Origin of the sequence: Dechloromonas sp. HYN0024 (genome assembly GCF_003441615.1) — a bacterium.
Taxonomy (GTDB): Bacteria; Pseudomonadota; Gammaproteobacteria; order Burkholderiales; family Rhodocyclaceae; genus Azonexus.
In genome coordinates this window covers 762,501-877,366 of sequence record NZ_CP031842.1, presented here as the reverse complement: position 1 = coordinate 877,366, position 114,866 = coordinate 762,501, and the positions used below count along the sequence as shown (strand labels likewise).

Genomic DNA, 114,866 nt, shown 5'->3' with positions numbered 1-114,866 from the left:
TCCGGAACGTTATCCGCCACTGACGCATCGGGAATGACCGGCGGTGCCGGCCGCGCGACGGCCAAAGGTGATGGTTTGACCGGCTTCGGGCGCGGCTTGACCGCCGCTGGCTTGTCGGCAGGCTTGGCGACGACAGGCGTTGGCGGCTGCAATTCGGCCAGCAAGGGTACCGGTTCATCAACCCCGCCAAAAAGTTCGACATCGGTGCCGAACAGCGCAGCGGCATGAATGCCGAGCGATGCGGCGAGCGCGATGACGAAGGCAATCGGCATGGCCGCCTCAGCGTATCCCGGGTGAGATCAGCGTCGCGCTGTCGGCCTGCTCGGCAGCGAGGCGGACGCAGCCATTGTCCAGCCGCAGTTTACCTTCGGCAAACCAGCGCACTGCCTGCGGATAAATCAGATGTTCCTGACGCAGGACGCGGGCCGACAGGCTGGCTTCGTCGTCGCCATCAAGTACGGGCACAGCGGCCTGGATGATGACTGGCCCATGATCGAGCTCCGGCGTCACGAAATGCACCGTACAACCGTGGATACGTACGCCTTCCTCGAGTGCCCGCTGGTGGGTGTGCAGGCCAGGAAAGGACGGCAACAACGAGGGATGAATATTGATCAGCCGGCCTTCATAGTGGCGGACAAAACCCTCCGACAGGATGCGCATGAAGCCGGCCAGCACGACCAGATCAGGGGCGAATTCGTCGATACATTCGGCCAACCGGGAATCGAACGCCTCGCGCCCGGGAAAGGCCTTGTGGTTGATGAAATGCGTCGGAATGCTCGCCTTGGCAGCCGTTTCCAGCCCGGCGGCCTCGGGACGATTGCTGATCACGGCAGCGATTTCAACAGGCAACGTGCCGGCATCGCGGGCGTCAATAAGCGCCTCCATGTTGCTGCCACGACCGGAAATCAGGATGACGATCTTCTTCATTTCAAAAAACTCACAGGTAGAAAGACGGCGCTGACCACAGACTGGCTCAGCCGGGAAAAGGTGCGGCCGTTGCGGTCGGCAACGACCTTGGCCATGAAGTCGAGGAGGCCCATGACGCGGCCGAATTCGCGTTCGAAGGAGAGGTTGCGGTTGGCCGGATCGAGCTCGTTCGAGAGCAGGAACAGTTCGCCCGCCGCCGTACGGTCATGGCCGAGCTTCCAGACCGCAACATCCATGTTGCGGGCGGTGTTGTAGAGCTTGATTTCATTAAGGCTATCGAGAATGTAGAACTCTTCCCGGTGCTCAAAGGCCGCATCGACCATGCTCAACAACCCGAAAACCAGCGCCGCAACACGATCACCGGCATAGGCCTCGGAAAAGGCCAGCGAGGCGGCGCTCCCCTCGCGCAGACCGTTGAGCTCCGGCCAGTTGCGCTGGGTACGCATTTTGAGTCGGTCGAGGGCGGCTTCGCGGCTGACCGCCCCGCCTTTCTTCCATTCCTTCGGGTTCCGCTTGTAAAGCTTGTCGGCAATCGTCAGCAAGCTACTGACCACCTCGGCGCGATTGGTATCGGCAAAGCGGTCAACTTCCGACTTGAGCAAATACTTGGCGTTCACCGTCGATTCCGTCCGGCCATCCGGACCCAGCTTGGTCACACAGGCCGCCAGCACGAAAACGAGGATGACGGCGAGCCAGCGCATCAGGCTTCTTTGCTCTTGACGTAACCCCAGCCGATCGGGATCAGGGATGAGATAACGATGCCGACGATGATCACCGACAGATTGGCCTTGACCCAAGGAATATTACCCAGCCAGTAGCCAGCGAGGCAGAGCGAAACCACCCAGGCGACAGCGCCGATCACATTGAACAGGGTGAAGCGGGCCAGACTCATGGCGCCGATGCCGGCCACAAACGGTGCAAAAGTGCGGAACAGTGGCAGGAAACGGGACAGGATCAGGGTTTTTCCCCCGTGTTTTTCATAGAAGGCGTGCGTCTTGACCAGTGCGTCACGATTGAAAAAGCGTGAATTTTCCCAGTGAAAGACCTTCGGGCCGAGAAAACGGCCAATCTGGTAATTGACCGTGTTGCCAAGCACAGCAGCGGCAGCCAGCACCCCCATCAGCGTCAAAATATCCATGCCACCCTCGCCGATGGCGGCCAGCGCGCCGGCCACGAAGAGCAGCGAATCGCCGGGCAGGAAGGGAGTCACGACAAAACCGGTTTCGGCAAAGACGATGAAGAACAGGATGCCGTAGATCCACAGCCCGTAGTCAACCACCATGACCGCCAGATGCTTGTCGAGATGGAGGACGATATCAATGAATTGGGCGAGGAGATCCATGCGGCGTGCCGAGGGTTGAACGAGGCCGCATTATAATCCGGCCATGCCCACCATCGCCCGCCTACCCGACCTGCTGATCAGCCAGATTGCTGCCGGCGAAGTGGTCGAACGCCCCGCCTCCGTCCTCAAGGAACTCCTCGAAAACAGTCTCGATGCCGGCAGCAAGGCCATCCAGGTCCATCTCGAAGAAGGCGGGGTCAAGCTCATCCGCATCACCGACGATGGCTGCGGCATTGCCAAGGATGAACTGGCGCTGGCCCTGACCCGCCACGCCACCTCCAAGATTTCCAGCCTTGACGACCTCGAACGCGTCGGCACGCTGGGATTTCGCGGCGAGGCGCTGGCTTCAGTGGCCTCGGTGGCCCGACTGAGCATCACCAGTCGGGAGCGCGGCGCCAGCCACGCCTGGAAACTTCGCGGCGAACCGGGTGCAGAACCCGAGCCAGCGGCCCTGATGGCCGGTACGGTGGTCGAAATGCGCGACCTGTATTTCAACACCCCGGCCCGCCGAAAATTTCTCAAATCGGAAAGCACCGAGTTCGCCCACTGCGCCGACGCCGTCAAGCGCCTGGCCCTGACCCGACCCGATGTCGCGATCAGCCTGACCCACAACGGCCGCAACCTGTTCCAGCTCGCCCCCGCCGATGCTCAACGCCGTATTGCCGACATTCTCGGCGACGATTTCCTCGCTGCCGCCCGCCCCGTCGACGCTGGCGCCGGCACGCTGGTGATCGGTGGCTTCGCCATTGATCCAACCCGCGCCACCGATGCCAAGGATGGTCAGTACGTCTTCGTCAACGGCCGCTTCGTACGCGACAAGATCATCAGCCACGCCCTGCGCGAAGCCTATCGTGACGTCCTACACGGCAGCCGACAGCCTGCCGTCTGCCTCTTCGTCAACATCGATCCGGCCCTGGTCGACGTCAATGTGCATCCGGCCAAAACCGAAGTCCGCTTTCGTGATTCACGCGCCATGCACCAGTTCGTCTTCCATGCCATCCAGCGCACACTGGCCGCTCCGGTGCAGGCCGAAACCGCCCCGGCGCTGATCGAACGAGAACAAAGCCGGGGACAGAGCACTGTTTCGGCCGGCGAAAAGCCGTGGACTGCCCCCGGTATTTCCTATGCTCCGCCTCTGCGCCATCAGGGCAGCCTTGGCGTTGCCGAACCGGCCGCCGCTGCCTACCTCGCTTTCGCCCGCGCCGCGCAGGGCACCGGCCAATTACCCGTCACGCGCAGCGAAGTCACCCCGCAATTTCAGCCCACTGAAAGCAGTGATCGCGACGGCCCGCCCCTCGGCTATGCGCTGGCCCAGTTGCACGGCATCTACATCCTTGCCCAGAATGCCCGTGGCCTGATCCTCATCGACATGCACGCGGCGCACGAACGCATCCTCTACGAAAGGCTCAAGACTGCCTTCGACAATCGCCAGATCGCCACCCAGTCGCTGCTCATCCCGGCCGTTTTCTCGGCTGATCCGCTCGACATTGCAGCGGTCGAAGAACATACCGAGGCACTGGCCGACCTCGGCTTCGCCATCGCCCCCTCGGGCCACAGCAACTTGGCGTCCGCGCCGTACCTGCCCTGCTCCAGTCGGGCGATCCCGCCGCCCTGGCCAGGTCCCTGATCGCCGAACTGCGCGAACACGGCATCACCCAACTCGCCACCGCCCGCCGCAACGAACTCCTTGCCACCATGGCCTGCCACGGCGCCGTCCGCGCCCGCCGCCAGCTCACCCTCCCGGAAATGAACGCCCTGCTCCGCCAGATGGAAGAAACCGAACGTGCCGGCCAGTGCAACCACGGTCGGCCAACGTGGACGGAGCTGAACATGGAGCAGCTCGACAAGCTGTTCCTGCGTGGTCAGTAATCGACAGCCGCTCGTCAGCTTCGCCGCTTAAAATAGCGCCGATGTTCCTGCCCGATTTCTCGCCGGCGCGGCGTCTTCCCCTATTTGCCTTTGTCGCCTCGTTGCTGATTCACGCCCTGATCCTGCTGATTCCCCGGCATGATCCGAGCAACGCTTCAAGCCCGCCCCGGGTCGAGGCCCGCCTGCGCCAGCCGCCGGTACCCGAGACAGCGACACTACCCGAGACAAGCGCCAGACCATCGACGACGAAACCCGTGCGCCCCCGACTGCTGACCACCAACAAGCCCGGCAAGCCCTCAGTCGCCATTGCACCAACCTGGAGTGCCGCCGAGAAGGCGGACATGAACCACTTTCTCGACGAACTCGAGCACCAGGCCAAAGCCAGGCCAAAGCCGACACTGGCCCAGCGTTCGCTGGCACAGGCCCGCGAGGAGGCATGGCAGCAGGCGCGCGAGGAAGCGTCGGGCAGTGCGACGCTCGACCTGCGACCCAATGCGGCACCGCCCGACCCGTTCAGCCTCGACATGTATCTTGAAGGCCTGCTCAAGCGCCTCAACCGCAGCGCCCGCTTCGTCAAGAACGATCCGCGCGCCAAGGGCATGCAGCCAGCCTCCATCGAATTCAAGCTAAACCCCGACGGCACCATGAAATCCTTCCGGGTAGTCAATGCTGGCGACCAGGCCGAGGAGATTGCCTTCGTCAAAGCTGTTGTTGAACGCTCGGCACCGTTCTCCCCCTTCCCGGCCGATATCGACAAGGCGGCCCGCAGCCTGACCATGCGTATCTGCATCCTGCCTGCCCAGGCCGGCGAAGGCGGCTTCGGATTCTCGCGGGCCGGCGGACGGTCCTGCTGATCTGCTTGCCGCATTGGCCGGTTGGCTTGAAACTATCGACCCCCAAACCGAAACCTGCACACCATGGAACAGATTCTCCCGGCAGACCACCCGGACATGATCCGCATCATTCAGGCTGCCCATCGCGACGTTCCACCGCCGCCCCCGAAAGGTCAGGCCAACTCGCTGGCCAATGCACTGGCTTCAGCCCTTGGCAATGCACCGGGCAGCGGCGAGGATGGCGAAAACATCGATTTCCTGATCTATGTCCTGTCGGTCAATCGCGCCTCGGGCGATATCGACGACGAAAGCTTCGAGCGCCTGCTGCAGCGGATCGAGACCCGGGCTGGCCGGGCCGCACTGGCCGCCCAATTCACCCAGGAGCTGGAAGCGGAACACGGCTACGAGGACGAGGACTGACGCCTCGGAAACAGCCGGCGTCAAACAGCGTTACACGTTGCTACACAACCGTCGTCAGCGCAAACGTCGACAGGATCGTTAAGCAGGCATAGCACCACAAACCCTGCGGAGAAATCATGATCCACAACCCGAATACCGAATCCACCCTGTTCATCGAATCGCTCAAAAGTGCTGGCGTCGCCATCAGCAAGGAGCGCGAAGTGATTGAGCGTCTCGAGGAAGCTCGCGAATGGCACTATGCCTTCACGACGCTGGTCAAGCAGGGGCAGCGTATCGGCATCAGCTTCATCGCCAACCCTGGCCTGCGTTCAGCCGAACTGCAACGGGTCTTTGCCCAGTACCACTTTCCCGACCAGGCCGAATCGACTTTTGAAGCGAATCTGCTGCACTAGGCGATTACTCGGAGAGATGCACCGACTCTTCGGCCCAGCCCAGGGCTTCGAGCGAGGCCGCTTTAACGGTGTCGAGCGAATACCCAAGCTGTTCGGCCAGACGGGAGACATTCTCGACATGTCCCTTTTCGACGGCGACCGACAGCATCAGGTAACGCGCCAGCGGGCCGCCGCTGTTGAGCAAGGCATCGAGCAGAGCCGGTGACAGACTGATCTTGTCGACCACCGTGCGCATCGGCACTCCGAGCAGGATGTCGAGCAGGGAAAGAAGCCCGAGCAGGAAGAGTTCGTCGCATTCGGCCTTGTTGTATTTTTCCTGCCCCAATGCTTCAAGAAATCGGGCCCGCGCCAGGGCCAGTTCGAGCAGGACCTCGTCGCGCGGCGAGGCCGCACCGGCCCGGAACATCCCGATGGAGAGCCAGCGGTAGAGGCGTTCCCGACCGAGCACCATGATCGCCTGATCAATGCTCGCCACTTTCTGGGTCAGGCCCATTATCGGCGAATTGGCCATCGACATCAGTTTGACCAGAACTCCCGGATCGCGCTTGGCGACCTGGGCAATATCGGCCAGTTCGGCCTCCTTGCGCAACTGATTGAGCATTTCGATGAGGATCAGGCGGCTCTCGCCGATTTCCGTCACTTGCTGCTCTTCATCTTGCTCGGTGGTAAATGAGCCGAGGCAATAGGCCATGCCACGCGACACACAGTAGCGATACTCCGGCCACTTGCTGACCTTTTCGGCCATGAACTCAAGCGCCGGCTTTTCCTGACGCAGGGAGTTGATCAATTTCTCGAGGGTAGCGAGGGAGAAGGCCGAAAAATCGAGCAGCAGGCAATCGGCGTGTGCGAGGATCGCAGCGCGGTGAGTCAGGATATCGCCACCGGCCAATGCAATTTTCGCCCCCGCCTGATGGATCGCCGCGGCCACTTCGCCCCAGCCATCGGCCAGCGCCTCGTTATCGGGAAGGGCAAAAAGAAACGTGGTGTGGGGTCCGATCAGCGGGGTGTAATCCTGCCGCTGCCAATCGGCAACGCTCAGGGGAATCAGGGCCATACGCCGTTCGGCAAAGCCGGCCACGTTATTGGCTGCCAATACATCGAGGGTCGAGGCAGGATCGGGCTTTTCGGCCGCATCGGGACGACGGGCGGAAAAACGGTAGCCGGCAATACGCGTCTTGGCGTCGATGATTTCGTCGCGCTGCAAAACCACCGGTGGCGCGGAGCGGCCGGGAAAGGGTGGCGCCTTGGCCGGCACTGCGGCCGGCTGAACCAGCGCGGAAGGACGCTCTGCCGTTGCGGTGGAGGACTTGCCACCGCCAAGCCCCAGCATGCGTTTGATAAAACCGAACATGAAGCCAGCCCCTGATAGTTAGGTATCGGCCGATGGGCAGCCATGCCCGGCGTTGCCGATTCAACAGGAACATTATATTCGTCAAATTGACCAACGCGTCCGGGTCTTGCTGCTGCGTGATAGCATTCGCCGCCATGAATGCCCCTCGCCTGCCACCCGCCATCCTGATCATGGGCCCGACCGCCTCGGGCAAGACAGCGGTTGCCATGGCGCTGGCCGACCGCCTTCCGGTCGAGTTGATCAGCGTTGACTCAGCCCAGGTCTTTCGCGACATGGATGTCGGCACCGCCAAGCCGGACCGGGAAACCCTGGCCCGCTATCCGCACCGCCTGATCGACCTGATTTCGCCAGAAGAAAGCTATTCGGCCGCCCGCTTCCGCAGCGACGCGCTGGCCGCAATGGCCACCATCACGGCGGCCGGCAAAGTGCCTGTGCTGGTCGGCGGAACCATGCTTTATTTCCGGGCCTTGCTGCACGGCCTGGCCGATCTGCCGCAAGCCGATGCTGCCCTGCGTGCCGAGATCGATGCCGAAGCGGCCAGCCACGGCTGGCCGGCGATGCATGCCAAGCTAGCCCTGCTCGACCCGGCTACCGCCGCCCGCTTGCACACCACCGACAGCCAGCGCCTGCAACGGGCGCTGGAAATTTGCCGGTTGACCGGCCGACCGATGTCCGAGCTGCTGGCCGAGAGCGAAAAGCAGAAGCCACCCTACGATTTACTATCCGTTGGTCTGCTGCCGTCCGACCGCGCTGTCCTGCATGAGCGTATTGCGCGTCGTTTCGACGAAATGCTGCTGGCCGGGCTCGATGACGAGGTGCGCATGCTGCGCCAGAAATACACTCTCAGCCTCGATCTGCCCTCGATGCGTTGCGTTGGCTATCGCCAAACCTGGGAAGCGCAGGATGGCACCCTGCCCCGCAAGGAACTGCGCGACCGTGGCATCTTCGCCACGCGTCAACTGGCCAAGCGCCAGATCACCTGGCTGACCAACTCGTTTGAAGCCGAGAATTTCGACTGCCTCGACCCCCTGATGGGCGAAAAAATCGCCCGTCGGGTCGAGGCATTCATCGCCCCTTAGGCGGTCTCCGCAACCACCGCCTCCTTGCGGGCGGCAAGCAGCGAATAAACGGTGGGCACGACAAACAGGGTAAAGAAGGTACCGAGCAGCAGGCCGCCAACGATTACCCAGCCAATCTGCTGCCGTGACTCTGCCCCGGCCCCGCTCGCCAAAGCCAGCGGCACGGCACCGAGGACCATGGCCCCTGTGGTCATCAGGATGGGCCGCAGACGCAGGGTAGCCGACTCGATCACCGACTCTTTCAGGGCCACACCTTTTTCCTGCAACTGGTTGGCGAATTCGACAATCAGGATGCCGTGCTTGGTAATCAGGCCGACCAGGGTGACCAGGCCGATCTGGCTATAGACGTTCAGCGTACCGCCGCTCAACCACAGGGCGAGCAGGGCACCGGCCATCGACAGGGGCACGGTCAACATGATGATGAAAGGGTCGCGAAAACTCTCGAACTGGGCCGCCAGCACAAGATAGATGAAGGCCAGGGCGAGGCCGAAGGTGAAGGCCAGCGATGACGACGATTGGCGGAACTCACGCGACTGGCCGTTGTAATCGACGGCGTAGCCGGGCTTGAGAATCTGGTTGGCGACCCCGTCCATGTAGGTCAGCGCCTCACCCAGCGTGTAGCCCGGTGCGAGGTTGGCGGTAATGGTCACGGCACGGCGCTGGCCGAAGTGGTTGAGTTCGCGCGGGCTGATCGTTTCGCGGACCGAAACCAGATTCTCCAGCGAAATCATGCCGCCATCGCGGCCGCGCACGTAAATGTCGCGGATGTCGTTGGGGTTCCGCCGTTCGACATCGGCAACCTGGACGATCACATCGTATTGTTCGCCATCACGCTTGAAGCGGGTGACCTGGCGGCCGCCGAGGAAGGTTTCCAGAGTCCGGCCGATGGTCTCGATCGGCACGCCCATGTCGGCAGCCTTGTCACGATTGACGTCAACCGACAGCTCTGGCTTGTTGAGCTTGAGATCGGTGTCGATATTGGTCAGCGATGGATTCTTGGCCAGTTCGCCCAGGAACTGGTTGGTCACCTTCTGCAATTCCTGGTAGGGGGCAGCAGTGACGATGACAAAATTGACCGGCCGTTCACGCGGGCTCTGGCCAAGCGATGGCGGCGTCACCGGGAAGGCCATGACACCGGGGATACCGGCAAACTTGGGAAACAGTTCCTTGGCGATATCGGGCGAACGACGACTGCGCTCCTTCCAGTCGGTCAAACCAAGAATGGATACACCCTGGCTAACCGTCGGATTCCCGGCCACAACAAAGTAACGCTCGGCATCCTTGGTCTGGCTGTAGATCGATTCGATCTGGCGGGCGTATTTTTCGGTGTAATCGAGGGTTGCCCCCTCAGGTGCGATGAACATCCCGAAAATGATGCCGCGATCCTCGATGGGGGCCAGTTCCGACTTCAACGCCTTGAGCAGGATGCCGCAGGAGGCCGCGACAACAAGGAAACCGACGAGAACGATCCAGCGACGGTTGAGTGAGGCGGTCAGCACCTTCTTATAGCCATCGTTAAGCCAGTTGAGGAACCCTTCGACCAGCATGAAGGCCTTGCCATGTTTCTCTTCGTGCTTGAGCAGCACCGAGCACATCATCGGCGACAGGGTCAAGGCAACGAATCCGGAGACGAGTACAGCCCCGGCCAGGGTCAAGGCGAATTCGATGAACAGTTTGCCGATGCGGCCCGTCATGAAGGCGACCGGTGCGTACACGGCAGCCAGGGTTAGGGTCATGGCGACGACGGCAAAACCGATTTCCTTCGACCCCTGCAAGGCGGCCTGCATACGCGGCATGCCTTCCTCGATGTGGCGGTAGATATTTTCGAGAACGACAATGGCGTCATCGACGACGAGGCCAATAGCCAGCACCAGGGCAAGCAGGGTCAGGGTGTTGATGGTGAAGCCAAGCGCGAACATGATGCCGAAGGCACCGACCAGCGACACCGGGATGGTGACGAGCGGAATCAGCGTCGCCCGGAAATTGCGCAGGAAGAAGAAAATGATCGCCAGCACGAGCAGGATCGCCTCGCCGATGGTCTTGAACACCGATTCGATCGAACGGTCGATAAAGACCGAGGAATCGTAAGACAGGTCGGCACTCATGCCTTCCGGCAGTTCACTCTTGATCTTGGGCAAGTCTGCGCGCAAGGCCTTGGATAATTCAAGCGGATTGGCCGTCGCCTGCTTGATGACACCAAGCGCCACCGCCGATTTGCCCTTGAAACGTACCGAACTGCGTTCATCGGCGGCACCTATGGCAACCCGACCGAGATCACGGATGTGGACCGGATAGCCGTTGATGGTCTTGACCACGACAGCACCGAACTCCTCAGGCGTCTTCAAGTCGGTATTGGCGACGACCGAGAATTCCCGGTCACGGCTTTCGATACGACCGGCCGGCACTTCGATATTCTGTTTGCGCAGCGCATCCTCGACATCGGCCGGGGTCAGCTGATAAGCCGCCAGACGTTGTTTGTCGAGCCAGATGCGCATGGCGAACTTGCGATCGCCAAAGACCCGAACATCGGCCGCCCCGGGCAGGGTCTGCAGGCGCGGCTTGACGATGCGCGTGGCGAAATCGGTCACCTCCAGCGCTGAATGTTTGTCGGAGGAAAAGGCAATCCAGATCACCGGGTTGGCGTCGGCCTCAACCTTGGCGATGACCGGCTCGTCGACCGCATCCGGCAATTTGTTGCGGACTCGGGAAACCCGGTCACGAACATCCGAGGCGGCCGAATCCGGGGCGCGCTCCAGCTTGAAACGCACCGAAATCTGGCTGTTCTCGGCCCGCGAAATGGAAGTAATCACTTCCACACCTTCGATACCAGCCAGCGAATCCTCGAGCGGCTTGGTCACCTGCGACTCGATGATCTCGGCCGAAGCACCACGATACGTCGTGCCAACGGTAACCACCGGCTCGTCGATCTTCGGGTATTCGCGTACCGGCAAGCGGGTATAGGAGACGATGCCGAGCAGCATGATGACAAGCGACAGCACGGTCGCGAAGACCGGCCGCTTGATGCACAGGTCGGAAATCTTCATTTGCCGGCCGCCGTGCTGCTTGCCCCCGCCGGGGTTGCGTTGGTGGCCGGCGCTGCTGCGGTGGCCGGGGCCGCAGCCGGCGCACCCTCTCCAACCGGACGCACGGCGGCGCCTTCGCGCAGCTTCAACTGTCCAGCCGTAACCACAATGTCACCCTCGACCAACCCCTCAAGCACCTCGACCTGAGCGGCCCGACGGACCCCCAGCTTGACCTTGACCAGGTTTGCCTTACCCTCGGCCACCTTGAATACAGCTGGCTGCCCCCCCGTGACGATCGCCTGCTCGGGCACCATCAGCACCGCCTTACGCTCGCCAAACAGAACGCGAACCCGGACAAACATGCCGGGCCGCAATTTACCCTTGGCGTTATCGAGTCGGGCACGGGTGGAAATCGAACGGCCATTCTGGTCGACCATCGGATCAATGGCGTCGAGCACGGCCTTGAAACGTTCGCTGGGCAAGGCATCGGTCACCACCTCGACAGCCTGGCCCTTGCTGACGCGACCGAGATAATTTTCCGGCAGCTTGAAATCGACACGCAGGGTGGCGACATCCTCGATATTGATCAGATCCTGACCATCCTTCAGGTAATCGCCAACGCTCACATTGCGCAGACCGACCATGCCGGCAAACGGTGCCTTGATCCGCATCTTGGCAGCCTTCGCCTCGGCCAGCTGGACCGCCGCTTCCTGCACTTTCAAGGTGGCAGCGGAGCTGTCGAGCGCCTGCTGACTGAGGAACTTCTTGCCGACCAGTTCGACATTACGGTCATAACTGCTTTTGGCCTGCGCCAGTTCCGCCTCCTGGATCGCCGCATCAAGCACCACCAGAACGGTACCTTTGGCCACGATGGCGCCATCCTTGAAACCGATCACGGCCACACGGCCGGAAACTTCCGGCCGGAGAACGACCGACTCATTCGACTTCAGGGTACCAACGGCTGCCACGTCATCGACAAAATCGCTGGCCGTCACCCGAGCCACTTCCACCGACGTCGGGAAGCTGGCTGGCGCCCCGCTGGCAGCAGGGGCCGGTCCGGCAGCAGCCGGTGCCCGATTGGCCGTGTAGGCGTAGTAGCCTAGGCCGGCCATGCCGGCGATTGCGATGGCGATGATTCCGAAGCGGGTGTTTTTATTCATGGGTATCGGCAAATAGTCAGACTGACCACACAGTCAGTAAAGTCCCGAATTGTAACGAAGCGGCTGAAATTTCAGGAAAAAATCAGCCCCCGCTGGCTGGCCAGATCTCCCGAAGCACAGGCAGCTGACCACAGGACAGACATTCCGGCTCTGGTTCGAAAGCCGACTGGCAAGCCGCGGTATCGCGTTCCCGCTGACCGTCCTTTAAGGGGGCAACGCTAACGAAAACAACACCGGCACGAATCATCCCGAGGTATTCGGCGACGCTGCGCGACACATCGATGACGCGCTTGCGGTGCTTGGGATGCATCCGGTCGTTGACCTTGACGATGGCACAACGGTCATTGTCCATGCGCCTGACGGCGAGCATGGTACCCAGCGGGAATCGGTTGCTGGCGGCAGTGAACTGCCGGGCATCGAAACGCTCACCGGTAGACGTCTTGCGTCCCTGAAATTTTTTACCGTAGAAACTGGCATCGCCACGCAGACCGGGGACACCATCTTCAAGCAGGTCAGCCGGCCCGAACTCCGGCACTGGCGGCAGCTCGCGCGCGGCAGTCCGCGCCTGCTTTTTGCCATGTTTGGCATGCGCCGCCTTATGCGGCGGCTTCTTGCCGGCCGCCCAGACGGGCGACCAGACATTCAACAGGAACAGGCCGCAGACAATTGCCGCGACCCGCCACTGCCATTTAGACAACCAGCGTCTGCGCTTCGTCACCCGAACGCGCCCGGATCTTGCCGATGCGATAGACCGCTTCGCCCTGCGCCTTGAGTTCGGCCATGGCGGCATCGGCATCAGCGGCGGCAACGACGACAACCAAACCGATACCGCAGTTGAAGACACGGTGCATTTCGTTTTCCGCAACATTGCCTTCGGCCTGCATCCAGTCGAACAGCTTGGGACGCGGCCAGGCAGCCTTTTCCAGTTCGGCCACGGTATTTTCCGGCAACACGCGCGGCACGTTTTCAAGCAGGCCGCCGCCGGTGATATGGGCCATGCCCTTGATGTTCACCTTTTCCATGGTCGCCAGCACTTGCTTGACGTAGATGCGGGTCGGCGCCATGACGACATCGGCCAGGGTGCGCTCACCGTCAAACTTGGCGTTCATGTCAGGGTTGGAACGCTCGATGATCTTGCGGACCAGCGAGTAACCGTTGGAATGCGCGCCGGAAGAGGCCAGGCCAAGGACGACGTCACCCGGGGCAATCGACTTTCCGTCGATGGCTTTCGACTTCTCGACGACACCGACGGCAAAGCCGGCCAGATCGTATTCACCCGCCGGGTACATGCCCGGCATTTCAGCCGTCTCGCCACCGATCAGCGCACAGCCGGCCAGTTCGCAACCCTTGGCAATGCCGCCGACCACCGAAGCCGCGGTATCGACATCGAGCTTGCCGCAGGCAAAATAATCGAGGAAGAACAGCGATTCGGCACCGAGCACCAGAATGTCGTTGACGCTCATGGCGACCAGATCCTGGCCGACCGTGTCGTGACGGTTCAGATCAAAGGCCAGACGGAGCTTGGTGCCAACGCCATCGGTACCGGACACCAGCACCGGCTCCTTGTAACGCTTCGGCACTTCGAACAGCGCACCAAAACCGCCGATACCGCCGAGCACGCCTTCGCGCAGGGTCTTGCGGGCAAGCGGCTTGATACGTTCGACAAGGGCATCGCCCGCATCGATATCGACGCCGGCATCACGGTAGGAGAGGGAAGTGTTCTGGGTCATGGTCTTTAGCGCGCCAAGGAGCGGCGAATAGCCGCTGGAAAAAAACGGGATTTTACCCGAAACCGGCACGCTCCCCTAACCGGCCGGCCGGTCAGCGTATTCCCTAGGCCCACAGCCCCTTGACCCGGGACTCGGCAAAATCGCATGCAGGCTGCGGAGACAATCCCCCGCTCTGCTAAAATCGCGGGTTCGAATTCATGGTGTCGGCCAACGACTTAGCCGGCACCCGCCCCGTGGAGAAATTGCAATGTACCAGTCCCCCCTCATCCAGGATTTGCAGGATCGCGGCCTGATCGCCCAGATCACCGACGCCCAGGCGCTCGACAAGCTGCTGACCGAGGAGTCGGTGACCCTGTATTGCGGTTTCGACCCGACAGCAGACAGCCTGCACCTCGGCCACCTGGTGCCGGTGCTCATCCTCAAGCGCTTCCAGGAAGCCGGCCACAAGCCGATTGCGCTGGTCGGCGGCGCCACCGGCATGATCGGCGACCCGAGCTTCAAGGCGACCGAGCGCAAGCTCAATACGCCGGACGTGATCGCCACCTGGGTGGACAAGATTCGCGGCCAGGTTGCCCCTTTCCTGAACTTTGACGGCGCCAACGCGGCCATCATGGCCAACAATTACGACTGGTTCGGCGGCATGAACTGCCTGGAATTCCTGCGCGACATCGGCAAGCACTTTTCGGTCAATGCCATGATCAAGAAGGAATCCGTCCAGCAGCGCCTGACCCGTGAAGACCAGGGCATCTCCTACACCGAGTTTTCTTACAGCCTCCTTCAGGGCTATGACTTCGCAGAGCTTTACAAGCGTCACGGCTGCATCCTGCAGATTGGCGGTTCCGACCAGTGGGGCAACATTGTCGCCGGCACCGACCTGACGCGCCGCCTGCACCAGAAGCAGGTCTATGGCCTGACCCTGCCCCTGATCACCAAGGCGGATGGCACCAAGTTCGGCAAGACCGAGTCGGGTGCCATCTGGCTCGACCCTAAAAAGACCTCGCCCTACGCCTTCTACCAGTTCTGGCTCAACACCAGCGACGCCGATGTCTACAAGTTCCTGCGCTACTTCACCTTCCTCCCGGTCAGCCGTATCGCCGAGATCGAGGTAGCCGACCAAGCCAGCGGCGGCAAGCCGGAAGCCCAGCGCATCCTGGCCGAAGAGGCAACCCGCCTGGTGCACGGCGAAGTCGCCCTGATGGCCGCCCGACGCATCACCGAAGCCCTGTTCTCCGGTCAACTCGAGAACCTGACCGAAAACGACCTTGAACAACTGGCCCAGGACGGCATGCCCGGCGTCAGCCTGGAATCCGCCAACGGCAGCCTGATCGATGCCCTGGTCGCCGCCAGCCTGGCCAAGTCGAAATCGGAAGCCCGGACCTTCATCCAGAGTGGCAGCATCGCCATCAACGGCGCCAAGGCCGAGGCGCTCGATCATCAGATCGCCGATGGAGAGCGCCTCTATGGTCGCTTCACCATCCTGCGCCGGGGCAAGAAAAACTACGGGCTGATCAGCTGGCAGTAGGCCGCCTTTGTACGCGCTGTGTACATAAGTGTTACAGCGCGTTAAATCGCTCAACCTCAAGCATTTCCGGCCGTTAACTCACTTACGGAAGCAGAATTCCGCAGCGAGTCACCCAAGGAGATGCACCATGTCCTACTTAAGCCAAACCCAGATCAGTTCCCTTGCCACGACGGCTGCGACTGCGGCGGCCTACCTGGACACCTGCGACAGCGGCGCCCGCTTCGCCCGACTCGATCCCGCTTATTACCAGGCATGCGCCCGGCTCCTGACCACCATCTTTTCAGTCCTTGATGCAAAAGAAGCCTTTCCCGACCTGCTGAGCCAGTCCCCGGCCGCCCAAAACACCCTGGAATGCCTGCAGATGGAACGCCAGATCCGCAGCAGCTGCGCTGGCTATTACCCACAACTGGCCGTCATTCTCAAGCGCGCCGCCGTATAGGGCGCTGACGCGCTGGCCAGAAAAACTGGTCGGCGCCAGCCACCGACCGCGATACCGAGCGGCAGCGGAGCCTTAATGCCGCGTTGCCCCCGGGACAAATGCTAAAATCGCGGCCCCTGTTTCATTCCCGTCTCCCGATGCGCCAGCTGATTCTCGACCTGCTGCCCGAAAGCCCGCCTACGCTGGATAACTTCGTCACCGGCGGCAACGCGGAGACGCTGGCCCTGTTCACCGAATGGCTGGCCGGGACGCGCGCCGATACATCGTTCTGCCTTTGGGGCGAAGCCGGCTCCGGGTGCTCCCACCTGCTTCAGGCAAGCGGCTTTACCTATGTCGATGCCGGCCTCGATCCAGCGCTCAAAAGCGCCCCTCCAGCCGACCAACTGGCCATCGATCACGCTGAAAGACTCGACGACACCGGCCAGATCGCGCTGTTCAACCACTTCAACCGGCTGAAAATGGCGGGTGGCATGTTATTGACTGCAACCAGCCAGCCGCCGGCTCATCTGGCCCTGCGCGAAGACCTGCGCACTCGCCTCGGCTCCGGTCTGATCTGCCGCCTGCAACCGCTCTCCGATGACGAAAAGGCCGCCGCCCTCGCCGCCCACGCCAAAGAGCGCGCCCTCAAGCTGACGCCGGAACTGATCGACTACCTGATGCGCCACGCCCCACGCGACATGCGCACGCTGTCGTCGATCATCGTCGCTCTCGACCAATACACGCTGGAGCAGAAGCGCGCCGTCACCCTGCCGCTGCTGCGCGAACTGCTCAACCAGGAAGCCAACGCATGAATCTCGCCCTTTTTGACCTCGACAACACGCTACTCACCGGCGACTCCGACTTTGAATGGGCGCAATTCCTGATCAGCAAGGGCGTCGTCGACCGCGAAGTGCAGGAAGCGAAGAACATCCAGTTCTACGAGCAGTACAAGGCCGGCACCCTCGACATCCATGAATTTCTCGCCTTTCAGTTGGCCCCGCTGACCCGCCACCGGCGTGCCGAACTCGATGCCTGGCACCGCGAATACATGGCACATCACATTCTGCCGATCATCGGCCAAGCCGCACAGGCACTGGTCAAGCAGCACCTTGACACCGGCGATCTGTGCGCCATTGTCACCGCCACCAACAGCTTCGTCACCGGCCCAATCGCCCGCAACTTCGGCATTCCGCACCTGATCGGCACGGTCCCGGCGGTGGACGTCAAAACCGGCACCTTTTCTGGCGGCCCGCAGGGAACCCCGGCCTTCCGCGACGGCAAGATCGAGCGCGTCGAAGCCTGGCTCGAATCGCTCGGCCTGTGGTGGGGCAGCTTCGCCGACAGCTTTTTCTACAGCGACTCGCACAACGATCTGCCGCTGATGGGCAAGGTCAGGACACCCGTAGCAGTCGATCCGGACGATAAGCTGCGTGCCCACGCTAGTGAAATGGGCTGGAAAATCATTACTTTGCGGTAGAATCCACTCTTTACCGCACGAAGAAAACAGGGGACAGACCCCAATTTCCTGTAGTGCGGAAATTGGGGTCTGTCCCCTATTTTTCCTTTTCTATCGGTAATACGTGATCCGCAAATTCATTTCCCGCGTTTTCAGCGGCAAGAAGCCCCAGGCCAGCAAGCACGAACCGGCCGTCATTCCCGTCTCCAGCCACGGCATTACCCGCGACCGCATTAGCAGCGGCAGCCGGCGCGTCTGCGAAACCCTGCAGGGCCACGGCTTCAAGGCCTATGTCGTCGGCGGTGCCGTGCGCGACCTGCTGATCGGCGCCGAGCCCAAGGATTTCGATATCGCCACCGACGCCACGCCAGAAGAGGTTCGTCGTGCTTTCCGCCGCTCGCGCATCATCGGTCGCCGCTTCCAGATCGTGCATGTCATGATGGGCCAGGAAACGCTGGAGGTCACCACCTTCCGCGGCATGCTCGACGAGAAGACGAAGACCGACGAACACGGCCGCGTCCTCCACGACAATGTTTTTGGCAGCCATGCCGACGATGCGGCGCGCCGCGATTTCACGGCCAATGCCCTGTATTACGACCCGGCCACCGAAGCGGTCATCGACTATCACCACGGCGTCGGCGATCTCAAACAGAAAACCCTGCGCATGATCGGCGAACCGCGCACCCGCTATCGCGAAGATCCGGTGCGCATGCTGCGCGCCGTCCGCCTTGCCGCCAAGCTCGGCCTGATGATCGACCCGGAAGCGAAGAAACCGATCCGGGAAATGGCCGGCCTCCTCGAAAACGTGCCGGCCGCCCGCCTTTTCGACGAAATGCTCAAGCTGCTGACCTCCGGGCATTCCGTCAAGTGCATCACCCAGTTGCGCGACGAAGGCCTGCACCACGGCCTCCTGCCGCTGCTTGACGTCATCCTCGAGCAGCCGATGGGCGAGAAGTTCGTCATGCTCTCGCTCAAGAACACCGACGACCGCATCCGCCAGGAAAAAGGCGTCTCACCCGGCTTCCTCTTTGCCACCCTGCTCTGGCACGAAGTGCTGGCCCATTGGGAAAAACTCAAGGCCAAGGGCGAGGCAAAGATTCCGGCGCTCTATCAGGCGATGGATACGGTCATTGACGTACAGGGCGAAAAGCTCGCCATTACGCGCCGCATTGCCGGCGACATCAAGGACATCTGGGCCCTGCAGCCGCGCTTCGATGCACGCGCTGGCAAACGCCCCTACGCCCTGCTCGAACAGCCGCGCTTCCGCGCCGGTTACGATTTTCTCGTGCTCCGCGCCGAATCCGGCGAAATCGACATGGAACTGGCCGACTGGTGGACCCGCTTCCAGCGCGTCGATGGCGAGGAACGTGCCGAAATGCTGATGCCCGAGCAGGCAGGCGACAAAAAGCGCCGCCGCCGCAAGAAAAAGCCGGCCAATGCCGGCAACCAGGACAGCAGCCCGGAATGAACACCGCCTTTGTCGCGCTGGGTGCCAATCTGGGTGACCCGGCAGCCACCGTGCGCGCCGCCTTTGCGGCCCTGTCCAACCTGTCGGAAAGCCGCATCGTTCACAGCTCATCGCTGTACCGCACGGCTCCGGTCGGGATTACCGAACAGCCGGCCTTCATCAATGCCGTCGCCCAACTGGAAACGACGCTGGCGCCTGAAGCCTTGCTCGATGCCCTGTTTGACATCGAACTGCGCTTTGGCCGCATCCGCGCCGACAAGAACGGGCCGCGCACGCTCGATCTCGACCTGCTGCTCTACGACGACCAATTTCTCGAGCTGCCGCGCCTGACCCTGCCGCATCCCCGCCTGCATCTGCGCGCCTTCGTGCTCTGCCCGCTGGCTGAAATCGCCCCGCACCTGTCCATCCCGGGGCGCGGCACCGTCGCCGCCTGGCTGCCGGCCGTCGCCAATCAGGATTTTGTGAAGCTGTGACCGTCTTCGGCCTGCACATCTCCGTGATCTGGCAGACGGTGACGCTGCTCGCCCTGTCGAACGTTTTCATGACTTTCGCCTGGTATGCCCATCTCAAGAACCTCAGCGACAAGCCCTGGTGGATTGCCGCCCTTGTTTCATGGGGCATCGCCCTCTTCGAATATCTGCTGCAGGTTCCCGCCAACCGGATCGGCAATAGCGAGCTTGACCTCGGCCAGCTAAAGATCCTGCAGGAAGTCATCACGCTCGCCGTGTTTGTCCCTTTCGTTGTCTTTTACATGAACCAGCCGATGAAGCTTGACTACTTGTGGGCGGCTCTGTGTATCCTAGGCGCCGTCTATTTCGTCTTCAGGGCGTAAACCCACCATGTCAGCTCAAACCATTACCCGCCGCCTGACCCAGGCTGATCTCGCCAAGCTCTATGCCAGCAGCGAGAAGGTCGTCATGTTCACCTGCTACGACGCCAGCTTTGCCCGTCTGCTGGATGGCGCCGGCGTTGACTCGATCCTGATTGGCGACTCGCTGGGCAATGTCATCCAGGGCCACGACACGACCCTGCCGGTTACCGTTGCCGACATCGCTTATCACACCGCCTGCGTCAAGCGCGGCTGCGACCACCCCTTCATCATTGCCGACATGCCTTTCGGCAGCTATCAGGAATCGCCGGAACAAGCCTTCCGCAATGCCGTCACGCTGATGGCGGCGGGCGCCCAGATGGTCAAGCTCGAAGGCGGCAAGGAAATGGCCGCGACAGTGAGTTTCCTGGTCAGCCGTGGCATCCCGGTGTGCGGTCACGTCGGCCTGACGCCGCAGTCGGTGCACGCCCTCGGCGGTTACAAGGTGCAGGGCAAGGGCGACGCCGCCGCCCAGCGCCTCAAGGATGATGCCCTGGCCCTGCAGAATGCCGGGGCCACGATGATCGTCCTCGAAGCCATTCCCGCTGCCCTCGCTGCCGAAGTGACGGCTAGCCTGCACATCATCACCATCGGCATCGGCGCCGGCAAGGATTGCTCCGGCCAGGTCATGGTCCTGCACGATGCCTTCGACATCCCGCCAGGCAAGAAGGCCAAGTTCGTCAAGAATTTCATGGCCGGTGCCAGCAGCATTCACGATGCCGCCTGCCAGGCAGTTGCCGCCGTCAAGGATGGCAGCTATCCCGGCCCCGAACACACTTACTCCGCTTAAATCATCATGCAAATCCATTCTGCCATCGCCGATCTGCGCACGGCGCTGAAGAACCGTGGTCGCGTCGTTTTTGTGCCGACCATGGGTAACCTCCACGCCGGCCACATCAGCCTCATGGAACAGGCCCGCGCCCATGGGGATACGGTCGTTGCGTCAATTTTTGTCAATCGCCTGCAATTCGGCCCGAACGAGGACTTCGACAAATATCCGCGGACTTTCCAGGCCGACTGCGACAAGCTTGCCACGGCCGGCGTTGACGTGCTGTTCGCCCCGACCGAGGCCGATCTTTACCCGGAACCTCAGGAATACACAGTCGAGCCGCCAGCCATCCAGAACATTCTTGATGGCGAGTTCCGTCCCGGCCACTTCCGCGGGGTCGCCACGGTTGTCCTCAAGCTCTTCAACATCGTCCAGCCGCAAGCCGCCGTATTTGGCAAGAAGGACTATCAGCAGCTCATGGTCATCCGCAACATGACGCGCCAGCTGGCCTTGCCGATCACTATCGTCGGCGGCGAAACGGTGCGCGCCGAGGATGGCCTCGCCCTCTCCTCGCGCAACGGCTACCTGAGCACGGCAGACCGTGCCGAGGCGCCGCGCCTCTATCGCCTGCTTCAGGAAATCCGCACCCGCATCCAGGCTGGCGAAACGAAACATACCGATCTGGAAAAAATGGCCACCGCCGAGTTAAACCGTGCCGGCTGGCAGACCGATTATGTTGCGGTGCGACAACAGTCAGACCTGTCCCCTCCCTCCGGCGCAAATGCCCCGCTGGTGGTGCTTGCGGCCAGTCGCCTTGGTTCAACGCGGCTCATTGATAACATTGAGATTTGACGCAAGCGGGTCATCCATAATTACGGCGGTTGACAGCCGATAGATTGCGGCTACAATTCGCTTCCCCCAACCTTCTGGATGAGTGAAACCATGCAGAGAACAATGCTGAAATCCAAGTTGCACCGCGTCACGGCAACCCATGCCGACCTGCACTACGAGGGTTCCTGCGCCATCGATGAAGACCTGCTTGAAGCGGCAAACATCAAGGAATACGAACAGATCGACATCTGGAACGTTAACAATGGCGAGCGTTTCACCACTTACGCCATCCGCGCCGAACGCGGATCGGGCGTCATTTCCGTAAATGGCTCGGCTGCTCGCCGTGCGGCGCCGGGTGACATCCTGATCATCGCCACCTTCGCCGTCTATAACGAGGTCGAACTGGCCCGTCACGAACCCGATCTGATCTACGTCGATTCGCAGAACAGCATCGTCCGTCGCGGCCACAAGATTCCGGTCCAGGCTGCCGCCTGATAAGCCTTTTATCGGCCCCCATGAAAACCCGCCGCTCGGCGGGTTTTTCTTTGTGTAGAATGCCTGACAAATATTTGCACAATAATGGAGACAAACCATGGGCGCTGTTTTCGCCAAGACCCCCAAGGGCCACGACGAAATCACCACGAAGTCAGGCGGTCTGTCACCCCGCGTGCGGCGGGTGCTGATTTTCGTCGACGGGAAAAGAACCGTCGATGAATTGCGCGGCATGCTGCAATCGGACGATTTGCAACACACGCTGGGCATGCTGGAAGAAGAAGGCTATATCGAGCTGACCAGCATCATCAATGCGGCTGGCAAACCGGTTGCTGCCACGGTGCCGCTGGCGCCGGTTGCCGCCTTCGGCGAATTGCCAGCCGAGCACGACCCGATCCGCCTGCAAAAGGCACGCAACTTCATGACCAATACGCTCAATGCCTTTTGCGGTGCCCTTGGCAACAGTTCACTGCTCGACCGGCTCGAACAGGCGAAAAGTCACGCTGACCTGCGCGCCATGTACGACGAGTGGTATCACGCCATTGTCATGTCGCGTGAAGGCAAGCGCGAGGCTGAAGGCCTGCGCGAGAAACTGCTGGCGGTCATCTGAGGCAAACGGGGCCGGTTCCGGCCCCGTCATCATTTAGTCTTCCGACGCCTCGGACACCACTTTGGCCTTGCGCGGACGCGATGGGCGCTTGGGCTTGGCGGGCTTGGATTCAACCGCCACTTCTACCGGCTGTACCTCGACCACCAGCGGAGCAGCATCCTTTGCCGCTGCTGCCTGACGCGGACGACGAGCACCACGGCGCGGCTGGCCTTCGGACTTTTCAGCCGGCGTCACATTGCTCGCAACGGGTTCGACCGGGCTTTCGCTGACGACCAGCACCGGTTCGCTGGCAGCTACCGGCAACTGCTCAGGCGACTCGGTGGCCGAACGTTCCTTGCCGCTCCGCGAGCGACGCCCACCACGACGACGCGAGCCGCCAGACGCTTCCGTTTCACCGGGACGCGACTCGACTTTCGCCTCCTGATCAGCCTCGGGTCGGGCATCAGCCGTTGGCTCACTGGTCGTTTCCGCCAGGACAGTCGGCAACTCGGCAACCGACTCGATCTCGCCAGAAGTCGGTCGAACCTGCCCGCGGAAGACATAGGCTCCCTTGTCGTCCCGACCAAAGCCGAGCAGGCCACGGCTGGCCGCCTCTTCGAGCAGATTGCCGAAGGTCCGGAAGCCGTAATAGCTTTCATTGAAACCGGGGTTACGGCGCTTGACCACTTCCTTGAGGACCGAAGCCCAGATCCGCTCGCTCTCGCCACGATCGGCCATGAGGTCGACAAAGGTCGCCGCGACGATATCCACCGCCTTGCTCTTGCGCTCTTCCTGCTTCTGGCTGCGCTTGGCCTCTTCTTCCGGCGAACGCTTCGGCGCTTCGCGGTCACGCCGCGAGTTGCTGCGGGTTTCGCGGTCGCGGACAAGGTCGTCGTAATAGATGAATTCGTCGCAATTGGTCACCAGCAGGTCCGAACACGACTGCTTGACGCCAACGCCGATCACCTTCTTGGCGTTTTCACGCAGCTTGGAGACGAGCGGCGAAAAATCGGAGTCGCCGCTGATGATCACGAAGGTATCGACATGGGCCTTGGTGTAGCAGAGGTCGAGTGCATCGACGACCATGCGGATGTCGGCCGAGTTCTTGCCGGACTGGCGGACATGGGGGATTTCGATGAGTTCGAAATTGGCTTCGTGCATGGCCGCCTTGAAGGCCTTGTAACGATCCCAATCGCAATAGGCCTTCTTGACGACGATGCTGCCCTTGGCGAGCAGGCGCTCAAGCACCGGGCGGATGTCGAACTTGTCATACTGGGCATCACGGACGCCGAGGGCGACGTTTTCGAAGTCGCAGAAGAGCGCCATGCTGGCGTTGTCGCTGGATGAGGCCATGAAATGCTTTCAACTTGAGGAAGCCAGAGTATACCGCCGACGCCACCCTCGCCGTTGTTTCAGCTAATTCCCCTTTTTTAGCGGGCATCAAAGATTGCCCATGGAGGCGGGAACTACCATCCGTCGGCCAAACAATTTCCGAAAGGGGGAAAAACAATGAGTGGCGCTTTCACCAAATCGATGGCGCGGAACATATTTTACGGGGGGACGGTTTTCTTCTTCCTGTTGTTCCTTGCGCTGTCATTCGACACACTCTCGCAACTACCCAAACGCGACATGCGGGCCAATATGACGCCGCAGATCGCCGAGGGCAAGAAGCTCTGGGAAACCAACAACTGCATCGGCTGCCACACCCTGCTGGGTGAAGGTGCCTATTTTGCACCGGAACTGGGTAACGTCATCGTTCGCTACGGCGAAGAAGGCACCAAGGCGTTCATCCAGAGCCGTCCGAAAGAAGGCATCCCGGGTCGCCGCAGCATGCCGCAGTTCAACTTCAATGACGAGCAACTGAATGCCATCGTGGCCTTCCTTAAGCACGTCAATTCGATCAACACCAACAACTGGCCGCCTAACAGCCAGGGCTGATCGAGAGGAGAACTGAACATGCAATACAAATCCCAAGCGGTTGCAAAACCCTACTTCATCGCGGCTATCGGCCTGTTTGTCGGTCAGATCCTGTTCGGCCTGATTCTTGGCCTGCAGTATGTGCTCGGCGACTTCCTGTTCCCCGCCATACCCTTCAACGTGGCCCGCATGGTCCACACCAACCTGCTCATCGTGTGGCTGCTCTTCGGCTTCATGGGTGGCGCCTACTTCCTGATCCCGGAAGAATCCGAAACCGAACTGTTCAGCCCGAAACTGGCCCTGCTCATGTTCTGGATCTTCCTGGTTGCTGGCGCTGCCACGATCGTCGGCTATCTGGCGGTACCTTACGCCACGCTGGCTGAACTGACCGGTAACAACATCCTCGAAACAATGGGCCGCGAGTTCCTTGAACAGCCGCTGCCGACCAAGGTCGGTATCGTCATCGTGGCGCTCGTCTTTCTGTTCAACATCACCATGACGGTGCTGAAGGGCAAGAAGACCGCCATTTCGCTGGTGCTGCTGATTGGTCTGTGGGGCTTGGCCGTCTTCTTCCTGTTCTCTTTCTACAACCCGGCGAACGTCGTTCTCGACAAGTTCTTCTGGTGGTGGACGGTGCACCTCTGGGTGGAAGGCGTGTGGGAACTGATCCTCGGTTCCTTCCTGGCTTTCGTGCTGATCAAGACGACCGGTGTTGACCGTGAAGTCATCGAAAAGTGGCTGTACGTCATCGTCACCCTGACGCTGATCACCGGCATCATTGGTACGGGTCACCACTACTTCTGGATCGGCACGCCGGAATACTGGCAGTGGTGGGGTTCCATCTTCTCCGCACTGGAGCCGATTCCGTTCTTCGCCATGACCGTGTTTGCCTTCAATATGGTGAACCGTCGCCGCCGCGAGCATCCGAACAAGGCTGCCGTGCTGTGGGCGCTGGGCACCGGCGTGATGGCCTTCCTCGGCGCAGGCGTGTGGGGCTTCCTGCATACCCTGGCGCCGGTCAACTACTACACGCACGGTACGCAGATCACCGCCGCTCACGGCCACATGGCTTTCTATGGTGCCTACGCCATGGTCAACCTGATGATGATCTCCTACGCCATGCCCATCCTGCGCGGCCGTGCTGCCAACAGCAACAAGTCGCAAGTGCTGGAAATGTGGTCGTTCTGGCTGATGACCGTGGCCATCGTCTTCATCACCCTGTTCCTGACCGCTGCAGGCATCCTGCAAGTCTGGCTGCAACGCGTATCCGACACTCCGCTGCCCTTCATGGTGGCGCAGGAGAAGATCGCGCTGTTCTACTGGATGCGTGAATGGGCCGGCCTTGCCTTCCTGATCGGTCTCGTTGTCTACATCGTCAGTTTCTTTGTCGGTGGCGATGAAGAGAAAGCTGCCTGATCGGTAAGTCGCTTCATGAGCACACCAAGGCGCGGTTCGCACGAACCGCGCCTTTTTTACGTCAGCCTAGCGCGTCTCGTCGACAACCTGGATAAGCTTTTCCTCCAGCTCGTGGGCCAGACGTTCCACCCCGACCGCCGACGACAGCGCGGCCAGAACCGGCCCCGGCCGCGCCAACGCAATCTTCGTAATACCGTCCTCGGTATACACCGAAATCCGCCACGGCAGCGCCAGGCTCAAGCGCCGGTCGATGGCCAGCACTTTCTCGACCAACCGCGGATTCCCCACCTCGAAGACCTGACATTCGTCGTCGAATTCGATGTCCCTGCTATCGAGCATGCCGCCCAGATCATGAATGTGCAGCACATTGAGACCCAGGCGCTGAATGACCGGGACGAGATCCGTGGTGGCTTCGTAGAAAGATTTGTCGCTATCGACGATGTAGAACATGAGGCACCCTGTTTCTGGAGATAGAGCATTGATCGCCGGCCAGATAGCACCTCAAATATTTCTTTGAGAACCGCAGCCATGGGCCAGCTTCTTAGGGCAGATCAAGTTAGTCATGCCCGACGCTCGCTATTATCCAGCGCATGAACACGCTTGTCGTCCCGCCCGCCATCAAACGCCTGCCTGGCGACCTGGCCATCTGGTTCTTCATCCTCGCCGAGTTGCTCGCCTTTGCCGTGTTCTTTGCCGCCTATGCCTTTTCCCGGGCCAGAAACGTCGAGTTATTCAACCTCTATCAGCAGACGCTCGACCGCAATGCAGGGGCGCTCAATACAGTATTGCTGATCACCGGTTCGTGGTTCGTCGTCCGCGCGGTGCAAGCTGCGCATCGCGATGACATCAAGGCGGTGCCGCGCAACATCCTGTTTGGCTTTGTGTGCGGCGGCGGCTTCCTGATCGTCAAGGTATTCGAATATGCCGAAAAATTCGGTGCCGGCATTTCGATGTCGACCAACACCTTTTACATGTTCTATATCTCGCTGACCTTCTTCCACTTCATGCATGTCATCCTCGGCATGGTGATCCTCGCCATTCTCTGGTTCCAGGCCCGCAATGGCGCCTATGGCGCGCACAACGCACACGGACTGGAAAGCGGCGCCGCCTACTGGCACATGGTTGATCTGCTGTGGATCGTCCTCTTCCCCCTCGTGTATGTGATGCGCTGATGCTGGCTGCCCTGAAAAATGCCGCCCACCGCGCCTGGCTCGTTCTTCTCGTCGCCACCGGCATCACCTGGTATCTCGGCGAAGTCGGCGCGGCCGGCACCTGGGCCATCGTCGCCATGCTGACCATCGCCTTCGTCAAGGGCCGCCTGGTTATCCTCGACTTCATGGAATTGCGCACCGCGCCGCTGATCTGGCGGGTGCTGCTCGAAGGCTGGCTTATTCTCGTTTCGTCCCTGATTCTGCTTGCTTACTGGATGTCTCTCAAATGACCGAACTGCCTTTCTACGAACCCTCCGGCAACGAAATTGCACTCTTCGAACACGCTTTCCAGCAACGCCTGCCCTTGCTCATCAAAGGGCCAACCGGCTGCGGCAAGACGCGCTTCGTCTCGCACATGGCGGCACGCCTCAAGCTGCCGCTCTATACCGTCGCCTGCCACGACGACCTGACCGCCGCCGATCTGGTCGGCCGCCACCTGATTTCCGACAAGGGCACCTACTGGTCGGATGGACCGCTGACCCGCGCCGTGCGCGAAGGCGGCATATGCTACCTCGACGAAGTGGTCGAGGCCCGCAAGGACACCACGGTGGTCCTCCACCCGCTGGCCGACGACCGGCGCATCCTGCCCATCGACCGTACCGGCGAAATCCTCGAAGCACCACCGGGTTTCATGCTCGTCGTATCCTACAACCCCGGCTACCAGAACCTGCTCAAGGGTCTCAAGCCGTCAACCCGCCAGCGCTTCGTATCGATGCGCTTCGACTTTCCCGGGGCCGAACGCGAAATCTCCATCCTGCTTGGTGAAACCGGCTGCGACCTTGATCTCGCCAAGCGACTGGTCAGCATCGCCAAAGCATTCCGCGCCCTCAAGGACCGCGACCTGGAAGAAGTCGCCAGCACCCGCCTGCTGGTTTACGCCGCCACCCTGATCAAGTCCGGCTTCGATGTCTCTGCCGCCTGCCGCGCCGCCCTGGTCGAAAGTCTGACCGACGACGAAGAGACGGTCGAAGCCCTGATGGAAATCGTCAATGCCACTTTCGGACGATAATTTTGGCTTTGCGGAAGAAAAGGCCGGGCAAAATCTGGCCGTCCTCGCCGAAGCCATTTATCTGATCAACCTGCTGGTTTTGCCGGGGATCGGCTTTCTGCTCCTCGTCGGCCTGTGGTTCAAACACAAGGACAGCGCCCCACCACTCGCCCGTCAGCACCTCAGGCAAACCACCCTGGTCAGCCTGATCGGCGGCCTCCTCATTGTCACGCTGTCCGGCCTTATCATCGACCTCGGTGGTCTGGCCTGGGAATGGACCTGGGTAGCGCTGATCCTCTACTTCACCTGCATCCACTCGACGCTGGTGCTGCTGGGCATGTACGCGCTGATCAAGGCAATGAACGGGCAGATGTGGCGTTTCCCGCTAATCGGCCCGGCGCTCGACGCCCCACAAGCATGAACAAGCCCATCTTGCAGCGTTATCGCCTGTTCGCCCAGATGGGGTTTTTCACGCTGTTTGCCGTGACGCCCATCTTCGATCTCTTCCGTTACGACCTGACCGAACGCCACGCCTACTTCCTGACCTATCCGTGGCACCTCGGCATTGACGAACTGATGGCCGGAACCGGCGATGCCAGCACGGCCATCGCCAACCTCATTCTCTACCTCTTCCTGCCCGTCCTCGGAACCGGGGCACTGATCATCGGCATCGCCTGGAAATGGGGCCGCCTCTACTGCGGCTGGCTGTGTCCGCATTTTTCCGTGGTCGAGACGATCAACCGCCTGATGCTGATCGCCAGCGGCAAGCATTCGCTCTGGGACCAGAAGCAGACCCCGCCGTGGGAGCCGGACGGCACACCGGCCAAGCGCGACGGACGTTACTGGTTGCTCGTCGTTCCGGCTGCCATCGGTTTCGCCTTCGCCTGGGCGCTGGTCGGCCTGACCTACCTGATGCCACCGTTTCAGGTCTACCACGGCCTTGTCACCTTAACCATCTACCCCAAGGAAGTGATTTTCCTGGCCGCCGCAACAACGGTGCTCAGCCTCGAATTTCTCCTCGCCCGCCACCTCTTCTGCCGCTACGGCTGCGCCATCGGCATTTTCCAGAGCTTCGCCTGGATGGAGAACAAGAAGGCCATGGTTGTCGGCTTCGACCGCCAGCGCCTGACCGATTGCGCCAGGTGCCAGCAGGGTGCCAGCAGCGCCGGCCATACGGTGCTCGCCCGGCAGGCCCGGCGCGACAGCGGCAACGAATTTGCCTCACCGACCGGCAGTGCATGCGACGCCGTCTGTCCGATGCGCCTCAAACCGCGCAACGTCAAACGCTGGATGTTCGCCTGTACCCAGTGCGGCCAGTGCATTTCGGCCTGCGCCACGGTCAACCGCGCCAACCCGGACGGCCAGTTGCTGCGCTGGGTCAGTAACGACGACGCGCGGCGCAACGAATCAGGCTTCTCGGCACTCTCCAACATTGATGAAGATGCCGGAGCCCGGCAAGGTTAAGACACATGGAAGAATTCATCGGCAAACTCTGGCACAACTGGGTCACCAAAGCCGCCGCCGGCCATTATCCCGAGGCCGCAGTCAAACTGGCTGACGTCGAAAAAACGGCCGGCATTCTGTTTCGCGCCTTCGGTGGTGACCCCGGCCTCAAGGTCGCCGCAGCCACCTCGGCCGAACATGGTGCCCGCCGCCATTGGCTGCAGCGACTGGCCGGCAGCAACGAGCGCATCGCCCAGGGCCGGCGCGATGCCGAAACCCTGCGCCTGCCCGCGGAAATCGCCGTCTTTCCGGAAAAATCGCTGAACCGCGATCTCTACCTGTGGCTGGCGGCGCTGGCCGCCAGCGATATCGCCCCGGAACAGCCATGGTTCACGCGCAATCAGATCGCCAGTCGCACGGTGCTTGAACACTACCCCGGCCTCAATGACCGCTACCGCCGCCTGGTCGCAGCGCATCTAGCCGGCCGCATCGACCCCGGCCAAATGCAGGCCGACGAGGCCGCTCAGGAAAGCGCCATTCGCCAGGCGCTGGCCCAACCGGGTTCAGTTGATGGCCTGCCACCGCTCACTTCGCTCAAATCCAGGCCGCCACAACCCGTACTGCTCTGGCTGATTGGCGCCGACAAAATCGACATCACCGACCAAGTCGCCGACCCGAACGGCGATCTGACGCCCGAAGGCAGCGGCGGCAAGGCGGAAGCCACCAGGGAGGCGCACAAGGCCGAGCAAGTCGAGACGCCCGACAACAAGACGCCGATGATGGTCATGTTCCGCGCCGAAAGCCTGCCGACCTGGGCCGAGTACGTCCGCGTCAATCGCGCCTTCGACGATGACGAAGACCCGAATGCCAGCGATGCCGCCCGCGACCTCAACAAACTGTCGCTGACCCGCGATGGCGAATCGGCCAAGTCGCGCGTCAAGTTCGACCTCGACCTGCCCTCGGCGGCCGAAGACGACACGCCGATCGGCCCCGGCCTTGCCCTGCCCGAGTGGGACTATCGGAAAAGCCAGATGCTGCCGGCACACTGCCTGCTGCAACCGATGGTCGCTCACGACGCCGGCGAGGCTGCCCTGCCGCAGGAACTCGCCGCCACCGCCCGCAAATTGCGCGGCCAGTTCGCCGCCCTCGCCCCGCAGCGACGCTGGCTCAAGGGTCAACCCGACGGTCCCGAACTCGATGTCGATTCCTGCGTGCGCAATCATGCCGACCGCGCCTCCGGCCATACGCCGGAAGCCGGCGGCCACCTTGCGCAGGCGCGCTGCGAACGCGACCTGGCCTGCCTGCTGCTGGCCGACCTGTCGATGTCTACCGATGCGCCGATTTCTAATTCGCACCGCATCATCGACGTCATCCGCGATTCGCTCCTCCTCTTCTCGGAGGCACTGACCGCCACCGGCGACCGTTTCGGCATTTACGGTTTTTCCTCGCTGCGCCGCCAGAACATCCGCTTCCATCTGCTCAAGGACTTTGCCGGGCGCTACGACGCCGCCGCCCGTGGCCGCATCCTGACCATCAAGCCCGGTTACTACACGCGGATGGGGGCTGCCATCCGTCAGGCCGCGGCCATTCTCGCCGAGCAGCCGGCCAGTCGCCGCCTGCTGCTGATCATCACCGATGGCAAACCGAACGACCTCGACATCTACGACTCGCGCTACGGTATCGAGGACACCCGGATGGCCGTGCACGAAGCCCGTCGCCTCGGCCTGACGCCGTTTTGCGTGACCATCGACCACGAGGCCGGGGCCTACCTGCCCTACCTTTTCGGCCCGGCCGGCTTTTGCGTCATCCGCAAACCGGAGGAACTGCCGAGCCGCCTGCCCCTCCTCTATGTCCAGCTCACACGGCAGTGAGTAGTCACAAAGGCGTATTGCGACGGCTTCGTCCGGATGCCAAGATTACCTGTTACCGTTTTGGCACCTGAATCATGCAAGGCAATCACCCCATCAATATCGAAGCTCTCCTCACCCACGTCCCACTCTTCCAGGGGCTGGCCCCGGATGAACTTGGGCGGATTGCCCGTGGCACAAGGGAAGTACACGCCAGCAAGGGGGAAATCCTGTTCCACAAGGGTGACCCCTGCAATGGCTTTCACCTGCTGGTCTACGGCCAGATCAAGTTGGCCTTCACCTCGTCGCAAGGCAGCGAAAAGGTCGTCGAGATCATCAGCCAGGGCCAGAGTTTCGGCGAAGCCATCATGTTCATGGAGAAGCCGTACATCGTCTTCGCGCAGGCGCTGACCGACTGTCTGTTGCTGCATGTCACCAAGGGTGTCGTCTTCGAGGAATTGCAGCGCGACCACAACCTCTGCCGCAAGATGCTGGCCGGCATGGCCATGCGCCTGCATCAGCTGATGAACGACGTCGAATCGTATTCGCTGCACTCCGGCAAGCAGCGCATCATTGGCTACCTGCTACGCGAAATTCCAGAAACGGATAACGAAGGCCTCAACATCGCCGTCACCCTGCCGACCAATAAGGGCGTCATCGCCTCCCGTCTCAACCTTACGCAGGAACATTTCTCGCGCATCCTGCACGAACTGACCGACCTCGGCCTGATTGTCGTCGAAGGGCGCAAGATTCATATCCCCAGCGTCGCCAAGCTGCGTCAGCACGAGTAAACGGATCAAGACCAGATCGTCACGGACAAGCGAAAAAATCAGGGATTAAGCGGACGCAGCGAGACTACACGCTGACTTTTAAACGGGCGGTAGTTGAGCAGGTAGAAAAAGGCGAACTTAGCTGCAGACAGGCGCAAGATCGCTATGGCATTCAAGGGAAATCGACGGTCTTGGCCTGGTTGCGAAAACACGGTCGCCAGAACTGGGATGCGATGGCACACTACGGTCGCATGAGTGACCCAACCCAATCAGTGACGAGCCTGACTCCGGAACAGCGGATCAAGGAACTGGAAGTCCAGCTCAAGGAAGCGCGGGAGAAATCCCAATTCTTCGAGGCGGTTATCGACGTTTTGAAGAAAGACTACGGAGTCCGCGTCGTAAAAAAGCCTGTGGGCAAGTCCTCACGCAAAAGTCCGTTGAAGGGCTGAGTGTATCGACGGCTTGCCGCTATATGGGAATCAGTCGGCAGGCGCATTACCAGTGGCAGCACCGTCGGGCGCAAGATGAGGTCAAGTACGAACGAGTTCTGGAACTGGTGAAGACCAAGCGCTTGCGTCAGCCCCGTTTGGGAACGCGCAAGCTGCATCACTTACTTGGCCCGACGCTGGCGGCGGAAGGCCGTGGCCTTGGGCGTGATGCCTTGTTCGATCTGTTGCGTTGGAATCGCCTGTTGGTGCCAACCAAGCGGGCATATCACAAGACGACCGACAGCCACCATCGTTTCCGGCGACATCCCAACTTGCTCAAAGCCGGTCCGGAGCAAATTTGTCCCGAAGCGAGTGAGCAGGTTTGGGTCGCCGACATTACCTATCTGCCCACCCGAGAACGCTGCGCCTATTTGAGCCTGATCACCGATGCCTATTCCCGCAAGATCGTCGGTTACCACGTCCATGACAGCCTGCACACAGCCGAGGTAAGCCAGGCCTTGAAGATGGCACTGAAAGGACGCAGGGGAAATCAGGCGCTGATCCATCATTCGGACAGGGGTATTCAATACTGCTCGAATGAGTATCAGGCCATTCATCGCAAAAACGGCCTGATTTGCTCAATGACGGACGGCTACGACTGTTATCAGAATGCTCTCGCGGAAAGGGTCAATGGCATTTTGAAGCACGAGTTCCTACTTCAGCAGCCCAGCGACCTAAATCAAGCACGGCACATGGTCAGTCAATCCATCGCCATCTACAACCAGGAGAGGCCGCATTTGTCGCTACAATTAAAAACGCCCGATGAGGTTCATCGGGCATCTTTGCAGGCCAGTAATTAGGCTGGCCTATCCGTCGAAACAGGTGTCACCCTGGATCAGGACGGGTCTGGATGAAGTCACTTAGTCGGTAATCAGCTTCCCCTTGGACAGTAGATCCTGAATGATCGTAGCGTCATTGAAACCGGTCGCACCGAGATCGACGTTGGCCAGCACGATCTTCTGCGTCACGTTTACACCATCAGTCTTGACGTCGATGACCGTATCCAATCCTGACTTGCTGAAATTCAGATAGCTATCTAGCGTTGTCGTATTGGTCGCACCATTGGGCAGGAGATCACGCAGATCGAGCACATCGCCGCCTGATGCTTTGGACGCAACATCGAAGCCGAACACAGTATCAACCGCAGGTGTTCCGACCGTACCCTTATCGGAAAGACTCCAGGCAAAGGTGTCGGACCCCAGTCCGCCAGTCAGCGAATCGTCGCCAGCCCCGCCAATCAGAACGTCTGAGCCACTACCGCCAAGCAAGGTATCGCTACCTGCGCCGCCAGCCAGGACGTGTGCATTAGCATTTACCGACGCATCTAGCATATCGTTGCTGGAAGTTCCCGCATACATATCCGAGGCATTTGCCACTGATAGCAGTTGTGTAGTCGTGTTACCTACTGTATCTGCCCCGGAGATCGTAATGTGAAATGATCCTGATCCGTAATTGCTAAGGACTACTTCTGAAGCTCCCCAAGCCGAGATATCCAGTACCCCCCCAGCGCCAACCGTGCCGCTATGTCCACCTGCTCCATCGGTCACTACAGTACCTGAGACTAATCCGGACAGTATGACCGATGCGGCATCTGCCAGACCCAATGAGAACCGAAGTTCATGACCGTCGTTGGCAATGACGGAATGTTGATTTCCCCACAGTTCAGTCTCGTAAATAGCTTGAGCCTGAGAATTTGTTAAAACTCCATCATAAATTCGCGCATCTTCCAGAGCACCATTGAGGAAACGGTTTGAAGTAGCACCATCATCGGAGGTTACCCCAAAGCCAAGGAATTTGTTTGGCGCGACGGAGCCAGCGGCAAGTACCGTACCGTTAATCGTCTGAGCAACGCCATCGACCCACATGTAGGTTCTGCCCGTCACGAAATCATGAGACATCACAACGCTATGCCACTGATTGTCGTTGATCGCGTTATTACTCATCAGACCAGCGTTATCGCCAATCCCAAAGCCGATCTTGCCCTGGTTATTGATGAAGCCCCACTGGACGTCAACCGTACCCCCGTTGTTTTCCATACCGATGACAGATGGTGAATCCCAGCCGATATTCGAGCCGACCTGGGACGTCTTGATCCAGAAACTGAGGGATGCAGCCTTGGCCGCTGTTTGCCCGGCCAAGGCATCCGTAACAGAAGAAGCGAGAGCCACCCAGCCGCCATCTCTAGCCGCCGAAGACCCGCCGACACCGTTGAACTGGATAGCCGTGGAACCATTGCGCCCCGTTGTCCATGTCGGACTCAGGTTGGCAACAGGGTCAGCCGGTTGAACAGCACGTGGGGTGTTATTGGTAATCGTGCCAATCTGATCTATGGTCGGATTGAAATTTGTGGTGGTCGTGCCGCTACCCTGATTGAACTGCCAATAATCAATCCATTGAGCCATGACCGTCGGCGCCGTGGTGTCGATGCCTACCGTGTCGTTGTTACCCGTTCCAGCATTGAGGGCTGCATCAGTGTAGCTACCGTTGGTGACGGTCACGCTGCCGTTGCCAGTAAATCCGTCGTTCGCCGTGAAGGTCGCTGTATAAACGAGCGGGTCTGCCGTCGCGGCCAGGCCACTTACGGTGCCACCCACTGCCGTGATGTCAGCCAGCGTGAAGCCAACCGGGGCTTCGCTGAAGGTAAAGGTGACCGACGAAACTTTGTCCGCATTGTTGAGGCTGGCATCAACAATGTTCACCACAACGCTCGGCGCCGTGGTGTCGATGCCTACCGTGTCGTTGTTACCCGTTCCAGCATTGAGAGCTGCATCAGTGTAGCTACCGTTGGTGACGGTCACGCTGCCGTTGCCAGTAAATCCGTCGTTCGCCGTGAAGGTCGCTGTATAAACGAGCGGGTCTGCCGTCGCGGCCAGGCCACTTACGGTGCCACCCACTGCCGTGATGTCAGCCAGCGTGAAGCCAACCGGGGCTTCGCTGAAGGTAAAGGTGACCGACGAAACTTTGTCCGCATTGTTGAGGCTGGCATCAACAATGTTCACCACAACGCTCGGCGCCGTGGTGTCGATGCCTACCGTGTCGTTGTTACCCGTTCCAGCATTGAGAGCTGCATCAGTGTAGCTACCGTTGGTGACGGTCACGCTGCCGTTGCCAGTAAATCCGTCGTTCGCCGTGAAGGTCGCTGTATAAACGAGCGGGTCTGCCGTCGCGGCCAGGCCACTTACGGTGCCACCCACTGCCGTGATGTCAGCCAGCGTGAAGCCAACCGGGGCTTCGCTGAAGGTAAAGGTGACCGACGAAACTTTGTCCGCATTGTTGAGGCTGGCATCAACAATGTTCACCACAACGCTCGGCGCCGTGGTGTCGATGCCTACCGTGTCGTTGTTACCCGTTCCAGCATTGAGAGCTGCATCAGTGTAGCTACCGTTGGTGACGGTCACGCTGCCGTTGCCAGTAAATCCGTCGTTCGCCGTGAAGGTCGCTGTATAAACGAGCGGGTCTGCCGTCGCGGCCAGGCCACTTACGGTGCCACCCACTGCCGTGATGTCAGCCAGCGTGAAGCCAACCGGGGCTTCGCTGAAGGTAAAGGTGACCGACGAAACTTTGTCCGCATTGTTGAGGCTGGCATCAACAATGTTCACCACAACGCTCGGCGCCGTGGTGTCGATGCCTACCGTGTCGTTGTTACCCGTTCCAGCATTGAGAGCTGCATCAGTGTAGCTACCGTTGGTGACGGTCACGCTGCCGTTGCCAGTAAATCCGTCGTTCGCCGTGAAGGTCGCTGTATAAACGAGCGGGTCTGCCGTCGCGGCTAGGCCACTTACGGTGCCACCCACTGCCGTGATGTCAGCCAGCGTGAAGCCAACCGGGGCTTCGCTGAAGGTAAAGGTGACCGACGAAACTTTGTCCGCATTGTTGAGGCTGGCATCAACAATGTTCACCACAACGCTCGGCGCCGTGGTGTCGATGCCTACCGTGTCGTTGTTACCCGTTCCAGCATTGAGAGCTGCATCAGTGTAGCTACCGTTGGTGACGGTCACGCTGCCGTTGCCAGTAAATCCGTCGTTCGCCGTGAAGGTCGCTGTATAAACGAGCGGGTCTGCCGTCGCGGCCAGGCCACTTACGGTGCCACCCACTGCCGTGATGTCAGCCAGCGTGAAGCCAACCGGGGCTTCGCTGAAGGTAAAGGTGACCGACGAAACTTTGTCCGCATTGTTGAGGCTGGCATCAACAATGTTCACCACAACGCTCGGCGCCGTGGTGTCGATGCCTACCGTGTCGTTGTTACCCGTTCCAGCATTGAGGGCTGCATCAGTGTAGCTACCGTTGGTGACGGTCACGCTGCCGTTGCCAGTAAATCCGTCGTTCGCCGTGAAGGTCGCTGTATAAACGAGCGGGTCTGCCGTCGCGGCCAGGCCACTTACGGTGCCACCCACTGCCGTGATGTCAGCCAGCGTGAAGCCAACCGGGGCTTCGCTGAAGGTAAAGGTGACCGACGAAACTTTGTCCGCATTGTTGAGGCTGGCATCAACAATGTTCACCACAACGCTCGGCGCCGTGGTGTCGATGCCTACCGTGTCGTTGTTACCCGTTCCAGCATTGAGAGCTGCATCAGTGTAGCTACCGTTGGTGACGGTCACGCTGCCGTTGCCAGTAAATCCGTCGTTCGCCGTGAAGGTCGCTGTATAAACGAGCGGGTCTGCCGTCGCGGCCAGGCCACTTACGGTGCCACCCACTGCCGTGATGTCAGCCAGCGTGAAGCCAACCGGGGCTTCGCTGAAGGTAAAGGTGACCGACGAAACTTTGTCCGCATTGTTGAGGCTGGCATCAACAATGTTCACCACAACGCTCGGCGCCGTGGTGTCGATGCCTACCGTGTCGTTGTTACCCGTTCCAGCATTGAGAGCTGCATCAGTGTAGCTACCGTTGGTGACGGTCACGCTGCCGTTGCCAGTAAATCCGTCGTTCGCCGTGAAGGTCGCTGTATAAACGAGCGGGTCTGCCGTCGCGGCCAGGCCACTTACGGTGCCACCCACTGCCGTGATGTCAGCCAGCGTGAAGCCAACCGGGGCTTCGCTGAAGGTAAAGGTGACCGACGAAACTTTGTCCGCATTGTTGAGGCTGGCATCAACAATGTTCACCACAACGCTCGGCGCCGTGGTGTCGATGCCTACCGTGTCGTTGTTACCCGTTCCAGCATTGAGAGCTGCATCAGTGTAGCTACCGTTGGTGACGGTCACGCTGCCGTTGCCAGTAAATCCGTCGTTCGCCGTGAAGGTCGCTGTATAAACGAGCGGGTCTGCCGTCGCGGCCAGGCCACTTACGGTGCCACCCACTGCCGTGATGTCAGCCAGCGTGAAGCCAACCGGGGCTTCGCTGAAGGTAAAGGTGACCGACGAAACTTTGTCCGCATTGTTGAGGCTGGCATCAACAATGTTCACCACAACGCTCGGCGCCGTGGTGTCGATGCCTACCGTGTCGTTGTTACCCGTTCCAGCATTGAGAGCTGCATCAGTGTAGCTACCGTTGGTGACGGTCACGCTGCCGTTGCCAGTAAATCCGTCGTTCGCCGTGAAGGTCGCTGTATAAACGAGCGGGTCTGCCGTCGCGGCCAGGCCACTTACGGTGCCACCCACTGCCGTGATGTCAGCCAGCGTGAAGCCAACCGGGGCTTCGCTGAAGGTAAAGGTGACCGACGAAACTTTGTCCGCATTGTTGAGGCTGGCATCAACAATGTTCACCACAACGCTCGGCGCCGTGGTGTCGATGCCTACCGTGTCGTTGTTACCCGTTCCAGCATTGAGGGCTGCATCAGTGTAGCTACCGTTGGTGACGGTCACGCTGCCGTTGCCAGTAAATCCGTCGTTCGCCGTGAAGGTCGCTGTATAAACGAGCGGGTCTGCCGTCGCGGCCAGGCCACTTACGGTGCCACCCACTGCCGTGATGTCAGCCAGCGTGAAGCCAACCGGGGCTTCGCTGAAGGTAAAGGTGACCGACGAAACTTTGTCCGCATTGTTGAGGCTGGCATCAACAATGTTCACCACAACGCTCGGCGCCGTGGTGTCGATGCCTACCGTGTCGTTGTTACCCGTTCCAGCATTGAGAGCTGCATCAGTGTAGCTACCGTTGGTGACGGTCACGCTGCCGTTGCCAGTAAATCCGTCGTTCGCCGTGAAGGTCGCTGTATAAACGAGCGGGTCTGCCGTCGCGGCCAGGCCACTTACGGTGCCACCCACTGCCGTGATGTCAGCCAGCGTGAAGCCAACCGGGGCTTCGCTGAAGGTAAAGGTGACCGACGAAACTTTGTCCGCATTGTTGAGGCTGGCATCAACAATGTTCACCACAACGCTCGGCGCCGTGGTGTCGATGCCTACCGTGTCGTTGTTACCCGTTCCAGCATTGAGAGCTGCATCAGTGTAGCTACCGTTGGTGACGGTCACGCTGCCGTTGCCAGTAAATCCGTCGTTCGCCGTGAAGGTCGCTGTATAAACGAGCGGGTCTGCCGTCGCGGCCAGGCCACTTACGGTGCCACCCACTGCCGTGATGTCAGCCAGCGTGAAGCCAACCGGGGCTTCGCTGAAGGTAAAGGTGACCGACGAAACTTTGTCCGCATTGTTGAGGCTGGCATCAACAATGTTCACCACAACGCTCGGCGCCGTGGTGTCGATGCCTACCGTGTCGTTGTTACCCGTTCCAGCATTGAGAGCTGCATCAGTGTAGCTACCGTTGGTGACGGTCACGCTGCCGTTGCCAGTAAATCCGTCGTTCGCCGTGAAGGTCGCTGTATAAACGAGCGGGTCTGCCGTCGCGGCCAGGCCACTTACGGTGCCACCCACTGCCGTGATGTCAGCCAGCGTGAAGCCAACCGGGGCTTCGCTGAAGGTAAAGGTGACCGACGAAACTTTGTCCGCATTGTTGAGGCTGGCATCAACAATGTTCACCACAACGCTCGGCGCCGTGGTGTCGATGCCTACCGTGTCGTTGTTACCCGTTCCAGCATTGAGAGCTGCATCAGTGTAGCTACCGTTGGTGACGGTCACGCTGCCGTTGCCAGTAAATCCGTCGTTCGCCGTGAAGGTCGCTGTATAAACGAGCGGGTCTGCCGTCGCGGCCAGGCCACTTACGGTGCCACCCACTGCCGTGATGTCAGCCAGCGTGAAGCCAACCGGGGCTTCGCTGAAGGTAAAGGTGACCGACGAAACTTTGTCCGCATTGTTGAGGCTGGCATCAACAATGTTCACCACAACGCTCGGCGCCGTGGTGTCGATGCCTACCGTGTCGTTGTTACCCGTTCCAGCATTGAGAGCTGCATCAGTGTAGCTACCGTTGGTGACGGTCACGCTGCCGTTGCCAGTAAATCCGTCGTTCGCCGTGAAGGTCGCTGTATAAACGAGCGGGTCTGCCGTCGCGGCCAGGCCACTTACGGTGCCACCCACTGCCGTGATGTCAGCCAGCGTGAAGCCAACCGGGGCTTCGCTGAAGGTAAAGGTGACCGACGAAACTTTGTCCGCATTGTTGAGGCTGGCATCAACAATGTTCACCACAACGCTCGGCGCCGTGGTGTCGATGCCTACCGTGTCGTTGTTACCCGTTCCAGCATTGAGGGCTGCATCAGTGTAGCTACCGTTGGTGACGGTCACGCTGCCGTTGCCAGTAAATCCGTCGTTCGCCGTGAAGGTCGCTGTATAAACGAGCGGGTCTGCCGTCGCGGCCAGGCCACTTACGGTGCCACCCACTGCCGTGATGTCAGCCAGCGTGAAGCCAACCGGGGCTTCGCTGAAGGTAAAGGTGACCGACGAAACTTTGTCCGCATTGTTGAGGCTGGCATCAACAATGTTCACCACAACGCTCGGCGCCGTGGTGTCGATGCCTACCGTGTCGTTGTTACCCGTTCCAGCATTGAGAGCTGCATCAGTGTAGCTACCGTTGGTGACGGTCACGCTGCCGTTGCCAGTAAATCCGTCGTTCGCCGTGAAGGTCGCTGTATAAACGAGCGGGTCTGCCGTCGCGGCCAGGCCACTTACGGTGCCACCCACTGCCGTGATGTCAGCCAGCGTGAAGCCAACCGGGGCTTCGCTGAAGGTAAAGGTGACCGACGAAACTTTGTCCGCATTGTTGAGGCTGGCATCAACAATGTTCACCACAACGCTCGGCGCCGTGGTGTCGATGCCTACCGTGTCGTTGTTACCCGTTCCAGTATTGAGGGCTGCATTAGTGTAGCTACCGTTGGTGACGGTCACGCTGCCGTTGCCAGTAAATCCGTCGTTCGCCGTGAAGGTCGCTGTATAAACGAGCGGGTCTGCCGTCGCGGCCAGGCCACTTACGGTGCCACCCACTGCCGTGATGTCAGCCAGCGTGAAGCCAACCGGGGCTTCGCTGAAGGTAAAGGTGACCGACGAAACTTTGTCCGCATTGTTGAGGCTGGCATCAACAATGTTCACCACAACGCTCGGCGCCGTGGTGTCGATGCCTACCGTGTCGTTGTTACCCGTTCCAGCATTGAGAGCTGCATCAGTGTAGCTACCGTTGGTGACGGTCACGCTGCCGTTGCCAGTAAATCCGTCGTTCGCCGTGAAGGTCGCTGTATAAACGAGCGGGTCTGCCGTCGCGGCCAGGCCACTTACGGTGCCACCCACTGCCGTGATGTCAGCCAGCGTGAAGCCAACCGGGGCTTCGCTGAAGGTAAAGGTGACCGACGAAACTTTGTCCGCATTGTTGAGGCTGGCATCAACAATGTTCACCACAACGCTCGGCGCCGTGGTGTCGATGCCTACCGTGTCGTTGTTACCCGTTCCAGCATTGAGAGCTGCATCAGTGTAGCTACCGTTGGTGACGGTCACGCTGCCGTTGCCAGTAAATCCGTCGTTCGCCGTGAAGGTCGCTGTATAAACGAGCGGGTCTGCCGTCGCGGCCAGGCCACTTACGGTGCCACCCACTGCCGTGATGTCAGCCAGCGTGAAGCCAACCGGGGCTTCGCTGAAGGTAAAGGTGACCGACGAAACTTTGTCCGCATTGTTGAGGCTGGCATCAACAATGTTCACCACAACGCTCGGCGCCGTGGTGTCGATGCCTACCGTGTCGTTGTTACCCGTTCCAGCATTGAGGGCTGCATCAGTGTAGCTACCGTTGGTGACGGTCACGCTGCCGTTGCCAGTAAATCCGTCGTTCGCCGTGAAGGTCGCTGTATAAACGAGCGGGTCTGCCGTCGCGGCCAGGCCACTTACGGTGCCACCCACTGCCGTGATGTCAGCCAGCGTGAAGCCAACCGGGGCTTCGCTGAAGGTAAAGGTGACCGACGAAACTTTGTCCGCATTGTTGAGGCTGGCATCAACAATGTTCACCACAACGCTCGGCGCCGTGGTGTCGATGCCTACCGTGTCGTTGTTACCCGTTCCAGCATTGAGAGCTGCATCAGTGTAGCTACCGTTGGTGACGGTCACGCTGCCGTTGCCAGTAAATCCGTCGTTCGCCGTGAAGGTCGCTGTATAAACGAGCGGGTCTGCCGTCGCGGCCAGGCCACTTACGGTGCCACCCACTGCCGTGATGTCAGCCAGCGTGAAGCCAACCGGGGCTTCGCTGAAGGTAAAGGTGACCGACGAAACTTTGTCCGCATTGTTGAGGCTGGCATCAACAATGTTCACCACAACGCTCGGCGCCGTGGTGTCGATGCCTACCGTGTCGTTGTTACCCGTTCCAGCATTGAGAGCTGCATCAGTGTAGCTACCGTTGGTGACGGTCACGCTGCCGTTGCCAGTAAATCCGTCGTTCGCCGTGAAGGTCGCTGTATAAACGAGCGGGTCTGCCGTCGCGGCCAGGCCACTTACGGTGCCACCCACTGCCGTGATGTCAGCCAGCGTGAAGCCAACCGGGGCTTCGCTGAAGGTAAAGGTGACCGACGAAACTTTGTCCGCATTGTTGAGGCTGGCATCAACAATGTTCACCACAACGCTCGGCGCCGTGGTGTCGATAGTGTAGCTTTCAGTGTCAGTCGCACTGCCAATATTCCCGGCCGCGTCGCTAGTAGTAACCTTGGCATCAATGGTCTTGTCGCTGTCGGCGACCAGGTCGCTGCTCGGAACCGAAATACTGAAGGTCTTATCAGCCAGAACCAGACCAGTAAAATCCTGGCCATTGATGGACAGGGTGACAGTGTCACCCACCTTCGCATCGCCTCCGACGATACCGGTAATGGCGATGCTGATGCCGGATTCACTGGCATTGATCACGTCGTCCGGCGTGATGTTAGCGTCGAGGGTGATGGTCGGCACCGGGGTCACTGTGTTACTTCCCAGCGGAGCACCTTCAATTGTTTCCAGCGGACGCCCCCGCTCAGTCCCAAACTGATACGCCAACGGATCGACGCTTTCAACAATACGCAACAGTTCGACAAATGTGTGTCCTTCATTCCCGCCCTGGCCAATCAGGCCTGCGGCCGGCGCTTCTTCTTCGAGTAGGGAGTCCAGATCACCACCGGACTTCAGGACCTGGGCAATTTTTTCAAACCCCTTGGGGGTATTTGCCACAGCACTATCGGTCGCATCGGGAAGACTGCTCGCCACCACTTCGGCATCAATACGGGCCGTTTGGCCCGCCGGAACAGTCATTTCCCGGCCATCGACAAGCGTCAGGACAACGTTTGCACCATTGGCGGCAACGACGCTCTCGCCTTCGTGTATCGCATCGCCAAGCTTGAGGCGCCGCATGTTTCCGGCGCCGTCGCGAGCAAATGCCTGGCCAGAAAGAACGGAAACCTGAGCGACAACTTGAACTTGAGCCATGGTGATACTCCAGACACGATTAACAATGTTAAAAGTGTAGATGTATCAATACCGACAAACCATTGCACCAAAGTACAGTCTTGAGGGAAAACGTGAAATATTTCCGCTTTCGGCGGATGCATGGCCATTGAAAGTAGCCGAGGGGGGGCGCAGGGCATCGCGTTGTCTGGCATGTGTTCTACTGGCTGACGGCAACAGAGAGTTGCGGAAAGCCGGAACGCTGACCGAATTTATAGGGCTTGCGGTAGTTACCTGATGCCAGATGAAGCTAAGGCACAGCGGTATGAGCAACTTACGGCGTTACATATTTAAGCCGTTGATGCGTAGCGAGAGTTGAAGCCGGTCGCGCAAACCAAGCTTTTCAAAAATGGCTGAAAGGTGGGCCTTGACGGTTCGCTCGGTGATCGACAATTGATTGGCGATTTCACGGTTGCTCGCACCGCCTGCCACGTGGCGGGCGACCTGGGCTTCGCGGTCTGAAAGGAGGGACAGCCATTCACCCTCCTTGTGACTGTCAGCACGCGACGCAAGAACCCGTGAAGCGCTACCCACCAGACGCCGCAATAGTGTTTGGCCAACCCACAGGCCGCCGTTTTCGACAACCAGCGCAACCTGACGAAGCACTTCCGGCGCTGCATGCGTATTGCAGCATCCAGAAGCCCCGAGTGCGAGCGATTCGGCAACCACGGTTTCGTCAGGCTCATCCGCCAACACAACGGCAAACTCGCCCGGATTCAACTCGACCTGGCGCAACACGCTGTCAGCAGTTTCCCCTGCGCGGCAACGACACCACAGAACCGCCAAATCGCCCGGGGGGCGCTTGGCGAGTTCATCCGGCTGAAGAACGCAGGCCTGAGGAAAAGCCTCACACCACGAAGGCAGAAGCACGCCATCCCGATCGATGATCCAGTGTTTCATCAGCGCTCCGTCATGGCGACGCTCTTGGCACGCAGGACCGGCTTGATCAAATAGGCCAGGACACTCTTCTTGCCGGTCAGAATATCGACCTCGGCGACCATGCCAGGGATGATCGGCAAATTGGCATCACCGAAGCCGGGCTTGTTGGTCCGCACGCGAACCGTATAGAAGGCGTTGCCTTTCTCGTCCATGACCGTGTCGGCACCAATATGTTCAAGCGTGCCTTCGAGGCCCCCGTAGATGGAAAAGTCATAGGCGGTGAACTTGACGATGGCGGGCTGCCCCGGATGGAGAAAAGCGATATCTCTCGGTTGCACTCGCGCTTCGAGCAGGAGGGCGTCTTCGAGTGGAACAATTTCGATCATGTCCTTGCCGGGCTGGATGACACCGCCCACCGTATTGACCAGCAGTCGCTTGACCGTGCCTTTGACCGGCGAACGAATCGACGACTGTTTGACCCGATCAGACAGGGCGACGCTACCTTCGGCCAGGCTATTGAGCTTGGCCATGGTTTCGGAAAGCTCCTTGCTGGCATCGTTACGGAAAGTCAGTTCGACCTCCTCGATCTTGCGCTGCGCCTCGTTGATGGCGGCCTGAACCCGCGAAATCTGGGCCGATGCCATATCGCGCTCACCCCGGTAGCGCGAAACATCGCGCTCCAGACGAAGCAGTTCGACTTCGGACACCGCGCCGGAATTGATCAGCGGACGGGTCACCGACAGTTCCCTCGAGGTCAGATCGTAACCTTGTGATGCCTGTGCACGCTTAGCTTGCGCCTCGTTCAGTTCCTGCTGTCGCTGGGCCAGTTGCTGACGGGCAATCGAGACAGCAGCGGTCAGCTCACTGTTTCTGGCCTCGTAGAACTGGCGCTCCTGATCAACGATCGCCGCATCGGCCTTGACCACCTCGGCCGGCGGGACAAACAGCTTTCCTTCGGAAATCGCCCGCAGCCGGGCCGCCTTGGCGACCAGACCGAGATACTGGGCCTGATTCTCCTTTACCGACGAGACAAACCGGGTTTCATCAATTTTGACCAACAACTGGTTGGGCTGAACGATGTCACCCTCTTTGACCAGAATTTCGGAGACCAGCCCGCCATCGATGCTCTGCAGCACCTGGACTTGCTTTGAAGGAATGACCCGCCCCTCGCCGCGAGTCACCTCGTCGAGCTTGGCGACGGCGGCCCAAAGGATGAACACGGCAAAAACAATACCGATGGAACGCAGCAGAACACGAGCCCGCAGCGGCTCCTGGCGCAGCATTGCGAGATCGGCATCGGTGGCAAAATCGACGACGTCGATTTCCTCACGACTGGGCAGGCGGCCGAGTAGCCTTTCGACATTAGGCGCAGCGCGTTGGGCGATGCCTTCCAGCCAGGCGTGCAGGGCGTTGAAAACCGCTATCAGGCGCTTCATGATGCTCTCCCGACCCGACCGCTCTGCAGGGCCTGAATCACCTGGTCACGCGGTCCATCCGCGACAATCCGACCATCATCGACCACCAGCACCCGGGTCGCCAGGTCAAGCAGACTGTTGCGATGGGTCACGATAATAATGGTCTTGTGGCCGGCGATCTGCCGCAACCGGTCCTTGAACTGCTGCTCGGAGGAGAAATCCATCGCACTGGTCGGCTCATCGAGCAACAGGATAGGCGGGTCCATGAGGAAGGCGCGGGCAATGGCCACGCCCTGACGCTGTCCACCAGACAGCGAGTCGCCGCGCTCACCGATCATCATGTCGAAACCATCCGGATGGCGATTGACAAACTCCGTCAATCCGCCCGCCTCGGCCGCCGCAACGATCGCCGCATCCTCGGCATAAGGCGCGCCGATGGCGATGTTCTCGCGCAAGGTGCCATAGAACAGTGTGACATCCTGGGCCACGTAGCCAATGTTTCGTCGCAGATCGGCCGGATCAAGCTGGCGAAGATCGACCCCGTCGATGCTGACCGCGCCTTCGGTCGGCTGATACAGGCCGAGCAACAGTTTTTGCAGGGTCGTCTTGCCGGAGCCGATACGGCCGATTACGACGACCTTTTCACCGGCGTTAATTTTGCAGGTCAGCCCTTTCAGGGCGGCGACCTGGGACTTCGGGTAGCTGAACTGAACATCACGGAATTCGATATTTCCTTTGAGCTCGGGCCGATGAACGAAACTGGCATCAGCAGGTCGTTCGATCGGATTGGTCATGATCTGCTCGAGCGAGGAAAGGGACACTTTGGCATTGTGATATTGCATCAGCAGGCCAACCATCTGCCCGAGCGGCGCCACCGCCCGCGAAGTCAGCATGGTGCAGGCAATCAGGCCGCCCATACTGAGCTTGCCATCACCAATCATGTACACGCCGGCAATCACGACGACAACATTGACCAGTTGCTGGATTTCCATCGCCCCGTTGGTCGCTGCCGCCGACAGGAAGCGCATCTGGTTGTTGACCCGTGACACGAAGGCCACGCTCTTTTCCCACTTCGACTGCATGACGCCTTCAGCCCCCTGGGTCTTGATCGTTTCCAGCGCCGTCAGACTTTCGATCAATGTCGCGTTGCGCAGGGCGCTAGCGCGATAGGTCGTTTCCGACAAGGCATGCATCTTGTGCTGCAGGATGTAGGCGTAGATGACCACGAAGACAATGGCCAGCAGGACCGGGATGATCAACTGCCAGGCAATGATGGCGATAACCATCACGAAGAGCAGGGCAAAGGGCAGGTCAATGAATGCGGTGACCGAAGCCGAGGTGATGAAATCACGCACCGACTCGAATGATCGAAGGTTCGATGAAAAGGCACCGACCGCAGAAGGCCGTGCTTCCATACGCACACCAAGCACACGCTCCATGATCTTTGCGGACAGTTGCATATCAATACGCGCACTGGCCAGATCGAGGAAATAGCCGCGCAAGAGTCGCAGCATCATGTCGACACCAATGACCAGAATGACCCCAAGACCGAGCATCCACAGGGTCTCGATGGCCCGATTCGGCACCACCCGGTCATAAACGTTCATCGTGAATAGCGGCATGGCCAGGGCGATCACATTGATCAGCAAGGCAGCACCCAGTACGTCACGATAGACCTGCCACTGATCGGCCAACGCCCCCCAGAACCAATGGCGCAGCTTGACCTCGCCTACCTCCGGGGTGCGGCTGTCAAAGCGGAAATGTGGCCGGGCGAAGATGGCAATGCCGGAATAGCGCTCAGTCAGTTCGTCACGCGACAGCAGAACCGAACCCTGACCTGTTTCGGGAAAGAGCAGGCGGGCGCTTTGCCCGCCTTCGTCCCAGCCGAGCAGGACACAGGCCTCTTCATTGTTCAGCAGCAGAACCGCAGGCAACAGCAAGTCATCGATACGCGCCAGAGGGCGCCTGACCACCTTGGCCGACAGGCCGGCACGCCCGGCCGCACGCCCGAACAAGGAAGGTGACAAGGAGCCCTTTTCGAGGGGCAGACCGGCCACCAGCGCAGCTCGCGTACTGGGGCGACCATGGATGCGCGTCAGTTCAACCAGGCAATCCAGTAAGGGATCGTGGTGCAGGATATCCTCCCGCACCCCGGAAATGCCGACTCCGGCGGACTTACTTGCAGCGTCGCTCATGCCACTCCTCTGTTTTTTGCAATTCTAGCTTGGCTTGACAATGGCATTTATAAGAAATGTAAAAAGGCGGCCTAGACCGCCTTTTTATTACTCAACACTCATTCAGGCGATCAGCGGAACAATGAGCAGTGCGACAAGATTAATGATCTTGATAAGCGGATTAACGGCCGGACCCGCCGTATCTTTATACGGATCACCGACCGTATCACCGGTCACAGCAGCCTTGTGGGCATCAGAGCCCTTGCCACCAAAATGGCCGTCTTCGATGTATTTCTTGGCGTTATCCCAGGCGCCGCCGCCCGTCGTCATCGAAATAGCAACGAACAGACCCGTCACGATGGTCCCCACCAGCAGGCCACCCAGCGCGACCGGACCCAATATCAGGCCAACGACGATCGGCACGGCGACCGGCAGGATCGAGGGAATCATCATTTCCTTGATGGCTGCAACGGTCAGCATGTCGACCGCACGCGAATAGTCCGGCTTGGCCGTCCCTTCCATGATGCCCGGGATTTCCTTGAACTGGCGACGCACTTCAACAACGACCGCGCTGGCCGAACGACCGACTGCTTCCATGGCCATGGCGCCAAACAGGAAGGGAATCAGGCCACCGATGAAGAGACCAATAATGACTAGGTGATTCGACAGGTCAAAGGTAAAGACCTTGCCGGATACTGCTTCCAGACCATGCGTATAGTCGGCAAACAGGACCAGTGCAGCAAGGCCGGCCGAACCGATGGCATAACCCTTGGTCACCGCCTTGGTGGTGTTACCAACGGCATCGAGCGGATCGGTGACATTGCGCACTTCCTTCGGCAGTTCGGCCATTTCGGCGATGCCGCCAGCGTTGTCGGTGATCGGGCCGTAAGCGTCAAGCGCCACCACGATACCGGCCATCGACAGCATGGAGGTCGCCGCAATGGCGATACCAAACAGCCCGCCCATCGCGAAGGCCGCATAGATCGCGGCGCAGACGGAAAGCACCGGCAAGGCAGTCGCCTTCATCGAGACACCGATACCGGCAATGATGTTGGTCGCATGACCTGTCTGGCATGCAGCAGCAACGTGTTTGACCGGCGCGTAGTCGGTGCCGGTGTAGTACTCGGTAATCCACACCAGTGCCGCTGTCAGCACCAGGCCAACAACCGAGCAACCAAACATGGTGGCGGTATTGATCACCGTACCGTCAGGCAACGTTGCCCCGGCACCGATCAGCCATGAGGTCACCGGATAGTAGAAGGCCAGGGCCAATACACCGGCAACGATTAGGCCGCGATAGAGAGCCGCCATGATCTTGCCACCTTCAGTCGCCTTGACGAAATAGCAACCGACAATCGAAGCAATGATCGAGACACCGCCAAGCGCCAGCGGGTAGAGCACCAGGTTTTCACCGAGGCCAACCGTCGTCTTGATGATCAGCGCCGCCAGAACCATCGTCGCAACAACGGTCACGGCATAGGTTTCGAACAGGTCGGCGGCCATGCCGGCACAGTCGCCGACGTTGTCACCGACGTTGTCGGCGATCACCGCCGGATTACGCGGGTCATCTTCGGGAATGCCTGCTTCAACCTTGCCCACCAGGTCAGCACCGACGTCGGCGCCCTTGGTAAAAATACCGCCGCCAAGACGGGCGAAGATGGAAATCAGCGAGGAACCGAAAGCCAGGCCGACCAGCGGCTCGATGACGTGATGGAGATCAGCCGAGCCGCCGATTGACTTGAGGAAAGCGTAATAACCGGCCACGCCGATGAGGCCGAGGCCAACCACCAGCATGCCGGTGATGGCGCCGCCCTTGAAGGCGACGTCGAGAGCGGGTGCGATGCCATTACGGGCAGCTTCAGCCGTGCGGACATTGGCCCGCACCGAAACGTTCATGCCGATAAAACCGGCTGCCCCGGAGAGCACGGCACCGATCAGGAAACCAAAGGCGGTCAGCCAGCCCAGCTTGGGAATAACGCCAATGACCACAAAGAGAACCACGCCGACCATGGCAATGGTCTTGTACTGTCGGCTCAGATACGCTTCCGCACCTTCCTGGATAGCCTTGGCGATTTCCTGCATGCGGGCATTACCGGCGGGCAACGCAAGGATCTGCTGACTGGAAATCCAGCCATACAGGACTGCCAATACGGCGCAACCAAGCGCCAGTAACAACGCTGAACTCATTTGCTCTCCCCCTTGTGGACTAACAAAAAATCAGACTGCAAATAACGGCAGTTTCCTTGGCACTGAAATATTACTTAAGCATACATAATCCGGCAGGCCATTGCGATAAGGCGGCGGTTCCTCGCCTTCGATCAAGGGCTGCAGATAGGTCCGGCAGGCATCGGTGATATGAAAACCATCCGGCGTGATGAACTCGGCCGGCATCTTGCGCTCGACATTGGCGATATCGGCCAGTGGTGCATCGCCGATAGCCCAGCGATAGGGTTTGTCGGCCAGGCGTTCAATGGTCGCCATAACCGCATTCTTGCCCTGCAAGGCGAGGTCTACCGCGGCCACACCGAGCGCATGCGCCTGCTCGAGATCGGTGCGCGAGGCGAGGTGGCGGGCCGAACGCTGCAGGTAGTCGGCCAGTGCCCAGTGGTATTTGTAGCCCAATTTATCCTTGATCAGCTGGGCCACCATCTGGCCAACGCCCCCCAGTTGCGAATGACCAAAGGCATCCTTGGTGCCCGACTCGGCAATCAGCTTGCCATCGGCATCGGACAACCCCTCGGAAACTGCCACCGTGCAATAGCCGTATTCCTTGACGCAGGCATCGACACGCGCCAGGAAACGCTCGGGATCAAACGGGACTTCGGGAAAAAGCAGGATGTGCGGCGGTGCGCCAACAGTCTCAGAAGCCAGTCCACAGGCGGCGGTAATCCAGCCGGCGTGGCGACCCATGACTTCGAGGACAAAAATCTTGGTTGAAGTACGCGCCATCGACGCAACGTCGTAGCCAGCTTCGCGGATTGAGGTCGCCACGTATTTGGCGACCGAACCAAAACCAGGGCAGCAGTCGGTCAGCGGCAGATCGTTGTCCACCGTTTTCGGGACACCGACACAAACCACCGGATAACCCATTTTTTCGGCGATCTGCGACACCTTCCAGGCGGTATCCATGGAATCGTTACCGCCGTTGTAGAAGAAATAACCGATGTCGTGCGCCTTGAAAACTTCAATCAGGCGTTCGTATTGGGCCTTGTGCTGCTCCAGGCTTTTCAGCTTGTAGCGACACGAACCGAAAGCGCCGCCCGGCGTATGGCGCAGGCGGGCAATCGTTTCATCGGATTCGAGACTGGTATCAATGAGGTCTTCGGTCAGGGCACCGATGATGCCGTCGCGCCCAGCCAGAACCTTGCCGATTTTATCGGGATGCCGCCGTGCGGCCTGGATCAGGCCGCAGGCGGTAGCATTGATGACGGCGGTAACGCCCCCTGACTGTGCGTAGAAGGCATTTTTCACCGCCATCTTGTTCCCTTACTTCAGTGCGTCAAAAACGCTCTTGGTAATGCCGTCGACACTGCCGACGCCGGCCACCTTGCGTACCTTAGGGGCCTTGGCATCGCCTTCGGCCGCCCACTTGCCGTAGAAATCGACCAGCGGCTTGGTTTGCGAATGGTAGATTTCCAGACGCTTCTTGACCGTTTCTTCCTTGTCATCGTCACGCTGGACGAGCGGCTCGCCGGTTACGTCGTCCTTGCCTTCAACCTTGGGAGGGTTGAACACGACGTGGTAGGTACGGCCAGAAGCCAGGTGGGCACGACGGCCTGCCATACGGGTGACGATGTCGCTGTCCGGCACGTCGATTTCGAGAACGAACTCGATCGGCACGCCAGCGTCCTTCATGGCCTGAGCCTGGGGAATGGTGCGCGGGAAGCCGTCAAACAGGTAACCGTTCTTGCAGTCATCCTGGGTCAGACGATCCTTGACCATACCGATAATGACGGCGTCCGGCACCAGGCCGCCTGCGTCCATATGCTTCTTGGCTTCCAGGCCGAGGGCGGTACCCGCCTTGACCTGCGCACGCAGCATGTCGCCGGTGGAAATCTGGGGAATGCCGAACTGCTTGGAGATAAAAGTTGCCTGCGTTCCCTTGCCAGCGCCAGGTGCGCCCAACAGAATCAATTTCATGAAAAATCCCTCGGGTTTGTCTAAAAAATTCTTGTTATCGGCTTCAGTTGTGGCCGTTCTCTAGAAGCGGAAAATTACTCGCTATTTCCGGGCCGGTCAAACAGTTTGCGCATCCGCTCTGCGTCTTCGGGCGTATCGACACCCGGGGCCGGGGCGGCATCGATCAAAGTAACGCTGATCCGGTAGCCATGCCAGAGGGCGCGCAACTGCTCGAGCGACTCGAAGTGCTCGGTCGGCGCCACGCTCAAACCGGAAAATGCCTTCAAAAAACTGGCCCGGTAGGCGTACAGCCCGACATGGCGATAGGCCGGAAAGTCAGCCGGCAAGGTCTCGCCCCCGGCCTCTCTGGCAAAATGATCACGGGCATAGGGAATCGGTGCGCGAGAAAAATACGCTGCATCACCGTCGGCCCGGCACACCACCTTGACGACATTCGGATTGAAGAAATCGGCCGGATCGTTGATCGGGTGCGCCACCGTCGCAATATCGGCACCACTGACGGCCAGTTGGCGGGCCGTCTGGAGGATCACCTCAGGCTCGATCAGCGGCTCGTCACCCTGCACATTGACAATGATGGTGTCGCGCCCCCAGCCTCGCTGCTCGACCACCTCAGCCAGGCGATCAGTGCCGGTCGGGTGATCGCCGCGCGTCATCAGCGCAGCCACCTCATGCGCCTCGGCAGCCGCCCGGACGTCAGGATGGTCGGTCGCCACCCAGATCTCCTCCGCCCCCGACAGCCGCGCCCGCTCGGCCACCCGGACAACCATCGGCTTGCCGCCGAGATCGAGCAGGGGCTTGCCCGGCAAGCGCGTAGACGCGTAGCGCGCCGGAATGACGACCTTGAAGGCAAGGCCGGACATTACTGCCCGTCCGCCGACAACTGGCGTGCTTCATCCTCCAGCATGACGGGGATATCGTCGCGGATCGGGAAAGCAATCTTGCAAGGTTTGCAGACCAGTTCCTTGTCGGCTTTGCGGTGTTCGAGATTGCCCTTGCAAATCGGGCAGACGAGAATATCAAGCAGCCTGGCGTCCACGCAGTTTCTCCAAAATCAGGTCTATAAGGGCCGGCGAAAGCTCGGCCTCGACGGGCAGAACCCAAGTTTCACCCACCGTCAGTCCGGCACATTTTACTGCATCCTTCTCGGTCATCAGCAGGATGCCATCACCGGCAAAAGTCAGATCGCCCAAGGAATAGGCATGATGATCGGGAAAAGGATGATTTTCACAGCTCAAACCAAGCGAACCCAGGGTCTGAAAAAATCGCTCTGGATTGCCGATGCCGGCCAGCGCATACAAGCGGCCACGGCCGCGCAGGCTATCCACCGAACAAGTCTGCATCGGATCATCGAGGCGATAAAAATGGCCCGGCTTGAGCAGCATCGGAAACCTCGGCACCGTGACCGGGAGCGCCCCCGTGAAATCGTTGCCGACCACGGCATCGACTGTCGCCAGTCGCCTGAGCGGCTCGCGCAGCGGCCCGACCGGCAAACGCCAGCCATTGCCGGCACCGCGCGCATCAAAAACGACCAGTTCGATATCGCGGGCCAGCCCGTAATGCTGCAAACCATCATCACAGAGCAGAACATTGACCTCGGGATGTGCATCGAGCAAGGCCGCTCCCGCCTCGGCGCGCCGTCGCCCGACCCAGACCGGAATGCCACTCCGCCGGGCAAGCAGCAAGGGCTCGTCGCCAACCTCATTCGGCAAGGCATCTGGCCTCACCCCCATGACGCCATCGCCCCTGCGCCCGTAACCACGGCTGATGATGCCCGGCCGCCAGCCCCGCATGGTCAGTTGCTCGGCCAGCCACAGGGTCAGGGGCGTCTTGCCGGCACCGCCGACAATCAGGTTGCCGACAACGATGACCGGGACCGGCAGCCGGCGAGGCAACGCCAGTCGACGATTCACCCAACTCAACATGCCATAGAGCCCGGCCAGCGGCAGCAAAAGCCACAACGCCGGCGTCAGCCGGCGTTGCTCGAACCACTGTCGCTGTAGCCAGCGCGCCAGCATCAGCGATTCTGCGTGGCGAAGGAAATGTGCGGATAACCCGCCGTCTGCGCCGCCTGCATGATATCGACGACGCTTTGATGCGTCGCCTTTGCATCGGCGTTGATGACGATCAACGGATCTTCGCGACCACCCGCTGCCCGGCGCAAACCATCGGCGATCGACTTGACGTCGCTGGTGGTCAACGGCGACTTGTTGATCAGGACCTGTCCGCTCGCCGTCACCGCCACCGCCACTTCATTCGGCTGTTCTGCCTGCTTGCTGGCATCGGCCGTCGGCAGGTTGATCTCCAGCCCCGAAAACTTGGCGTAGGTGGTGGTCAGCATCAGGAAAATGATGATCACGAGCAACACGTCGATCATCGGAATCAGGTTGATTTCCGGCTCTTCCCGGCTACGACCGCGCTGAAAATTCATCGCTTACTTCCGGTCGCCGTGCATGTACTCGACGAGGCGGACGGCCTGCTGCTCCATCTCGACAACGAAGCCATCGGCCAGCGCCCGGAAATGCCGCCAGGCAATCAGGCTGGGAATGGCGATGACCAAGCCGAACCCGGTGTTGTACAGGGCGACGGAAATACCGTGCGCCAGTTGCATCGGGTTGGCGCCGCTCGGCGATTGCGAGCCGAAAATTTCGATCATCCCGACCACCGTGCCGAACAGACCCATCAGCGGGCTGATCGAGGCGATGGTGCCGAGCGTCGTCAGGTAGCGGTTCAGTTCGTGGGAGACGGCGGACCCGGCTTCCTCGATCGACTCCTTCATGATTTCGCGCGACGCATTGACGTTGCGCAAGCCGGCCGACAGCACGCGACCGAGCGGCGAATGGCGGTCGAGTTCCTCAAGGAGCTTGTCGTTATTGGCGCCACGCTTGAACTCGCCAACCGCGCGTTGCAACAGCCCGGCTGGTACCACCTTGGCACGGCGCAGGGCAACGACGCGCTCGATAATCAGTGCGACGGAAATAACCGAAGCCAGGAGCAATGGCCAGATCGGCCAGCCGGCCGCTTGAACGATAGCAAACACGTAATTTATCCTTGGTGGAATATTAGCCTGCAATTTTGCCCTGCCCCCCGCCGCAGGGCAAGCGACGAAATGTCGGGCTTGCCGCAGCTTATCCCCAAAACCTGTGGATAAGTCTGTGAATGTGTTGTCATCAAGTGCGCTAACCCCTACCAACCAAAGGATTTTTTACACTGTGCCAAAAAACGAGGCATGTTATTTACACCCTTTTAAATCAATGATTTAACAAAACAAAGCCCTGTCAACGACAACTTAAAAATAACTAGCACAGGTTACAATCAGCCCATGCCAATGCCCACCCCTCCTGTCGGTAACTCCGTCCTCAGCGTATCCAGCCTCAACCGGCAGGTAAGGGATTGCCTGGAAACTGCGTTTCCCCTGACCTGGGTGGGTGGCGAAATCTCCAACCTGACCTACGCCGCCTCCGGTCACGTCTATTTTTCACTCAAGGACGCCAGCGCCCAGGTGCGTTGCGTCATGTGGCGCAGCCGGGCACAAGTCCTGGGCTGGCGGCTGGAAAACGGCCAGAAGATTGAAGCCCGCATCCTCGTTTCATTCTATGAGCCACGTGGCGAATTCCAGCTCAATGTCGAAGCCATCCGGCGGGCCGGTCAGGGCGACCTCTTCGAACGCTTCCTGCAACTCAAGGCGAAACTTGAGGGTGAGGGACTTTTTTCCCCCGCCAGCAAGCGACCACTACCGTCCTTTCCCCGCCGTCTGGCTATCGTCACCAGCCTGCAGGCCGCCGCCCTGCGCGATGTTCTGACGACACTGCAGCGGCGTGCCCCGCACATTGGCATCAGGATTTTCCCGACCCCGGTCCAGGGCGACGGTGCCGGCGTCAAAATTACCGAGGCTGTCACTCAGGCCGGTCACAGCGATTGTGATGCGATCATACTGTGTCGCGGCGGCGGCAGTATCGAAGACCTCTGGGCTTTCAACGACGAAAGCCTTGCCCGCGCCATCCACACCTCGCCCATTCCGGTCATCTCGGGAGTCGGCCATGAAACCGATTTCACCATTGCCGATTTCGCCGCCGACCTGCGCGCCCCGACACCAACGGCGGCAGCCGAACTGGCCAGCCCGGATCGCGAGGCTCTGGTCGACCGCCTGCTCCTGTTGGAAAACCAGCTCGGGCGCCGCCTCGACCGTACGCTATCCGACCACCTGCAACGCCTCGACTGGCTGGCCGCCCGTCTGGTTCACCCAGCCGAACGCCTGCGCCAGCGCCAGCGCGAAACGGCCGCCTTTGGCAGCCGGCTCCAGCATGCCCTGCGCCGGCAAAGCGAACACTGTGCCGTACGCCTGCAAGCGCTCTCCCTGCGCCATAGCAGCGCCCGCCCCCGCCCGGAAAAGCTGGCAGAAGGCCTGACTCATTTCAAATACCGCCTGACCCGACAAAGTCAGTGGGCGATTTCTCAACAATCCGGGAAACTAAATGCACTGGCCAGCAGTCTTAGCCAGCTTGACCCGCACGCCGTCCTGTCACGAGGCTATACACTCGCCATCGGAACCGACGGGCGGGCGGTACGTAACACCAGCCAACTCAACGCCGGCGACCTGCTCAAATTGAGATTTTCCGTCGGTGCGGCCGAAGCCACCGTCAATCAGGTTGTCGCAGACCCGGAAGCTGACTAGAATTTTCGCTTTACCCCCATCAAACCCAACGGAGAACATAAATGGAACATCAACTGCCCGCCCTGCCGTTTGCCAAAGATGCCCTCGCCCCGCACATGTCGGCCGAGACCTTTGACTACCACTACAGCAAGCACCATCAGGCCTATGTCACCAACCTGAACAACCTGATCAAGGGTACCGAGTACGAAAACCTCGACCTCGAAGCCATCGTCAAGAAGGCGCCGGCTGGCGGCGTGTACAACAATGCGGCCCAGGTCTGGAACCACACCTTCTTCTGGAACTGCCTGACCCCGAACGGCGGCGGCGCTCCGAAGGGCGCGCTGGCTGATGCCATCAACGCCAAGTGGGGTTCGCTCGACGCCTTCAAGACCGCCTTCCAGACCTCTGCCGTCGGCAACTTCGGTTCCGGCTGGACCTGGCTGGTCAAGAAAGCTGACGGCTCCGTCGACATCGTCAACATGGGCGCCGCCGGCACCCCGCTGACCACCGGTGACAAGGCCCTGCTCTGCGTTGACGTCTGGGAACACGCCTACTACATCGACTACCGCAACATGCGTCCGAAGTTCGTCGAAACCTACCTGGCCTCGTTGGTTAACTGGTGCTTCGCCGAGGCCAACTTCGCTGGCTGATTCCGGTGTATTTGAGGATCAAAAGCTCGTAACACGAGTTTGAAAAAGGGGGAGCATTAGCTCCCCCTTTTCATTGCAATTGCTATTTCAGGATAAAAAACTCGTAAATCGAATAAAAAATTCGTAAATTTTGGCAGCACCACGAATAAAAAATCCGTAAAACGCGTTTGTGAAAAGAGGGAGCAATTAGCTCCCTCTTTTTATTGCACACTATCGCTTAAAAGCTTCTGGCCTTCGGCCAAAGCAGTCGGTCCAATCCTGTTAGAGAATAGGCCGGTTCTGAGTACAGACCGGCCATTTGTACTTTGTGTGGAATCGACGCCCAACTGACTTTAAAGCCCACTGTTACCCAAAACGGGGGGGGTGTCGAGTGCATAACAATGTACTAAAAAAAACCCAGAGACATGCTCTGGGCAAAGTACTCTGACGACATTGGAGGAGACTTCCCGTATCGTCAGCGCAGAGGGATTAATCTCAAGCCTACATCCGCTTACAGCGGTCTAAACTCTTGATCAAAGTGTTCTAAGCTTGGCATGCGTACAGGCGTTAATGAATTCAAGTCACCCAACCATTGACGATAGTCATTTAAAATCTTATTTCGCGCATAATCGCTTATATAGGGCACGTGATAGGCTGCAAAGGGCGGCAATACTCCAAAGCCACAGTAGCCAAAAGTCCCTTGCAGCAGAGGTCGAAGCATGGCCTCCAACTCCCCGTGAATAGCTTCAGGACCGAACATATGCTCACGACCACCGAGCGTGACTGTCACCATCGCCCGCTTACCACGCATCCCACCAGCGCTGTAAATCCGACGACCTCCGTAAAACAATCCAGAAACCATTACTCGGTCGATCCAACCTTTTAAAATAGCCGGTTCTGAAAACCAGTAAATAGGAAAGTTGAAAACCAATAGGTCGCACCACTTAACTTTTTCAATCTCCGCAGCGACGTCGTCCGCCAAACTTCCGTTCTCGTAGTTGTGCCGCTGCTCCATGGCATAAACGAGATAGTCCTTATTTGTTCGCCGACAAAAGTCTCCCGAACTGGCCACTGGATTCCACTTCATCGCATATAAGTCGGAAATAAGGACGCTATGTCCTTGACTGGTGAACTCTTCAAATGCAGTACGCATTAATGCACCGCTGAACGATTTTGGTTCTGGGTGCGCGTGGACTATTAGTACATTCATTCGACGTCAGATCAAACTGGACCGGTTGGTTAGCTTTACAAACAATTCCTGGAAGCGAAGGTCATCCTCGCTTCCACGCCTGAGATCGCCATTTACGGAAAACGCCATTTCGATCTCCTGCCATTCAGACTCAGCGAGGTGCTGCTTAGCTGACGGAAGGATTAGCTTTTCTTCGGTATTCAGGTGATGCCATTGCGAATCAACAAAGCGCTCAATGCTTTGCGCTACAGCCTGACGGCTCAAAACTGGATCGGTATCAAGCTTCCTCAGGAGATCTGAAACCTCTTGCAACAGGGAAGCACCATCACGATGCTCCGCCTCAAGCAAATTGATTACTTCATCTAATTCAGCAGTCTTTTTTCTTAAGTGGGCGAATAGATATTGCTCTTCCTTGGGATGATGTAGTCGCTCAGGAAATAAGGTCATGTATGAAACCATGTCCTGGAGAAGCGCCATATCTATAGCCGTTGCACCGTCCCGCAGTTGCTCGGCACTATTACGCAATCCACTCAATATAACGGCAATCGTGCGATGTTCATCTTGAATGCGCCCAACAGCCGAACGAGCAAAATCGGCCCCCGCATTGGACTCAACAGTTGCAACAAGTACAGGAATTTTTGTGTGCGCCAAAACCTTTTGAGTCTGCGAACCGAGAAAAAGTCCCCGAAGACCACGACGGCCATGTGAGGCCATATAAATCAAATCACATCCTTTTTCCTCTGCTACTGAGAGGATTAATTGATATGGCTTGCCTCCAGTACGAACTACGCCTTCCGCCTGAAGTTTGTAGGCGCCCGCCGCCGCGAGCGCCTTGGAAACTATCGCATTAGCATCCCCTGCGGCCAATTCCTGGTAGGTTTCAGGCGACAGCGATCTGCTAAGGGCTCCCGACTCTGTCGCACCAAAATCCTCGCGCATTGTGAAGAATGTAATCTGCGCACCAAGAGTCCGAGCGAACTCAACTGCTTCAGAGATTAGACTGGTTGCCAATTCAGAGCCATCGAGTGGAACCAACATGTGGCGATACATGGCGTTACTCCTTGTTGATCTTAGAGACGAGCGATTTTTTAGGCCGGAGCAGGAAATGACCCAACGCAGGCAATAGGATCAAAGCGCCCAGCATGTTCCAGACAAACATGAATGCAAGAAGAATCCCCATATCCGCTTGGAATTTGATTGGAGACCATGCCCAAGTAGCAACCGCAATTCCAAGAGTAATGCCGGTCAGCACAACAACCTTGCCCGTAAAGATCAATGCGTTGTAATAAGCCTCTGAGAGCGTCATTCCTTCTTTAAGTCGAGCCAGGGTAACGGTCATAATGTAAAGGGCGTAATCGACCCCGATGCCAACCCCTAAGGCAATTACTGGCAAAGTGGCTACCTTGACTCCGATATTCAGCCAGACCATGAGTGCCTCGCAGAGAACCGAGGTCAGCATCAATGGCAAGACAGCACACACAACTGCCCTCCATGAGCGGAATGTAATAAATGCGAGGACGATAACAGCCGCATATACAAGCAGCAGCATTTCGACGTTGGCCTTCTTAACCACGATATTCGTGGCTGCTTCGATACCCGCATTCCCAGCTGCGTTTAGGAACTGAATTTCTTCGGTGCCGTACTTCTGAGCGAAGGCTTCGACAGTTTCAACAACACGGGTCAGCGTATCTGCCTTGTGGTCTTTCAGATACACATAAAGAGTCGTCATATCGCACTGTTGGTTAAACAGTTCGCGCGGTGCACGCGTCACAATTGCGTTGAGCATGTCCTGAGAGCGAGGAACCTCAAACCACTTTGCACTCCCCTCGTTTAGCCCAGCACTGGCCGCTTTCGATAAGCCAGCCAAGGAGGAGGTCAATTCAACACCTGGAAGTTGTTGCAGTTGACGTTCCAGCGCATCCACAGCCATTACCGTGTCATATAGCGCACAAGCATACTGCGGCGTCTTAATCATGACGATGTAGATATCACTGCTGGCAGCATAATTAGCCACCATGAATGCATTGTCCTTGTTATAGCGCGAGTCAGCCCTAAGCTCCGGAGCCCCTGGGTCGGTATCCCCAATCTTCAACTGGAAACTGACAACAAGTCCGAAGGTACCCATTGCTATGCCAATGGATACCGCAATCGCCGCCCATTTTTTCTGTGTGAACAAATCAAGGAATGCCCAAAACGGGTGCTTTGCCTGATGCTGATCTTGGGTTTCCGAGATTTCGGCACTCAGGCTACGTTTGGCAGCGATGGGGCTAACCCCCGTGAAAGAGAGCAAAATTGGTAGCAGCACGAGGTTGGTGAAAATCAGCACCCCTACGCCGATACTGGCCGTAATGGCGAGATCCTGGATGACCTGGATCTTGATGACCATAAGCACGGCAAAGCCCACTGCATCGGCCAGCAGGGCGGTGACACCAGCCAGGATCAGGCGGCGGAAGGTGAAGCGGGCGGCGACCAGCTTGTCGGTTCCACGCCCGATGTCCTGCATGATGCCGTTCATCTTCTGGGCTCCGTGACTCATGCCGATGGCGAAGACGAGGAAAGGCACCAATATTGAGTATGGGTCAAGTTCGTAGCCCAAGGTAGGCAGAAGCCCGAGCAACCAGACAACCGCAACCATCGAACAAAGGACAACTAGAACCGTACTTCTGGCGCAGCGGGTGTACCAATAAAGAACTAAAGTACAAACTGCAATCGCCATAGCGAAAAACAACATTACCTGCATCAAACCATCTAGCAGATCACCAACAACTTTCGCAAAGCCAGTGATGTGAAGCTTGATGCGATCAGATTCGTACTTGCCGCGTATCTTTTCTAGCTCTTGAGACAATGAGCGGTAATCGATGCGAGCACCGGTCTCCGCATCAATATCCTGGAGCGGAACCAAGACAATGCTGGATTTGAAATTACCAGCAATAAGCTGACCTATCTCACCAGACCGCTCGACATTTAACCGAACGGCCTCAACACTGCTTGGAGAACCATCATAGTGTTGAGTTGCACGTAAAACTGACCCGGGATTTGCACTGAAATCTGACCCACCCGATGAGCCTCAGTATGGCTCAAGTCACAGATGGATTTCTAGTCTTCACCTCCTTGCTAACCTTGGTTGAACTGTTCCTGAAACGGTAACTTTCGTTGCCCGTTTCGACGATATGGCAGTGATGAGTCAGCCGGTCGAGCAGTGCAGTAGTCATCTTCGGATCGCCAAAGATGCTGGCCCATTCAGAGAAACTCAGATTGGTCGTGATGATCAGGCTGGTCTTCTCGTAGAGCTTACTCATGAGATGGAACAGCAAAGCACCACCGTTCTGACTGAACGGTAAATAGCCCAGTTCATCAAGGATCACTAGATCAGCATGCACCAGACGGTTGGCAATCTGCCCCTGCTTGCCTGACTGCTTCTCCTGTTCCAGAGCGTTGACCAAATCGACCGTCGAGAAGAAGCGGACACGCTGATGAGCATGCATGATGGCCTGCACACTGATGGCGGTGGCCAGATGGGTCTTGCCGGTGCCTGGCCCACCGATGAGCACAACGTTGTGAGCTGAATCCATGAACTCTCCACGGTGGAGATGGCGCACCAGAGCCTCATTGGCGACACTCTGCGTGAAATCGAATCCCGACAGATCACGGTAAGCAGGGAAACGGGCAATCTTCATCTGGTAATTGACCGAGCGGACCTCTCGTTCAGCCAATTCGGCCTTGAGCAGGCTGTCCAGAATTGATTGTGCATTCAGATAGGCCGGCGAACTCTGGGCAGCCAGTTCCTCAATGGCTTGTGCCATACCGAAGAGCTTCAGGGATTTCAAAGTAGTGACCATGGCCTCAGGCAACATGACGCACCTCCCGCAGACTGTCGTAACGTGTGACGTTGGCGAGCGGTTCAATCTTCAGCACCAGTGCCTGAGGCGCATCAATCGGCGCCGGTGGCGGCAACTCCACCAATCGCCCAAGCAGATTGAGCACATGCTGCTTCGAGGGAACGCCTGCATCGAGGGCCATCTCGACCGCCGTCAGTACCGCTTGCTCATCGTGATGTAGAACCAGGGCAAGAATCTCGACCATCTCCCGGTCACCACCTGGCCGCTTCATGAGCGACGACTGGAGGCGCTTGAAGCCATCGGGGAATTCTGCAAAGGGCGCACCATTCCTTAAAGCGCCCGGCTTACGTTGCAAGACCGAAAGATAGTGGCGCCAGTCATAGATGGTTTGACTTGAATCGTGATGGCGGCGATCAATCACGCGCGAATGCTCGGCGATCACGTTACCTTCTGCTGCTACGACGAGATGATCGGCGTAGACCCGCAAACTGACTGGCCGATTGGCAAATGAGGCCGGGACGCTATAACGGTTACGCTCGAAGTTGATCAGGCAGGTTGGTGAGACACGCTTGGTATGTTCGACGAACCCATCGAAAGGGGTTGGCACTGCCATCAGTAGAGCCAGTTCATCGGCCCAGGCGTCTGCGACCGTGCCGGGCAATTCAGGGTGTCTCAATTCTTGCCACAGCGTCAGACATCGCTGTTCCAGCCAGGCATTGAGGGCATCCAGATTCTCGAAGGCCGGCGCACCCTGCCAGATGCGATGTCGGGAGTCCTGAACATTCTTCTCGATCTGCCCCTTCTCCCAACCAGAGGCTGGATTGCAGAACTCGGCCTCAAATAGGAAGTGGCTGACCATGGCCTTGAAACGGGTGTTGATGTCCCGAGCTTTGCCTTTCCGGATCCGATCCACCGCCGTCTTCATATTGTCGTAGATGCCGCGCCTTGGAACGCCACCTACCACCCGGAAGGCGTGATTATGGGCATCGAACAGCATCTCGTGGGTCTGCAACGGATAGGCCCGCAGGAAGAACGCCCGGCTGTAGGAGAGTTTCAGTTGGGCAACCTGGAGTTTGGTTTTTACCCCGGCAATGACCGCCCAGTCTTCGCTCCAGTCGAACTGGAAGGCTTCTCCCGGCGCGAAGGTCAAGGGAATGAAGGTGCCACGCCCGGTTGTCCCGGCAGCTTCCTGCTGAGCTTGTCGCCAATGCCTGGCGAAGGCGGCGACCCGGTCATAGGAGCCTTCGTAGCCCAGCGAGCATAGATCGGCATAAATCTGCCTGAGATTTCGCCGCTGCTTGCGACTCTTCTTCGACTCCGTCTTCAACCATGCCGCCAGCTTCGGCGCAAACAGGTCGAGCTTGCTCGGGCTGTGTCGCTCGGGATACTTCGGTTCGACGATGCCGGTGCTCAGATACTTTCGGATCGTGTTTCGGGATAACCCCGTTCGTCTGGCTATTTCACGGATGGCCATGCCATCGCGCAGGTGCCAGCGCCTGATTACGCTTAATAACGCCACGTCGATCACTCCTGATTCCCCCGCTCGTTCCCCGAGCAGGTCAGTGTCTATACGTGGGTCAAAATTCGATGCAAATCTATGGGGCTAGTGGGTCAGTTTTACGTGCAACTCAACACCTGTGTTACCTGATTGGCGCGGAATTCAGCTTGCTTTATCGCTTCATTTCGTAACCGCGCCGCGGACGCCGACAGTTGCCACCAATACATGACGCTCGCCAACAGGGAAATACTCACAAGGAGCAACGAAATAGTCGTGAAATGGCGGCGAGTTGGCGACATGGCTTTTGAGATTACCCTGAAATTATTACGAAAGCCATACACAACTAGGCTCTGATGGCTATCCAGCTAGCCCAAAGGTCGATGTGGTCATAGTTAATGCAGCCAATGACCGTATCAGCTTATGGAGGGAGCGGCCCGACACCGCCCTTACTGTCGTCAGCAAGCGGCCGAATCCGCTGTGACACAGGGGCTTAGGCGACGCTCTAGCTTTGCGCGGCCCACGGCAGCGCAGATGTCAATCTGCTTGCCGATTAACGGCCATTCACCAATGGTCGCAACAGGCCCTGATTTTTGAAACCGGACAGGCGTCCCGACCGACCACTCAGGAGAAAGCGGGATGGCCGGAACCTGCCCACAGCGAAATCGACCAGGGCGAGAACCCGACCATCCGGCAATGACAACTAAAACAACAAGCTAGCGCGTCAGCTGTTTAGCCAGTTGCCCCGCCAAAGCCAGCAACTCCGCGCTATTTTCCAGCCCCGCAAGGAAGCGCTGAGGAATCCCCGAGAGCCCGGTTTGAGCACCGGAAAGGGCGCCGGCCAGGATGGCGCGAGCCTGATTCTGACCGCCACCATTCACGGCATGGAGCACTGCCGACTCGAAGTCATCATGGAACCGCGCTGCCAGATAGTAAGCGGCTGGAAACTGGTGATACACCGCACAGGGCATGCCGTAAACGAGAGAAACTTTCCACGCCGGCTCGATGCAAATGTCGGGATCGATTGCTGCCATCGCGATCGAGGATTGGCTCAGCAGCGCATCCGGGGAAGGGAAACGACCGGCTACCGGGGCTTCGGCCTGGCCTGGACGCGGCGCTTGTAAATTGCCGCTGGTGACAGCGTGAAATGGCAACTCCCCCGCCTTGACCCGGGCCATCAATTTGCCCGAGATGCTTGAATCCATGGGCTGCCCCTCAACCAGCAAGCCGAGTACGGCACCGAAGGCGACAGTCATCGCCACGACAGTGCCGTCGGTCTGGGTGAGCACCGTATTGCTGGTGATAGCCGAGGCGAGTTTCGCCGGCTGCAGCGCGTAGCGGATAGCGATGGCGAGAATTCGCTCCGCAGCTTCCGTGGTGTCGGCATTTCCCGCAATCTGCCCCCACGGCAACCCGGCTTCTGTCCGCTTGCGCCATGCCTCCCGGATTGACTGGCTGGTGTAGCCGCCGGGACCGCTCATCGGTGTCCCATCGAGCATAGGGAAGAATTCAGTGTCCATGCGCTGGCAAAAATCGGCTTCATCGTAACTGCCGCAATCCACCAGGGACTGCACGGTGAGTCGCAGCAGCACCCCGGATTGCGACAGCTGCCCCGCCTTCATGCCAGCGTGATAACGCCCCGCTTTGGGGGTCGTGTAGTCTCTGATCCACGGGCCATAATCAGCATGCAGTTGATCCAGGTCGTAGTACCAATGGGGACCAAGCGCCAGGGCATCGCCGATGAAGGCTCCCATCAAGGCACCGATGGCGCGATCTTCAAGTGAGCTTGCGGACATCATGGCTCCGTTCTGATTCGGTGACGAATTTATCGACCCACATAACGCCTTTGTTGCCTGGGCTGGGCACGCTTATGCAAGAGTAGCCAGTGACCCAATCGACGTGTTGGCATGGCGAACGGAACACGATTGAACCCGCTCAGGCCATATGACTGTCATGGCCGGTATACAGTTCATTGCTGGCATTTTGATGACCCGACGGACGGGTGAAAACCATCAGAGTGCCGGCGGAAGCCCCTGCCGGCTCTTGATCTCCAGACTCTTCAACCACAGCTCGTGGCCATCCGACATACGGTTCGGCAGAACAAAATTGACGATCCGCGCCCCCCAGCCATATTGCGACTCTTCGGTCAGCACCCGGCAACCGTCGCCTTCCGGCATCAACAACCAGGCATGATAGGCATCCACGCCCATACCCTTGGCGCTCCAGGCAATCCGCTCGCCCTGCAGGTATTCGGCGACCTCGGAGCGAATAGCCACGCCGAAAGTTTCCCAGAGAAAACAACTCCCGGCCGTCAGGTCCGTCAACGCTTCACCATCAACGCCCCGCACGTGGTGCGCATTGGCATACCAGGTCGGCCACAACGGGGCACGCACCAGCCAGGCCCAGACAATAGCCGGCGATGCCGGAATGAACAGCTGGTTGCTAACATGTACCGGCACCCGTTCCGGGGTAAAGCGCGCCGGCCAGACAATTCTTTGCTGCGGGCTGCTGGTCATTGCGCCCTCCGTCATGGATAAGAAATCGCGGCCCGGGACAATGACCAGCGGACGAAGTCATCCACCGGCAAAGCCTTGGCAAAATGCCAACCCTGCCCCAAGTCACAGCCTGCCTGGCGCAGCATGTTGAGCGTCGTTTCGTCCTCGATCCCTTCGGCCAGCACCTTCAAGCCGAAATCGTGACCGAGATTGATCGATGACTCGACAATGGCCTGATCCTGCGAATTACTCGACAGACATCCGACGAATGATTTGTCGATCTTCATCTCGTGGGCCGGCAGTTGCTTGACATAGGTCAGCGACGAGAAACCGGCACCGTAATCATCAATCGACAGCCGAATACCCGAAGCAACCAGGCGTTCCATCATCGCCAGCGCCGCTTCGGGCGACTTGAGCAGGACACTTTCCGTCAGTTCGACAATCACCACCGCCGGGTCGAGTCCGTAACGTTCGCGTTCATCCTCCACCGCCTGTACCACCTCGGGCTCAAGCAGGGCATCGGCCGACAGATTGATCGATACCGTCACCCCCGGCAAGGCAGCCTGCCAGGCGGCACAATCCCGCATTGCCCGACCGATGGTCCAGGTCGAAAAACGGGGCAGCAGACCCGTCGACTCGATAATCGGAATGAAATGGTCGGGAGGAATCATCCCTTCCTCAGGGTCAAACCAGCGTACCAGCGCTTCAGCACCGACCACGCGACCGCTGGCCAGATCAATTTGCGGCTGGTAATGGAGGACCAGTTGTTCGTCGAGCACGGCGCTGCGGATTTTTTCGTAGCGCCGGTTACGCCGGACAAAATGATCGTCAAGCGTCACATCATAAAAGCGGCTGCGCAGCCGATTATTGACGGAAAACAGCAACGCCTGCTCCGCCTTGCGCAGCAGTTCTCCGGCCCAGGCCGGCTCGGCGCAAGCCTGAACGGCAACACCAAAAGCAAACTCCTCATGGACGGAAAAGCCGAGATCATCCAGTTCGGGAAGTGCCTCGATACGGGAAATCGGGGCGAGCACGTCGGCATCGCTGCACCGGGCAGGCCATACCAGCGTCAGCTCATCAAGCCGGGTACGTCCGATATCCACCAGATCCGGCACCTGCTGCCGCAAGGCCGCAGCCAGGCCGGCCAGGGCGGCATCGACCCGGTCCGTGCCGACAATCCCGGCCAGTTCAGGCACCCGAAAGAAACGCATGCTGACCACAAACAGGTAACCGCTCTGCCCGGCTCCAGCAGCCAGCGCGTCGGCGATGGCATTGATCACCCCCTGCCGGTTGTGCAGGCCGGTTACCAGGTCATGGGTCGCGTTGAACTGCAGCGAATCGACATGGCGCCGCACCTCCCCGGTATGAAACTCGACCTGCTCCCACAATCGGGTCTGAAAAACACTGCGCAGCAGATTGAAATGGGCGGCGGTCAGCACATTGAAGAAATAGGCAACCCCGTAGTAAACACATTCATTGGTGCCGTATTTCCAGAAATCCCAATGCTGGGTGCTGTAATACATCGTGGCCGGAACAAGCGCCGCGTATAGTAGGCCAACCAGCCAGCCGATACGCTGGCCGCGCAGGAAGAACACCAGATAAGGGAAAGCAAATGTCCAGTAGACGGCATCGCCGGACCAGCCGCCGAGCACGACGTTGCTCGAAAAAATGAATAGTCCGGCCCAGATCAGCAGGTTTTCCGCCCACTCGGGTCGCCGCCCCCAGCGGGCCAGGCAGGCCGCAGGCAGCATCAGCAGGCAGACCTGCAAAACCTGAAGCTCACCCTGCAGGGACAGGCGCGGGTCGTCGGCATTCACCGTGCAGTTGATCAAGCCGACAATGAGCAGGAAGAACAGCCCGATCAGGGCAAAGGTCAGGGTATTTTTGCGGCGCTCGGCATCGGGGATGATGGTTTGTTCATTGACCCCGATCAGCTGGCGTACGGCTTGCGAAAAGCTGGCGGCGGGGACAAGCGTGGCGCTCTCCCCCGACTGCTGCAAATCCGCATGCTTCATCCTTACCCCCTGAACACCAGCCGCGACCAACCTTATGACAATAACATAGAAAAACTATTAAATGTAACTAAAGTTCACGATATCCTAACCCCATTGAATACGACAGGGCAATCAACAATGCCCGACCACCCGAAAAAGGAGCGTCAATGGCCCTATCGTCTCCCCTGGAAGCAGTCATCATCGGCAGTGGCTTTGGCGGCGCTGTTACCTGTTGTCGCCTGGCAGCCCGCTGGCCCGGCGAGGTCATGCTGCTGGAACGCGGCAAGCGCTATCCGAAAGGTAGCTTTCCGCGCAGCCCACATGATTTTTCGGCCAATTTTTACGCCACCCCAAAAGGCGGCGCAAAAGGACTCTTCGACATCCGCAATTTTCGCCGCATGGATGCCGTGGTCGGCGCCGGACTCGGCGGCGGATCGCTCATTTACGCCAATGTTTTCATGGAACCGCCGGCCTGGATTTTTGCGAGCCAATGGCCGGCCGGCCTTGACCGCGCAAGCCTTGGTCCGTATTACGCCGTCGCCCGATCGGTCCTCGGTGCCCGGCCTGTACCACCGGCCAACGACGAGCCGCGCCGTCGGGTCCGGCGGAGCGAACTATTCGGCGAATTTGCCCAGGCTGACGGCCGCCAGAGCCGACCCGCCGATATTTGCGTCTATTTCGGCGAGGCCTATGGCCAGGGGCGGGGTCCGGCCCAGGCCATAGGCGAGCAGGAACGCAACCGCTACGGGGCAACTCAGACCTCATGCACCTATTGCGGCGAGTGCGACATCGGCTGCAACGTCCACGCCAAGAATTCGCTCGACCTCAACTACCTGTACGCTGCGGAGCATCAGCACGGCGCACAGATCCGCACCGAATGCCAGGTTGAGCGTATCGTGCCACTCAATGCCGAGGGTCAGGCAGACAGCGCCGCCGACGGTCAGCACGGCTATCAGGTCGACTTTCGCGATGGTGCGGGCAAGCCTAGCTCGGTACGCTCCCGCCGGGTCATTGTCGCGGCGGGCACGCTGGGCAGCAATGAACTCCTGCTGCGCTGCCGCGACGAATTCGGCACCCTGCCCCGCCTCAGCCAGCAACTCGGCAAGCGTTTTTCCGGCAACGGTGACTTCGTTTCGATTGTCGCCGCCGGCAAACGAAATGCCGAACCCAATTATGGTCCGGTCATCACCCAGTACATCGATTACGGCCTGCACGAACCAAAGCCCGGCCAGCCAGCCTACATTCTCGAGGATGCCGCCTACCCTGCCTTCGCCGCGTGGTATGTCGAAGGCCTGCAGCCGATGCTCAACCCGCTCTACGTGTTGAGCAAAATAGGGCGCACGCTCCGCCTGTTCTGGCACCGCGTAACCCAGAGCCTGATCGGTGGCAAGTGGAGCGGCTCGGTCGTTGACTACTTCATCAGCCTGCTCCGCGGCGACATTGCCTACCGCAGCAGCATCCTGCTCTTCATGGGCCGCGATGCCGGCGATGGCGAATTTTCGCTCAAGGCTGGACAACTCACGCTGGACTGGCCGCAAAAGAAAAGCCGGCCGCTTTACGATGCCATTCTGGCCAGCGGCAAGCGTTTCGCCAACTTCGTCGGGACCCGGATATATATACCTCAACCGACCTGGGCCTGGCCGGTGCGCAACAACATTACCGTCCACCCGCTCGGCGGTTGCGCCCTGGCTGAAACCCCCGATCAGGGCGTGGTCAGCAGTTGTGATGGTAGCCGCGGCCAGGTCTTCGGTTATCACGGCCTGTACGTTGCCGATGGTGCGCTGATGCCAGGGTCGCTCGGCGCCAACCCCTGCGCCACCATTGCAGCGCTGGCCGAATGGATCGCCGAAGACATTACCGGCGTGACGCCTGATGCCACCCTGGGAGTCGAACAACATGGCTGACCAACCGATCGCCCTCCGCTTCACCGAGGAAATGAAGGGCTACTGCAGCCTCGGCCAATTCACCTGCCGTGAAGGCCATGATCGTGGTGAGGCCGCAGGCACGCCGCTGATGTTCCAACTGACCATCATTACCGATGACCTTGACCGGTTCATCGGTGAAGCCACGCATGCCGCACAGGCCATTGGCTTTATCGACAGCCCGCTGATCGGCGGCCGCTGCGCCGTACTCAAAGGCAGCTTCAACCTGTTTGCCGAAAGCGGCGACCGCAATCGAAAAACCATGCGCTACCGCCTGTTTTTTGAAAACCGGCTGGGCGAAGCGATGACCCTGAGCGGCACCAAAAACATCCAGAACAACCCTGGCCCCGACCTCTGGGCCGACACCACGACGCTGCAGACCAATCTGCTGGCCGGCCATATAGAGGCCGCTAACGAAGCTGCAGCCCCGCTGCTCGGCAGTGGCATCCTGCACATCCTGCCGACCGATTTTGCCCATCAGCTGACCACTTTCCGTGTCGATGCACCGTCGCTCGGTAAGCGCCTGGCCGCCCTGGAAAAATTCGGTGCTTTTTTTGCCGGCCAACTGTGGGAACTGCACGGCCTGCCACGCCACCACCACCCTGAACCGCGCATCCGGGAAATTCCGCTGCATACCCTCGAAGGTGTTCGCGACGCCGAGATCACCACCCACTATGCCAGTACCGGCGACGGGCTGGGTATCAGCCTGCTCCGTTTCCAGCGCGCTCCGTGCGACGACGTGGTCCTCCTCGTGCCCGGCCTAACCGCTTCCAGCGACATGTTCATCATGCCGGAGCACCGCAATCTCGCCAGCAGCCTGCTCGACGCCGGTTTTACCGATGTCTGGGCGCTCGATGGCCGGATCAGCAACCGCCAGCCCTACAATCTCAGCCGCCACCGCTACACCGTCGACGATGTCGCGCTCTACGACAACCCCGCCGCGATCAGCGCCATCCGCCGGGCGGTCGGCACGGGCAAGCGCATCCACATCATCGCCCATTGCCTGGGGGCGCTCTCCGTGGCAATGAGCCTGTTCGGCCGGGCCATCGACGGCATCGCCAGCGTCATCGTCAATGGCGTCGCCCTGACGCCTAAGGTCAACCGGATGGCCTACCTCAAGTTACACGCCGGCCCCTTCCTGGCCGAATCGGTACTTGGTCTCGACTATCTCGACCCGGCCGCCAGCCTGCGCCCGGGCATCTCCCCCGGCAAGCTGCTGGGCAAGGCAGTGTCGCTCTTCCATCACGAATGCGATGTGCCGGAATGCCACATGACCAGCTTCATGTGGGGCTTCGGCAATCCCGTGCTGTTCAGCCACGACAACCTGCATGACATCACCCACCGGCGCACCGGTGACCTCTTCGGCGGCAGTGGCGTGCATTACTACCGGCATGTCCTGAAAATGCTCAAAGCCGGCAATATGGCGGTCAAGTACGACCCCGACGATATCCGCTACCGCCACCTGCCGGACAACTACCTGCAAGATGCAGCAGCCATCGAAACGCCCATGCTGCTCGTAGCCGGCCAGGTCAATGCCCTCTTCCTCGACTCCAATGTGCTGTGTCACGAAAGACTGGAAGCCATCGTTCCGGGCCGCCACGAACTGGCGGTGATTCCCGGCTATGGGCATGCTGACGTGATCATCGGCAAGGATGCCGGGCGCGATGTCTTTCCCCGCTTCATCGATTTTCTTCGCCGGAATGCCGGGCCGAAGAACGGCAGCTGAAGGGCTTGCCGATCAGATACCGAGCGATTTCACAGCGGGCAGAAAGACCTCAGTGACCAGTACCTGCTGGCCGCAGAGGCGATGCAGGGAGCGACGTGCCCACAGGGTATCGCTGACCGCGCCAAGGACTGCGGCACGTTGATAGAGCGGGTGACGCCGGTCTAGCCGGCGAAACTCGATGGCACCGCGGTGAAAGCCGGGATGCGAAAAGAGCAGCGAACCAAGGGACTGACTGCCGAGACGCGCCAGCCAGCGGCTCAACCGCCCCCGGCCGGCAGTCGCCAGGGTGGTGTGGGCAAAAATGACCGGCACACCATCGCAGGTCAGCACCACCTCACGAATCCACGCTGGCTGTCGCGATAGATTCATCGACAAGCCCTCATCGGCCAGCGGCCACCCTTTTTCGTAACGCAGGAGGCGCACGCGAAACTGGCGACAGTGCCGCTGACAGCGCGCTGTCAGCGAACCCGGCTCGCGCAGCCAGGAGGCCAGCGCTGCATCGATGGCCCCGCCAGAGAGACAGGACCGCCATTTATTCTGTTTCATTACTGCGGGCGTGGCGCCTTGTCGAGACCACCCAGCTTGATGCCGGGCTTAAGCCCACGCTGGGCAAACCAGCCAATGTTCATTTCCAGCGCATAGCGGGCCGGGCGGCGCGCACAGTGGTTGTCTTCGGTCTGCGGCTGCATGTCCTCAATATTGATGATCTTGCCCTCAGCATCCATGAAGGCGACCGAGAGCGGCAACAATGTATTGCGCATCCACATGCAGTGGGTGTTCTCGTGATTGAAGACAAACAGCATGCCGCGCTGGACTGGCATCGACTGCCGCTTCATCAGGCCGATCTGGCGGTTCTGGTCGTTGGCCGCGACCTCCGCTTCAATACGATGGAACCCAGCGCTCAGTTCGATCACCGGCATGGCGCTCTGCGCCCAAGCCAGTGAGCCAATGGCCAGACCGGCGCACAGTGCAACAATATGTTTATTCATTGAATTTCCCTTGCAGATACTGGTAACCGCCATCGATCCTTCGCCATTGCCCGGGCGCCAGACCGGCCAGCGTGGCCGCCCCGATGGCAGCCCGTATCAGACGCAGCGTAGGATAACCGATGGCCGCGGTCATGCGCCTGACCTGCCGGTTCTTGCCTTCCGAAATCCGGATTTCCAGCCAGGATGTCGGGATCGCCGCCCGATAGCGGATCGGCGGTTCGCGTAGCCAAAGTCCCGTCGGCTCGTCGATCAGACGAACCCGGGCCGGTCTGGCGGTGAAATCGGAGAGAGGAATACCCGTACGCAGGCGCGCCAAGGCCGCTTCGTCTGGCACACCTTCAACCTGCGCCCAATACGTCTTTTCCAGCTTGTGCCTGGGATCGGCAATCTTGGCCTGCAACTTGCCGTCATCGGTCAGGATGAGCAAACCCTCACTATCGGCATCCAGCCGGCCGGCCACGTAAACATCCTTGACCGGAATAAACTCGTCGAGCGCCCGCCACTTGCCTTCCGGCGTGAACTGGCTGAGCACACCGTAGGGTTTGTTGAAGAAGACGAGGGAGGACACGACGGCAGACTCTCGCGGACTGGTCAGGGGACCAGCATCAGTACGGGCAGAAAGGAAAACGGCCCGAGAAGGGCCGTCTTGCAACATGTTCTGGCGGGTCCGGTGAGATTCGAACTCACGATGCTTTTCAGCACGCCGGTTTTCAAGACCGGTGCATTCAACCACTCTGCCACAGACCCGGAAGGCGCGCATGATAACACAGTCACCTCGGGAGCTATCCGGCCGACGTGTGCGGGAATAATTGAAACTTCAGCGCCGCTCCGTTAGTCTTAGCCTCTGTCGAAACCACAAAAGGGAGTTTCCCGCATGAATACCAACTTCGAGATTGCCAGCCAAGGCTCCTCGGGACTCGCGCTTCAGCAGAATCGCGTTCTCCGCAACACCTACATGCTGCTCGGCCTGTCCATGGTGCCGACCGTCATCGGCGCACTGCTCGGCATCCAGATGGGATTCAGCTTCTTCGCGGGCAGCCCCTTCATCTCCTTCCTGCTGTTCATGGGCATTGCTTTCGGCTTCATGTGGGGCATCGAGAAGAACAAGGACAGTGGACTGGGTGTCGCCCTGCTGCTTGGCTTCACCTTCTTCATGGGCCTCATGCTGTCGCGCATCCTGCAGGTTTCGCTGGGCTTCTCCAACGGCGGATCGATGATCGCCATGGCGGCAGGTGGAACCGGTGCCATTTTCTTTACCATGGCAACCGTTGCCGCCGTCAGCAAGCGTGACTTTTCCGGCATGGGCAAGTTCCTCTTTGCCGGCATGATCGTGGTCCTGCTTGCCGCCGTCACCAATATCTTCTTCCAGATTCCGGCGCTGTCGCTGACCATCGCCGTCGCCGTGGTCGGGATTTTTTCCGCCTACATCCTGTACGACATCAGCCGCATCATTCAAGGCGGTGAAACCAACTACGTCAGTGCGACGCTGGCCGTTTACCTCGATGTCTACAACGTTTTTGTCGGCCTGCTGCAACTGATCATGGCTTTGACCGGCGAACGCGACTGAGCGATCAGTCGGCCTCATGAAAAAAGGCGGCCCAGGCCGCCTTTTTTACGTCCATCGGAGCTGCTTTTCAGGTCCGTTCAAAAACGGCGATCGACTCAACGTGGGCCGTATGCGGGAACATGTTGACGGCCCCGGCCGAGACGAAACGATAGCCCTTTTCGGCGACCAGCACTGCCGCATCACGGGCCAACGTACCAGGATTGCAGGAAACGTATACGATGCGGCCCGGCGCATCATGGCCGAGCGCCCTGACCAGTTCGACCGCCCCCTCGCGTGGCGGGTCGATCAGCATCTTGTCGAAGTGGCCGAGCTTGGACAGTGACTGCTCCGTGCATTCAAAGAGGTTGGCAACACCGTACTCGACACGATCGGCCAGGCCGTTCGCCACAGCGCTTTCTTTGCCGCGCGCCACCAGCCCGGCACTGCCTTCGACACCAACGACCAGGGCACCAGAGCGGGCGATGGGCAAGGTGAAATTGCCCAGCCCACAGAACATGTCGGCGATCCGCTCACCCGGTTGCGGGTCAAGCAGGCGCAAGGCACGACGGACCAGAACCCGATTAACCGCATGATTAACCTGAGTAAAATCGCTGGGTTTGAAATCGAACTCGAGGTTGAACTCAGGCAGCGTATAGGACAAACGTGGCCCCGGCAGCGGGTGAAAGCGACAAATAGAGTCCGGCCCCTTGGGCTGCAGGTAGACGACAATCTCGTGATGCTCGGCAAAGGCACGCAACAAGCGCTCATCGGCCGCCGTCAGTGACTCAAGGATGCGTAGCAGTACGGCCGTGCAGTGCTCGCCAACGGCCACCTCGACCTCGCGAATCTGACCAGCCACCGTCAATTTGGCAAAGAGTTCGCGCATCGGCATGAGCAAGGCCGACACATGCGGCGGCAGGATGTCGCAGCTGCGGATATCGGCAATATAGCTGCTCCGCCACTCATGGAAGCCGATCAGCACCGGACCACCCTTGGCCACCTGCCGCACGGCCAGACGGGCCCGGTGACGATACCCCCAGGGCTCCCCCTGGATCGGCGGCAGCATGGTTTCGGGACGAACCCGACCGATGTGCCAGAGACTGTCTTCGAGAACCCGCTGCTTGGCGGCGACCTGCGCCGAAGGGTCCATGTGCTGCATGGCACACCCGCCACAAACACCAAAGTGGGGGCAGCGCGGCGCAACGCGGGCATTCGACGCCTTGATGACGCGAACCAGGTGAGCCAGCTCGAACTTGGACTTTCGGCGGAAACTGGCGTATTCGACGGTTTCTCCCGGCAAGGCACCATCAACAAAAATGGCTTTGCCCTCCTGACGGGTAATTCCCCGTGCCTCATGGTCCAGCGATGCGATGATCCCGATAGGCACGGTCAGCTCCGAAAAAGCGCGAATTCTATCAATCGGTTACACTATGCGCTATGGCTCGCGAATTGATTACCTCGTGGACAGATTACCAGATGGCGCTGGATCGCCTGCTCGCCATTGCCTGCCACAAGATAAGCATTTATGACGAAGACTTAGCCTTGCTGAAGCTGGACTCAGCGCCCCGCCTGCTTCATCTCCAGCGCATTTTGCGTGGCGGACATGACGATGCCCTGCAAATCGCCGTACGTAACGGGGGCCCCATGCGGCAAACGCATCCACTCCTACTTGGTCAGCTCAGCGCCTTTTCACACTGCGCCAGTGCCCGCGAAACGCCGCCCCACCTCGCCCATTTGCGTGACAGCATGATCCTGGTTGACGACAAGCATGCCCTGATCCGCTTCGAACGCGACCTGCCTCGCAGCAAACTCCTGATCGACGAAATGGATGAAATTCGCCCCTATTTGACGCGATTCCGGGAAATCTGGGCAGAAGGTGGCGAAAGCATTAACAGTACTGCGCTGGGGCTCTGAGTTGAGGCCCGAAGCACCCTGCCGCAAGTCTCGCCCAGGCAAATAATTTGTTGTTATAATCGGAGACTGATTAGGTATCTCCTGATCTCCGATCAATTCAGATTTTATTGCCTCTTGTCGATAAGGAAATCTCATGAATAAGTCTATCCTCGTTGCTGCTCTGCTCGCCGTTGCCCTGTCCGCTTGTGGCAAGAAGCCGGAAGCCCCGGCTGCTGCCCCGGCTCCGGCCCCGGCCGCTGCTGCTCCGGCTCCGGCCGCTGCCCCGGCTCCGGCTGCTGAAGCTGCCAAGCCGGCTGAAGCCGCTGCTCCGGCTGCTGCTGCCGCTGCCGCCCCGGCTGCCGCTGCTGCTCCGGCTGCTGCCGCTGCCCCGGCCGCTGCTCCGGCTGCTGCTGACAAGAAGTAATCTTCTTGCTGCAACGAAAAACGGGGCTTCGGCCCCGTTTTTTTGACCCTTATTTTTAACCGATGCTTCGCCAGTCAAATCCCTGATCGGCACTGGCCACCCCAATCCATTCGGCAGTATAGCCAAGCGCCCTGGTGGCGGCGCCAAGAGCCAATTCGGGGTGATTGTTTCGCTCGCTCAAATGCGCCAGGACCAGTGCCTGCAGATTGGAGCAGTCGATTTTCCCCAGCAAGGTCCCCGCAACTGAGTTTTCCAGATGTCCGTAGCGCCCGGCAATACGCCGCTTGACCGAGGCTGGATAAGCCGAGCGTTCAAGCATCGTCGCATCGTGATTGAATTCAAGGACCAGACCGGCACAACCGGACAGCATCGCGCAGACATGCGCCGTGGGCTCGCCGATATCGGTCAATACCCCGAGGCGGCATCCGGCACCGGAAAAAACATATTGCACCGGTTCGCGCGCATCATGCGGCACTGGAAATGCCTGAACCTCGATATCGCCAATTGACAGCGCGCGATGACTGTCGATGATGCGCAGGTCCAGATCATTATCGCTTTCACGACAGCCGACCCAGGTCCCATGCGTCATCCACACCGGCAGGCCAAACTTGCGGGCCAGCCTGAAGACACCGGAAACATGGTCGCCATGCTCATGGGTGACGAGAATTCCCGCCAGATCGGATGGGGCCCGGCCCAGACGCTGCAAACGGGCCACGGTTTCCCGTAGCCCGAAGCCGCAGTCGAGCATCAGGCAGCTTGCCCCGTGCTCGACGAGCAGCGCGTTACCGGCGCTGCCGCTGCCGAGCGAGGCAAAGCGGATCACTGCAACTGCTGGAGGAGCAGGCTGAGGATCTTCTTGGCTGTTTCCGACTTGTCGGTACCACCTTCGGCGGAGAGAACCTTAACGGTGCTCTGATCGCCAGCATCACTGACGTGAATGCGGTACTGCACCTTCGAACTGGCCGGCGCTTCTGCACTCTTCCAGAACGCGAGCTTGGAAAGGAAGCCGTCGTCCTTCTTGCTGAGCTTGTCAATTTCAGGATCGACGTAGCGGACAAAGTACAGGCCACGCGAGCGGTCCCGATCTTCAACGGTAAACCCGACGCGATCGAGTGCCAGCCCAACACGACGCCAGGCCCGGTCGAACCGCTCGAGCACTTGGAGCGAACCGGCGCCATCATCGGACTTGGCCAACATGGCACGCGGCTCAACCTTGGCCGTGGCGACCAGAACTTCCGCACGCTTCTCTTCCGAACCCAGACGAACCATCAGGCGGCGCAGCATCTCGGCTTCAAGTTCCGGATCGGCAGCGCGGGGCTGCCAGCGCGTGTCATCCTTGGCCGACGAGGTATAGACCTCTTCCATGGAGCGATGGCTGATGAAAATATCCGTCGTTCCCGGCGTTGAGCCCGGTTCGAAACGGGTGCGGAACTTGTCGCGCTCGCCCGTCGAGTACAGCGAATCAAGGAGGCGGCCAACGGAATTACGAATGAAATCCTGGCCGATCTTGGCCCGATTTTCCGCCCAGTCAGTTTCCATTACGCCGGCTTCAGGACGCTCGATGGAAATAATGAACCCGGTTTCCTGCCAGAAATCCTTGACCGTATCCCACAGTTTGTCAGCCGGTACAGCAACCACCAGCCAGCGCTGGCTGCCGGAACGCTCGACACGCACCTTGTCGACCTGGGGCAGGACCACCGAGTTCTGGGCCTGGGCGAGGGGCGTGCGGTCTGCACTGTAGGCCGAGAAGGTCGCACTACCCTTGCCGGCAGAGTCGGGCACCAGATAGCGGTCATCGCGCGTAATCTGCGACAGATCGGGCGGCACTTCAAGCGTTGGCGCCTTACCCGATGACTTGTATTCGATTTTGCGCGAATCAGGAAGAATGCTGCACCCGGCCAGCGCAATGGCGAGCAGGGAAAGGGAAAGACCGGAAAGCCGACGATTCATTATTTACTCCGCTCAGGCGAGTACGCCAGCCTGGCGCATGGCGGCCAGAACACGGCCCTGGTTGGATTCGGACAGGGTGGTCAACGGCAGACGGATGCCATTGGGCGAAAGGCCCATCTGGTGCACCGCCCACTTGACCGGAATCGGATTGGCTTCGCAGAACAGGTCGCGATGCAGACCAATCAGCTTGAAGTGAATTTCCCGCGCCCGGACGATATTACCGGAGGCGGCGGCCACACACATTTCGTGCATGAGACGCGGAGCGACGTTGGCCGTTACCGAAATATCGCCATGGAAGCCGAGGCTGATCGTCGCCACGGCCGTCATGTCGTCACCGGTATAAAGGCCAAAACCCTTCGGGGCGCGGGCAATCAGGTCACAGGCGCGATCGAGGTTGCCGGTCGCATCCTTGACACCGACGATGCCCGGCACTTCAGCCAGACGCAGGATGGTGTCGTTCGACATGTCGGCGACCGTGCGGCCCGGCACGTTATAGAGCAGAACCGGCAGTTCGACCGCTTCGGCAATCGCCTTGAAGTGGCGATAGAGGCCTTCCTGGGTCGGCTTGTTGTAATAGGGGACAACCGAGAGGGCCATGTTGGCGCCGGCCTTCTTGGCGAACTCGGTCAGTTCGATGGCTTCTGCCGTCGAATTGGCACCCGTGCCGGCAATGACGGGGATCCGGCCGGCGATGTGATCGACCGCCACCTTGATCAGTTCACAATGTTCCTCGACATTGACGGTCGGCGATTCGCCCGTGGTGCCAACCACCACGATGCCGTCGGTCCCTTCGCTGACATGAAAGTCGAGCAGGTTGCGGAAAGCGTTCAAATCGAGGCTGCCATCCTCATGCATGGGCGTAACGATGGCGACAATGGATCCAGTAATCATGGCCTGTTTTTGGAATAAGTAATCTGTCGATTGTAACTGAAGGCTATTCGCCGCGGAAAGGCGCTTGATCACACTTTATTGCTTTTTCGAAAGCCAGAAGAGCCGCCCGCGCATTACGCACATTTTTCCGTCCGGCAGGACCAGTTCCGGATGACGATCCGGCGCAGCCGACACCAACTGCCGGGCAAACTCCTCCAGCCGGGCCGCCACAGGCACCTGCCAGCCCAGGCCGCGCAATCGATGGCGCAATAGATTCTTCAGGCGCGGCGGCGAAAACTGGCGTAAGGCCGGCATCAACGCTGAATCGCCGTCGCCGGCCAGCAGCCAGTCCTGCGATGCCAGTTCATCAAGCAATCCAGCCGCTTCGGAAAAATGACTGGCGGCCAGTGCGAGAGACGCTTCAGCCGCCGGAAAGCGCTGACTGATGGCGACCAGCGTATCGTGGCGCAGAAAGTTGCGAGTCAGCGTGGTGTCGGCATTGCTCTCATCGTCCACCCAGGCCAGCCCTTCGGCGGCTGCGTAACATTCGATCTCGGCGCGCGACACATCGAGCAATGGGCGGAGCAGACGCAAGTGGCCGAAACGGCGCTCGGCCGGCATGCCGGCCGCCCCCGTTACCCCGGTGCCACGCAGCAGGTTGAACAGGACTGTTTCGGCCTGATCGCCACGATGTTGCGCCAACACCAGGCAATCCCCGGCACATTCGGCAAATGCCGCATAGCGGGCCGCACGGGCAGCAGCCTCAAGGCCTTGTCCAGAGGCAGGATCGACCCTGACATGGCGAATGACCAGCGGAATGCCGAGCCGCTCGCAATAGTCGGCACAGAAAGCAGCCCAGACGTCGGCATTGGGTGAAAGTCCGTGATGGACATGGATGGCGGAAAGCTTGCCGCGACCCAGACGACTCAGAAGATGCAGCAGCACGACCGAATCGCAACCGCCGGAAAGCCCCACCCAAAGGTGCGCGTCCGGCTGAAGACGGGCGGCACAAAAGGCGCCGACCCGTTCCTGAAGATCAGCTGACAGGCTCTTCCTTGTAGCGGCCATAGCTCATCAGCCGCTCGTAGCGGGTGGACAAAAGTTCAGCCGTGGACAGGCCGGACAACTGCTTGAGCGCATCCTGCAGTGCCTTCTTGAGGTTTTGCGCCATCGCCGCGTGGTCGCGCTGGGCGCCGCCGAGCGGTTCGTTGACGATTTTGTCGATGAGGCCCAGGGTTTTCAGGCGCTGCGCCGTAATGCCCATGGTTTCTGCCGCTTCCGGCGCCTTTTCGGCACTCTTCCAGAGAATCGAGGCGCAGCCTTCCGGCGAGATCACCGAATAGGTCGAATATTGCAGCATCTGCACGGTATCGCCGACCGCAATGGCCAGCGCACCGCCGGAACCGCCTTCGCCAATGATGGTGACGATGACCGGCACCTTCAGTTCGGCCATCACATACAGATTGCGACCGATAGCTTCGGACTGGCCGCGTTCTTCGGCATCGATGCCGGGATAGGCACCCGGCGTATCGACAAAGGTCATCACCGGAATGCCGAATTTCTCGGCCAGCTTCATCAGGCGCAGGGCCTTGCGATAGCCTTCGGGACGCGGCATGCCGAAGTTGCGATAAATCTTTTCCTTGGTGTCGCGGCCCTTCTGGTGGCCGATCACCATCACCGGCTGGCCGTTGAAGCGGGCCAGACCACCGACAATGGCGTGATCATCGGCAAAGGCGCGATCACCATGCAGCTCTTCAAAGTCGGTGAAGATCAGCGACAGGTAATCCAGCGTATAAGGGCGCTGCGGATGGCGCGCCACCTGGGAGATCTGCCAGGGCGTCAATTTGGCGTAGATTTCCTTGGTCAGCTGGCCGCTCTTCTTCTCCAGACGATCAATCTCTTCCGAGATATCGACGGCAGAATCATCCTGGACGAAGCGCAGTTCTTCGATCTTGGCTTCAAGGTCGGCGATGGATTGTTCGAAGTCGAGGAAACTAGTTTTCATGGACTGCTCGTTTACTAAGTTGGCGCGCATTTTACCCCAAAGGCAGAACGGCGACCGATTCAGTACTCGACCGGCACCGGATCGAGACTGCGCCAAAGGTACCAGGTAGCCACCGAACGCCAGGGACGCCAACGCTCGCCGAACGCGGCGAGACCTCGGCGCGTCTGCTTTTCACCGGAAAAATAGCGGGCAAATACGGCGCGCTGGAGCCCGATGTCGTCAAGCGGAAAAACATCCGGACGCAACTGGTGGAAAATCAGGAACATTTCGGCCGTCCACCGCCCGATGCCGCGCACGGCGGTCAGTTCGGCGATGATCGAGTCGTCGTCGCGGCGCACCCAGTCAGACGGATCAAGCCGCCCGCTGGCAAAATGCCCGGCCAGATCGCAGAGATATTCAATTTTCCGCCGGGAAAGACCACACCCGGCCAGCCCGCCCGCCCCCAACTCGACGACGCGTGACGGACAGACGACGCCAACTTGCGCAGCAAATCGCCCCCAGACCGCATCCGCCGCCTTGACCGAAATCTGCTGGCCCACGATGGAGCGTGCCAAGGTCCCGAAGGCGTCGCCGCGGGAAGCCAGCGACACGCCGGGATGGCGCGCGATCAGGTCGGCCATCGCTGCATCCTGGCGGGCCAGCTCGGCGGTAGCTTGGGTCCAGTAGTCAGGGAACATGGTCAGATTATAAGACCCTGGCCAAATGCCACTAACGAGAGCAATTAATTATGACGACTGACGCAGATGTTTGTGTTCAACTTTGTCAAGTTTGCTAATATCGCGCAAAACAACCGAGAGAAAAACCAATGCCCGGCACGGAACCCGTTTTCGTTTATCCGCTACTCGGGGCCGATGACTCATGGTCTGGCTACCGCATTGAATTCGCAACCACGGCACCCGACAGCGAAACCTTGTTCCGGCTGTTTTCATCGCCCCGGCTCGATACCTTTGATCAGCGTCATCCCTGGTTTCTGCCGGCGGTCAGCGGTGGATACGACGCGGGAACGCTGACCGGGCGTTCAGTCACCGTTTTTCCGGCCCACCCCAAACCCGAGGATACCGAGGCACTAAGCCAGCTTGAAGCGGCCCTGCGCGCGCAGGGCCGTCAGCTCGGACTGAAAGCCTCTCCGGAGCACAAGCTGCCCAGTCCGGGCGGCTGGGATTGCCTGCTGGTTGATTGCGGCCATGCCCGAAGCCTGCCCCCCTACACCCTGATCGGGATGGCCAGCCGAACCAAGCTGGTGGCCACCAACGTACACACGCATAACGACCGCAACTGGATTTTGAGCAATGCCTGCATCCTGTCGACCTGCGAATTCCTGCAAACCCGTTCAGCACCGAATACAAAAGCCGACATCACCCGGCTCAAGCTCCTCAAATTATTGACCCTGATCGCTGACGATGCCGACACCGACTGTCTCGACAGCATCTTCCGGGAAGAACCAAAACTCGCCTACAGCCTGCTTCGCCTGGTCAATTCGGCGGCGCTGTCGCCGGGCAGTCCGATTACCAGTTTCAATCAGGCCATCAACCTGCTCGGCCGCCGGCAATTGCAGCGCTGGCTCCAGTTACTGGTCTTTTCCGACCCGAACAATGGCCAGCACCCCAATCCGCTGCTGCAGAAAGCCGCAGCCCGGGGACATCTTTTCGAGTTTCTGGCCGGGCAACTCACGCCGCCATCGTCAGTCGAGAATCTGGCAGATTCTGCCTTCATGGTCGGTACCTTCTCACTGCTCGATGTCCTGCTCGGCATGAGCATGCCGGAAATCATGCGACAGTTACCGCTGCCGGAAGTTACCCGGACCGCCCTGCTCGAACACAAGGGCTCACTCGGCGAACTGCTCGCCGCAGTGACGGCCATCGACAAGCACGATCTCAATACGGCATCAGCAAGACTTGCCGCGCTCGGCATCGATGCCGACAATTTCTTTGAAGCCCAACTCGAAGGCTATGGCTGGGCTTCGAAAATCCATACCACCTGATCAGCCGAAGCGACCGCTCAGGAAAGGGTTGTACTTGCGCTCCTCGCCGAAGGTCGACATCGGCCCGTGACCGGGAATGAAATCGACCCCGTCACCAAGAGGAAAGAGTCTTTCCTTGATCGAACGTAGTAGCGTGTCGTGATCGCCGCGCGGGAAATCCGTCCGGCCGATCGAGCCCTGGAACAACACGTCGCCAACCTGGGCCAGGTGGCTCGGCGCATGGTAGAAAACCACATGTCCAGGGGTATGGCCCGGACAGTGCAGAACATCGAGTTCAATCTCGCCAAAAGCGACCTTGTCACCATCCTTCAACCAGCGTGTCGGCTCGAAGCTGCGCACATTGGGAAAACCGAACATCTTGCTCTGCTGCGGCATGCCCTCAATCCAGAAACGGTCTTCCTCGTGCGGCCCCTCGATAACGGTGATGCCGCTCTTTTCGCTAAGTGCAGCGACGCCGCCGGCATGGTCGATATGGCCATGGGTAACGAGAATCTTGGCGAGAACAAGCTGTTCATCGGCCAGAAAACGCATGATGCGCTCGATATCGCCACCCGGATCGACAACCACAGCCTGGCGGGTGTTCTCGCACCAGAAAATAGTGCAGTTTTGCTCGAAGGGGGTAACCGGAACGATGGCGTAGCGCATGGCAGAAAATGGATAATTTGACCGGCCCGGATTATCGCATGCCGTTCCGCTTGCCCACCGCCCTGCGCCCCCTTAAACTCCTTTCGGCGCCTTCACCATTCTTTTCGCGAAAGCCTGACACCGATGCTCGACCACCCGCTACCGGATCTTGATGCCTGGTCACTGTTCTTCAGCAATAACGGTCTGCCTGTCCTGCGTGTCACCAAGCGGCGAATCGAGGAAATGCGCGCCGACCTTGATCGGGTCGACGCCCGCGAACTGGCCCGCCTGATCCTCCAGGACCCGATCATGACGGTGCGTGTCCTGGCCTTCACCCAGCCCATGCGCGGCCGCTCCCTGCAACACGACATCACGACCATCGCCAGCTCCGTTGTCATGGCCGGCATCGAACCCTTTTTCAACCATTTCCGCGAACTGTTCACCATTGAAGACCAGATCAAGGAAGCAGGGCCGCATGCCTTGCTCGGCGTCCTGCAAATCGTTCGCCGCGCCCAGCGTGCCGCCGACTACGCGCAGGACTGGGCAATCTGGCGACATGATGTGACCATGGAAGAAGTGCGCATTGCCGCCCTCCTGCATGACCTCGCCGAAATTCTCGTGTGGTGCTCCGCCCCCAAGCTCGGCCTCGCCATCCACGACCAGCAAAAGGCCAACCCGACGATGCGCAGCGCCGAGGCGCAACGGCAGACGCTGGGCTTCACCTTCCAGGAAATCCAGCTGGAACTCTGTCGCGTCTGGAACCTGCCTGAATTACTCCGCGATTTGCTGGACGAGGACAACGCCGCCAACCCACGCGTCCGCAATGTCACACTGGCCGTTCGCCTGGCCCGGCATTCGTCCTATAGCTGGGAAGATCCGGCCTTGCCCGACGACTATCATGACATCGGCGAACTGCTCAATATCACGCCAGAGGCCGTACGCCAGCGCCTCGGCCTGTTGCCGATGCCGGCGCGCGAGGCTGACGGCGAGGCGGCGCTCAGTTAGCCGCAATAACGCAGATTGGCCCAGTCAAGGAGCAATTCGGGCATCTGGTAAGCGGTAAAGATCAGGGCCAGCAGCACCAGCACCAGGGCGACTGCAACGCCCCGCAGGAACCACGACCAGTTTGATGTCACGCTGCCTTCCCCAACCGTGCCAGCGGCTTCTCGTTGACCGGCCATGAGCAAATCGCAGCGAGCACCGACAAGCCGATGGAGATAGCCCAGGCGAGCGCGTAAGAGCCGGTTTCATCAAAAATACGCCCCCCCATCCAGGCCCCGAGAAAGCTGCCCAGCTGGTGCCCGAGAAAAACCACACCGGTCAGCATCGACATGTAGCGCAGCCCGAAAATCTGGGCGATCAGGCCGTTAGTCAACGGTACGGTACCCAACCACAGGATGCCGATCACTGCCGCGAAAGCCCAGGCGACAGCGGTCGACAGGGGAACCAGCATGAATATCAAAATGGCCACGGCGCGCAGGGCGTAAATCCACACCAGCAGGTTTTTCTTGCTTGAGTTCCCGCCCCGCCAGCCAAAAAAGAACGAGCCGAAGATATTGAACAGACCAATCAGCGCCACCGCTGTCATGCCGATATTGGCCGACATGCCGGCGTCGACCAGATAGGACGGCAGGTGCAACATGATGAAGGCGGTCTGAAAGCCACAGACGAAATAGCCCCAGAACAGGTAGTGAAAGCTACGCTCGCGGCTCGCCTCATGCAGCGCCTCGACCACCGACTGCCCGGACCCGGCCGACGGCTTGTGACCATCAGCCATGGCATAGGCCAGCGGCGCAATCAGGCCGACGCCGCAGGCCAGCAAGACCAGCGCGCTTTGCCAGCCGTAGGTGGAAATCAGCATCTGGCCGATGGGGAGTACGGCAAACTGGCCGAAAGAGCCGCCGGCACTGGCGATACCGAGGGCCAGACTGCGCTTTTCCGGCGTGGTGTGGCGGCCGATGACCCCCATGATGACCGGAAAGGTACTTCCCGACAGCCCCAGGCCAATCAGCAGGCCGGCCGACAGGTCAAGGGTCAGCGGCGTCGGGGCAAGCGACATGAGGACTAGCCCGAGCACATAGAGCGACGCCGCGACGAGCAAGGTACGCCCGGCCCCGAAGCGATCCGCAATGGCCCCGGCAAACGGTGAGCCGAGGCCCCAGATCAAATTCTGCAGGGCAAAGGCGAACGAGAAGGTTTCACGCGTCCAGCCGTGATCGGTGCTCATCGGCTGCAGAAAGAGTCCGGCCGTATGGCGGACGCCCATCGACAGCGTCAGGATCACGCAACCGGCAATCAGGATGATCGTTGGCGTACGCCAGCCAGCATTCGTTGTGTTCATGAATTATCCCGCATAAGGACCGTTGGAACGCCAGCCTCAGGCCGGGTTCCCGGCGCGTGCTTCAAGCCCTTCCCAACGCTCCAGCATGGCCATCAGTTCATCATCAATGGTAGCCAGACGGTCAGACGCCTTTTGCGCTGCGGCCGGATCGGTCTGGTACAGCGAAGCATCGGCGAGGCGTTGGCTCAACTCGGCCTGCTCGGCCTCCAGCCCGGCAATCTTGGCCGGTAGCGACTCCAGCTCGCGCTGTTCTTTCCAGGACAGCTTTTCGCCCTTCGGCTTGACCGGTTCGCTCACCTTGACCGGCTCGGCCAACTTGGCGACCGGCTTGGCTTCGGCCCTGGCCTTCGGCACATCCTTGGCGACACTGGCCTTGTAGGTTGCCCAGTCGGTGTAGCCACCGGCATATTCCTGCCAGGTGCCATCGCCTTCGGCGGCGATGGTCTGGGTCACCACATTGTCGAGGAAAGTCCGGTCGTGGCTGACCAGGAACAGCGTCCCTTCGTAGGTTTGCAGGAGTTCTTCGAGTAGTTCGAGGGTTTCGATATCGAGGTCGTTGGTCGGCTCATCGAGGACCAGCACATTGGCCGGCTTGGCAAACAGGCGGGCCAGCAGCAGGCGGTTACGTTCGCCACCGGAGAGCGAGCTGACCGGCGAGCGGGCGCGTTCAGGGGCGAACAGGAAATCTTCGAGATAGCCGATGACGTGCTTGCGGGCGCCGCCGATATCGACCCAGTCGGAACCCGGTGAAATGACATCGGAGAGTGTTGAGTTGGGGTCGAGCTGGGTGCGGAACTGGTCGAAATAGGCGATATCCATTTTCGTCCCTTGACGCACGATGCCGGAATCCGGCTTGATTTCGTCTAGGATGAGGCGGAGCAGCGTGGTCTTGCCAGCTCCGTTGGGTCCGATCAGGCAGATCTTGTCACCACGCTGGATGCGCGTCGAGAAGTCGCGCACGATTTCCCGCTGACCATAGGATTTATAAACGTGCTCGAGTTCGGCCACCAGCTTGCCACTCTTGTCACCGGAATCAAGTTGCAGATTGACCTTACCCATCCGCTCGCGCCGGGCCTGACGCTCGGCGCGCAGCTTGTCGAGCCGCTGGACGCGAAACACGGCACGGGTTCGCCGCGCCTCGACGCCCTTGCGAATCCATACTTCTTCTTCCTTGAGCAGTTTGTCGGCCCGGGCATTGGCCAGACCCTCCTCATGCAACAAGGCTTCCTTGCGCAACTGGTATTCCTTGAAGCTGCCGGGAAAACTGACCAGCTTGCCGCGATCCAGTTCGACGATGCGGGTGCACACGCGGTCGAGGAAGGAACGGTCGTGGGTGATGAAAAACAGCGTCACACCCGATTCAATGAGCAGGTTTTCCAGCCATTCGATAGCCGCAATATCAAGGTGATTGGTCGGCTCGTCGAGGAGCAGCACCTCGGGCGCCACAGCCAAGGCCTGGGCCAGGGCCAGGCGCTTTTTCTGGCCACCGGACAGGCTGCCGACTTTGGCGTCAGGGTCAAGACCGAAACGTTCGATAACCCGCTCGGCTTGGGCCTCGTAGGCCCAGGCACCGCGTGCTTCAAGTTCATGCTGCAACTCGGACATGCGTTCGAGGAGGACCTCATGATCGGCATCGGCCTCGCCCAGTTTGTGCGATACCTCATGATATTCGGCCAACAGTGCCGAACTTTCGCCCATGCCGGAACTGACCGCCTCAAAAACCGTCGCCTCGGCCTCGAAAGGCGGCTCCTGCGGCACGTAGCCAACGCGTATACCGGGCTGCGCCCAGACCTCGCCATCATCCAGCCGCCCCCGCCCGGAGCCGGCCGCCATTGCCGCCAACAGGGAGGACTTGCCAGTACCGTTGCGGCCAATCAGGGCCACCCTTTCGCCCGGATCGAGCAGGAAGTCGGCATGATCGAGAAGCGGCACGTGACCGTAGGCAAGGCAGGCAGAAGAAAGTTTTAGATAGGGCATTGGTCGCAATGAAAACGGCGCCCCGCAGGGCGCCGCGTTAGGAAGAAACGCATTTTATCCGCTTGCGCGACGATCAGGTGGTAAAGCGCGCCAACTGCCCCTGCAAGTTGGCCGCCATGTGCTGCAGGTTCTCTGCCCGCGCCGTGTTTTCAACGGCACGACTGTTGCTGCCATCGGCAGCCTGGGCAATCTGCTCTACCAGACGGGCAACTTCCTGGCTGGCCGCGCTCTGTTCGCGGGTGGTATCGGCAATCCCCTGAACCACTTCCACCGTTTCCTGCGCCCGCTGATCGATGATTTGCAGCGACTGGCCGGCCTGCCGGGCCAGCTCGACACTCTCGCTCATGTTGGCGCTGACATTTTGCATGCGCTGCACCGCCCGCCCGGTTTCATCAAGTATGGCTGACACGGTAGAAGTAATTTCCTGTGTAGATAGCGATGTCCGCTCAGCCAGCTTGCGTACCTCGTCGGCCACGACGGCAAAGCCACGCCCCTGCTCGCCAGCCCGTGCCGCCTCGATGGCGGCATTGAGCGCCAGCAGGTTGGTCTGATCGGCAATTTCCCGAATCACGCCGACCACACTGGAAATCTGCTTCGAGCGTTCACCGAGCGATTCAATCAGGCTGGCCGATTCGTTGATATCACTGGCCACGCGCTCAAGTTCAACAACCGTACTGGAAACCACCTGACGTCCGGTTTGGGTCACTTCCTTGGCGCTCTCCGAAATCTGCGCTGCCTGGTTGGCGTTCTCGGCCACCTGAGTGATGCTGACCGACAACTCCTCCATCGACGCCGCTATACCACTCGCCGACGACGCCGCTTGTTCAGCCGAAGCAAGTGCCGAACGGGCAGCATTCTGCAGTTCAACGGCCGACGCCCCCACCTGCGACGACGAGGCTGAAACGCCAAGCACCAGACTGCGGACGCTTTCCGCCATCACCCCAAAGGCGGCACCGATGACATGTACTTCGTTCCGGCTGCCGGCCTCACTCGCCTGCCGCCCATCAATCCGCAGGTCACCCCCGCTGATCCGCGTCGCCGCCTCGACCACTCCGGCCAAGCCACGCAAACGGAAGCTGACCAGCAGATAGACCAGCGTGGCCAGGACAAAAGCAGCGGCGATGCTGATCAAAATAACCAGATTGCGCAGGGCATGGCTCTCTTCCAGATATTCGTCGAGCCAGCTGCCCGTGGCGACCATCCAGCCCCAGCCGGCTGACGTGGCCCCGTAGACAATTTTTTCGCGCTCACCACCCGCCGCATCGGTCATCACATAACGGGAGAGTCCGCTCTTGCGCGCCAGAAGTTCGGCAATGGCTGTCTTGGTGACGGCCGGCAGATCAGCATCGCCAACCATCATTCCCTGCAACTTGGGATGCAGGACAAATTCTCCGATGGCTTTTTCGTCGGTCGGTCGGACGATATACACGTAGCCCGTCTTGCCGGCTACCTGCCCCCCGAATTGATCACGTATGCGTTTGAGATCGTTGTCGAGCGATATCCGCACCGACTGCGCCCCCCAAACTTTGCCATCCGCCCCCTTGAGCAGCTTGACAGTGCTGAAATTGTATTTTCCGCCGCGAATGGCCAACCCCTGATAATCCTTTCCAGCCAGAACCGCCTTGGCTACCGGGTCAGCATCAGGAATCTGGGTGCCGGCCATGCTATTACCATCCTTGTCTTTCAACAGCGTGGCGAGGCGATAGAGCTTGTTATCGCGAATGATCAGAAAAGCCGCATCGTCCCCGGTCAGATCGCGAAAGGCCTTGAGTTGCCGGTCATTGCCATTAAGGATTTCATTGCCGACCTTGACCACCGGCAACTCAATCGCGCCGGTCTTGACCAGACCAGCCCCCGGCTCCGGAGAAGCACCAATGAATTTGCTGAAATAACGTGACTCCTCCTCACCCCGCACCTTGACCGCGTCAAAGATCGAATCCAGCATGCCGGCCATCAGCTTGGCCTCATGTTCGAGATTACGCTCGGCCACGGTCACAGCCGCACTATCTGCCCGGTTCTGGACAACCAGGGCAAGGATGGAGAAGACAACAATCAGGGCGGCAATCGTTGCCAGAATCAGTTGCTGAGCGATCGGACGCCGCTCAAAGCCTACGAACATGACAATTTCCTTATTTTCGGTATATTGTATTTTTGAAATCTATCACAACGCCTTTCTCGCCGGTACAATTCGCCCTCCAAAGTGCCTCCATAGTTAAATGGATATAACACGCCCCTCCTAAGGGCGAATTGGTGGTTCGATTCCACCTGGGGGTACCAGTCGCGGTTTCCCAAACCCCGCCGCCGGGTGCCCAACTGGCACCCAGGCACCGACCCCACATTGCCGACCAAAGATAGCCGGCGCACCGAACGGCAAGCTCCCTTTTGTCGCTACACCGAGCCAACTCCCGGCCAAGTAAATCAGCAGCAGCTGTGGCAACCCGATTGAGACGCAAGATCACTTTGAACCGGATTGCCATTATTCGGCCTGAATGGCACTTGCCTGCCCCATTCACCCGAAAACAATATTTACCACTATCGTCATATATGCTACATTGTTGACAAATATGTTTGGATGGGATTGTTGTGAGTTACGAAATCATTTGGGAGCCACGGGGCGTCGTAAAACGTTATTTTGGCCACGTTACCAGCGCCGACATGGTCCAATCGGTAACCGACGTTGAAGGCAATCCTCGCTTTGATGACCTGCGCTATGTCATCAATGACTTCCTTGCCATTGACGACATCTCGTCCTCACAGAAAGATGTGGATGACATCTCCGTGCTGGACAAGGGGGCATCATTCACCAATCCGCAAATCAGGATTGCCGTGGTGACCATATCCCCCGACGTCACTGCCCTGGCGACGGCCTATGCAGAATCATCGATGAACGCCTATCCGACAAAAATATTTGCTTCGCTCAGCGAAGCTCGTTCGTGGCTGGATGCCCCCGAACAGGCATGAAACCCGCGCCCAGAGAGGATTTATTTTTTGTGGCACGAGTCATGCGTATAAACCCTCATCGCAACCCAAACTGATGAGGAGATCAAGATGCTAGAGCCCGAAACCCTTGTTGCCATCAGCTGTGGCGCGGTTCTTCCCTACGTTGGCGAAGCCATCTGGAACTGGGCAAAGGGCAAGCTCAAGCACCAGTAAGGTGCTTGCTGCCCCAAATCGGTTCCGGCCCCTTGGTGCGGAGGCAATAAGCTAGCGCCGTACCAAGGTGACAGTCAGGCGCGACGCCTTTCGCCGACAAGAATTCAGCGTCCGCCAGCCAGCTATTTTCCGACGGCATCCGGCAAGGTAGCCGGATTGATCATCTCCGGGGCATACAAGTAGTCGGCCGCCCACATCGCGCCAATCAAGAACACAATGAGCGCCGTCACCAGGCTCCACAGCAGCACATGTGATTCCGGCTTGTTCCGATTATCGTTCTGGTCGCTCATCAAACAACTCCTTCATGTCAGACGGGGATCATACCCCGCCAGTCAGGATTGAGCGCCCTGATACAATGGGTCGCCCTGATTCTTGCGCTTGCCGCCATGAGACCCGCCAAAAAGACACCCCGACATTCAGTCGATATCAGCGAAGATACAGGCGTACGCAACCTGCATTTCGGCTCCGACTGGATCCAGGGAGCCATGCGCATTGCCCGCCCCTGGTCGCTGGAACTGGCTTACACACGGGAAATGATGGCCGGCCTGCTCATGCGCCCGGCCGGCCAGTGGCCTCGTCACGCACTCCTGATCGGCCTGGGTGCCGGCTCGCTGGCCAAATTCATCTATCGCAACCTGCCCGACTGCCGGATCACGGTGATCGAGATCAATCCACAAGTCGAGTACATCGCCCGCCAGTATTTCAAACTGCCAGACGACCCGCTTCGTCTTGACGTGGTGATCGGCTGCGGCGCGGACTACATGCTGGGCGGTGAACGGCGTTTCGACATGATCCTGGTGGACGGCTACGACCCTGATGCCAAGGCCGGGGTGCTCGATACCGAGCCGTTCTACCAGGCTTGTCGCAGCCGCCTCTCCGACCGTGGCCTGTGCAGCCTCAACCTGCTCGGCCGCAACAAGGGTTTCGCCGGCAGCGTCGAGCGTATCCGCTCCGCCTTCGACAACCGGGTTGCCGTCTTTCCCTCGTGCGACAGCGGCAACACCATCGCTTTCGCCACTGGCGGAGAACCAATCGATGTCTCGCTCGACGATTTGCGCAGCCGGGCGACACAACTGAAAAAGGACACGCGACTCGACCTGCTGCCGACCATCAGCCGCCTGCAGTTGGGCCACCCGCTACCGGAAGGCCGTCTGCGTATCTGAGTTGATAATCGACTTACCGAAGCACCTTGCTTTTCCCGATTTTTGAGCCAGAATTTATATATCCTCCACCGACAATAACGACAAGGCGGACAGAAAAGAAATAACAAGCAGGGGTTGTAACCTGACTTTTCATGTCACCATTCAGGAGGAACTTATGCTTTCCATTCAGGATGTTATTGACTACTGCGACCTCGAGCGTGGCGAAATAGAGGCGATTGCCGAACACGAACATATTCCGGTCACCGTCGCAGCAGAAATGAGCGAAGTGCTGTTATGCACGCCCGATGGCGTCTGCCGTCTGCACACGATGATTATCGAAAACATGCAGCATGCGCTGGATGCCGGCCATTTTGAGCATGTCAAAGATCTGGCGGAAACCTACGAACATCTGCAGCGCACCCACCCCATGCCATCGCAATACCAGCCTGGCGCGTAGGTCTGGCACCGGCAAAAATCCCCCGGCCTGGGCGGCCGGGGTTTTGTTTTTAACGCCACCGATCCCAGGGGGACACTCACTGCCTCAACTGTGGCGGGTCTGGCCGTAGCCGTGCTCGACGGCATAAAGCGCAACCTGAACGCGGCTGCTCATGTTCAGTTTTTTGAAAATATTTTGCACGTGAATCTTGACCGTGCTTTCAGCCAGATCATGCTTGCGGGCGATTTCCTTGTTGCTCTCCCCATGCGCCAGCGAGATCAGGATGTCACGTTCACGGGGTGAAAAGCGATCGCGGTCCGCACTTGCCGCATCAACCTTGGGCGGATTGCGTACGCCCTGGATCAGCTTCGCCGTCATCTGTTGCGAGACGACTGACTCACCCTGAGCAGCGCGACGAATGGCATCAATCAAGGCATCAGTCTCGATGTTTTTCAGCAAATAGCCGCTGGCCCCGGCCCGCAAGGCATCAACCAGATCCTGCGCGTCCTCTGACACGGTCAGCATCAGCACGCTGACCTCGGGCATTTCCTCGGCGATGACCTTGACCGCCTCCAGGCCGGAAACACCGGGCATGTGCAAATCGAGCAAGGTTACGTCGGGCTTCAGGGAACGAACGCGCTTGATCCCCTCCAGCCCGTCCCCTGCCTCGCCGACCACCTCGAAATCCTCATTGCGTTGCAGCAGAGACTTGATGCCACTACGAAACAGGGTGTGGTCATCGACCAGCAGGACACGGATTTTTTCGCTCATTTTCAGGCAACCTTTTCGCGGGGCAGGGTCAACGTAACGCGGGAACCGCTGCCGGGTTTCGATGTTATACGACATTCGCCGCCAATGCGGTGGGCCCGCTCACGCATGATCTTCAGGCCGACATGACGGTCGGACAGACAGTTGGGATCGGAGGCCGGATCGAAACCGATCCCATCATCGTCGATATCAATGTCAATGCGCCCGTTGTCCCGCCTGACGACCACCCGTACCTGGCTGGCCCGGGCATGCTTGCGGATATTCGAGAGCGACTCCTGGACGATGTGCATGATCTGGATCTCGTCCGTCGGCAGTTGCGCCACGCCGGCTCCAATGCGCTCGAACTGCGTTGCGATGCCGGTCTGTCCCTCGAATTTTTCCAGCGTAGACTGGATCGCTGTATCGAGATCGGACTGATGAACACGGGTCCGGAAATGCACCAGCAATTCGCGTACGTCGTCATAGCTTTCCTGCACCCCTTCACGCAGCTGGTTGGCTGTCTGCATAGCCTCTTCGGCCTTGCCCTTGCGTAGCGAGTCCTGCAGCAACTGAACCTGTATGTTGAGGAAGGCAAGCCCCTGGGCGATCGAATCGTGCAACTCCTGGGCGAGCAGATTGCGCTCTTCGGAGACGGCCAGCTCTTTTTCGCGGGATTTGAGGCGCTGGTTTTCGATGGCCACACCGAGATGATGACCGAGCGTTTCAAGGAGATGGATTTCCTGCTCGGAAAGCGCCTGCGGTCGCCAGAAATAGAGGTTGTACACACCCAGCCGCTGCTTGTCGTAAAGAATGCTGAAGGCAGTGGCGGTGGCAAAGCCTTCGCGGATGCAGGTGCGCAGCTTCATGCCTTCCGGCGGCGTTACCGTCGCAAAGGCAGCCGAGCTACCGCTCTGGAAAACTTCACCGCACAGGCAGTCGCCACAGTCCATTTCACCCTCGCGTTCAAGGAAGGTGTCGGACAGCCCCTCGGAAGTGATCAGGTACAACTTTTCTGACTGCGCCTCAAACATGCGAACCGCCCCGGCATCCGCCCCCAGCGCGCTCTTGATCCGCTCGAGGAAGCCCTCGCACATCACCTCGACCGGAGCCGGCTCGCTGAGAAATGTGGTGACCGAATAGAGAATGCCCAGTTCGTGATTGCGCTCCGCAAGGCGCCGGGTTTCGGCCTCTACCCGCTGTTCTAGCGTGCCGTAGGCATCCTGAAGGTGTTCGGCCATCTGGTTGAAGCCGTGAGCCAACCCACCCAACTCGTCGTCGGAAGCGACCGGTAAGCGGACCGTCAGATCATTGCCGGTCATCCGCTGCATGCCGGCATGCAGGATGCCGACCGGACGAATGACCAGGCGCCAGAAATAGCGGATCAGTATGTAGGTGCCAATCATCGCCAGGACAACCAGTGCCGCCTGGACTGAGCGCAGCAGGTTGGTATCGGAGGCATAGCTGCGCTCCATGGCGAGGACCAGTTCGTTGATGGTGCTGACGAAGGGTTCGAGTTCGCTGTCGAACTGGTCGAGCGCGGCTTCCCGCTCATCCCGTGCACCGCCGAGATATTTCTCCACCCGTGGCAACATCGTGTCGTGCCAGATGCTTTCGACCGCTTGCAAGCGGTGCTGCACTTCGAGATTACGGGGTGGCGATAGCGGACGCGCCGGATCACCCAACTGCAGGTCACGCAACACCCGGTCGAACTGCTCACGCTCCTCAACCAGAACCTGGGCGGCCGTCGTCTCCTGCCCCATCGACTCCAGGCCACGGGCCATCAGATGCGCCATGCGGTAGGTGCGCATACGCTGACTGCCGGCATCGTTGATGGCAGCGGCGACACCTTCCAGCTGCCAGGAAATGAGCAGTGTCAGCCCGATGGCTGCGGCGGCCACAAGAAAGAAAACCACCAGGGTGCCGATGATCTTGCGCGACAGCTTGCCGGGATTGGCTAGCATCAATACATGTCCGAAACTGAATTAGCGAACCTTAGCCCCTGCCCGCCTGAATGCAAAGGAGATGCATCAAGAAAAAGCCCGCCGGTTTGAGCCGGCGGGCAAAAGTCGCTTGGTTGAGAGCGGCGCGACAACGAATAGGTTGATCCGGATCAGGCAGCCTGCTTCTCGACGTGCGCCTGTTTTTCGTAGAGAAACTCGAGCACCGCGGCACGGCAGCCGATATAGGCCGGATCATGTGCCAAGGTCAGACGATGGCGCGGACGCGGCAGATTAACCTCAAGAATCTCGCCGATGGTGGCCGCCGGGCCGTTGGTCATCATGACGATCTTGTCCGAGAGCAGTACGGCCTCGTCGACATCGTGGGTGACCATGACGGTCGTCGCCTTGGTCGCCTCGCAGATTCTCATGAGCTCGTCCTGCAGCTTGGCGCGGGTCAGGGCGTCGAGGGCGCCGAACGGCTCGTCCATGAGCAGCACCTTGGGTTCCATGGAGAGTGCCCTGGCGATGCCGACGCGCTGCTTCATGCCGCCGGAGATTTCATTCGGATACTTGCTGCTGGCGTGGTCAAGGCCGACCAGACTGATGGCGGCAGCCGTGCGCTCACGCAGCTTCTGTTTGCCCTCCTTGGTCCCGAAAACCCGCTCAACGGCGAGATAGACGTTCTCAAAGCAGGTCAGCCAGGGCAGCAGGCTGTGGTTCTGGAAAACCACGGCGCGCTCCGGGCCGGGGCCGGCGATTTCTCGGTCTTCAAGCAGGAGCACGCCATCGGTCGGTTTGGTCAGACCAGCAATCAGGTTGAGCAGCGTCGATTTGCCGCAGCCGGAGTGGCCGATCAGGGCAATGAACTCACCTTGCTTGATGGTCAGGTTGATTTCGCGCAGGGCGACGAACTTGCCCTTCTTGGTATCGAAAGTCTGGCCGACGGTTTGGACCTGGACGAATTTTCCATGTTGTGCACTCCGCTCATGATGATTCCTTGGTCAGCTTCTTGGCCAGCATGATCAGGCTCTGTTCGAGGATCAGGCCGACGATGCCGATGACGAAGATGGCGATGATGATGTGTTCGACCTTCAGATTGTTCCACTCGTCCCACACCCAGAAGCCGATACCGACGCCACCGGTGAGCATTTCAGCGGCGACGATGACCAGCCAGGCGGTGCCGATGGACAAGCGAATGCCGGTCAGGATGTAGGGCAGCACGGCGGGCAGCAGGATCTTGGTGACGACCTTCCACTCCGACAGGGCGAGCACGCGGGCGACGTTGAGGTAGTCCTGCGGCACGCGCTGGACGCCCTGCGCCGTGTTCATGATCATCGGCCAGATCGAGCAGATGAAGATGGTGTAGGTCGCCGCCGGGTCGGCCCGCTTGAAGACGAGCAGGCCGATGGGCAGCCAGGCGAGCGGGGAGACCGGGCGCAGCAGGCTGATGATCGGGTTGATCATGGCTGACAGGAAGGCCGAGCGACCGAGGATGAAGCCGAGCGGAATGCCGACCACTGCGGCAAAGCCGAAGCCGATACCAACACGCTGCAGCGAGGACAGGATATTCCAGCCAATACCCTGATCGTTCGGACCGTTACGGTAGAAGGGGTCGGCGAACAGGGTGGCGGCAGCATCCCAGGTCTGCAGTGGGCCGGGAATACTGCCCCCCTTCATGGTGGCGATATACCAGATGCCAATCAGCACCACCATGCCGAGCAATGGCGGCAGGATGGCACGGCCAAAACTGGCCAGCGTTTCGGCGAAGGGAGTACCCGGATCGGCCGGGACGCTTGCTGTTTTTTCCATTTTCTTTTCCTTGGCGGGCTCGGGGGCAATATCCGCCACCGGCGCGCTGCTTGTTCGATCCCCCAAGATGGCTTCCTTAAGGGCATGGTCAACCGGCTTTTCAAGGCCGAACTCATCGCTCATCGTGATTGCACTCATGGGAATCTCCTTGGCGTGGTGGAAGCCTCATCTCCGCCTTGGCGGGAATGAAGCTTCCTTGCCGGCCCTAAGCCTTTACCTTGAAACCGTCAGCGTATTTGGCCGGGTCCTTGCCATCCCAGACCACCCCGTCGATCAACTTGGACGTGCGCATATCGCTCTTCGGCAAGGCCACGCCAGCGGCGGCTGCACCCTGCTTGAAGATGTCGATGCGATTGACCTGCTTGGCGACCTCGAGATACTTCGGATGATCCTTGAGCAGACCCCAGCGCTTGTGCTGAGTGAGGAACCACATGCCATCGGAGAGATACGGATAATTGACCGCACCATCGTTGAAGAACTTCATGCAGTTCTTGTCATCCCAGCTCTTGCCCAGGCCGTTCTGATAGCGACCAAGCATGCGGGCGACGATGACCTCGGTGTCGGTATTGACATAGGATTTCTGGGCGATGACTTCGGCCGTCTTCTGCTTGTTGGCAATCGAGGCATCGATCCACTTGCCGGCATCGAGAATCGCCGCCACCACGGCGCGTGCCGTGTTCGGATTCTGCTTGACCCAATCGGCGGTGGTGCCGAGAATTTTTTCCGGGTGATCGGTCCAGATGTCCTGCGTCGTCGTCGCCGTAAAGCCAATGTTGTCCATGATGGCGCGGTTGTTCCACGGCTCGCCGACACAATAACCATCCATGTTGCCGACACGCATGTTGGCGACCATCTGCGGCGGCGGCACGGTGATCGTCTTGACGTCCTTGAGCGGATTGACACCCTGAGCAGCCAGCCAGTAGTACAGCCACATGGCATGGGTACCGGTCGGGAAGGTCTGGGCGAAGGTGTATTCCTTCTCCTTCTTGGCGATCAGCTTGGCCAGACTGGGGCCGTCGATGGCCCCCTTGTCTTTCATCTGGTTGGATAGCGTGATGGCCTGGCCATTGGTATTCAAGGTCATCAGGTTGGCCATATCCTTCTTCGGCCCGCCGATGCCCATCTGCACGCCGTAGATCAGGCCATACAGCACATGGGCGCAATCCAGCTCACCATTGACCAGCTTGTCGCGCACCGAGGCCCATGAGGCTTCCTTGGTCGGGATGATCTTGATGCCGTATTTCTCATCGAACTTGTTGACCGCCGCCATGACGACGGAGGCGCAATCAGTAAGGGGAATGAAGCCGATACGGACTTCCTTCTTTTCGGGGGCGTCGGAACCAGCGGCCCAGGCACCGCTGCGAACGCCGGGAGGGACCATGGCCATCAGAGAGGCTCCCAAGGCTGTTGAAACGAAATCACGACGTGAAAAGGACGGCTTGTCCGTTGCGACATCCGGCAGCACCAGTTTCTTGTCATCCATTGCTTGCTCCTTGATTGCGAGAATCTAAAAACAAAATGGGCGTCACATCCTGGCCGCCGGTTGGCAGCTCGGATGGACGCCCTTGTCCTTGAATCGGTTTCTACTCGACTCTCGCCCGGCCGCCATTGACCGTGCGTTTTGAGAGGACTATCGCAATGGCCGTGCCAGACCCGAATATTTCAAACAATTTATTATATATCTATTTATTTTCAATAGCTTAATGAAAAAACTTTTAAGCCCGTAACGCCGCATCCGATGCACTATTGCAGTGCAACATGCGGCTTGGCCGCACAGCTTTAGAGCAGCACCCGCGCCATGTCGATGACGTCGCGCGCGACTTTGGCCATCGACTGGCCGCGCTCCATGGCCAGCTTGCGCATGGCGTGATAAGCGGCATCCTCATCAAGACCACGGGCCTTCATGAGCACGCCCTTGGCCTTGTCCACCAGCTTGCGGTCAGTGAGTTTCTGCGACACCTCGTCAAGTTCGCGGCGCAGGGCCTGCGTATCGTCAAAGCGGGCTCGCGCCACCTCAAGGATGGGCTTGATGCGCTTCGGGTCGAGCCCATCGACGATATAGGCAGAAACCCCGGCCTTGACGGCATCCCGGATGGTTTCCTGACCGTCTTCCTGGGTAAAGATGACGACCGGACGCGGCATGTCCTTGTTCATCGCCGCCAGGTTTTCAAGCGTATCGCGGCTCGGGCTGTCGGTATCGATCAGGATTACGTCAGGCTGCAGACGCTCGACTTCCGCCGTCAGGTTTTCCGCGCCGGCCAAAATAGCCGCCACCTGATAGCCGGCCAGCGCCAGTCCGGCGCAGATTTCGCCAGCACGGGAACGGGATTCATCAATAACGAGAACGGTAAGCATGGCCTTTACTTAGCAAGCTACAGGCCAGCCACCTCCAGCGCCGCCGTCGCCATGGCCTGAACGACCAGTTCGTGTTCGCCAATGGCATTACCCAGCGAAAATTCAACATGCGGGTAGCTCGCCCGTAGCGCGGCGAGCATCTCAGGGGTTTCCTTCTTTAAATGCCCACCACGGGCAACGAACATCGGCATCACGACTATCTTGTCGGCCCCTTGGGCTATCAGCCCGGCGGCGCAGTCGGTCAGGGTTGGTGCCATGAATTCAAGGAAGGCCAGTTCAACCGGCACCGTGGTCATCCGCTGACGAATCACCGCCTGGACGCGGCGCATCGGATTGGCCCACTCCGGGTCGCGGGCACCGTGGGCAAAGAGAATGAGGGCAGTGGTCATGATTCGAGTCTCGTAGAATTCGGCGGATTATCCGACTGATTGCGCCAGGTCAGCAAAAGCAGCGTCAGCAGACAGAAGCCCGCCCCGGCATAAAAGGTAAACGCCGCCCCCAAAAGGTCCCACAGAAAGCCGGCACACAGGCTTGCCAGCAACATCGCCAACCCACTGATCAGATTAAAAAAACCGTACGCAGTTCCGCGCAGGTCGGACGGAGCCGTATCGGCCACCATGGTCGCCAGCAGACCCTGCGTCATGCCGAGGTGAATACCCCACAGGGCGACACCCGCCAGCACTACGCTCCAATGCGCACTGCTCGCCAGCACCAGATCGGCGGCGATCAGGACAAACAGGCCGATAACCAGCAGCTTGGTGTGACTTACCCGATCCGACAGCTTGCCAAAAGGGTAGGCCGACAGCGAATAAACGATGTTCATGGCCACCATGACCAGCGGAATCAGCGCCAGCGCCATACCGCCCTGCTGCGCCCGCAGCACCAGAAAGGCTTCACTGAAACGGGCCAACGTAAAAAACCCGCCGACCGCCACCACCCACCAGTAGGCCGAACCCAATCGTGCCAGATTGGCCCGATTGACCGGATTGCGCCGTACCGCACCGACCGGCCGGTCCGGCTCATGGACGCCAAACACCAGCAAGGCGACGGCGAGCAAGCCAGGGATCACGGCCACCCAGAAAACAGCGCGAAAATCATCCTGCCACAGCAACATCAGTCCCACCGCCAGCAGAGGCCCGACAAAGGCCCCGACCGTATCGAGCGACTGGCGCAAACCGAACGCCGCACCGCGCAGTTCCGGCGGCGCAATATCGGCCACCAGCGCATCGCGCGGCGCGCCACGGATACCCTTGCCAACACGATCTGTCAGCCGGGCAGCGAGGACGAGACCGGTGCTCGACGCCAGCGCAAAGACCGGCTTGGTCAACGCCCCAAGCGCATAGCCAAAGACGGCCAGCCCCTTGCGTTTACCGAGATAATCGCTGAGCGCCCCGGAAAAGACCTTGACGATCAACGCCGTCGCCTCGGCCAGCCCTTCGATGACCCCGACCATCAGGGCGCTGGCACCCAGTGCGCCGACCATAAACAGCGGCAGCAGGCTGTGGATCATTTCGGACGAAATATCCATGAGCAGGCTGACGCAACCGAGCATCCAGATGCCACGCGGCATTTTGGGAGAGATCGGCTCGCGGTCTATGGCATTGCTCATAGCTAAGGGAATTGCTGTGGAATGGAGGCGCCAGCTTAAGCGATCCCCTGCCAGCCGGCTATTACTTCAAGGCTGGTCAAAGCTTTCGGGGCTATTCAAAACAGCCAAAACCGAAAACCGGGGACAGACCGCAGTTTTCTCGATTTTGGGGAGATGCACTGCAACAGTCATCGATTGATAGCCCGAATCTTGTGGCAACGTGAATGCCTATTGAAATACAGTACACACCAGCCAAATATCCAATTTGAATATACTACGTATACAGATTTACACTCTCGAGAAAACCATGACTATTGTTGTCCGGAGGAGACTTCGTTGTTTGCATTCATTAAGCACTGGTACACTAGCCGCCTTGTTTCCCGCGAAGATTGGGGATATTCGAAAGCCAGCGGGCGTCTCGAACGCAAGTACTCGACGGTAATCCGCTACCACTGGTCAGCCAAGTCAGCACGCGTGCTTGTCGGATTCTGCGGCAAGCACATCAACACCCTTGTTGTGGCTATTCTTGCCCTTCTCAAATAGATCGCAGCTATAAGACATCTGCACTCGATCAAGCAGCCGCCTTGACCGCCTCTGGATTGTGCGACGCGATGCGCAGCAGGGTTTTGGCGGCACCGGAAGGTTCGCGGCGGCCCTGCTCCCAGTCCTGCAAGGTACGGACCGATACCCCAAGCAACTTGGCGAACTCGCTTTGCGACATGCCGACACGATTGCGTGCCTCGGTTGCGGCGGACACCTCAAAGGCCGTTACCCTCGCAGCCTTACCGGACTTCATCTGGAGAACAGACTTCAGGAGATCGTTCTGAAATTGTTCCAATTCTTTATCCACGTTCCACCTCGACTTTCAGTCTGATCAGGAATTCGGCTGGCAGGTTGTCAAACTTGGCTTTCGCATAAACAATTAGCAACCAGACTCGACCATCCTGCACGTTGAAATAAATTACCCGTGCGCCGCCTCACTTGCCCATTCCGCCACGACTCCATCTCACTTTACGGCAGCCGCCAGAACCCGGAATGACATCCCCGGCAAGAGGATTTGCGGCTATCCACTCGATAAATTCGAGACGCTCGCTTTCGGTCCAGACGGAGGCAGCATAGCCCTAGAATATGTCAGTTTCGGCAACTGTATGCATAGGCAGATAATACGGCATTGCCGTATTTCGTCAATCCCCACGTGGCGACTTATACCACCAGAAATACCCTCCCTTCTTCAATCTTCACTTCAAATCTGGCGCAGCCGCCGACATCCGGCGCTACAGCCTTGCCGTCGTCGAGACCGATATTCCAGCCGTGCAGCGGGCAGGTGACGCGCTTGCCGTGCACGATGCCTTGTGAAAGCGGGCCGCCCTTATGCGGGCATTTGTCGTGCAACGCGAAGACCTCGTCATCGGCGGTGCGGAAGATGGCAATATCGCCGCCAGTGCCTGGCTTGACGATACGCGAGCCGAGTTGCGGAATATCTTCCAGTTTGCAGATCAGTTTCCAGGTGCTCATTTTTTATCCTTTTTCCTCAACGCTCAGGCTTCGACCATGATCGGAATGAATTGCTTGATCGCTTCCGGCTCGCGCGAGGTCGCCCACGGGTCCTTGGCATCCTTCAGCGAGTCGAGCAGCGCAGCGTAGAGGGCCTTGCGGCCTTCTTCATCTTCGAGAATCTTGCCCTTGATGTAGTCCATGCCGACCCGTTCAAGGTAATGGCAGGTGCGCTCGAGATACCAGCCTTCGAGACGATAAAGCTGGAGAAAGGCACCGGAATATTCCATGACATCCTCGTCCGAGCTGACCTTGCACAGAAACCGGGCGACTTCCGTCTTGATGCCGCCATTCCCGGCGATGTAGATTTCGTAGCCGGAATCGACGCCGATGATCCCGACGTCCTTGATGCCGGCCTCGGCGCAGTTGCGCGGGCAGCCGGAGACGGCCAGCTTGACCTTGTGCGGGGCGTACATGTCGAACAACATCTTTTCCAGCTTGACGCCCATGTCCATCGCCAGTTGCGTGCCGAAGCGGCAGTGCTCGGCACCAACACAGGTTTTCACGGTGCGGATCGACTTGCCGTAGGCGTGGCCGGAGACCATGCCGGCGGCGTTGAGATCGGCCCACATGGCGGGCAGGTCTTCCTTTTTGACGCCGAGCAGGTCGATCCGCTGACCACCGGTGACCTTCACGGTCGGCACCTTGTATTTCTCAGCCGCGTCGGCAATCGCCCGCAGCTCGGCCGGTGTCGTCAGGCCACCCCACATACGCGGCACGACCGAGTAAGTACCGTCCTTTTGAATGTTGGCGTGCGCCCGCTCATTGATGAAGCGCGACTGCGGGTCATCCTTGGCCTCGTGCGGCCAGGTCGAGATCAGATAGTAGTTGATGGCCGGACGGCATTTGTCGCAACCGTTCGGCGTTGTCCACCCGAGTTCGGCGAAAACCGTTTCCTTGTTGGTCAGGTGCTCCTCGTGAATGAGCTTGCGCACCTTGTCATGCGAATGCTCGGTACAGCCGCACATCGGCTTCTTGTCGGAGGCGGCCGGCGTGTAGGCACCGCCAATGGTCGACGCCAGAATCTGCTCGACCAACCCGGCACAGGAGCCGCAGGAGGACGCCGCCTTGGTGTGCTTCTTGACCTCATCCAGGGTGAACAGTCCCTTGGCCTTGATGGCCTGGACGATAACCCCCTTGGTGATGCCGTTGCAGCCGCAGACTTCCGCGTTGTCGGGCATCGAGGCGGCCTTGCTGTTACCGGCATGGCCGACGTCGCCAACCAGGGACTGGCCGAATATCAGGGAGTCGCGAATATCGTGGATGTCGCGCCCATCCTTCAGCAACTGGAAATACCACGGGCCATCGGCCGTGTCGCCATACATGACGCCGCCGACCAGCTTGTTATCGCGGATCACCAGTTTCTTGTAGACGCCGCCATGCGGGTCGTTAAGCAGGATTTCCTCGGTGCCCTCGCCGCCCATGTAATCGCCCGCCGAAAACAGGTCGATGCCGGTGACCTTGAGCTTGGTCGAGGTCACCGAGCCGGTGTAGCGGCCAATACCGTAACCAGCCAGATGGTTGGCAGCAACCTTGGCCTGCTCGAACAGCGGAGCGACAAGACCATAGGCGATGCCCCGGTGGCTGACACACTCGCCGACGGCATAAACCTTCGGATCGTAGGTCTGCATGGTGTCATTGACGACGATGCCGCGATTGCAGTAAATCCCGGATTTTTCAGCCAGGGCGTAGTTGGGGCGGATACCGGCGGCCATGACGACGAGGTCGGCGGGAATCTGCATGCCGTCCTTGAAGCGCACGGCAGCGACGCGACCGCTCTCGCCCTGGACGAGCATTTCCGTCTGCTTCTGCAGGAGGAACTTGAGGCCCTTATCCTCCAGCGACTTTTGCAGCATCTTGCCGGCCACTTCATCGAGCTGGCGCTCGAGCAGCCACGGGCCGAGATGCACCACGGTCACATCCATGCCGCGCAGTTTGAGGCCGTTCGCCGCTTCGAGGCCGAGCAGGCCGCCGCCGATAACCACCGCATGTTTGTGCAGGCGGGCGGCTTCGATCATTTCATCGGTATCCTTGATGTCGCGATAGCCGATAACACCGGGCAGGTCATTGCCGGGAATAGGCAGCATGAAGGGGGTCGAACCGGTGGCCACGAGCAGGCGGTCGTAATACTCCTCGGTGCCATCGTCGGCGATGACCTTGCGATTGACCCGGTCGATCTTGGTGATCTGTTTGCCGGTGTGCAGGGTGATGCCCTTTTCCTTGTACCAGTCCAGTTCGTTGAGAACGATCTCGGCAATGGTCATCTCGCCGGCCAGAACGGGCGAAAGCAGGATACGGTTGTAGTTCGGATGCGGTTCGGCGCCGAAGATGGTGATGTCGTAGTGATCCGGCTTGATCTTCAGCAGTTCTTCGACGGTGCGGACACCGGCCATGCCGTTACCGATCAGGACAAGACGAGGTTTGCTCATGGTTGACTCCAACGTTGCGCGCACCCGAGGGTGCAAAATTCACATCAGCGCATGACGTCGTTGCCATCGAGCCGCCTTCGTTGGCGGTTGATTCGCTGTTCCGGGAAGTTATGTTGCAATCAACGTGCCACCCGCACAGGCAATTGATTTTTATAGATAATTCAAAAACTCGGTCGACTTAAGCGCACCAAGACAGGGCAATAAACGCCAGCGCGGTGCAAATTCAAGTCAGTTTCCGCCCATGATCAGGCCAGTCGCTTCGACCGCAACAATGGCCTTGGCCTGGTTGAAATCCTCGGCATAACCACTGGCATAGAGCAGGCAGGCCAGTTGGTTGGCGAGTGGCTTGGGCAGCGGCACCTGCTTGTCAAGCACACGCCTGATCCATTTCGCCGTGCTCACAGCATCATTGGCCTCCGGCAGGTTGGGGAGCGCACGCAGGCTCTCATGTTCAGCTTCGAACAGGGGCACGACCCCGCCTTCGTGGATGAATTCAAGGCGCGGGCGACGCTTTGGATTGGCAAACGGTTCTCCTTCGGTGCCACGCAGAAGCAAGCCATGACCACCACGGACCAGGAGAATCTCGCGCATCAGGTCGATGAATTCAGGATGCGTCGCCGGGGCGACCATCACCGCATCGCCACGGAACGGGTTGATCAGCTTGACCAGGCTATGGGCGCTATTGCGCACCCCCATCCGGCTGCGCAGGCCTAACAGGTTGTGAATACCTGGGCAGAGCGCGTTGAGGGGCAGAAAGGCCAGGCCTTTTTCTTCGATGGCTATCTGGGCCTGGGTCGTCGACGAAACTGGCATGACGCCGAGCTCGCGAAAAATATGCGCCGTCGTCACCCGGCCAAAGCCTTCGAGCAAGCCATGGACCAATACCGGGACGCCAAAGCGCTGGAGCAGAAGGGCCAACAGCGGTGTCAGATTGGCTTCCTTGCGGGCGCCGTTGTAGGTCGGCAGAACCACCGGACGAACCCGACCGTGCGGCATGTCGAGTTTGTTGATGCGCTCGTCGGTGGCATCGAGGAAGCCGAGCATTTCGTCGAGCGATTCACCTTTGACGCGCAGACCCAGAATGATCGCGCCCAGTTCGAGATCGGGCACCCCGCCATCGAGCATCGCCGCATAGAGCTGCTGCGCATCGTCGCGCGGCAGATCGCGGGCGCCCTGGGCACCACGTCCGATCTCCTTGATAAATTGTCCGTAACTCACTGTCTCCTCCGGTCGCGGTCAGGCCGCAGCTGCTATTTTTTGGGGGTATTCGGCCACCATGCGCTTGATATCCGGCACACAGGAACCACAGAACGTGCCGCACTTGAGGGTCTTCTGAACTTGCGGCAGATCAGCACCGAGCGCCAACTCCTTCTCGATCTGAACATCACTGACATCAGCACACTTGCAGACGATATGGCGCGCCAACATGGTCACTGGCGGCTTGGCCAACGGGGCCAGGGCAAAGCGGATCAGGCTGGCGTCCAGCTCGTCCTCGGCCATCGCCTGCCTGAGCCAGGCCAGGGCCAAGGTTTCGCCAGCCAGCCGGACGCCCAGCAGACGGCCGTCCCGGGCGATGGCCTTTTTGCAGATCCGGCGCGAGGCATCGACATAGACGATGGCGCCATCGTCAGCATCGAGACCAAAGAGTGCATCCAGACCACGAATTTGCCCGTCAGACAACGGTGCCCCGCTGGCCGCGCGACAAACAACGAGCGGACTGGTACGGCCATACAGACCGACATTGGCATAAGGGAAGTCGGCCAGTACGGTACGGGCGCGCTGGAGCAACTCAAGCGACTCGGACTGGCTGACGCAACGGCGAACGATGGCGAGTGGATAGGACAAATCCAGTCGGGCGATCTGTACCGCTGCATGCTTGAGTTCGGGCTGTTTCGAGTAGTGGTCGGTCGCCGCCGAGGCCAGTGCATTGGCCCCCGGCGTGTTCATGAACTGGTTGCCCCAGTGCATCGGCATCCAGGCCCGCCCTTTGACCAGCCCCGAGCGTTCGGCAACCCGCACCACCATCTCGCCGCGGCCATTGCTTACCCTTGCCAGGTCACCTGAAGCCAGGCCACGGTGCCGCATATCGCACGGGTGCATGGCCAGCAGCGGTTCGTCTTCAAGGTTGAAGAGACGCGGTACGGTACCGGTACGGCTCATGCCGTGCCACTGATCGCGCATGCGACCGGAAAGGAGGCTAATCGGCAAGTCGGGGGTGGTCAGTTCAGCCGTTGGCTGATGTTCGATGGCGATGAAGCGCGCCTTGCCGTCCTCGGTCGAAAAGCGGCCATCCTCGTAGAGACGGATCTTGCCGCTGGCTGCACCTTCCGGATACGGCCATTGTTGTGGCCCTTCCCTTTCGAGCAAGGCATAGGACAAGCCGGTGATATCGAGGTCACGGCCACGGGTGCTTTCGCGATGCTCATTGAAGATGGACTCTGCATCTTTGTAGGGAAACAACTGGTCAGCCTCTAGCTTGCCCAGTTTTTTGCCCAGGCGACGGGCGAAATCGACGACGATCTCCCAGTCATGCCGCGCCTCTCCCGGCGCAGATACGGCTGACTGAACGCGGGTGATGCACCGTTCGGAGTTGGTCACCGTACCGTATTTTTCACCCCAGCCACTGGCCGGCAATAGTAGATCGGCATAGGCTGCCGTATCGGTATTGCCGTAGGCTTCCTGCAGCACCACATATTCGGCCGCCTGCAAGGCATCGCGAACGGCTGCCTGATTAGGTAGCGACTGTGCCGGATTGGTACAGGCGATCCATACCGCCTTTATTTCGCCGGTTTTCAGGGCCGCAAACAGATCGACCGCAGATTTACCAGGGTTCGCCGGCACTTCGGGCACGCCCCAGAGACGGGCCACCTCGGCACGATGGTCCGGATTGTCCAGATCGCGGTGCGCCGACAGAAGGTTGGACAGCCCGCCCACCTCGCGCCCGCCCATCGCATTTGGCTGGCCGGTGAGCGAAAATGGCCCGGCCCCCGGCTTGCCGATCTGCCCGGTTGCCAAATGCAGATGGATGATGCCAGCGTTGTTGTGGGTACCATGAACCGATTGGTTCAGGCCCTGACAGTACAGCGAAAGGGAAGCGCCACTGGCACCAAACCAGCGGGCCGCCTGAATAATGGCATCAGCCGGAATGCCGCACACGGCGGCGACGTATTCCGGCGTATAGCTTTTGACAATCCCGGCCAGCCCTTCAAATCCCCTGGTATGAGCGGATACATAGGTCTGATCAACCAGACCTTCGCTGATCATGATGTTGAGCATGCCGTTGAACAGGGCAATATCACTGCCGGGTTTGATCGGCAGATGCAGGTCGGCAATGTCGGCACTTTCCGTACGGCGGGGATCAGCGACGATGATTTTCAGGTCCGGATTGGCGGCCTTGGCATCTTCGATATAGCGAAAAACGATCGGATGGGCGATGGCAGGGTTGGCGCCGGCAATGAAAATGACCTTGGCCTGCAGAATGTCCGCATAACTGCAAGGCGGTGCATCAGCACCGAGCGTCTGCTTGTAGCCGGCAACAGCCGAGGACATGCACAGGCGCGAGTTGGTATCGACATTGTTGGTACCGATCAGCCCCTTGGCCAACTTGTTGAAAACGTAATAGTCCTCGGTCATCAGCTGACCGGAAATGTAGAAGGCGACGGAATCGGGGCCGTATTGCCGAATGGTGTTGGCAAACCGCTCAGCGGCATCATCAAGAGCCGACTCCCACGAGACTCTTTGCCCCGGCGCGCTGCGCCCAGGTCGTTTTTCAGGAAAACTCAGGCGATAAGTCGGGTTGGCCGTCTGGTTCAGAGTGGCCCCCTTGGTGCACAGGCGGCCGCGATTGGCCGGGTGCTCCGGGTCGCCACGCAGGCCGGTTATCCTGTCGTCCTCGGTTTCGATGAGTACGCCACAGCCAACACCGCAGTAACAACAGGTAGATTTAACTTCAGATCGCATGATTTTCCTTCCGGCTTGGCTTGAGCAACAGCCATGCCACATAGAAAAATCATGGACTTGCGTAAAAAAAGGGGACATCCCCTGCAGGAATATCCCCTTTTTAGTGCATCCACTTCAACCCTGATCCCTATTTGATGCGTTGTAGCCAGGGACGCCCCGTTTCCGGGCGTGGAGGTTCGGGTGGCGGCTCATCCGTTTCGGGTTTGGCTTCGGCGGCATCGATGAACTCGGCATCTGCCTCATCTTCAGCGCCGTCGACCTCAAACGCCATGCCGGCGCCGTTTTCCCGTGCATAAATTGCCGAAACACGCTCAAGGGGCACCGACAGTTCGCGGGCAACGCCGCCAAATCGAGCCTGAAAATCGATGAAATCATTGCCGATCAGCAGCTTTTTTGTCGCATCCGGGCCCAGATTGAGCACAATCTGGTTGTCCCGAACGAACTCGCGGGGAACCCGCGTCCGTTCATCGACTTCAACCGCGATATGCGGCGTAAAACCGTTGTCGCAGCACCATTCCCAGATGGCACGCAGGAGGTAGGGCTTGGTTGACGGAAGTTCCATGCCTTACTTGCGCATTGCCTTTTCGGAGGGGGTCAGTGCGTCGATAAAACCCTGACGGCTGAAGATGCGCTCGGCGTATTTCATGAGCGGAGCGGCAGCCTTGCCAAGATCGATGCCATAGTGGTCGAGACGCCACAACAACGGGGCAATGGCCACGTCGAGCATGGAGAATTCATCGCCGAGCATGAACTTCTGCTTGTTGAAGATGGGCACGATCTCGGTCAGGCGAGCCTTGATTTCCTGACGGGCCTTGTCGGCCGTCTTGCCGTTCTTCTCGATCACTTCCATGAAGGAGAAGATTTCGCGTTCCATGCCGACCAGCAACTGGCGGGCGCGGGCGCGCATGATCGGATCAGCCGGCATCAGTTGCGGATGCGGGAAGCGCTCGTCGATGTATTCGTTGATGATGTTCGGCTCGAACAGGACGAGGTCGCGCTCAACCAGAACCGGCACACGATTGTGTGGGTTGATGGCAGCCATTTCTTCCGGCTTGTTGAACATGTCGACATCGATGACCTGAAAGTCCATGCCCTTTTCGAACAGGACGATGCGGCAACGATGGCTGAATGGGCAGGTGGTGCCCGAGTAGAGGTTCATCATTTGTGGTAACCCTCAAAATGAGATTCGGCATCGGGGGCCGGCCAGAGCCAAACCCGCGATGCCGTTAGCCGATCCGGACAGGATCAGTGAATGTCTTTCCAGTATTCCTTCTTGAGCGCGTAGGCGACAACAAAGAGAACTGCCAGGAAGGCGAGAACGAACCAGCCGAGCGTCCGACGATACTCCTGCTGCGGCTCACCCATCCAGACCATGAAGCCGACCAGATCGGAAACCGACTTGTCGAATTCGGCCGGCGGCATCGAACCCGGGACAGCCAGTTCCAGCTTGTGCGTTTCGTGATTCATCACTTGCTGGCCTTGCAGGCCATACAGGATATGCGGCATGCCGACGTTCTCGAACACCGTGTTGTTCCAGCCGGTCGGACGGTTCTCGTCACGATAGAAGGAACGCAGATAGGTGTAGAGCCAATCAGCACCGCCACCGGCATTACCGGCATCGCCACGAGCCCGGGCGATGATGGTCAGATCCGGGGGAGCAGCACCAAACCACAGCTTCTGCTCGTCGGAACGAGCCGCGATGCGCATCAGTTCGCCGATCTTGTCCGACGTAAACATCAGGTTTTCCTTGACCTGTTGTTCAGTCAGCCCAAGATCCAGCAGGTTCTTGTAGCGCATGTAGGATGCACCGTGGCAGTTCATGCAGTAATTGACAAACAGCTTGGCGCCGTTCTGCAAGGCTGGCTTGTCCTTCACCGAGCCAGGCCACTTGTCGATATGGGCCGTGCTGCCGCTGGCAAATGCCATGATCGGCGCGAAGAGCAATGCGATAAGGAATTTTTTCATTTTAGGCATCCTCTCACTTGAACGTCACACGGTCAGGGACCGGCTTGAACTTGTCCATCCGCGACCACCACGGCATGCCGAGGAAGAAGCCGAAGTAGAACACCGAACAAATCTGCGATACCAGTTCACCGATCGGAGACGGGGACAGGGTGCCCAGATAGCCGAGAACGAAGAAGACGACCACGAAAATGCTCAGCAGGGTCTTGTAGATCGGGCCGCGGTAACGGATCGACTTGACCGGGCTGCGATCCAGCCAGGGCAGGAAGGCGAAGATCACCACCGAAGCGCCCATGGCCACAACCCCCCAGAACTTGGCATCGAGACCAAACAGCGGATAGGTCACGGCGCGCAGGATCGAGTAGAACGGCGTGAAGTACCAGACCGGCGAAATGTGCGGCGGGGTCTTCAGCGGGTCAGCCGGATAGAAGTTCGGCGTTTCGAGGAAGTAACCGCCACCTTCCGGTGCCCAGAACATGACTGCCGAGAAAACCATCAGGAAGACAACCACACCGACGATGTCCTTGACCGTGTAGTACGGGTGGAAGGGGATACCATCAACCGGGTGGCCGTTGGCACCAATATTGGCCTTTATTTCGACACCGTCCGGGTTGTTCGAACCGGTTTCGTGCAGGGCCAGCACGTGCGCTGCCACCAGACCAATAAGGACGAGCGGGAAGGCGATTACGTGGAAGGAGAAGAAGCGGTTGAGGGTTGCATCGCCGACCACGAAGTCACCGCGGATGATCAGCGAAAGGTCGCCACCGATAACCGGAATCGCCGAGAACAGATTGACGATAACCTGGGCGCCCCAGTACGACATCTGACCCCACGGCAGCAGGTAACCGAAGAAGGCCTCGCCCATCAGGCACAGGAAGATGCCGACACCGAACAGCCAGGTCAGCTCACGCGGCTTGCGATACGAACCGTAGAGCAGGCCACGGAACATGTGCATGTACACCACGATGAAGAAGGCCGACGCACCGGTTGAGTGCATGTAGCGGATCAGCCAGCCACCGGACACATCTCGCATGATGTATTCGACCGAAGCGAAGGCAATTGGCACGCCATTGGCGTTCAGTGCCGCATCCGGCTTGTAGTGCATGACCAGGAAGATGCCGGTGACGATCTGGATGACCAGAACCAGCAGGGCCAGAGAGCCAAAGAAATACCAGAAGTTGAAGTTCTTCGGTGCGTAGTACTCGGACAGGTGACCCTTCCACAGGGAAGTCGCCGGGAAACGGGCATCAACCCATTCCAGCGCGTTGCCAGCCAGCGAGCCGTCGGACTTGTACTTTTCGAAATTGCCAGCAGCCATTTTATGCTCCCTTCTTGTCTTCGCCGATCAGGATACGGGTATCAGCGAGATACACGTGCGGCGGCACTTCGAGGTTGGTCGGGGCAGGCTTCGACTTGTAAACGCGACCGGCAAAGTCGAAGGTCGAACCGTGGCATGGGCACAGGAAGCCACCGAGCCATTCGCCAGGCATGCCTTCTTCGGCACCCTTCTTGAATTTCTGACCAGGCGAGCAACCGAGGTGGGTACAAATACCGACGACGACCATGATTTCCGGCTTGATCGAACGGGTATCGTTCTGCGCATAAGCGGGCTGCTGATTTTTCTCGGACTTCGGATCGGCCACGGCATCTGCCAGCTTGGGCAGCGTTTCCATCATTTCCTTGGTGCGGTTGATGATCCACACCGGCTTGCCGCGCCACTCGACGGTCATCATCTGACCGGCTTCCAGCTTGCTGATATCGACTTCGACCGGTGCGCCTGCAGCCTTGGCACGTTCGGACGGAAGCAAGCTGGAGACGAACGGCACGAGTGCGGCAACCGCGCCCGCCCCGCCCACGGCCGCGGTCGCAACGACCAAACGCCGCCGTCCGCAGTCCATTTTTCCTTGATTGCTCATAACGCTGACCCCTAACGGAATTAGATGGGATAGAAATTAAACGCTAAATTATACGGCATCGGGCGGCTCGATAAAAGCCGGATATCACCCGGCACAAGCCTTACGTTCGCGCAAAGCCTGAGCCAGGGTCCCACTATCAACATATTCGAGCTCGCCACCGACTGGAATACCGCGGGCAATCCTCGTCACACCGACGCCTTTGGCCCCGAGCATAGCGGTAATATAGTGCGCCGTGGCTTCACCTTCATTGGTGTAGTTGGTCGCCAAAATTACCTCTCGCACCTCGCCATCAAGGGCCCTGGCCATCAGCCTGTCGAGGCCGATCTCCTTCGGCCCGATGCCATCGAGTGGCGATATTTTGCCCATCAACACGTAATACAGCCCCCGGTAACTCTGGGTCTGCTCCATCATGTTCATGTCGACCGGCGTCTCGACGACGCACAACAGGGTCGGATCGCGCCGCGGTGAAGCACAGCGCTCACAGATTTCGGCCTCGGTAAAGGTATTGCAACGCTGACAGTGACGAATCGTCTGCAGCGCATGATGCACTGCGTCACCCAGCCGCTGCGCGCCCTTGCGGTCGCGCTGCAGCAGGTGATAGGCCATGCGTTGCGCCGATTTGGGGCCAACCCCCGGCAGACAGCGCAAGGCCTCGATCAGCGAATCAAGCCCCGATGGATTCACTAATCAGAAAGGCAGCTTGAAGCCGGGAGGCAGGTTCAAGCCCGAAGTGAAGCCGGACATCTTGTCCTGGCTCAAGGCTTCACAGCGACGAACCGCATCGTTCATGGCGGCCGCAACGAGATCCTCAAGCATTTCCCGGTCATCCATGACCGAGGGGTCAATACTGACCCGACGCACCTCATGCGCTCCGGTCATGATGACCTTGACCATGCCAGCCCCGGCGACGCCCTCGACTTCGGTCAGAGCCAGCTGCTCCTGGGCCTTCTTCATGTTTTCCTGCATCGCCTGCGCCTGTTTCATCAGGCCAGCCAAGCCACCCTTCATCATAGTAATTCTCCGTTTGAAATAGGTTTAATCGACGATTCGACAACCGACGCATCGAGCGACTCGATGGCATCGCGTATAAATGTATCCTGGGAAATCGAGGCAACGGCCTGATCCTGACGCTCCTGACGCTGACGACCGACGGTCTCAGCCGGGGTATCCAGCTCGTTTTGCGCCAGTTCGAAGCGAACCTTCAGGGGACGGCCAAAATAGTCGCCCAAGGCCTGCTGTAGCTTATCCGGGCCGGGCTTCATTTGCAGATGGGTCTTGGAAGGCGACAGGCGCAACAGGCATTCCGCATCATCAAACTGCCGCAATTCGCAATTCTGGGCCAGCTCCCTGGCCA

The 114,866-nt window shown here is 59.4% G+C and carries 104 protein-coding genes, 2 tRNA genes and 3 pseudogenes (2 of these 109 cut by a window edge); 40 read left to right on the top strand and 69 right to left on the bottom strand.

Translation table 11 applies throughout. The features are described from left to right. The 4 genes in view from HYN24_RS04225 to HYN24_RS04210 are tightly spaced (at most 7 nt apart) and all read right to left on the bottom strand, a layout consistent with a single transcriptional unit that may run on beyond the window. On the bottom strand, positions 1-272 hold the start of the coding sequence (locus HYN24_RS04225; RefSeq protein ID WP_117608101.1) for a DUF3108 domain-containing protein. It extends 691 nt beyond the left edge of the window; the window shows 272 of its 963 coding nt (coding positions 1-272); it begins with the start codon at positions 270-272; its stop codon lies beyond the left edge, outside the window. A 7-nt stretch (positions 273-279) separates the two neighbouring features. Next, positions 280-927 (bottom strand): phosphoribosylglycinamide formyltransferase, encoded by a 648-nt coding sequence (gene purN / locus HYN24_RS04220; protein ID WP_117608100.1) that lies wholly within the window; start codon positions 925-927, stop codon positions 280-282. Continuing rightward, complete coding sequence (locus HYN24_RS04215; protein ID WP_117608099.1) at positions 924-1,628, bottom strand: hypothetical protein; 705 nt, start codon at positions 1,626-1,628, stop codon at positions 924-926. Before HYN24_RS04215 ends, purN begins: the two co-directional genes overlap by 4 nt. Further along, positions 1,628-2,269: a DedA family protein gene (locus tag HYN24_RS04210; RefSeq protein ID WP_117608098.1), complete on the bottom strand. Its 642-nt coding sequence runs from the start codon at positions 2,267-2,269 to the stop codon at positions 1,628-1,630. Before HYN24_RS04210 ends, HYN24_RS04215 begins: the two co-directional genes overlap by 1 nt. Before the next feature lie 43 nt (positions 2,270-2,312). On the opposite strand from HYN24_RS04210, the pseudogene mutL reads away from it, so the two are divergent. The 4 genes and pseudogenes from mutL (at position 2,313) to HYN24_RS04190 (ending at position 5,783) form a co-directional block, all read left to right on the top strand. Then, positions 2,313-4,138, top strand: a pseudogene (mutL, locus tag HYN24_RS04205) (DNA mismatch repair endonuclease MutL). 41 nt (positions 4,139-4,179) lie between these two features. Next, positions 4,180-4,992, top strand: a complete 813-nt coding sequence (locus HYN24_RS04200; RefSeq protein WP_117608097.1) for a hypothetical protein — start codon at positions 4,180-4,182, stop codon at positions 4,990-4,992. Between the two features lie 63 nt (positions 4,993-5,055). Then, positions 5,056-5,391, top strand: a complete 336-nt coding sequence (locus HYN24_RS04195; protein WP_117608096.1) for a hypothetical protein — start codon at positions 5,056-5,058, stop codon at positions 5,389-5,391. 116 nt (positions 5,392-5,507) lie between these two features. Further along, entirely contained in the window at positions 5,508-5,783 is a 276-nt protein-coding gene (locus HYN24_RS04190; RefSeq protein ID WP_117608095.1) for a hypothetical protein, read from the top strand. A gap of 4 nt (positions 5,784-5,787) precedes the next feature. On the opposite strand, the gene HYN24_RS04185 is transcribed toward HYN24_RS04190, so the two are convergent. Continuing rightward, entirely contained in the window at positions 5,788-7,134 is a 1,347-nt protein-coding gene (locus HYN24_RS04185; protein ID WP_117608094.1) for an EAL and HDOD domain-containing protein, read from the bottom strand. A gap of 134 nt (positions 7,135-7,268) precedes the next feature. Here HYN24_RS04185 and miaA point away from each other — a divergent pair, with 134 nt between their 5' ends. Further along, a complete protein-coding gene (gene miaA / locus HYN24_RS04180; protein ID WP_117608093.1) occupies positions 7,269-8,213 on the top strand; it encodes a tRNA (adenosine(37)-N6)-dimethylallyltransferase MiaA in 945 nt (314 codons plus the stop codon). Here the strand turns inward: miaA and HYN24_RS04175 are convergent. The 4 genes from HYN24_RS04175 to purM all read right to left on the bottom strand — a co-directional run bounded on the left by HYN24_RS04175 (position 8,210) and on the right by purM (position 14,126). Next, positions 8,210-11,257: an efflux RND transporter permease subunit gene (locus tag HYN24_RS04175; RefSeq protein WP_117608092.1), complete on the bottom strand. Its 3,048-nt coding sequence runs from the start codon at positions 11,255-11,257 to the stop codon at positions 8,210-8,212. The two genes, miaA and HYN24_RS04175, sit on opposite strands and share 4 nt — an antisense overlap. Further along, the gene (locus tag HYN24_RS04170) at positions 11,254-12,396 is read right to left on the bottom strand and encodes an efflux RND transporter periplasmic adaptor subunit (protein ID WP_117608091.1); all 1,143 of its coding nucleotides are present in this window, start codon (positions 12,394-12,396) and stop codon (positions 11,254-11,256) included. Before HYN24_RS04170 ends, HYN24_RS04175 begins: the two co-directional genes overlap by 4 nt. Positions 12,397-12,478: 82 nt before the next feature. Beyond that, positions 12,479-13,093, bottom strand: a complete 615-nt coding sequence (locus tag HYN24_RS04165; protein WP_162888585.1) for a septal ring lytic transglycosylase RlpA family protein — start codon at positions 13,091-13,093, stop codon at positions 12,479-12,481. Next, positions 13,086-14,126, bottom strand: a complete 1,041-nt coding sequence (gene purM / locus HYN24_RS04160; RefSeq protein ID WP_117610194.1) for a phosphoribosylformylglycinamidine cyclo-ligase — start codon at positions 14,124-14,126, stop codon at positions 13,086-13,088. Before purM ends, HYN24_RS04165 begins: the two co-directional genes overlap by 8 nt. A 247-nt stretch (positions 14,127-14,373) precedes the next feature. Between purM and tyrS the strand changes: the two genes are divergently transcribed. The 11 genes from tyrS (at position 14,374) to HYN24_RS04105 (ending at position 22,560) form a co-directional block, all read left to right on the top strand. Next, positions 14,374-15,648, top strand: a complete 1,275-nt coding sequence (gene tyrS, locus HYN24_RS04155) for a tyrosine--tRNA ligase (protein ID WP_117608089.1) — start codon at positions 14,374-14,376, stop codon at positions 15,646-15,648. 127 nt (positions 15,649-15,775) lie between these two features. Next, positions 15,776-16,087, top strand: a complete 312-nt coding sequence (locus tag HYN24_RS04150) for a hypothetical protein (protein WP_117608088.1) — start codon at positions 15,776-15,778, stop codon at positions 16,085-16,087. Positions 16,088-16,224: 137 nt separating this feature from the next. Continuing rightward, positions 16,225-16,878, top strand: a complete 654-nt coding sequence (gene hda, locus HYN24_RS04145; RefSeq protein ID WP_240327729.1) for a DnaA regulatory inactivator Hda — start codon at positions 16,225-16,227, stop codon at positions 16,876-16,878. Continuing rightward, a complete protein-coding gene (locus HYN24_RS04140) occupies positions 16,875-17,543 on the top strand; it encodes an HAD family phosphatase (protein WP_117608086.1) in 669 nt (222 codons plus the stop codon). Before hda ends, HYN24_RS04140 begins: the two co-directional genes overlap by 4 nt. Positions 17,544-17,646: 103 nt before the next feature. Then, the gene (pcnB, locus tag HYN24_RS04135) at positions 17,647-18,990 is read left to right on the top strand and encodes a polynucleotide adenylyltransferase PcnB (protein ID WP_117608085.1); all 1,344 of its coding nucleotides are present in this window, start codon (positions 17,647-17,649) and stop codon (positions 18,988-18,990) included. Further along, the gene (folK, locus tag HYN24_RS04130) at positions 18,987-19,463 is read left to right on the top strand and encodes a 2-amino-4-hydroxy-6-hydroxymethyldihydropteridine diphosphokinase (protein ID WP_117608084.1); all 477 of its coding nucleotides are present in this window, start codon (positions 18,987-18,989) and stop codon (positions 19,461-19,463) included. The genes pcnB and folK overlap by 4 nt, the downstream gene beginning before the upstream one ends. After that, complete coding sequence (locus HYN24_RS04125) at positions 19,460-19,822, top strand: DMT family protein (protein WP_205421435.1); 363 nt, start codon at positions 19,460-19,462, stop codon at positions 19,820-19,822. The genes folK and HYN24_RS04125 overlap by 4 nt, the downstream gene beginning before the upstream one ends. 7 nt (positions 19,823-19,829) lie before the next feature. Next, positions 19,830-20,648, top strand: coding sequence for a 3-methyl-2-oxobutanoate hydroxymethyltransferase (gene panB, locus HYN24_RS04120; RefSeq protein ID WP_117608083.1), 819 nt, complete (start codon positions 19,830-19,832; stop codon positions 20,646-20,648). A gap of 6 nt (positions 20,649-20,654) precedes the next feature. After that, positions 20,655-21,479: a pantoate--beta-alanine ligase gene (panC, locus tag HYN24_RS04115; protein ID WP_117608082.1), complete on the top strand. Its 825-nt coding sequence runs from the start codon at positions 20,655-20,657 to the stop codon at positions 21,477-21,479. A gap of 90 nt (positions 21,480-21,569) precedes the next feature. Continuing rightward, on the top strand, positions 21,570-21,953 hold the full coding sequence (panD, locus tag HYN24_RS04110) for an aspartate 1-decarboxylase (protein ID WP_117610192.1): 384 nt from the start codon (positions 21,570-21,572) through the stop codon (positions 21,951-21,953). A 97-nt stretch (positions 21,954-22,050) separates the two neighbouring features. After that, positions 22,051-22,560: a hypothetical protein gene (locus tag HYN24_RS04105; protein WP_117608081.1), complete on the top strand. Its 510-nt coding sequence runs from the start codon at positions 22,051-22,053 to the stop codon at positions 22,558-22,560. A 33-nt stretch (positions 22,561-22,593) separates the two neighbouring features. Here HYN24_RS04105 and HYN24_RS04100 read toward each other — a convergent pair whose 3' ends face one another. Next, the gene (locus HYN24_RS04100; RefSeq protein ID WP_117608080.1) at positions 22,594-23,892 is read right to left on the bottom strand and encodes an NYN domain-containing protein; all 1,299 of its coding nucleotides are present in this window, start codon (positions 23,890-23,892) and stop codon (positions 22,594-22,596) included. Between the two features lie 156 nt (positions 23,893-24,048). Between HYN24_RS04100 and HYN24_RS04095 the strand changes: the two genes are divergently transcribed. Both HYN24_RS04095 and HYN24_RS04090 read left to right on the top strand, forming a co-directional pair. After that, positions 24,049-24,477 (top strand): cytochrome c, encoded by a 429-nt coding sequence (locus HYN24_RS04095; RefSeq protein WP_117608079.1) that lies wholly within the window; start codon positions 24,049-24,051, stop codon positions 24,475-24,477. A gap of 18 nt (positions 24,478-24,495) precedes the next feature. Beyond that, positions 24,496-25,872 carry a cbb3-type cytochrome c oxidase subunit I gene (locus HYN24_RS04090; RefSeq protein ID WP_117608078.1) on the top strand — a complete coding sequence of 459 codons (1,377 nt, stop codon included), beginning with the start codon at positions 24,496-24,498 and terminating at the stop codon, positions 25,870-25,872. Between the two features lie 66 nt (positions 25,873-25,938). Here the strand turns inward: HYN24_RS04090 and HYN24_RS04085 are convergent, their stop codons facing one another. After that, positions 25,939-26,322, bottom strand: coding sequence for a DUF302 domain-containing protein (locus tag HYN24_RS04085; protein ID WP_117608077.1), 384 nt, complete (start codon positions 26,320-26,322; stop codon positions 25,939-25,941). 140 nt (positions 26,323-26,462) lie between these two features. Between HYN24_RS04085 and HYN24_RS04080 the strand changes: the two genes are divergently transcribed. The 8 genes from HYN24_RS04080 (at position 26,463) to HYN24_RS04045 (ending at position 33,419) form a co-directional block, all read left to right on the top strand. Further along, positions 26,463-27,044: a cytochrome c oxidase subunit 3 family protein gene (locus HYN24_RS04080; RefSeq protein WP_117608076.1), complete on the top strand. Its 582-nt coding sequence runs from the start codon at positions 26,463-26,465 to the stop codon at positions 27,042-27,044. After that, a complete protein-coding gene (locus HYN24_RS04075; RefSeq protein WP_117608075.1) occupies positions 27,044-27,313 on the top strand; it encodes a cytochrome C oxidase subunit IV family protein in 270 nt (89 codons plus the stop codon). The genes HYN24_RS04080 and HYN24_RS04075 overlap by 1 nt, the downstream gene beginning before the upstream one ends. Beyond that, positions 27,310-28,092 carry a CbbQ/NirQ/NorQ/GpvN family protein gene (locus HYN24_RS04070; protein WP_117608074.1) on the top strand — a complete coding sequence of 261 codons (783 nt, stop codon included), beginning with the start codon at positions 27,310-27,312 and terminating at the stop codon, positions 28,090-28,092. The genes HYN24_RS04075 and HYN24_RS04070 overlap by 4 nt, the downstream gene beginning before the upstream one ends. Beyond that, a complete protein-coding gene (locus HYN24_RS04065; protein ID WP_117608073.1) occupies positions 28,073-28,492 on the top strand; it encodes a hypothetical protein in 420 nt (139 codons plus the stop codon). Before HYN24_RS04070 ends, HYN24_RS04065 begins: the two co-directional genes overlap by 20 nt. Continuing rightward, a complete protein-coding gene (locus tag HYN24_RS04060) occupies positions 28,489-29,535 on the top strand; it encodes a 4Fe-4S binding protein (protein ID WP_117608072.1) in 1,047 nt (348 codons plus the stop codon). The genes HYN24_RS04065 and HYN24_RS04060 overlap by 4 nt, the downstream gene beginning before the upstream one ends. 5 nt (positions 29,536-29,540) lie before the next feature. Then, positions 29,541-31,385: a nitric oxide reductase activation protein NorD gene (locus HYN24_RS04055; protein ID WP_117608071.1), complete on the top strand. Its 1,845-nt coding sequence runs from the start codon at positions 29,541-29,543 to the stop codon at positions 31,383-31,385. 74 nt (positions 31,386-31,459) lie between these two features. After that, complete coding sequence (locus tag HYN24_RS04050) at positions 31,460-32,152, top strand: Crp/Fnr family transcriptional regulator (RefSeq protein WP_117608070.1); 693 nt, start codon at positions 31,460-31,462, stop codon at positions 32,150-32,152. A 44-nt stretch (positions 32,153-32,196) separates the two neighbouring features. After that, positions 32,197-33,419 (top strand): IS3 family transposase gene (locus HYN24_RS04045; protein ID WP_371413242.1). Its coding sequence is split into 2 segments (ribosomal slippage): positions 32,197-32,530 and positions 32,530-33,419, totalling 1,224 coding nucleotides; the frame shifts between segments, so codons are not numbered across the junction. Positions 33,420-33,479: 60 nt separating this feature from the next. On the opposite strand, the gene HYN24_RS04040 is transcribed toward HYN24_RS04045, so the two are convergent. The 12 genes from HYN24_RS04040 to HYN24_RS03985 all read right to left on the bottom strand — a co-directional run bounded on the left by HYN24_RS04040 (position 33,480) and on the right by HYN24_RS03985 (position 55,018). Further along, entirely contained in the window at positions 33,480-43,355 is a 9,876-nt protein-coding gene (locus tag HYN24_RS04040) for an Ig-like domain-containing protein (RefSeq protein WP_117608068.1), read from the bottom strand. Positions 43,356-43,655: 300 nt separating this feature from the next. Next, positions 43,656-44,273 carry a response regulator transcription factor gene (locus HYN24_RS04035; protein WP_117608067.1) on the bottom strand — a complete coding sequence of 206 codons (618 nt, stop codon included), beginning with the start codon at positions 44,271-44,273 and terminating at the stop codon, positions 43,656-43,658. Then, on the bottom strand, positions 44,273-45,688 hold the full coding sequence (locus tag HYN24_RS04030) for an HlyD family type I secretion periplasmic adaptor subunit (RefSeq protein ID WP_117608066.1): 1,416 nt from the start codon (positions 45,686-45,688) through the stop codon (positions 44,273-44,275). Before HYN24_RS04030 ends, HYN24_RS04035 begins: the two co-directional genes overlap by 1 nt. Continuing rightward, a complete protein-coding gene (locus tag HYN24_RS04025; protein WP_117608065.1) occupies positions 45,685-47,862 on the bottom strand; it encodes a type I secretion system permease/ATPase in 2,178 nt (725 codons plus the stop codon). The genes HYN24_RS04030 and HYN24_RS04025 overlap by 4 nt, the downstream gene beginning before the upstream one ends. Before the next feature lie 102 nt (positions 47,863-47,964). Beyond that, entirely contained in the window at positions 47,965-50,028 is a 2,064-nt protein-coding gene (locus HYN24_RS04020; protein WP_117608064.1) for a sodium-translocating pyrophosphatase, read from the bottom strand. A gap of 30 nt (positions 50,029-50,058) precedes the next feature. Continuing rightward, positions 50,059-51,318 carry a 6-phosphofructokinase gene (locus HYN24_RS04015; RefSeq protein ID WP_117608063.1) on the bottom strand — a complete coding sequence of 420 codons (1,260 nt, stop codon included), beginning with the start codon at positions 51,316-51,318 and terminating at the stop codon, positions 50,059-50,061. Positions 51,319-51,327: 9 nt separating this feature from the next. Beyond that, positions 51,328-51,981 (bottom strand): adenylate kinase, encoded by a 654-nt coding sequence (gene adk, locus HYN24_RS04010; RefSeq protein WP_117608062.1) that lies wholly within the window; start codon positions 51,979-51,981, stop codon positions 51,328-51,330. 74 nt (positions 51,982-52,055) lie between these two features. Then, positions 52,056-52,841, bottom strand: a complete 786-nt coding sequence (gene kdsB / locus HYN24_RS04005; RefSeq protein ID WP_117608061.1) for a 3-deoxy-manno-octulosonate cytidylyltransferase — start codon at positions 52,839-52,841, stop codon at positions 52,056-52,058. Beyond that, positions 52,841-53,017 (bottom strand): Trm112 family protein, encoded by a 177-nt coding sequence (locus HYN24_RS04000; RefSeq protein ID WP_117608060.1) that lies wholly within the window; start codon positions 53,015-53,017, stop codon positions 52,841-52,843. The genes kdsB and HYN24_RS04000 overlap by 1 nt, the downstream gene beginning before the upstream one ends. Beyond that, complete coding sequence (gene lpxK, locus HYN24_RS03995; protein ID WP_117608059.1) at positions 52,998-53,996, bottom strand: tetraacyldisaccharide 4'-kinase; 999 nt, start codon at positions 53,994-53,996, stop codon at positions 52,998-53,000. The genes HYN24_RS04000 and lpxK overlap by 20 nt, the downstream gene beginning before the upstream one ends. Then, positions 53,996-54,409 (bottom strand): biopolymer transporter ExbD, encoded by a 414-nt coding sequence (locus tag HYN24_RS03990; RefSeq protein ID WP_117608058.1) that lies wholly within the window; start codon positions 54,407-54,409, stop codon positions 53,996-53,998. Before HYN24_RS03990 ends, lpxK begins: the two co-directional genes overlap by 1 nt. A gap of 3 nt (positions 54,410-54,412) precedes the next feature. Further along, positions 54,413-55,018 carry a MotA/TolQ/ExbB proton channel family protein gene (locus HYN24_RS03985; protein WP_117608057.1) on the bottom strand — a complete coding sequence of 202 codons (606 nt, stop codon included), beginning with the start codon at positions 55,016-55,018 and terminating at the stop codon, positions 54,413-54,415. A gap of 282 nt (positions 55,019-55,300) precedes the next feature. On the opposite strand from HYN24_RS03985, the gene xseA reads away from it, so the two are divergent. Beyond that, positions 55,301-56,653 carry an exodeoxyribonuclease VII large subunit gene (gene xseA, locus HYN24_RS03980; protein WP_117608056.1) on the top strand — a complete coding sequence of 451 codons (1,353 nt, stop codon included), beginning with the start codon at positions 55,301-55,303 and terminating at the stop codon, positions 56,651-56,653. 41 nt (positions 56,654-56,694) lie between these two features. Beyond that, on the top strand, positions 56,695-57,282 hold the full coding sequence (locus HYN24_RS03975) for a superoxide dismutase (RefSeq protein WP_117608055.1): 588 nt from the start codon (positions 56,695-56,697) through the stop codon (positions 57,280-57,282). 490 nt (positions 57,283-57,772) lie between these two features. On the opposite strand, the gene HYN24_RS03970 is transcribed toward HYN24_RS03975, so the two are convergent. The 8 genes and pseudogenes from HYN24_RS03970 to HYN24_RS03935 form a co-directional block, all read right to left on the bottom strand. Continuing rightward, a complete protein-coding gene (locus tag HYN24_RS03970) occupies positions 57,773-58,471 on the bottom strand; it encodes an NAD(P)H-dependent oxidoreductase (protein ID WP_117608054.1) in 699 nt (232 codons plus the stop codon). A 6-nt stretch (positions 58,472-58,477) separates the two neighbouring features. After that, on the bottom strand, positions 58,478-59,500 hold the full coding sequence (locus tag HYN24_RS03965; RefSeq protein ID WP_117608053.1) for a universal stress protein: 1,023 nt from the start codon (positions 59,498-59,500) through the stop codon (positions 58,478-58,480). Positions 59,501-59,504: 4 nt separating this feature from the next. After that, positions 59,505-61,454 (bottom strand): annotated as a pseudogene (locus tag HYN24_RS03960) (RND family transporter); the annotation flags it as partial. A gap of 73 nt (positions 61,455-61,527) precedes the next feature. Next, positions 61,528-62,304: an IS21-like element helper ATPase IstB gene (istB, locus tag HYN24_RS03955; RefSeq protein ID WP_117607374.1), complete on the bottom strand. Its 777-nt coding sequence runs from the start codon at positions 62,302-62,304 to the stop codon at positions 61,528-61,530. After that, positions 62,294-63,817 (bottom strand): IS21 family transposase, encoded by a 1,524-nt coding sequence (istA, locus tag HYN24_RS03950; protein WP_117607375.1) that lies wholly within the window; start codon positions 63,815-63,817, stop codon positions 62,294-62,296. Before istA ends, istB begins: the two co-directional genes overlap by 11 nt. A gap of 683 nt (positions 63,818-64,500) precedes the next feature. Then, on the bottom strand, positions 64,501-65,580 hold the full coding sequence (locus tag HYN24_RS03945) for an ADP-ribosylglycohydrolase family protein (protein ID WP_205421434.1): 1,080 nt from the start codon (positions 65,578-65,580) through the stop codon (positions 64,501-64,503). Between the two features lie 216 nt (positions 65,581-65,796). Further along, complete coding sequence (locus tag HYN24_RS03940) at positions 65,797-66,300, bottom strand: SRPBCC family protein (RefSeq protein ID WP_162888584.1); 504 nt, start codon at positions 66,298-66,300, stop codon at positions 65,797-65,799. Positions 66,301-66,311: 11 nt separating this feature from the next. Further along, the gene (locus HYN24_RS03935; RefSeq protein WP_117608050.1) at positions 66,312-68,294 is read right to left on the bottom strand and encodes a bifunctional diguanylate cyclase/phosphodiesterase; all 1,983 of its coding nucleotides are present in this window, start codon (positions 68,292-68,294) and stop codon (positions 66,312-66,314) included. Between the two features lie 146 nt (positions 68,295-68,440). Between HYN24_RS03935 and HYN24_RS03930 the strand changes: the two genes are divergently transcribed. Both HYN24_RS03930 and HYN24_RS03925 read left to right on the top strand, forming a co-directional pair. Then, complete coding sequence (locus HYN24_RS03930; protein WP_117608049.1) at positions 68,441-70,177, top strand: GMC family oxidoreductase N-terminal domain-containing protein; 1,737 nt, start codon at positions 68,441-68,443, stop codon at positions 70,175-70,177. Then, positions 70,170-71,921 (top strand): alpha/beta hydrolase, encoded by a 1,752-nt coding sequence (locus HYN24_RS03925; RefSeq protein ID WP_117610191.1) that lies wholly within the window; start codon positions 70,170-70,172, stop codon positions 71,919-71,921. Before HYN24_RS03930 ends, HYN24_RS03925 begins: the two co-directional genes overlap by 8 nt. Before the next feature lie 12 nt (positions 71,922-71,933). Here HYN24_RS03925 and HYN24_RS03920 read toward each other — a convergent pair whose 3' ends face one another. The 4 genes from HYN24_RS03920 to HYN24_RS03905 all read right to left on the bottom strand — a co-directional run bounded on the left by HYN24_RS03920 (position 71,934) and on the right by HYN24_RS03905 (position 73,657). Further along, positions 71,934-72,467, bottom strand: coding sequence for a chorismate lyase (locus tag HYN24_RS03920; RefSeq protein ID WP_117608048.1), 534 nt, complete (start codon positions 72,465-72,467; stop codon positions 71,934-71,936). Next, entirely contained in the window at positions 72,467-72,910 is a 444-nt protein-coding gene (locus HYN24_RS03915) for a DUF192 domain-containing protein (RefSeq protein WP_117608047.1), read from the bottom strand. The genes HYN24_RS03920 and HYN24_RS03915 overlap by 1 nt, the downstream gene beginning before the upstream one ends. Then, on the bottom strand, positions 72,903-73,478 hold the full coding sequence (locus HYN24_RS03910; RefSeq protein ID WP_117610190.1) for a pseudouridine synthase: 576 nt from the start codon (positions 73,476-73,478) through the stop codon (positions 72,903-72,905). Before HYN24_RS03910 ends, HYN24_RS03915 begins: the two co-directional genes overlap by 8 nt. A gap of 91 nt (positions 73,479-73,569) precedes the next feature. Beyond that, positions 73,570-73,657: transfer RNA gene (locus tag HYN24_RS03905), tRNA-Ser, on the bottom strand. Positions 73,658-73,784: 127 nt separating this feature from the next. On the opposite strand from HYN24_RS03905, the gene HYN24_RS03900 reads away from it, so the two are divergent. Further along, positions 73,785-74,477 (top strand): Bax inhibitor-1/YccA family protein, encoded by a 693-nt coding sequence (locus HYN24_RS03900; protein WP_117608046.1) that lies wholly within the window; start codon positions 73,785-73,787, stop codon positions 74,475-74,477. A 67-nt stretch (positions 74,478-74,544) separates the two neighbouring features. On the opposite strand, the gene rlmD is transcribed toward HYN24_RS03900, so the two are convergent. Further along, positions 74,545-75,843, bottom strand: a complete 1,299-nt coding sequence (rlmD, locus tag HYN24_RS03895; protein ID WP_117608045.1) for a 23S rRNA (uracil(1939)-C(5))-methyltransferase RlmD — start codon at positions 75,841-75,843, stop codon at positions 74,545-74,547. Between the two features lie 50 nt (positions 75,844-75,893). Between rlmD and HYN24_RS03890 the strand changes: the two genes are divergently transcribed. Continuing rightward, positions 75,894-76,370, top strand: a complete 477-nt coding sequence (locus HYN24_RS03890) for a hypothetical protein (protein ID WP_117608044.1) — start codon at positions 75,894-75,896, stop codon at positions 76,368-76,370. 133 nt (positions 76,371-76,503) lie between these two features. Beyond that, positions 76,504-76,773, top strand: a complete 270-nt coding sequence (locus HYN24_RS03885; RefSeq protein WP_117608043.1) for a hypothetical protein — start codon at positions 76,504-76,506, stop codon at positions 76,771-76,773. A 55-nt stretch (positions 76,774-76,828) separates the two neighbouring features. Here the strand turns inward: HYN24_RS03885 and HYN24_RS03880 are convergent, their stop codons facing one another. The 6 genes from HYN24_RS03880 to HYN24_RS03855 form a co-directional block, all read right to left on the bottom strand. Next, positions 76,829-77,596 carry an MBL fold metallo-hydrolase gene (locus HYN24_RS03880; RefSeq protein WP_117608042.1) on the bottom strand — a complete coding sequence of 256 codons (768 nt, stop codon included), beginning with the start codon at positions 77,594-77,596 and terminating at the stop codon, positions 76,829-76,831. Further along, positions 77,593-78,723 (bottom strand): outer membrane protein assembly factor BamC, encoded by a 1,131-nt coding sequence (gene bamC, locus HYN24_RS03875; RefSeq protein ID WP_117608041.1) that lies wholly within the window; start codon positions 78,721-78,723, stop codon positions 77,593-77,595. Before bamC ends, HYN24_RS03880 begins: the two co-directional genes overlap by 4 nt. Before the next feature lie 12 nt (positions 78,724-78,735). Further along, a complete protein-coding gene (dapA, locus tag HYN24_RS03870; protein ID WP_117608040.1) occupies positions 78,736-79,614 on the bottom strand; it encodes a 4-hydroxy-tetrahydrodipicolinate synthase in 879 nt (292 codons plus the stop codon). 75 nt (positions 79,615-79,689) lie between these two features. Beyond that, entirely contained in the window at positions 79,690-80,661 is a 972-nt protein-coding gene (gene tilS / locus HYN24_RS03865) for a tRNA lysidine(34) synthetase TilS (protein ID WP_117608039.1), read from the bottom strand. Next, complete coding sequence (locus HYN24_RS03860; protein ID WP_117608038.1) at positions 80,630-81,598, bottom strand: acetyl-CoA carboxylase carboxyltransferase subunit alpha; 969 nt, start codon at positions 81,596-81,598, stop codon at positions 80,630-80,632. Before HYN24_RS03860 ends, tilS begins: the two co-directional genes overlap by 32 nt. 59 nt (positions 81,599-81,657) lie before the next feature. After that, positions 81,658-82,275, bottom strand: coding sequence for a DNA-3-methyladenine glycosylase (locus HYN24_RS03855; protein ID WP_117608037.1), 618 nt, complete (start codon positions 82,273-82,275; stop codon positions 81,658-81,660). Between the two features lie 128 nt (positions 82,276-82,403). Here HYN24_RS03855 and HYN24_RS03850 point away from each other — a divergent pair, with 128 nt between their 5' ends. Then, a complete protein-coding gene (locus HYN24_RS03850; protein WP_117608036.1) occupies positions 82,404-83,579 on the top strand; it encodes an EAL and HDOD domain-containing protein in 1,176 nt (391 codons plus the stop codon). On the opposite strand, the gene HYN24_RS03845 is transcribed toward HYN24_RS03850, so the two are convergent. Further along, on the bottom strand, positions 83,580-84,224 hold the full coding sequence (locus HYN24_RS03845) for an MBL fold metallo-hydrolase (protein ID WP_117608035.1): 645 nt from the start codon (positions 84,222-84,224) through the stop codon (positions 83,580-83,582). A gap of 123 nt (positions 84,225-84,347) precedes the next feature. Between HYN24_RS03845 and HYN24_RS03840 the strand changes: the two genes are divergently transcribed. Continuing rightward, positions 84,348-85,208 carry an HDOD domain-containing protein gene (locus HYN24_RS03840; protein WP_117608034.1) on the top strand — a complete coding sequence of 287 codons (861 nt, stop codon included), beginning with the start codon at positions 84,348-84,350 and terminating at the stop codon, positions 85,206-85,208. Here HYN24_RS03840 and HYN24_RS16255 read toward each other — a convergent pair. From HYN24_RS16255 to HYN24_RS03825, 4 genes are all read right to left on the bottom strand, one after another. Beyond that, positions 85,205-85,339 carry a hypothetical protein gene (locus HYN24_RS16255; protein WP_256372103.1) on the bottom strand — a complete coding sequence of 45 codons (135 nt, stop codon included), beginning with the start codon at positions 85,337-85,339 and terminating at the stop codon, positions 85,205-85,207. The two genes, HYN24_RS03840 and HYN24_RS16255, sit on opposite strands and share 4 nt — an antisense overlap. Next, positions 85,336-86,544, bottom strand: coding sequence for an MFS transporter (locus tag HYN24_RS03835; protein ID WP_117608033.1), 1,209 nt, complete (start codon positions 86,542-86,544; stop codon positions 85,336-85,338). The genes HYN24_RS16255 and HYN24_RS03835 overlap by 4 nt, the downstream gene beginning before the upstream one ends. 36 nt (positions 86,545-86,580) lie before the next feature. Next, positions 86,581-88,521, bottom strand: a complete 1,941-nt coding sequence (locus HYN24_RS03830; protein WP_117608032.1) for an ATP-binding cassette domain-containing protein — start codon at positions 88,519-88,521, stop codon at positions 86,581-86,583. Between the two features lie 73 nt (positions 88,522-88,594). Beyond that, positions 88,595-90,640, bottom strand: a complete 2,046-nt coding sequence (locus HYN24_RS03825) for a methyl-accepting chemotaxis protein (RefSeq protein WP_117608031.1) — start codon at positions 90,638-90,640, stop codon at positions 88,595-88,597. An 83-nt stretch (positions 90,641-90,723) separates the two neighbouring features. Here HYN24_RS03825 and HYN24_RS03820 point away from each other — a divergent pair. Both HYN24_RS03820 and HYN24_RS03815 read left to right on the top strand, forming a co-directional pair. Next, positions 90,724-90,798: transfer RNA gene (locus tag HYN24_RS03820), tRNA-Arg, on the top strand. Between the two features lie 306 nt (positions 90,799-91,104). Then, positions 91,105-91,482: a hypothetical protein gene (locus HYN24_RS03815; RefSeq protein WP_117608030.1), complete on the top strand. Its 378-nt coding sequence runs from the start codon at positions 91,105-91,107 to the stop codon at positions 91,480-91,482. A 314-nt stretch (positions 91,483-91,796) separates the two neighbouring features. Here the strand turns inward: HYN24_RS03815 and HYN24_RS15765 are convergent, their stop codons facing one another. Continuing rightward, positions 91,797-91,964 (bottom strand): hypothetical protein, encoded by a 168-nt coding sequence (locus HYN24_RS15765; RefSeq protein WP_162888583.1) that lies wholly within the window; start codon positions 91,962-91,964, stop codon positions 91,797-91,799. A 96-nt stretch (positions 91,965-92,060) separates the two neighbouring features. Between HYN24_RS15765 and HYN24_RS03810 the strand changes: the two genes are divergently transcribed. Beyond that, positions 92,061-92,837, top strand: a complete 777-nt coding sequence (locus tag HYN24_RS03810) for a spermidine synthase (RefSeq protein WP_117608029.1) — start codon at positions 92,061-92,063, stop codon at positions 92,835-92,837. Between the two features lie 154 nt (positions 92,838-92,991). After that, positions 92,992-93,273, top strand: a complete 282-nt coding sequence (locus HYN24_RS03805; protein WP_117608028.1) for a hypothetical protein — start codon at positions 92,992-92,994, stop codon at positions 93,271-93,273. Positions 93,274-93,357: 84 nt separating this feature from the next. Here the strand turns inward: HYN24_RS03805 and HYN24_RS03800 are convergent, their stop codons facing one another. The 8 genes and pseudogenes from HYN24_RS03800 to HYN24_RS03765 all read right to left on the bottom strand — a co-directional run bounded on the left by HYN24_RS03800 (position 93,358) and on the right by HYN24_RS03765 (position 101,712). Next, entirely contained in the window at positions 93,358-94,023 is a 666-nt protein-coding gene (locus tag HYN24_RS03800; RefSeq protein WP_117608027.1) for a response regulator transcription factor, read from the bottom strand. 2 nt (positions 94,024-94,025) lie between these two features. Continuing rightward, a complete protein-coding gene (locus HYN24_RS03795; RefSeq protein ID WP_117608026.1) occupies positions 94,026-95,960 on the bottom strand; it encodes a type IV pili methyl-accepting chemotaxis transducer N-terminal domain-containing protein in 1,935 nt (644 codons plus the stop codon). A gap of 149 nt (positions 95,961-96,109) precedes the next feature. After that, positions 96,110-96,904: pseudogene (locus HYN24_RS03790) on the bottom strand (ABC transporter ATP-binding protein); the annotation flags it as partial. 19 nt (positions 96,905-96,923) lie between these two features. Further along, a complete protein-coding gene (ntrB, locus tag HYN24_RS03785; protein ID WP_117608025.1) occupies positions 96,924-97,886 on the bottom strand; it encodes a nitrate ABC transporter permease in 963 nt (320 codons plus the stop codon). Between the two features lie 67 nt (positions 97,887-97,953). After that, positions 97,954-99,231: a CmpA/NrtA family ABC transporter substrate-binding protein gene (locus tag HYN24_RS03780; RefSeq protein ID WP_117608024.1), complete on the bottom strand. Its 1,278-nt coding sequence runs from the start codon at positions 99,229-99,231 to the stop codon at positions 97,954-97,956. Positions 99,232-99,527: 296 nt separating this feature from the next. Next, positions 99,528-100,103, bottom strand: a complete 576-nt coding sequence (locus HYN24_RS03775; protein WP_117608023.1) for an ANTAR domain-containing response regulator — start codon at positions 100,101-100,103, stop codon at positions 99,528-99,530. Positions 100,104-100,120: 17 nt separating this feature from the next. Next, a complete protein-coding gene (locus HYN24_RS03770) occupies positions 100,121-100,492 on the bottom strand; it encodes a sirohydrochlorin chelatase (RefSeq protein WP_117608022.1) in 372 nt (123 codons plus the stop codon). Beyond that, positions 100,489-101,712 carry an MFS transporter gene (locus tag HYN24_RS03765; protein WP_240327726.1) on the bottom strand — a complete coding sequence of 408 codons (1,224 nt, stop codon included), beginning with the start codon at positions 101,710-101,712 and terminating at the stop codon, positions 100,489-100,491. The genes HYN24_RS03770 and HYN24_RS03765 overlap by 4 nt, the downstream gene beginning before the upstream one ends. A gap of 315 nt (positions 101,713-102,027) precedes the next feature. Between HYN24_RS03765 and HYN24_RS15760 the strand changes: the two genes are divergently transcribed. After that, a complete protein-coding gene (locus HYN24_RS15760) occupies positions 102,028-102,234 on the top strand; it encodes a hypothetical protein (protein ID WP_162888582.1) in 207 nt (68 codons plus the stop codon). Between the two features lie 28 nt (positions 102,235-102,262). Here HYN24_RS15760 and HYN24_RS03760 read toward each other — a convergent pair whose 3' ends face one another. The 13 genes from HYN24_RS03760 to dnaX all read right to left on the bottom strand — a co-directional run. Continuing rightward, positions 102,263-102,529 carry a DNA-binding transcriptional regulator gene (locus tag HYN24_RS03760; protein ID WP_240327725.1) on the bottom strand — a complete coding sequence of 89 codons (267 nt, stop codon included), beginning with the start codon at positions 102,527-102,529 and terminating at the stop codon, positions 102,263-102,265. 365 nt (positions 102,530-102,894) lie between these two features. Next, positions 102,895-103,206: a nitrite reductase small subunit NirD gene (gene nirD, locus HYN24_RS03750; RefSeq protein WP_117608020.1), complete on the bottom strand. Its 312-nt coding sequence runs from the start codon at positions 103,204-103,206 to the stop codon at positions 102,895-102,897. A gap of 23 nt (positions 103,207-103,229) precedes the next feature. Next, positions 103,230-105,674, bottom strand: a complete 2,445-nt coding sequence (nirB, locus tag HYN24_RS03745) for a nitrite reductase large subunit NirB (RefSeq protein WP_117608019.1) — start codon at positions 105,672-105,674, stop codon at positions 103,230-103,232. Between the two features lie 228 nt (positions 105,675-105,902). Continuing rightward, complete coding sequence (gene ybiB, locus HYN24_RS03740; RefSeq protein ID WP_117608018.1) at positions 105,903-106,892, bottom strand: DNA-binding protein YbiB; 990 nt, start codon at positions 106,890-106,892, stop codon at positions 105,903-105,905. A gap of 18 nt (positions 106,893-106,910) precedes the next feature. Beyond that, positions 106,911-109,634, bottom strand: coding sequence for a nitrate reductase (locus HYN24_RS03735; RefSeq protein ID WP_117608017.1), 2,724 nt, complete (start codon positions 109,632-109,634; stop codon positions 106,911-106,913). 127 nt (positions 109,635-109,761) lie between these two features. Continuing rightward, positions 109,762-110,196, bottom strand: a complete 435-nt coding sequence (locus HYN24_RS03730) for a ClpXP protease specificity-enhancing factor (RefSeq protein WP_117608016.1) — start codon at positions 110,194-110,196, stop codon at positions 109,762-109,764. Between the two features lie 3 nt (positions 110,197-110,199). Next, positions 110,200-110,796, bottom strand: coding sequence for a glutathione S-transferase N-terminal domain-containing protein (locus HYN24_RS03725; RefSeq protein ID WP_011286577.1), 597 nt, complete (start codon positions 110,794-110,796; stop codon positions 110,200-110,202). An 83-nt stretch (positions 110,797-110,879) separates the two neighbouring features. Then, on the bottom strand, positions 110,880-111,599 hold the full coding sequence (locus tag HYN24_RS03720) for a cytochrome c1 (protein WP_117608015.1): 720 nt from the start codon (positions 111,597-111,599) through the stop codon (positions 110,880-110,882). Positions 111,600-111,612: 13 nt separating this feature from the next. After that, complete coding sequence (locus HYN24_RS03715) at positions 111,613-112,914, bottom strand: cytochrome bc complex cytochrome b subunit (protein WP_117608014.1); 1,302 nt, start codon at positions 112,912-112,914, stop codon at positions 111,613-111,615. Between the two features lies 1 nt (position 112,915). Continuing rightward, positions 112,916-113,512 (bottom strand): ubiquinol-cytochrome c reductase iron-sulfur subunit, encoded by a 597-nt coding sequence (gene petA / locus HYN24_RS03710; RefSeq protein WP_117608013.1) that lies wholly within the window; start codon positions 113,510-113,512, stop codon positions 112,916-112,918. A gap of 84 nt (positions 113,513-113,596) precedes the next feature. Continuing rightward, the gene (gene recR / locus HYN24_RS03705) at positions 113,597-114,196 is read right to left on the bottom strand and encodes a recombination mediator RecR (RefSeq protein WP_117608012.1); all 600 of its coding nucleotides are present in this window, start codon (positions 114,194-114,196) and stop codon (positions 113,597-113,599) included. 3 nt (positions 114,197-114,199) lie between these two features. Next, a complete protein-coding gene (locus HYN24_RS03700) occupies positions 114,200-114,523 on the bottom strand; it encodes a YbaB/EbfC family nucleoid-associated protein (RefSeq protein WP_117608011.1) in 324 nt (107 codons plus the stop codon). Beyond that, positions 114,520-114,866 carry the final stretch of a DNA polymerase III subunit gamma/tau gene (dnaX, locus tag HYN24_RS03695; protein WP_117608010.1) on the bottom strand. Its footprint extends 1,279 nt past the window's final position, so the window shows 347 of its 1,626 coding nt (coding positions 1,280-1,626); the start codon falls outside the window, past its right edge — the gene reads right to left on this strand; its stop codon occupies positions 114,520-114,522. The genes HYN24_RS03700 and dnaX overlap by 4 nt, the downstream gene beginning before the upstream one ends.

What these genes read in the sequence shown, in the direction of transcription:
- purN (WP_117608100.1), bottom strand. Translation starts at nt 927, where the DNA reads ATGAAGAAGATCGTCATCCTGATTTCCGGTCGTGGCAGCAACATGGAG.
- HYN24_RS04215 (WP_117608099.1), bottom strand. Translation starts at nt 1,628, where the DNA reads ATGCGCTGGCTCGCCGTCATCCTCGTTTTCGTGCTGGCGGCCTGTGTG.
- HYN24_RS04210 (WP_117608098.1), bottom strand. Translation starts at nt 2,269, where the DNA reads ATGGATCTCCTCGCCCAATTCATTGATATCGTCCTCCATCTCGACAAG.
- HYN24_RS04200 (WP_117608097.1), top strand. Translation starts at nt 4,180, where the DNA reads ATGTTCCTGCCCGATTTCTCGCCGGCGCGGCGTCTTCCCCTATTTGCC.
- HYN24_RS04195 (WP_117608096.1), top strand. Translation starts at nt 5,056, where the DNA reads ATGGAACAGATTCTCCCGGCAGACCACCCGGACATGATCCGCATCATT.
- HYN24_RS04190 (WP_117608095.1), top strand. Translation starts at nt 5,508, where the DNA reads ATGATCCACAACCCGAATACCGAATCCACCCTGTTCATCGAATCGCTC.
- HYN24_RS04185 (WP_117608094.1), bottom strand. Translation starts at nt 7,134, where the DNA reads ATGTTCGGTTTTATCAAACGCATGCTGGGGCTTGGCGGTGGCAAGTCC.
- miaA (WP_117608093.1), top strand. Translation starts at nt 7,269, where the DNA reads ATGAATGCCCCTCGCCTGCCACCCGCCATCCTGATCATGGGCCCGACC.
- HYN24_RS04175 (WP_117608092.1), bottom strand. Translation starts at nt 11,257, where the DNA reads ATGAAGATTTCCGACCTGTGCATCAAGCGGCCGGTCTTCGCGACCGTG.
- HYN24_RS04170 (WP_117608091.1), bottom strand. Translation starts at nt 12,396, where the DNA reads ATGAATAAAAACACCCGCTTCGGAATCATCGCCATCGCAATCGCCGGC.
- purM (WP_117610194.1), bottom strand. Translation starts at nt 14,126, where the DNA reads ATGACCCAGAACACTTCCCTCTCCTACCGTGATGCCGGCGTCGATATC.
- tyrS (WP_117608089.1), top strand. Translation starts at nt 14,374, where the DNA reads ATGTACCAGTCCCCCCTCATCCAGGATTTGCAGGATCGCGGCCTGATC.
- HYN24_RS04150 (WP_117608088.1), top strand. Translation starts at nt 15,776, where the DNA reads ATGTCCTACTTAAGCCAAACCCAGATCAGTTCCCTTGCCACGACGGCT.
- hda (WP_240327729.1), top strand. Translation starts at nt 16,225, where the DNA reads ATGCGCCAGCTGATTCTCGACCTGCTGCCCGAAAGCCCGCCTACGCTG.
- HYN24_RS04140 (WP_117608086.1), top strand. Translation starts at nt 16,875, where the DNA reads ATGAATCTCGCCCTTTTTGACCTCGACAACACGCTACTCACCGGCGAC.
- folK (WP_117608084.1), top strand. Translation starts at nt 18,987, where the DNA reads ATGAACACCGCCTTTGTCGCGCTGGGTGCCAATCTGGGTGACCCGGCA.
- panB (WP_117608083.1), top strand. Translation starts at nt 19,830, where the DNA reads ATGTCAGCTCAAACCATTACCCGCCGCCTGACCCAGGCTGATCTCGCC.
- panC (WP_117608082.1), top strand. Translation starts at nt 20,655, where the DNA reads ATGCAAATCCATTCTGCCATCGCCGATCTGCGCACGGCGCTGAAGAAC.
- panD (WP_117610192.1), top strand. Translation starts at nt 21,570, where the DNA reads ATGCAGAGAACAATGCTGAAATCCAAGTTGCACCGCGTCACGGCAACC.
- HYN24_RS04105 (WP_117608081.1), top strand. Translation starts at nt 22,051, where the DNA reads ATGGGCGCTGTTTTCGCCAAGACCCCCAAGGGCCACGACGAAATCACC.
- HYN24_RS04100 (WP_117608080.1), bottom strand. Translation starts at nt 23,892, where the DNA reads ATGGCCTCATCCAGCGACAACGCCAGCATGGCGCTCTTCTGCGACTTC.
- HYN24_RS04095 (WP_117608079.1), top strand. Translation starts at nt 24,049, where the DNA reads ATGAGTGGCGCTTTCACCAAATCGATGGCGCGGAACATATTTTACGGG.
- HYN24_RS04090 (WP_117608078.1), top strand. Translation starts at nt 24,496, where the DNA reads ATGCAATACAAATCCCAAGCGGTTGCAAAACCCTACTTCATCGCGGCT.
- HYN24_RS04085 (WP_117608077.1), bottom strand. Translation starts at nt 26,322, where the DNA reads ATGTTCTACATCGTCGATAGCGACAAATCTTTCTACGAAGCCACCACG.
- HYN24_RS04080 (WP_117608076.1), top strand. Translation starts at nt 26,463, where the DNA reads ATGAACACGCTTGTCGTCCCGCCCGCCATCAAACGCCTGCCTGGCGAC.
- HYN24_RS04075 (WP_117608075.1), top strand. Translation starts at nt 27,044, where the DNA reads ATGCTGGCTGCCCTGAAAAATGCCGCCCACCGCGCCTGGCTCGTTCTT.
- HYN24_RS04070 (WP_117608074.1), top strand. Translation starts at nt 27,310, where the DNA reads ATGACCGAACTGCCTTTCTACGAACCCTCCGGCAACGAAATTGCACTC.
- HYN24_RS04065 (WP_117608073.1), top strand. Translation starts at nt 28,073, where the DNA reads ATGCCACTTTCGGACGATAATTTTGGCTTTGCGGAAGAAAAGGCCGGG.
- HYN24_RS04060 (WP_117608072.1), top strand. Translation starts at nt 28,489, where the DNA reads ATGAACAAGCCCATCTTGCAGCGTTATCGCCTGTTCGCCCAGATGGGG.
- HYN24_RS04055 (WP_117608071.1), top strand. Translation starts at nt 29,541, where the DNA reads ATGGAAGAATTCATCGGCAAACTCTGGCACAACTGGGTCACCAAAGCC.
- HYN24_RS04050 (WP_117608070.1), top strand. Translation starts at nt 31,460, where the DNA reads ATGCAAGGCAATCACCCCATCAATATCGAAGCTCTCCTCACCCACGTC.
- HYN24_RS04040 (WP_117608068.1), bottom strand. Translation starts at nt 43,355, where the DNA reads ATGGCTCAAGTTCAAGTTGTCGCTCAGGTTTCCGTTCTTTCTGGCCAG.
- HYN24_RS04035 (WP_117608067.1), bottom strand. Translation starts at nt 44,273, where the DNA reads ATGAAACACTGGATCATCGATCGGGATGGCGTGCTTCTGCCTTCGTGG.
- HYN24_RS04030 (WP_117608066.1), bottom strand. Translation starts at nt 45,688, where the DNA reads ATGAAGCGCCTGATAGCGGTTTTCAACGCCCTGCACGCCTGGCTGGAA.
- HYN24_RS04025 (WP_117608065.1), bottom strand. Translation starts at nt 47,862, where the DNA reads ATGAGCGACGCTGCAAGTAAGTCCGCCGGAGTCGGCATTTCCGGGGTG.
- HYN24_RS04020 (WP_117608064.1), bottom strand. Translation starts at nt 50,028, where the DNA reads ATGAGTTCAGCGTTGTTACTGGCGCTTGGTTGCGCCGTATTGGCAGTC.
- HYN24_RS04015 (WP_117608063.1), bottom strand. Translation starts at nt 51,318, where the DNA reads ATGGCGGTGAAAAATGCCTTCTACGCACAGTCAGGGGGCGTTACCGCC.
- adk (WP_117608062.1), bottom strand. Translation starts at nt 51,981, where the DNA reads ATGAAATTGATTCTGTTGGGCGCACCTGGCGCTGGCAAGGGAACGCAG.
- kdsB (WP_117608061.1), bottom strand. Translation starts at nt 52,841, where the DNA reads ATGTCCGGCCTTGCCTTCAAGGTCGTCATTCCGGCGCGCTACGCGTCT.
- lpxK (WP_117608059.1), bottom strand. Translation starts at nt 53,996, where the DNA reads ATGCTGGCGCGCTGGCTACAGCGACAGTGGTTCGAGCAACGCCGGCTG.
- HYN24_RS03990 (WP_117608058.1), bottom strand. Translation starts at nt 54,409, where the DNA reads ATGAATTTTCAGCGCGGTCGTAGCCGGGAAGAGCCGGAAATCAACCTG.
- xseA (WP_117608056.1), top strand. Translation starts at nt 55,301, where the DNA reads ATGCCAATGCCCACCCCTCCTGTCGGTAACTCCGTCCTCAGCGTATCC.
- HYN24_RS03975 (WP_117608055.1), top strand. Translation starts at nt 56,695, where the DNA reads ATGGAACATCAACTGCCCGCCCTGCCGTTTGCCAAAGATGCCCTCGCC.
- HYN24_RS03970 (WP_117608054.1), bottom strand. Translation starts at nt 58,471, where the DNA reads ATGAATGTACTAATAGTCCACGCGCACCCAGAACCAAAATCGTTCAGC.
- HYN24_RS03965 (WP_117608053.1), bottom strand. Translation starts at nt 59,500, where the DNA reads ATGTATCGCCACATGTTGGTTCCACTCGATGGCTCTGAATTGGCAACC.
- istB (WP_117607374.1), bottom strand. Translation starts at nt 62,304, where the DNA reads ATGTTGCCTGAGGCCATGGTCACTACTTTGAAATCCCTGAAGCTCTTC.
- HYN24_RS03945 (WP_205421434.1), bottom strand. Translation starts at nt 65,580, where the DNA reads ATGTCCGCAAGCTCACTTGAAGATCGCGCCATCGGTGCCTTGATGGGA.
- HYN24_RS03940 (WP_162888584.1), bottom strand. Translation starts at nt 66,300, where the DNA reads ATGACCAGCAGCCCGCAGCAAAGAATTGTCTGGCCGGCGCGCTTTACC.
- HYN24_RS03935 (WP_117608050.1), bottom strand. Translation starts at nt 68,294, where the DNA reads ATGAAGCATGCGGATTTGCAGCAGTCGGGGGAGAGCGCCACGCTTGTC.
- HYN24_RS03930 (WP_117608049.1), top strand. Translation starts at nt 68,441, where the DNA reads ATGGCCCTATCGTCTCCCCTGGAAGCAGTCATCATCGGCAGTGGCTTT.
- HYN24_RS03925 (WP_117610191.1), top strand. Translation starts at nt 70,170, where the DNA reads ATGGCTGACCAACCGATCGCCCTCCGCTTCACCGAGGAAATGAAGGGC.
- HYN24_RS03920 (WP_117608048.1), bottom strand. Translation starts at nt 72,467, where the DNA reads ATGAAACAGAATAAATGGCGGTCCTGTCTCTCTGGCGGGGCCATCGAT.
- HYN24_RS03915 (WP_117608047.1), bottom strand. Translation starts at nt 72,910, where the DNA reads ATGAATAAACATATTGTTGCACTGTGCGCCGGTCTGGCCATTGGCTCA.
- HYN24_RS03900 (WP_117608046.1), top strand. Translation starts at nt 73,785, where the DNA reads ATGAATACCAACTTCGAGATTGCCAGCCAAGGCTCCTCGGGACTCGCG.
- HYN24_RS03890 (WP_117608044.1), top strand. Translation starts at nt 75,894, where the DNA reads ATGGCTCGCGAATTGATTACCTCGTGGACAGATTACCAGATGGCGCTG.
- HYN24_RS03885 (WP_117608043.1), top strand. Translation starts at nt 76,504, where the DNA reads ATGAATAAGTCTATCCTCGTTGCTGCTCTGCTCGCCGTTGCCCTGTCC.
- bamC (WP_117608041.1), bottom strand. Translation starts at nt 78,723, where the DNA reads ATGAATCGTCGGCTTTCCGGTCTTTCCCTTTCCCTGCTCGCCATTGCG.
- dapA (WP_117608040.1), bottom strand. Translation starts at nt 79,614, where the DNA reads ATGATTACTGGATCCATTGTCGCCATCGTTACGCCCATGCATGAGGAT.
- tilS (WP_117608039.1), bottom strand. Translation starts at nt 80,661, where the DNA reads ATGGCCGCTACAAGGAAGAGCCTGTCAGCTGATCTTCAGGAACGGGTC.
- HYN24_RS03860 (WP_117608038.1), bottom strand. Translation starts at nt 81,598, where the DNA reads ATGAAAACTAGTTTCCTCGACTTCGAACAATCCATCGCCGACCTTGAA.
- HYN24_RS03855 (WP_117608037.1), bottom strand. Translation starts at nt 82,275, where the DNA reads ATGTTCCCTGACTACTGGACCCAAGCTACCGCCGAGCTGGCCCGCCAG.
- HYN24_RS03850 (WP_117608036.1), top strand. Translation starts at nt 82,404, where the DNA reads ATGCCCGGCACGGAACCCGTTTTCGTTTATCCGCTACTCGGGGCCGAT.
- HYN24_RS03845 (WP_117608035.1), bottom strand. Translation starts at nt 84,224, where the DNA reads ATGCGCTACGCCATCGTTCCGGTTACCCCCTTCGAGCAAAACTGCACT.
- HYN24_RS03840 (WP_117608034.1), top strand. Translation starts at nt 84,348, where the DNA reads ATGCTCGACCACCCGCTACCGGATCTTGATGCCTGGTCACTGTTCTTC.
- HYN24_RS03835 (WP_117608033.1), bottom strand. Translation starts at nt 86,544, where the DNA reads ATGAACACAACGAATGCTGGCTGGCGTACGCCAACGATCATCCTGATT.
- HYN24_RS03830 (WP_117608032.1), bottom strand. Translation starts at nt 88,521, where the DNA reads ATGCCCTATCTAAAACTTTCTTCTGCCTGCCTTGCCTACGGTCACGTG.
- HYN24_RS03825 (WP_117608031.1), bottom strand. Translation starts at nt 90,640, where the DNA reads ATGTTCGTAGGCTTTGAGCGGCGTCCGATCGCTCAGCAACTGATTCTG.
- HYN24_RS15765 (WP_162888583.1), bottom strand. Translation starts at nt 91,964, where the DNA reads ATGAGCGACCAGAACGATAATCGGAACAAGCCGGAATCACATGTGCTG.
- HYN24_RS03810 (WP_117608029.1), top strand. Translation starts at nt 92,061, where the DNA reads ATGAGACCCGCCAAAAAGACACCCCGACATTCAGTCGATATCAGCGAA.
- HYN24_RS03805 (WP_117608028.1), top strand. Translation starts at nt 92,992, where the DNA reads ATGCTTTCCATTCAGGATGTTATTGACTACTGCGACCTCGAGCGTGGC.
- HYN24_RS03800 (WP_117608027.1), bottom strand. Translation starts at nt 94,023, where the DNA reads ATGAGCGAAAAAATCCGTGTCCTGCTGGTCGATGACCACACCCTGTTT.
- HYN24_RS03795 (WP_117608026.1), bottom strand. Translation starts at nt 95,960, where the DNA reads ATGCTAGCCAATCCCGGCAAGCTGTCGCGCAAGATCATCGGCACCCTG.
- ntrB (WP_117608025.1), bottom strand. Translation starts at nt 97,886, where the DNA reads ATGAGTGCAATCACGATGAGCGATGAGTTCGGCCTTGAAAAGCCGGTT.
- HYN24_RS03780 (WP_117608024.1), bottom strand. Translation starts at nt 99,231, where the DNA reads ATGGATGACAAGAAACTGGTGCTGCCGGATGTCGCAACGGACAAGCCG.
- HYN24_RS03775 (WP_117608023.1), bottom strand. Translation starts at nt 100,103, where the DNA reads ATGCTTACCGTTCTCGTTATTGATGAATCCCGTTCCCGTGCTGGCGAA.
- HYN24_RS03770 (WP_117608022.1), bottom strand. Translation starts at nt 100,492, where the DNA reads ATGACCACTGCCCTCATTCTCTTTGCCCACGGTGCCCGCGACCCGGAG.
- HYN24_RS03765 (WP_240327726.1), bottom strand. Translation starts at nt 101,712, where the DNA reads ATGAGCAATGCCATAGACCGCGAGCCGATCTCTCCCAAAATGCCGCGT.
- nirD (WP_117608020.1), bottom strand. Translation starts at nt 103,206, where the DNA reads ATGAGCACCTGGAAACTGATCTGCAAACTGGAAGATATTCCGCAACTC.
- nirB (WP_117608019.1), bottom strand. Translation starts at nt 105,674, where the DNA reads ATGAGCAAACCTCGTCTTGTCCTGATCGGTAACGGCATGGCCGGTGTC.
- HYN24_RS03735 (WP_117608017.1), bottom strand. Translation starts at nt 109,634, where the DNA reads ATGCGATCTGAAGTTAAATCTACCTGTTGTTACTGCGGTGTTGGCTGT.
- HYN24_RS03730 (WP_117608016.1), bottom strand. Translation starts at nt 110,196, where the DNA reads ATGGAACTTCCGTCAACCAAGCCCTACCTCCTGCGTGCCATCTGGGAA.
- HYN24_RS03725 (WP_011286577.1), bottom strand. Translation starts at nt 110,796, where the DNA reads ATGATGAACCTCTACTCGGGCACCACCTGCCCATTCAGCCATCGTTGC.
- HYN24_RS03720 (WP_117608015.1), bottom strand. Translation starts at nt 111,599, where the DNA reads ATGAAAAAATTCCTTATCGCATTGCTCTTCGCGCCGATCATGGCATTT.
- HYN24_RS03715 (WP_117608014.1), bottom strand. Translation starts at nt 112,914, where the DNA reads ATGGCTGCTGGCAATTTCGAAAAGTACAAGTCCGACGGCTCGCTGGCT.
- petA (WP_117608013.1), bottom strand. Translation starts at nt 113,512, where the DNA reads ATGAGCAATCAAGGAAAAATGGACTGCGGACGGCGGCGTTTGGTCGTT.
- HYN24_RS03700 (WP_117608011.1), bottom strand. Translation starts at nt 114,523, where the DNA reads ATGATGAAGGGTGGCTTGGCTGGCCTGATGAAACAGGCGCAGGCGATG.